The organism is Parabacteroides sp. PM6-13 (assembly GCF_029892605.1).
In the GTDB taxonomy this organism is placed as follows: Bacteria; Bacteroidota; Bacteroidia; order Bacteroidales; family Tannerellaceae; genus QVMG01.
Genome location: NZ_JARXWF010000008.1, coordinates 57,672 through 173,014, shown reverse-complemented (window position 1 = coordinate 173,014; position 115,343 = coordinate 57,672). Strand labels below are relative to the sequence as shown.

At 47.7% G+C, this 115,343-nt stretch carries 96 protein-coding genes (2 of these 96 cut by a window edge); 36 read left to right on the top strand and 60 right to left on the bottom strand.

Annotated features, from left to right (window positions below; all coding sequences use genetic code 11):
- Both M2134_RS09450 and M2134_RS09445 read right to left on the bottom strand, forming a co-directional pair.
- A protein-coding gene (locus tag M2134_RS09450) for a RagB/SusD family nutrient uptake outer membrane protein (RefSeq protein ID WP_280758161.1) crosses the window boundary here: on the bottom strand, nucleotides 1–889 show its 5' portion. Its footprint begins 677 nt before the window's first position; only the first 889 of its 1,566 coding nucleotides appear in the window; its start codon is at nucleotides 887–889; the stop codon falls past the left edge of the window.
- A gap of 24 nt (nucleotides 890–913) precedes the next feature.
- Nucleotides 914–3,967 (bottom strand): TonB-dependent receptor, encoded by a 3,054-nt coding sequence (locus M2134_RS09445; protein WP_280750782.1) that lies wholly within the window; start codon nucleotides 3,965–3,967, stop codon nucleotides 914–916.
- 276 nt (nucleotides 3,968–4,243) lie between these two features.
- Between M2134_RS09445 and M2134_RS09440 the strand changes: the two genes are divergently transcribed.
- Together M2134_RS09440 and M2134_RS09435 are read left to right on the top strand one after the other, a co-directional pair.
- Entirely contained in the window at nucleotides 4,244–8,287 is a 4,044-nt protein-coding gene (locus tag M2134_RS09440) for a hybrid sensor histidine kinase/response regulator transcription factor (protein ID WP_280758160.1), read from the top strand.
- 44 nt (nucleotides 8,288–8,331) lie between these two features.
- A complete protein-coding gene (locus tag M2134_RS09435; RefSeq protein WP_280750784.1) occupies nucleotides 8,332–8,766 on the top strand; it encodes a GNAT family N-acetyltransferase in 435 nt (144 codons plus the stop codon).
- 83 nt (nucleotides 8,767–8,849) lie between these two features.
- Here M2134_RS09435 and cysK read toward each other — a convergent pair whose 3' ends face one another.
- Entirely contained in the window at nucleotides 8,850–9,797 is a 948-nt protein-coding gene (gene cysK, locus M2134_RS09430) for a cysteine synthase A (RefSeq protein WP_280750785.1), read from the bottom strand.
- Nucleotides 9,798–10,150: 353 nt separating this feature from the next.
- On the opposite strand from cysK, the gene M2134_RS09425 reads away from it, so the two are divergent.
- Nucleotides 10,151–12,022 (top strand): HAMP domain-containing sensor histidine kinase, encoded by a 1,872-nt coding sequence (locus M2134_RS09425; RefSeq protein WP_280750786.1) that lies wholly within the window; start codon nucleotides 10,151–10,153, stop codon nucleotides 12,020–12,022.
- A 48-nt stretch (nucleotides 12,023–12,070) separates the two neighbouring features.
- On the opposite strand, the gene M2134_RS09420 is transcribed toward M2134_RS09425, so the two are convergent.
- The 5 genes from M2134_RS09420 to nadB all read right to left on the bottom strand — a co-directional run bounded on the left by M2134_RS09420 (nucleotide 12,071) and on the right by nadB (nucleotide 16,356).
- Nucleotides 12,071–12,973, bottom strand: a complete 903-nt coding sequence (locus M2134_RS09420; RefSeq protein WP_280750787.1) for an outer membrane beta-barrel protein — start codon at nucleotides 12,971–12,973, stop codon at nucleotides 12,071–12,073.
- A gap of 22 nt (nucleotides 12,974–12,995) precedes the next feature.
- Nucleotides 12,996–13,460, bottom strand: coding sequence for a hypothetical protein (locus M2134_RS09415; protein WP_280750788.1), 465 nt, complete (start codon nucleotides 13,458–13,460; stop codon nucleotides 12,996–12,998).
- Between the two features lie 18 nt (nucleotides 13,461–13,478).
- Nucleotides 13,479–13,982, bottom strand: a complete 504-nt coding sequence (locus M2134_RS09410) for a hypothetical protein (protein WP_280750789.1) — start codon at nucleotides 13,980–13,982, stop codon at nucleotides 13,479–13,481.
- A complete protein-coding gene (locus M2134_RS09405) occupies nucleotides 13,969–14,487 on the bottom strand; it encodes a sigma-70 family RNA polymerase sigma factor (protein ID WP_280750821.1) in 519 nt (172 codons plus the stop codon). The genes M2134_RS09410 and M2134_RS09405 overlap by 14 nt, the downstream gene beginning before the upstream one ends.
- A gap of 297 nt (nucleotides 14,488–14,784) precedes the next feature.
- On the bottom strand, nucleotides 14,785–16,356 hold the full coding sequence (gene nadB / locus M2134_RS09400) for an L-aspartate oxidase (protein WP_280750790.1): 1,572 nt from the start codon (nucleotides 16,354–16,356) through the stop codon (nucleotides 14,785–14,787).
- Nucleotides 16,357–17,064: 708 nt separating this feature from the next.
- Here nadB and M2134_RS09395 point away from each other — a divergent pair.
- The 3 genes from M2134_RS09395 (at nucleotide 17,065) to M2134_RS09385 (ending at nucleotide 21,871) form a co-directional block, all read left to right on the top strand.
- A complete protein-coding gene (locus M2134_RS09395; protein ID WP_280750791.1) occupies nucleotides 17,065–19,041 on the top strand; it encodes a DUF349 domain-containing protein in 1,977 nt (658 codons plus the stop codon).
- Nucleotides 19,013–20,245, top strand: a complete 1,233-nt coding sequence (locus M2134_RS09390; RefSeq protein WP_280750792.1) for a hypothetical protein — start codon at nucleotides 19,013–19,015, stop codon at nucleotides 20,243–20,245. The genes M2134_RS09395 and M2134_RS09390 overlap by 29 nt, the downstream gene beginning before the upstream one ends.
- A 339-nt stretch (nucleotides 20,246–20,584) precedes the next feature.
- Nucleotides 20,585–21,871 (top strand): ATP-binding protein, encoded by a 1,287-nt coding sequence (locus tag M2134_RS09385; RefSeq protein ID WP_280750793.1) that lies wholly within the window; start codon nucleotides 20,585–20,587, stop codon nucleotides 21,869–21,871.
- A 102-nt stretch (nucleotides 21,872–21,973) separates the two neighbouring features.
- On the opposite strand, the gene M2134_RS09380 is transcribed toward M2134_RS09385, so the two are convergent.
- From M2134_RS09380 to M2134_RS09360, 5 genes are all read right to left on the bottom strand, one after another.
- Nucleotides 21,974–22,642, bottom strand: coding sequence for a bifunctional 4-hydroxy-2-oxoglutarate aldolase/2-dehydro-3-deoxy-phosphogluconate aldolase (locus M2134_RS09380; protein ID WP_280750794.1), 669 nt, complete (start codon nucleotides 22,640–22,642; stop codon nucleotides 21,974–21,976).
- A gap of 96 nt (nucleotides 22,643–22,738) precedes the next feature.
- A complete protein-coding gene (locus M2134_RS09375; RefSeq protein WP_280750795.1) occupies nucleotides 22,739–23,782 on the bottom strand; it encodes a sugar kinase in 1,044 nt (347 codons plus the stop codon).
- Between the two features lie 121 nt (nucleotides 23,783–23,903).
- Entirely contained in the window at nucleotides 23,904–25,082 is a 1,179-nt protein-coding gene (gene uxuA, locus M2134_RS09370) for a mannonate dehydratase (RefSeq protein WP_280750796.1), read from the bottom strand.
- Nucleotides 25,083–25,158: 76 nt separating this feature from the next.
- Nucleotides 25,159–25,971, bottom strand: coding sequence for an SDR family oxidoreductase (locus M2134_RS09365; protein WP_280750797.1), 813 nt, complete (start codon nucleotides 25,969–25,971; stop codon nucleotides 25,159–25,161).
- Nucleotides 25,972–26,175: 204 nt separating this feature from the next.
- Nucleotides 26,176–26,817: a VWA domain-containing protein gene (locus M2134_RS09360; RefSeq protein WP_280750798.1), complete on the bottom strand. Its 642-nt coding sequence runs from the start codon at nucleotides 26,815–26,817 to the stop codon at nucleotides 26,176–26,178.
- 122 nt (nucleotides 26,818–26,939) lie between these two features.
- Here M2134_RS09360 and M2134_RS09355 point away from each other — a divergent pair, with 122 nt between their 5' ends.
- The 8 genes from M2134_RS09355 to M2134_RS09320 all read left to right on the top strand — a co-directional run bounded on the left by M2134_RS09355 (nucleotide 26,940) and on the right by M2134_RS09320 (nucleotide 37,540).
- Nucleotides 26,940–28,223 carry a hypothetical protein gene (locus M2134_RS09355; protein ID WP_280750799.1) on the top strand — a complete coding sequence of 428 codons (1,284 nt, stop codon included), beginning with the start codon at nucleotides 26,940–26,942 and terminating at the stop codon, nucleotides 28,221–28,223.
- A 59-nt stretch (nucleotides 28,224–28,282) separates the two neighbouring features.
- Nucleotides 28,283–28,804, top strand: coding sequence for a mechanosensitive ion channel family protein (locus tag M2134_RS09350; RefSeq protein ID WP_280750800.1), 522 nt, complete (start codon nucleotides 28,283–28,285; stop codon nucleotides 28,802–28,804).
- 31 nt (nucleotides 28,805–28,835) lie between these two features.
- Nucleotides 28,836–29,843 carry a polysaccharide deacetylase family protein gene (locus tag M2134_RS09345; protein ID WP_280750801.1) on the top strand — a complete coding sequence of 336 codons (1,008 nt, stop codon included), beginning with the start codon at nucleotides 28,836–28,838 and terminating at the stop codon, nucleotides 29,841–29,843.
- Nucleotides 29,844–29,896: 53 nt separating this feature from the next.
- Nucleotides 29,897–31,129, top strand: coding sequence for a 3-phosphoshikimate 1-carboxyvinyltransferase (locus tag M2134_RS09340; RefSeq protein WP_280750802.1), 1,233 nt, complete (start codon nucleotides 29,897–29,899; stop codon nucleotides 31,127–31,129).
- Between the two features lie 31 nt (nucleotides 31,130–31,160).
- On the top strand, nucleotides 31,161–32,666 hold the full coding sequence (locus M2134_RS09335) for a TlpA family protein disulfide reductase (RefSeq protein ID WP_280750803.1): 1,506 nt from the start codon (nucleotides 31,161–31,163) through the stop codon (nucleotides 32,664–32,666).
- Nucleotides 32,667–32,691: 25 nt separating this feature from the next.
- Nucleotides 32,692–33,108: a phospholipase gene (locus M2134_RS09330; protein WP_280750804.1), complete on the top strand. Its 417-nt coding sequence runs from the start codon at nucleotides 32,692–32,694 to the stop codon at nucleotides 33,106–33,108.
- A gap of 73 nt (nucleotides 33,109–33,181) precedes the next feature.
- On the top strand, nucleotides 33,182–33,985 hold the full coding sequence (locus M2134_RS09325; protein WP_280750805.1) for a metal ABC transporter permease: 804 nt from the start codon (nucleotides 33,182–33,184) through the stop codon (nucleotides 33,983–33,985).
- A gap of 21 nt (nucleotides 33,986–34,006) precedes the next feature.
- Entirely contained in the window at nucleotides 34,007–37,540 is a 3,534-nt protein-coding gene (locus M2134_RS09320; protein WP_280758159.1) for a hypothetical protein, read from the top strand.
- 52 nt (nucleotides 37,541–37,592) lie between these two features.
- On the opposite strand, the gene M2134_RS09315 is transcribed toward M2134_RS09320, so the two are convergent.
- Both M2134_RS09315 and M2134_RS09310 read right to left on the bottom strand, forming a co-directional pair.
- Complete coding sequence (locus M2134_RS09315; RefSeq protein ID WP_280750807.1) at nucleotides 37,593–37,799, bottom strand: hypothetical protein; 207 nt, start codon at nucleotides 37,797–37,799, stop codon at nucleotides 37,593–37,595.
- 47 nt (nucleotides 37,800–37,846) lie between these two features.
- Nucleotides 37,847–39,658 (bottom strand): T9SS type A sorting domain-containing protein, encoded by a 1,812-nt coding sequence (locus M2134_RS09310; RefSeq protein WP_280758158.1) that lies wholly within the window; start codon nucleotides 39,656–39,658, stop codon nucleotides 37,847–37,849.
- 72 nt (nucleotides 39,659–39,730) lie between these two features.
- Here M2134_RS09310 and hflX point away from each other — a divergent pair, with 72 nt between their 5' ends.
- Both hflX and M2134_RS09300 read left to right on the top strand, forming a co-directional pair.
- Complete coding sequence (hflX, locus tag M2134_RS09305; protein WP_280750809.1) at nucleotides 39,731–40,954, top strand: GTPase HflX; 1,224 nt, start codon at nucleotides 39,731–39,733, stop codon at nucleotides 40,952–40,954.
- Nucleotides 40,955–40,968: 14 nt separating this feature from the next.
- Nucleotides 40,969–41,757, top strand: a complete 789-nt coding sequence (locus M2134_RS09300) for an aspartate dehydrogenase domain-containing protein (protein ID WP_280750810.1) — start codon at nucleotides 40,969–40,971, stop codon at nucleotides 41,755–41,757.
- Here the strand turns inward: M2134_RS09300 and M2134_RS09295 are convergent.
- Nucleotides 41,740–42,624 (bottom strand): NAD(P)-dependent oxidoreductase, encoded by an 885-nt coding sequence (locus M2134_RS09295; protein ID WP_280750811.1) that lies wholly within the window; start codon nucleotides 42,622–42,624, stop codon nucleotides 41,740–41,742. The genes M2134_RS09300 and M2134_RS09295 overlap by 18 nt on opposite strands.
- Before the next feature lie 133 nt (nucleotides 42,625–42,757).
- On the opposite strand from M2134_RS09295, the gene M2134_RS09290 reads away from it, so the two are divergent.
- Entirely contained in the window at nucleotides 42,758–43,294 is a 537-nt protein-coding gene (locus tag M2134_RS09290) for a hypothetical protein (protein ID WP_280750812.1), read from the top strand.
- Entirely contained in the window at nucleotides 43,266–43,841 is a 576-nt protein-coding gene (locus tag M2134_RS09285) for a PepSY-associated TM helix domain-containing protein (protein ID WP_280750813.1), read from the top strand. The genes M2134_RS09290 and M2134_RS09285 overlap by 29 nt, the downstream gene beginning before the upstream one ends.
- Nucleotides 43,842–44,194: 353 nt before the next feature.
- On the opposite strand, the gene M2134_RS09280 is transcribed toward M2134_RS09285, so the two are convergent.
- Nucleotides 44,195–45,403, bottom strand: a complete 1,209-nt coding sequence (locus M2134_RS09280) for an MFS transporter (RefSeq protein ID WP_280750814.1) — start codon at nucleotides 45,401–45,403, stop codon at nucleotides 44,195–44,197.
- A 1,117-nt stretch (nucleotides 45,404–46,520) separates the two neighbouring features.
- On the opposite strand from M2134_RS09280, the gene M2134_RS09275 reads away from it, so the two are divergent.
- Nucleotides 46,521–47,018, top strand: coding sequence for a hypothetical protein (locus M2134_RS09275; protein WP_280751304.1), 498 nt, complete (start codon nucleotides 46,521–46,523; stop codon nucleotides 47,016–47,018).
- Nucleotides 47,019–47,070: 52 nt separating this feature from the next.
- Here M2134_RS09275 and M2134_RS09270 read toward each other — a convergent pair whose 3' ends face one another.
- The gene (locus tag M2134_RS09270; RefSeq protein ID WP_280751305.1) at nucleotides 47,071–48,753 is read right to left on the bottom strand and encodes a DUF4080 domain-containing protein; all 1,683 of its coding nucleotides are present in this window, start codon (nucleotides 48,751–48,753) and stop codon (nucleotides 47,071–47,073) included.
- A gap of 125 nt (nucleotides 48,754–48,878) precedes the next feature.
- Between M2134_RS09270 and M2134_RS09265 the strand changes: the two genes are divergently transcribed.
- Nucleotides 48,879–49,166: a GNAT family N-acetyltransferase gene (locus M2134_RS09265; RefSeq protein WP_280751306.1), complete on the top strand. Its 288-nt coding sequence runs from the start codon at nucleotides 48,879–48,881 to the stop codon at nucleotides 49,164–49,166.
- 8 nt (nucleotides 49,167–49,174) lie between these two features.
- On the opposite strand, the gene M2134_RS09260 is transcribed toward M2134_RS09265, so the two are convergent.
- The 4 genes from M2134_RS09260 to M2134_RS09245 form a co-directional block, all read right to left on the bottom strand.
- Nucleotides 49,175–50,059: an aldo/keto reductase gene (locus M2134_RS09260; protein ID WP_280751307.1), complete on the bottom strand. Its 885-nt coding sequence runs from the start codon at nucleotides 50,057–50,059 to the stop codon at nucleotides 49,175–49,177.
- A gap of 143 nt (nucleotides 50,060–50,202) precedes the next feature.
- A complete protein-coding gene (gene carB / locus M2134_RS09255; RefSeq protein ID WP_280751308.1) occupies nucleotides 50,203–53,421 on the bottom strand; it encodes a carbamoyl-phosphate synthase (glutamine-hydrolyzing) large subunit in 3,219 nt (1,072 codons plus the stop codon).
- A gap of 283 nt (nucleotides 53,422–53,704) precedes the next feature.
- On the bottom strand, nucleotides 53,705–54,307 hold the full coding sequence (locus M2134_RS09250) for a hypothetical protein (RefSeq protein ID WP_280751309.1): 603 nt from the start codon (nucleotides 54,305–54,307) through the stop codon (nucleotides 53,705–53,707).
- Between the two features lie 41 nt (nucleotides 54,308–54,348).
- Nucleotides 54,349–55,260: a helix-turn-helix domain-containing protein gene (locus tag M2134_RS09245; RefSeq protein ID WP_280751310.1), complete on the bottom strand. Its 912-nt coding sequence runs from the start codon at nucleotides 55,258–55,260 to the stop codon at nucleotides 54,349–54,351.
- A 164-nt stretch (nucleotides 55,261–55,424) separates the two neighbouring features.
- Between M2134_RS09245 and M2134_RS09240 the strand changes: the two genes are divergently transcribed.
- Nucleotides 55,425–55,679, top strand: a complete 255-nt coding sequence (locus M2134_RS09240) for a prevent-host-death protein (protein WP_280751311.1) — start codon at nucleotides 55,425–55,427, stop codon at nucleotides 55,677–55,679.
- A complete protein-coding gene (locus tag M2134_RS09235; protein WP_280751312.1) occupies nucleotides 55,679–55,951 on the top strand; it encodes a Txe/YoeB family addiction module toxin in 273 nt (90 codons plus the stop codon). The genes M2134_RS09240 and M2134_RS09235 overlap by 1 nt, the downstream gene beginning before the upstream one ends.
- A gap of 7 nt (nucleotides 55,952–55,958) precedes the next feature.
- On the opposite strand, the gene M2134_RS09230 is transcribed toward M2134_RS09235, so the two are convergent.
- The 4 genes from M2134_RS09230 to tnpA form a co-directional block, all read right to left on the bottom strand.
- Nucleotides 55,959–57,128 carry a CapA family protein gene (locus tag M2134_RS09230; RefSeq protein ID WP_280751313.1) on the bottom strand — a complete coding sequence of 390 codons (1,170 nt, stop codon included), beginning with the start codon at nucleotides 57,126–57,128 and terminating at the stop codon, nucleotides 55,959–55,961.
- 17 nt (nucleotides 57,129–57,145) lie between these two features.
- The gene (locus M2134_RS09225; RefSeq protein WP_280751314.1) at nucleotides 57,146–58,015 is read right to left on the bottom strand and encodes a DUF3108 domain-containing protein; all 870 of its coding nucleotides are present in this window, start codon (nucleotides 58,013–58,015) and stop codon (nucleotides 57,146–57,148) included.
- Nucleotides 57,969–59,876, bottom strand: coding sequence for an Ig-like domain-containing domain (locus M2134_RS09220; RefSeq protein WP_280751315.1), 1,908 nt, complete (start codon nucleotides 59,874–59,876; stop codon nucleotides 57,969–57,971). The genes M2134_RS09225 and M2134_RS09220 overlap by 47 nt, the downstream gene beginning before the upstream one ends.
- A 368-nt stretch (nucleotides 59,877–60,244) precedes the next feature.
- Nucleotides 60,245–60,712, bottom strand: coding sequence for an IS200/IS605 family transposase (gene tnpA / locus M2134_RS09215; RefSeq protein WP_280751316.1), 468 nt, complete (start codon nucleotides 60,710–60,712; stop codon nucleotides 60,245–60,247).
- A 743-nt stretch (nucleotides 60,713–61,455) separates the two neighbouring features.
- Between tnpA and mutS the strand changes: the two genes are divergently transcribed.
- From mutS to M2134_RS09195, 4 genes are all read left to right on the top strand, one after another.
- On the top strand, nucleotides 61,456–64,071 hold the full coding sequence (gene mutS, locus M2134_RS09210; RefSeq protein ID WP_280751317.1) for a DNA mismatch repair protein MutS: 2,616 nt from the start codon (nucleotides 61,456–61,458) through the stop codon (nucleotides 64,069–64,071).
- Nucleotides 64,072–64,282: 211 nt separating this feature from the next.
- Nucleotides 64,283–64,771: a hypothetical protein gene (locus M2134_RS09205; protein ID WP_280751318.1), complete on the top strand. Its 489-nt coding sequence runs from the start codon at nucleotides 64,283–64,285 to the stop codon at nucleotides 64,769–64,771.
- 13 nt (nucleotides 64,772–64,784) lie between these two features.
- Nucleotides 64,785–65,576: a hypothetical protein gene (locus M2134_RS09200; protein ID WP_280751319.1), complete on the top strand. Its 792-nt coding sequence runs from the start codon at nucleotides 64,785–64,787 to the stop codon at nucleotides 65,574–65,576.
- Between the two features lie 5 nt (nucleotides 65,577–65,581).
- Complete coding sequence (locus M2134_RS09195) at nucleotides 65,582–66,286, top strand: hypothetical protein (protein WP_280751320.1); 705 nt, start codon at nucleotides 65,582–65,584, stop codon at nucleotides 66,284–66,286.
- On the opposite strand, the gene M2134_RS09190 is transcribed toward M2134_RS09195, so the two are convergent.
- The 21 genes from M2134_RS09190 to M2134_RS09090 form a co-directional block, all read right to left on the bottom strand.
- Nucleotides 66,287–66,727 (bottom strand): DUF4252 domain-containing protein, encoded by a 441-nt coding sequence (locus M2134_RS09190; RefSeq protein ID WP_348525041.1) that lies wholly within the window; start codon nucleotides 66,725–66,727, stop codon nucleotides 66,287–66,289.
- 29 nt (nucleotides 66,728–66,756) lie between these two features.
- Nucleotides 66,757–67,158 (bottom strand): hypothetical protein, encoded by a 402-nt coding sequence (locus tag M2134_RS09185; protein ID WP_280751322.1) that lies wholly within the window; start codon nucleotides 67,156–67,158, stop codon nucleotides 66,757–66,759.
- The gene (locus M2134_RS09180) at nucleotides 67,155–67,664 is read right to left on the bottom strand and encodes an RNA polymerase sigma factor (protein WP_280751323.1); all 510 of its coding nucleotides are present in this window, start codon (nucleotides 67,662–67,664) and stop codon (nucleotides 67,155–67,157) included. The genes M2134_RS09185 and M2134_RS09180 overlap by 4 nt, the downstream gene beginning before the upstream one ends.
- Nucleotides 67,665–67,667: 3 nt before the next feature.
- Complete coding sequence (locus tag M2134_RS09175; RefSeq protein WP_280751324.1) at nucleotides 67,668–68,111, bottom strand: DUF4252 domain-containing protein; 444 nt, start codon at nucleotides 68,109–68,111, stop codon at nucleotides 67,668–67,670.
- Between the two features lie 298 nt (nucleotides 68,112–68,409).
- Nucleotides 68,410–68,817, bottom strand: coding sequence for a PaaI family thioesterase (locus M2134_RS09170; protein WP_280751412.1), 408 nt, complete (start codon nucleotides 68,815–68,817; stop codon nucleotides 68,410–68,412).
- A complete protein-coding gene (cysS, locus tag M2134_RS09165; protein ID WP_280751325.1) occupies nucleotides 68,814–70,286 on the bottom strand; it encodes a cysteine--tRNA ligase in 1,473 nt (490 codons plus the stop codon). The genes M2134_RS09170 and cysS overlap by 4 nt, the downstream gene beginning before the upstream one ends.
- A 66-nt stretch (nucleotides 70,287–70,352) precedes the next feature.
- Nucleotides 70,353–71,579, bottom strand: a complete 1,227-nt coding sequence (locus tag M2134_RS09160; protein WP_280751326.1) for an MFS transporter — start codon at nucleotides 71,577–71,579, stop codon at nucleotides 70,353–70,355.
- A gap of 228 nt (nucleotides 71,580–71,807) precedes the next feature.
- Nucleotides 71,808–72,560: a malonyl-ACP O-methyltransferase BioC gene (gene bioC / locus M2134_RS09155; protein WP_280751327.1), complete on the bottom strand. Its 753-nt coding sequence runs from the start codon at nucleotides 72,558–72,560 to the stop codon at nucleotides 71,808–71,810.
- Nucleotides 72,557–73,207, bottom strand: a complete 651-nt coding sequence (locus M2134_RS09150; protein WP_280751328.1) for a pimeloyl-ACP methyl esterase BioG family protein — start codon at nucleotides 73,205–73,207, stop codon at nucleotides 72,557–72,559. Before M2134_RS09150 ends, bioC begins: the two co-directional genes overlap by 4 nt.
- A complete protein-coding gene (locus M2134_RS09145; RefSeq protein ID WP_280751329.1) occupies nucleotides 73,204–74,430 on the bottom strand; it encodes an 8-amino-7-oxononanoate synthase in 1,227 nt (408 codons plus the stop codon). The genes M2134_RS09150 and M2134_RS09145 overlap by 4 nt, the downstream gene beginning before the upstream one ends.
- The gene (gene bioA, locus M2134_RS09140) at nucleotides 74,427–75,713 is read right to left on the bottom strand and encodes an adenosylmethionine--8-amino-7-oxononanoate transaminase (protein ID WP_280751413.1); all 1,287 of its coding nucleotides are present in this window, start codon (nucleotides 75,711–75,713) and stop codon (nucleotides 74,427–74,429) included. Before bioA ends, M2134_RS09145 begins: the two co-directional genes overlap by 4 nt.
- The gene (bioB, locus tag M2134_RS09135; RefSeq protein WP_280751330.1) at nucleotides 75,713–76,693 is read right to left on the bottom strand and encodes a biotin synthase BioB; all 981 of its coding nucleotides are present in this window, start codon (nucleotides 76,691–76,693) and stop codon (nucleotides 75,713–75,715) included. Before bioB ends, bioA begins: the two co-directional genes overlap by 1 nt.
- A gap of 5 nt (nucleotides 76,694–76,698) precedes the next feature.
- On the bottom strand, nucleotides 76,699–77,091 hold the full coding sequence (locus M2134_RS09130; protein ID WP_280751331.1) for a hypothetical protein: 393 nt from the start codon (nucleotides 77,089–77,091) through the stop codon (nucleotides 76,699–76,701).
- A gap of 22 nt (nucleotides 77,092–77,113) precedes the next feature.
- Nucleotides 77,114–78,676 carry a peptide MFS transporter gene (locus tag M2134_RS09125; RefSeq protein ID WP_280751332.1) on the bottom strand — a complete coding sequence of 521 codons (1,563 nt, stop codon included), beginning with the start codon at nucleotides 78,674–78,676 and terminating at the stop codon, nucleotides 77,114–77,116.
- Nucleotides 78,677–78,704: 28 nt separating this feature from the next.
- Nucleotides 78,705–79,772 carry a DUF4831 family protein gene (locus M2134_RS09120; protein WP_280751333.1) on the bottom strand — a complete coding sequence of 356 codons (1,068 nt, stop codon included), beginning with the start codon at nucleotides 79,770–79,772 and terminating at the stop codon, nucleotides 78,705–78,707.
- A 117-nt stretch (nucleotides 79,773–79,889) separates the two neighbouring features.
- A complete protein-coding gene (locus M2134_RS09115; RefSeq protein ID WP_280751334.1) occupies nucleotides 79,890–80,273 on the bottom strand; it encodes a hypothetical protein in 384 nt (127 codons plus the stop codon).
- A 191-nt stretch (nucleotides 80,274–80,464) separates the two neighbouring features.
- A complete protein-coding gene (locus M2134_RS09110; protein WP_280751335.1) occupies nucleotides 80,465–81,223 on the bottom strand; it encodes a TSUP family transporter in 759 nt (252 codons plus the stop codon).
- A gap of 1 nt (nucleotide 81,224) precedes the next feature.
- Nucleotides 81,225–82,736, bottom strand: coding sequence for an NAD(P)H-hydrate dehydratase (locus M2134_RS09105; RefSeq protein WP_280751336.1), 1,512 nt, complete (start codon nucleotides 82,734–82,736; stop codon nucleotides 81,225–81,227).
- 120 nt (nucleotides 82,737–82,856) lie between these two features.
- The gene (locus M2134_RS09100) at nucleotides 82,857–83,870 is read right to left on the bottom strand and encodes a S41 family peptidase (protein ID WP_280751337.1); all 1,014 of its coding nucleotides are present in this window, start codon (nucleotides 83,868–83,870) and stop codon (nucleotides 82,857–82,859) included.
- A 4-nt stretch (nucleotides 83,871–83,874) separates the two neighbouring features.
- Nucleotides 83,875–84,732 (bottom strand): DUF3316 domain-containing protein, encoded by an 858-nt coding sequence (locus M2134_RS09095; RefSeq protein ID WP_280751338.1) that lies wholly within the window; start codon nucleotides 84,730–84,732, stop codon nucleotides 83,875–83,877.
- Nucleotides 84,733–84,737: 5 nt separating this feature from the next.
- Nucleotides 84,738–87,461 carry a DNA gyrase/topoisomerase IV subunit A gene (locus M2134_RS09090; RefSeq protein WP_280751339.1) on the bottom strand — a complete coding sequence of 908 codons (2,724 nt, stop codon included), beginning with the start codon at nucleotides 87,459–87,461 and terminating at the stop codon, nucleotides 84,738–84,740.
- A 225-nt stretch (nucleotides 87,462–87,686) separates the two neighbouring features.
- Here M2134_RS09090 and M2134_RS09085 point away from each other — a divergent pair, with 225 nt between their 5' ends.
- Nucleotides 87,687–88,391: a head GIN domain-containing protein gene (locus tag M2134_RS09085; RefSeq protein WP_280751340.1), complete on the top strand. Its 705-nt coding sequence runs from the start codon at nucleotides 87,687–87,689 to the stop codon at nucleotides 88,389–88,391.
- Between the two features lie 24 nt (nucleotides 88,392–88,415).
- On the opposite strand, the gene nadA is transcribed toward M2134_RS09085, so the two are convergent.
- Entirely contained in the window at nucleotides 88,416–89,402 is a 987-nt protein-coding gene (nadA, locus tag M2134_RS09080; protein ID WP_280751414.1) for a quinolinate synthase NadA, read from the bottom strand.
- A gap of 548 nt (nucleotides 89,403–89,950) precedes the next feature.
- On the opposite strand from nadA, the gene M2134_RS09075 reads away from it, so the two are divergent.
- Nucleotides 89,951–90,481, top strand: a complete 531-nt coding sequence (locus tag M2134_RS09075) for an RNA methyltransferase (RefSeq protein WP_280751415.1) — start codon at nucleotides 89,951–89,953, stop codon at nucleotides 90,479–90,481.
- Here M2134_RS09075 and M2134_RS09070 read toward each other — a convergent pair.
- Both M2134_RS09070 and M2134_RS09065 read right to left on the bottom strand, forming a co-directional pair.
- Complete coding sequence (locus tag M2134_RS09070) at nucleotides 90,473–91,078, bottom strand: DUF4294 domain-containing protein (protein ID WP_280751341.1); 606 nt, start codon at nucleotides 91,076–91,078, stop codon at nucleotides 90,473–90,475. The genes M2134_RS09075 and M2134_RS09070 overlap by 9 nt on opposite strands.
- A gap of 67 nt (nucleotides 91,079–91,145) precedes the next feature.
- Complete coding sequence (locus M2134_RS09065; protein ID WP_280751342.1) at nucleotides 91,146–91,949, bottom strand: KilA-N domain-containing protein; 804 nt, start codon at nucleotides 91,947–91,949, stop codon at nucleotides 91,146–91,148.
- A 158-nt stretch (nucleotides 91,950–92,107) separates the two neighbouring features.
- Between M2134_RS09065 and M2134_RS09060 the strand changes: the two genes are divergently transcribed.
- From M2134_RS09060 to M2134_RS09045, 4 genes are all read left to right on the top strand, one after another.
- Entirely contained in the window at nucleotides 92,108–92,914 is an 807-nt protein-coding gene (locus M2134_RS09060) for a hypothetical protein (protein ID WP_280751343.1), read from the top strand.
- A 22-nt stretch (nucleotides 92,915–92,936) separates the two neighbouring features.
- Nucleotides 92,937–94,988: a helix-hairpin-helix domain-containing protein gene (locus M2134_RS09055; protein WP_280751344.1), complete on the top strand. Its 2,052-nt coding sequence runs from the start codon at nucleotides 92,937–92,939 to the stop codon at nucleotides 94,986–94,988.
- A 665-nt stretch (nucleotides 94,989–95,653) separates the two neighbouring features.
- Complete coding sequence (locus tag M2134_RS09050) at nucleotides 95,654–96,877, top strand: 6-bladed beta-propeller (RefSeq protein ID WP_280751345.1); 1,224 nt, start codon at nucleotides 95,654–95,656, stop codon at nucleotides 96,875–96,877.
- 17 nt (nucleotides 96,878–96,894) lie between these two features.
- Complete coding sequence (locus M2134_RS09045) at nucleotides 96,895–97,941, top strand: hypothetical protein (RefSeq protein WP_280751346.1); 1,047 nt, start codon at nucleotides 96,895–96,897, stop codon at nucleotides 97,939–97,941.
- Nucleotides 97,942–97,962: 21 nt separating this feature from the next.
- Here the strand turns inward: M2134_RS09045 and M2134_RS09040 are convergent, their stop codons facing one another.
- Nucleotides 97,963–98,967: a BF3164 family lipoprotein gene (locus tag M2134_RS09040; protein WP_280751347.1), complete on the bottom strand. Its 1,005-nt coding sequence runs from the start codon at nucleotides 98,965–98,967 to the stop codon at nucleotides 97,963–97,965.
- A 1-nt stretch (nucleotide 98,968) separates the two neighbouring features.
- Entirely contained in the window at nucleotides 98,969–101,734 is a 2,766-nt protein-coding gene (polA, locus tag M2134_RS09035) for a DNA polymerase I (protein WP_280751348.1), read from the bottom strand.
- A 116-nt stretch (nucleotides 101,735–101,850) separates the two neighbouring features.
- Here polA and M2134_RS09030 point away from each other — a divergent pair, with 116 nt between their 5' ends.
- On the top strand, nucleotides 101,851–102,825 hold the full coding sequence (locus tag M2134_RS09030) for a polyprenyl synthetase family protein (RefSeq protein WP_280751349.1): 975 nt from the start codon (nucleotides 101,851–101,853) through the stop codon (nucleotides 102,823–102,825).
- 4 nt (nucleotides 102,826–102,829) lie between these two features.
- Here M2134_RS09030 and deoC read toward each other — a convergent pair whose 3' ends face one another.
- From deoC to M2134_RS08995, 7 genes are read right to left on the bottom strand one after another with little or no spacing between them, the layout of a single operon-like run.
- Nucleotides 102,830–103,699: a deoxyribose-phosphate aldolase gene (gene deoC, locus M2134_RS09025; protein WP_280751350.1), complete on the bottom strand. Its 870-nt coding sequence runs from the start codon at nucleotides 103,697–103,699 to the stop codon at nucleotides 102,830–102,832.
- A 4-nt stretch (nucleotides 103,700–103,703) separates the two neighbouring features.
- The gene (locus M2134_RS09020) at nucleotides 103,704–104,033 is read right to left on the bottom strand and encodes a nucleotide pyrophosphohydrolase (RefSeq protein WP_280751351.1); all 330 of its coding nucleotides are present in this window, start codon (nucleotides 104,031–104,033) and stop codon (nucleotides 103,704–103,706) included.
- Between the two features lie 34 nt (nucleotides 104,034–104,067).
- Entirely contained in the window at nucleotides 104,068–104,520 is a 453-nt protein-coding gene (gene dtd, locus M2134_RS09015) for a D-aminoacyl-tRNA deacylase (protein WP_280751352.1), read from the bottom strand.
- A 9-nt stretch (nucleotides 104,521–104,529) separates the two neighbouring features.
- A complete protein-coding gene (gene uvrC / locus M2134_RS09010) occupies nucleotides 104,530–106,338 on the bottom strand; it encodes an excinuclease ABC subunit UvrC (protein WP_280751353.1) in 1,809 nt (602 codons plus the stop codon).
- Between the two features lie 31 nt (nucleotides 106,339–106,369).
- Nucleotides 106,370–108,247 (bottom strand): tRNA uridine-5-carboxymethylaminomethyl(34) synthesis enzyme MnmG, encoded by a 1,878-nt coding sequence (gene mnmG, locus M2134_RS09005; protein WP_280751354.1) that lies wholly within the window; start codon nucleotides 108,245–108,247, stop codon nucleotides 106,370–106,372.
- Between the two features lie 23 nt (nucleotides 108,248–108,270).
- A complete protein-coding gene (gene ybeY, locus M2134_RS09000) occupies nucleotides 108,271–108,687 on the bottom strand; it encodes an rRNA maturation RNase YbeY (protein WP_280751355.1) in 417 nt (138 codons plus the stop codon).
- A 27-nt stretch (nucleotides 108,688–108,714) separates the two neighbouring features.
- Nucleotides 108,715–109,950 (bottom strand): nucleoside recognition domain-containing protein, encoded by a 1,236-nt coding sequence (locus M2134_RS08995; protein WP_280751356.1) that lies wholly within the window; start codon nucleotides 109,948–109,950, stop codon nucleotides 108,715–108,717.
- A gap of 151 nt (nucleotides 109,951–110,101) precedes the next feature.
- Here M2134_RS08995 and M2134_RS08990 point away from each other — a divergent pair, with 151 nt between their 5' ends.
- Entirely contained in the window at nucleotides 110,102–111,064 is a 963-nt protein-coding gene (locus M2134_RS08990; RefSeq protein ID WP_280751357.1) for a 2-hydroxyacid dehydrogenase family protein, read from the top strand.
- Between the two features lie 85 nt (nucleotides 111,065–111,149).
- Nucleotides 111,150–112,775, top strand: coding sequence for a TlpA disulfide reductase family protein (locus tag M2134_RS08985; protein ID WP_280751358.1), 1,626 nt, complete (start codon nucleotides 111,150–111,152; stop codon nucleotides 112,773–112,775).
- On the opposite strand, the gene M2134_RS08980 is transcribed toward M2134_RS08985, so the two are convergent.
- The gene (locus M2134_RS08980; RefSeq protein WP_280751359.1) at nucleotides 112,770–113,417 is read right to left on the bottom strand and encodes a LysE family transporter; all 648 of its coding nucleotides are present in this window, start codon (nucleotides 113,415–113,417) and stop codon (nucleotides 112,770–112,772) included. The genes M2134_RS08985 and M2134_RS08980 overlap by 6 nt on opposite strands.
- Before the next feature lie 1,215 nt (nucleotides 113,418–114,632).
- On the opposite strand from M2134_RS08980, the gene M2134_RS08975 reads away from it, so the two are divergent.
- Nucleotides 114,633–115,343, top strand: the start of a protein-coding gene (locus M2134_RS08975) for a hypothetical protein (protein ID WP_280751360.1). It continues 849 nt past the right edge of the window; only the first 711 of its 1,560 coding nucleotides appear in the window; the start codon lies at nucleotides 114,633–114,635; the stop codon falls past the right edge of the window.

Here is a 115,343-nt window from a genome sequence, read left to right as displayed (position 1 = left end):
GTTTGTCGGAACGCCAACCCGTCATGATGAAGGTCATAGTCATTTGAGACCATGCCTGTTCCGAGTCGTTGCGCTTTTGCACTTCGAGCATCGATTCGCTGCTGCCGTTAGCCACTACGTGGAGCAACATATCGTAATCACCTTCATACAGCTTGTATTTGCCCGATTCGATCACCTTGTCGAGTATCGAGGCCGCATCAGCATACTTATTCTGGAACAGGTAAGCCTTTCCAAGCATGGCCTGAGCCACTTCACGGGTGACGCGGATCGTTGTTTCGCTATCGTTCGCATCCGCTTTAGATGGGAGCACACCTGAATTGATGGCATCGCCCAGGTCGCTTTCGATAATGGCCCATAAGGCTTCGGGTGTACTGTTGCCCTGACGGTACTCGCCGGGTTGCAACAGGTGGTCGACTACCGGCGCTGTGCCGAAGAGTGTCACCAGTTCGAAGTTTGCCCAGGCGCGGAAGAACTTAGCCTCAGCTACGGCACGCTTCTTTACGTCACTGTCGGGCGCCAACAGGTCAATAATCAGGTTGGCTTTATAAATGATACTGTACATACCCGAATACATGCCTTGCACCATACCGTGGTCGGTATCGAAAGTGTACTCGTTGAGTTGTTCCATGCTGGCATTATCGCCACGTGAACCTCCACCGCACCATATGTCGTCGGCCAATAGATTCTTTGTTAAGTACCAGTTGTAGTAGTTGCCGCCCCAACTCGAGTATAGTGAGGCCAGTGCCTGCATGGCATCTGCGTCTGTTTTGTAAAAATCTTCCTGCCCACCCAGGTTACCGTGCTTTTCAATGTTGAGACGGTCTTCGCAACCGATATTCAATATCGGCAGCAAACCCAATAATAGGATATAGATATATTTTGTTTTCATTATTCGTATCAATTTTGAAGTGAATTAAAATTCAATGTTAAATCCAAATACCACTTTTTTGGACGAAGGATAAGACCCTTTGTCTATCCCCATCCCTGAGGTTGAGTTGGCTGCCGCTTCCGGATCGAAGCCGGGGTACTTGGTGAAGGTGAAGAAATCGTCGAGCGATCCATAGAGGCGCAGGTTGTTCACGAAAATTTTCTTCGTCCAGCTTTTGGGTAGGGTGTAACCAAACTGTATTTGCTTGACTTTGAAGAATGAACCATCATACACCAGGGCGTCAGACGTTTGGTACTTGTCCATATTGGCGGCTCCGGCGCGCGGTACTGTACCTGACTTATTACCTGCCGTCCAACGGTTTTCGTAGAATATCTCTTTCAGTTTATTTGATGCTGCAAAGTCCGGGCGGTTGATGCAATTGAAAATGTCGTTTCCTTGTGAACCCGTACCGAATATCGTAAGGTCTAACCCTTTCCAGGCAGCCGACAGTGTGATACCGTAAGTGAAATCGGGGATAGCATCGCCGATATAATCCAGGTCGCCATCGTTCAGCGTGCCGCTATCGTCCAGGTCGTGGAAAGTAGGATCGCCGGTTTCAGGATCTACCCCTTTAAATTTATAACCGCGGAAGTAGTACACCGGTTGGCCTTTTTCGAAATAGGTAATGGTGCTTGTGTGGAAGTTCACTCCCGACAAGCGGGTGATAGACGGGTCGATATAGGTAACCTTATTCTTCAGTGTAGCCAGGTTGGCACGGATGCCGTAGCTGAAATCACCGATCTGGTCGCGCCAGCCCAGTTCAATCTCAAAACCTTTATTGCTAACGTTACCGGCATTCATTGGCGAAGTATTACCACCGATAATCAATGAAGGGGTAGTTCCCGATACCAATAAGTCCTTAGTCTTCTTGTCGAAGTAATCCATACTCAGGGTAAAGCGGTCTCTGAACATACGCATGTCGATACCCACATTAATCTGCTCGGAAGTTTCCCATTTTAGTTTGTCGTTACCCATCGTCGACGGAGCCGCTCCGGTTATATATGAATTGCCCAAAACAAAGGGATAAATGCTACCCAACGCCATGTCGGTGCTGTACGGATAGCCGCTCAAGGCAGCCAGAGAACCGTTCTGCCCCCAGCTTGCGCGCAGTTTTAAACTGCTTATCTGGTTTTTCAACGGAGCGAAGAAGTTCTCTTCAGATATGGTCCATCCTGCCGAAACAGCCGGGAAGTATCCCCAACGGTTGGTTGGAGGAAGCTGGGAAAGGTCGGCCGCATCGGCACGCAGTGAAGCCTGCAACAGGTAACGTCCTGCAAATTCGTAACCTATACGTCCGAAGTACGACAATTTAGCCGAGCGTGTCTTTTCACCACCCACACCTTTGGTAGCCGAGGCCGAGCCAAAGTTGAGGTAATAAAATAACGGATCGTTCTTCTTCAACGCATCCTCGCCATTGGCCGACAGGCTACCGTTCGTATAGTCGTAGGTCGATTCCTGGTACGACATACCCGCCATTCCTGTTACGGTATGTTGTCCGAAGGTTTTCATGTAGTTGGCAAAGTTCTCCCACTGATAATAGATAGAGGTGGATGAGGTGGCATTATGACTTACATAATCGCGGCTCTGTACCGAGTTGCCATAGAAAGGCAAATCCGTATTAGACTGGCGGGTACCGGACAGGCGGTAACCCAGGCGCGAAGTAAACGTAAAGTCTTTGATCGGATTGAAATCGGCATAGATAGAACCGCTCACGTTGAAACCGCTGCTCTTGCCGATGTTGTTGTCGCGCATAATCATCGGGTGATACTGCTCGCCCGAGTAATAGTTGGAAACGGCGTAATAATTGTCGTTTTCATCCGTCAATAGATATTTGCCGCTGTTCAGGGCGTTTAGCATATGCGCCGGCAGGTTCTCACGGGTATAAGTGTCGGGCGTCAGCGGGTCGAGCTGAAGAATCGACGTCAATAAACTACCGTATTCGCTATTCATAGATACGCTGCGCGTGTTGTATTTCTCAATCTGATTGGTGGTACCCACTTTGAACCAGGACTTAATCTCGTATTCAGAGTTGATGGTAGCCGTCAGGCGTTTGTACACGTCGGCATCACCCTTCACGATACCGTTGTTATCGAGGTAGCTAAGCGACAGATAGTAATTTCCTCGCTCGGTCCCGTTGCTAAAGGATACGTTGTGCTTCTGCATCCGGCTGTTCTCGAAAGCTACATCTGTCCATTGGGTATTGGTTACACCGTTCCAGTTGCTCCGTAGGAAATCTTCGGTAAAGGTATTTGACTCTACCATATAATTAATGTATTCTTCAGCACTTAACATCTTGGGAATACGCGCCAGCTCTTGTGAAGCCCACTGGAAGTCGTAGCTAATCTTTCCCTGTCCGGATTTTCCCTTTTTGGTGGTGATAAGTACAACACCGTTACCGGCTTCCGCACCATAGATAGCTGCTGAAGCTGCATCTTTTAAAACTTCCATTGAAGCGATATCGTTCGGATCAATACCGCTGATGTTGGATAGACGAACACCATCTACCACATAAAGCGGATTGGATGATGTGTTAGAAGAGTACCCGCGTACCCGTACCGTAGGTGAAGCACCGGGAGCAGCCGATGTCTGTATCACCTGTACCCCTGCGGTTTTACCCTGTAATGCCTGCTGGGCATTACTGATGGTACGGTTTTCCATATCTTCCGGCTTTACCTGAGAGATGGCACCCGTTACGGAACTCTTTTTCTGCACGCCGTAACCTACAACCACTACTTCATCCAATGCCTTGGCATCTTCTTTGAGTATAATGTTGGTCACTCCGGCAACAGCATTTCTCTCTTGTGTTTCATAACCAACGTATGAAAAAACAACAATTGATCCTTGCTTTACTGACAATAGATAGTTACCATCCATATTGGTAACTGTACCGTTGGAGGTGCCTTTTTCGAATACACTTACTCCAATCAGTGGCTCTTTGTTCTCATCGAGAACCGTGCCCGAAATCTTAATAACTTCCTGAGCAAACAGGAGTGGCATCGTTGTAACGAAGAAAAGAGTGAAGATGAAAAACCTTTTCATTGTTACGTGTCTTAAACTTCTTTTCATTTGATAAATATTAGATTGTTAAACTTGTGTTTACCACATCAAAAATTGATACTGCAATAGTAGAACAAAGGGGGAAAAAGCGTTTTCCGGTATGTGTAAAAGGTTTATAGCTTTGTTCAAAACCGTTGTTCTATTTGTTCAAATGTTTATGGATTTATTCAAAAAATGCTCTATAACAGTACTTCTGGATTGTTGAGCAGGAAAAAGCTGATTTTTATGTGTACATTTGTGTATACTTAAACAGTACGAATGAAGCCACACAAACACCTTCTGATTATCCTATTTCTACTTATTTTCGCATCGTGCGAACAGGTAGAAGATCGAGTTTATAACACCGACATCAGCTCTGTAATAACAAACGACATTTCCAATCAACAGATTACCGGAATTACAGAGGATAGTTTTGGCCATATCTGGGTCAGCACGTTCCGGGGACTTAATAAATATAATGCACAGGAGTATCACCAGTATTTTAATAGCAGCGATTCATTGACTATTCCCGATAATCAGGTGCGATCTATGTTGTGCGATTCCCAAAATAGATTATGGATAGGTACGGTCAATGGCATCTGCCGGTATACCGATCAGGATTATTTTAAAAGAGTACCCAATGAAGGTAACGTGCAGTACGTACATCAGATATTGGAAAACCAGGATGGACGTTTATTCTTGAATTTAGCCGTAGAAGTGGCAGTCTATATCCCTGAAGAGGATAAATTCCGCACAGGTATTCCGGAACTGACAGACCGCAATACCTTTATTGTAAAGTGTTTTATAGATGGAGAGAACAATCTTTGGGTGGTTAATCCTTACCTGATACGTTGTTACGATTCAACGACCCTGGAACTGAAGGGTAGTTATGACACAAACGAGCAATATGTTCAATACGCCTTCTTGCGGGATAATGGTGAATTATGGTTGGTTTCTTCGAATAAGTTTTTCCTTTTCGACACCCGTTCGGGGGAGTTTATGGAAAGACCGGAAATTATACGCCGGCATCCTAAATTCTCATCGGATGTAGTTATTGAACACATCCACCCTTACAATTCCTCTTCGCTGCTTATCTATACGCAAGATGGGTTTTTCCTCTATAATTATGCTGAAGATGTAGTTGTCTATCAAGACGAAGTCGGTTTCCCTTTTGATCCCCCCAAATTCAAAGTGACCTCGATGTTTACCGACTCGCAGAAGAACCTGTGGATTGGCTCGTTTGATCAGGGCTTTGTGACGTATTATAATTATAAAGAACGTTTCAATAACAATAACTATCTGCGTACGTTTACGGAGAACTTATCTGTTATTTCATTGAAAATGGATCAGGATAACCATCTCTGGATAAACACCTCTGTCGATGGTGTATTTGTATATGATATGGATCAGGGAGTTATTCGCCCGATAGATACCGGGCATTTCTTTCCGGAAAAGAAATACCTGCTCACACAGGTGAGATCCCTTTTTGTAGATGATGAAAATAAGATCTGGCTGAGTGCAAATGCAAAGGTCATCCGCTGCCGGTACGACGAAAAGAACCACAAGCTGGTGGAAGAAAAAACATATTGGCTACCGATGATTAATTCGGAGATAACACAAGATCGTAATGGAACAATCTGGGTGGCAACTTACAGCAATGGTATTTATGCATTGCGTCGGGGGGGCGAACAGTTTGAAGAGATCAAGCTGTATCCCCCATCGTTTACTTTCATCAATGCATTAATGCCACTTTCTACCGGAGAAATACTGGTCGGTTCTTATCCGTATAATCCGCGGTTGATCAACCCGGACACCTGGGAGGTGGCAGAGATTGAGGTCTATCCGTACCTTAAACCTTCCACCATGTTTATTCCGGTTTGTTTCTATGAAGATTCGAAAAAAGATATATGGATAGGTACGATCAATAACGGCATTTTGCGCTATTGCCCGGAGACAAAAGAAATGGATAATATAGAAGGTGCCGCATGCACTGATATTTCGACCATAATGGAAGATGTGCAGGGTAATATCTGGGTAAGTACCTTATATGGTTTAAGCAAATATGACCGTACGACAAACAAGTTTACCAACTATTTTAAAGCCGATGGCATTGGAGGCAATCAGTTTAACGAACGGGCTACATGCCGGCTGGAGGATGGAACGATTATTTTCGGTGGTACACACGGACTTACCTTCTTCAACCCGATTGATGTTACATTCAAGCGAGATATTCCCTTATTATTCGAAGACCTGAAAATACACAATCAACTCATCCGTCCGTTCCAGAGTAATTGTATCGATAAAAGCCTCACCTATAACCCGCCTGTCCGGCTGCAACACGATCAGAATAGCTTTACCATCTCGTTTACAGCGCTTGATTATTCGGAATTTGAACGGGTACATTACCATTATATGATGGAGGGTTTCGATAAACTCTGGATAGACGCGCGCAACAACCGGGAGGCCTATTACTCAAACATTCCGGCAGGGAAATATACGTTCAAGGTGCGCATTACAAATAACGATAATTCGATAGTGGAAGCAGAGAATGCTATTCCCATCCAGATAAAACCTGCACCGTGGGCTACCTGGTGGGCCTATACCTTGTATTGTTTGGTGGTATTAATGATTGCGTTGGTTATTCTCCGGTTGTACAACCGGAACCGATTGCATAAACTTCGTGTCGTGCAAGCCGAACTGGAAAAAGAGCAGGAGAAGCGCCTTAATGCAATGAATATGAATTTCTTTGCCAATGTCTCGCACGAGTTTCGTACCCCACTTACAATGATCAATGGGCCGGTAACCCAATTGTGTAACAACAAGGCCATTACCGGAGAATCCAAGCAGCTATTATATATTGTTCAGCGAAGTGTTAACCGGATGCTGAAGCTGGTGAATCAGCTGATGGACTTTAACAAACTGGAAAATGACGCATTGAAGCTGAAAGTTAAACGGACAGACATTATATCCGAATTGAAACGGCTAGTCGAAGTGTTTATTATTAATGCCAATGATAAAGGGATAACCTTAAAAACGTATGGGTTGGAAGATTCGTTTCTGACCTGGTTAGACACCGACAAGGTGGAGAAAATAACAAGTAATCTTATCTCTAATGCGCTTAAGTTTACTCCCGCTGACGGGAAAATAGAAATGTCATTTGATGTCATATCACGTGATGAGGCAGCGGCTTTATTTCCTTTGACTGTCGAAGATGTGAGTATGGAGTATGTTAAGGTAAGCGTTTCCGATTCCGGTTCGGGAATCCCGGAAGAGAAACTGGAAAAAATCTTCGAGCGTTATTATCAGCTTAACGATCAATTACAGGGAACCTATAACTGGGGAACCGGTATTGGATTATATTATGCGCGTCAGTTGGTTGGGCTTCATCATGGGTACATCAAAGCGACCAATAATCCACGCGAAAAAGGAGCCCGATTCGTTTATATACTGCCTATTGGCGATAACGCCTATACTCCTGAAGAGAAAGATCACGAATTGAAAAATCAGGAAGCAGTATTCCCTCTTCAAACAGAGGAACACTATCATCTGCCGGATAAAATAAACGACGATCTTCGCCCTTCTATTTTAGTGGTTGATGATGACACGGAAGTGGTACACTACCTGAAATCATTGCTTTCCCCGCATTATAATGTGACTTGCCGCTTTGATGTTGAAAACGCTTATAAAGCATTAAAAGAGGAAGCTCACGATTTGGTGTTAAGTGATGTTGTGATGCCCGGTGCGAGCGGATTCAACCTCTGCCGGATGATAAAAGAGGATATTCAATTGTGCCATATCCCGATTATATTGATTACTGCAAAAGTCACCGTGGAAGACCAGGTAGAAGGACTCGACACCGGTGCCGATGCGTATGTTACCAAACCTTTCGACCCAAATTATCTATTGGCGCTGATCAAGTCGCAGTTATCCAATCGTGAGAAAGCCCGGAAATTGCTTGGTCAGGCAACCAAGACAGAGAAAATAGCGGAGAATGTACTCTCTCCACAGGATAATAGATTCATGACGGAACTGTACGAACTGATGGAAAATGAACTGTCAAATCCCGAACTGAACATTACCCGGATGACAGAGGTATTGAAGATATCGCGTACCAAGTTCTATTATAAAGTAAAAGGGCTGACAGGAGAAAATCCGAATATATTCTTTAAAACCTATAAACTGAACCGCGCCGCAGAGCTGCTGACCGAAGGAAAGTATAATATCTCGGAGGTGGCGGATATGACAGGATTCAGTACGTTGTCACACTTCTCAGTGAGTTTCAAGAAACAGTTTGGGGAAACTCCGAGTGAGTATCATGGATAAAATAACACAACTGGATATCCGATTTTTATCTAAGTTTGTTCGTAATGGAAACATACCAAATACAAAAAGGAGAAAAAACTGACTATATACAATTAATGACTGTATGGGAGAGCGCTGTTATGGCAACCCATCATTTCTTAATGTCAGAAGATTTTGATTTCTTCAAACAAATGATCCCCAGCTACTTCCCACATGTTGATCTCTATGTTATTCGTATCGAAAAACGTGTTGCTGCTTTTATGGGCGTGTCGGAAGACAACCTGGAAATGTTGTTTGTTTCAGCCGACTCCAGGGGAAAGGGATTGGGTAAAACCCTCTTATTATATGCTCTTGAAAACCTCAAAGTAAACAAAGTAGATGTAAACGAACAAAACACCCAGGCTCTCGGATTCTATGAAAAATTTGGGTTTAAAGTAGTCGGTCGCTCAGAAAAGGATTCAACGGGTAAGGAGTATCCGATTTTACATTTGAGTTTGTAGAAAGTGGTTAGAATACCAAAACAACGAATAATCAAAGTGGAGGAAGGGGACTCATAAGAGAGATCACCTTCCCCTCTTCTTTCTCACAGCGGATACTCCTCAAAGGCATAGAGCTGGGTGGAGAGGTAGCGCTCGCCGGTGTCGGGTAGTATGACTACGATATTTTTGTTTTTGTTTTCCGGTAGGCGGGCTAATTGAAGGGCGGCATAGACAGCGGCTCCCGAGGAGATGCCGACCAGGAGGCCTTCTGTTTGAGCCAGTTCGCGACCGGTGAGGAGGGCGTTGTCGCTTTCGACACGGATGATTTCGTCTACGACTGCTCTGTTGAAATTGTCTGGGATAAATCCGGCGCCGATGCCTTGTATCTTATGCGGACTGGGAGATCCACCCGAGAGGACGGGAGACTCTGCCGGTTCAACGGCTACGACCCGTATGGCCGGGTTGAGCTCTTTGAGGCGTTTGCCTGTGCCGCTCACAGTACCGCCTGTTCCGACGCAGGCCACCAGGATATCAACCGTTCCGTTTGTATCCCGCCAGATCTCTTCAGCCGTAGTCTTTTCGTGTATCGCGGGGTTGGCAGGATTGCTGAATTGTTGTAGGATAACGGAGCCGGGCGTCTCTTTCTGCAAAGATTCCGCTTTTGCGATAGATCCTTTCATCCCCTCAGCGCCCGGAGTCAATACCAGGACAGCCCCCAAAGCCTTCAAGAGGTTGCGCCGTTCGAGGCTCATCGTTTCCGGCATGGTCAATACCAGGCGATACCCTTTCGAAGCCGCCACAAAAGCCAGTCCGATACCTGTATTTCCGCTTGTCGGCTCGATAATGGTGGCACCGGGAGCAAGCATTCCTTTCCGTTCAGCCTCTTCCACCATGGCCAGGGCAACGCGGTCTTTCACGCTACCCAACGGATTAAAATATTCCAGCTTTCCAATCACACGAGCCTCTACCGCATGCCGTTTCTCAAAAGCCTCTAATTCCAACAAGGGGGTGTTGCCAACCAGCTCAGTCAGCTTTTTCGCCATCTTTATCATAGTCTATTTGTTTTAATTGTCCACAATTCTTTAACAAATGTAAGAGATAAATGATAGAGACCTTGGGGTTTTCGGTTTTTTTCAAAGACTTTAGTCCTAAAGAGACCTTATTTGAGCTATCTAAAGCCAAATATTGAAAATTAAAGCTTCCCGACCGAACAAATGCGAGAGATGATTGTTTATACGGGAGAAAAGAAAAAGTGTTTTGTACGTTACCTAAATCAAGGGGTATAAACAAGGGGAAAATGTGTATTAAAACGTATTTACTGTGCTGGCTTTTATGCCTGCTCTGTCCGGGACAATTGTATTGTTCCTCACTTAAAACGGAAAACTTAACGCAAAAAATGGGCACCTTGCCCTCACACGAGCGTTTATCCTACCTGGCCGAGATCACTCAAAGTGATAAAACAGCTAAGGAGGCAATCGACCTATATAAAGCGGAAGCGGAAAAACAGGCCGACAAGGATCATATCGAAAATGCCCTCTACCGGGAGGCCTATTATTACTATCCCGACAGCATAGACGGCATTGAAGCGGTTCTTAGCGAACTGGAACCCTTGTTGTTGGAGAGCAAAGACCTCCGCCGCTACTTCCAGGTGGAGATGTGGTATCTACGTATACTGAGCCGCACAGGTCAAAAAGAAGAGGTGCTTTCCCGTGTTCAGCAATTAAAAAAACGAAGTAATGAACTTCATTATCCCGAAGCGATCGAGATGATCGACCAGGAATTAGCCTATTTTTATTTGGTGAACAATATGCTCCAGGAAGCGAAAGATCTCTATATAGATGTGATACAACGCTTTGAAAACCGCTCCGCCCCTATCTCATTGCGATTGCCCGTTTATATCAATCTCTTCTCTTGCGTGGAGGATAAAGAGCAACAGATGGAACTGATTAACCGGGCGGAAAAAATCATTGAACAACTGAAACAAGAGGGTGTGACCTATCTGGAAAATGAGAATCCGGTTTCTCAATACGAAATGTCCCTTGAATGGAATTACGCCGAATGCCTTCTGACAAACGAAGAGTACGACAACGCGTTGAAACATATTGAAAACTATGGTCGCCTACTACATGAGCAGAAAATGACCTCGTACCTGCCCAACCTCTATCAGTTGTATGTCACCTATTATTATTCGGGCAAGAAAGATTATAAACAGACCTTGCATTACCTGGAGAAAATAGAGGACTATTGCCGCGAGAAGAATATTATTTTCAACCTCTATTCATTCCTTAAAATAAAGGCGGATCTATTTGTCGAAATGGGACAACTGAAGGAGGCGCTATCCGTAAAGGATGAGATGATCATGCTCAACGACACCTTGAATAAAACCAGCTACCATGAGAGTCTTGCCACCATGCGGACGCGCTATGAAGTAGAACAGCTGGAGTTGGAAAACCGGCAGATGGAGATGGAGTCCCGGCAGCACAGGCTCCAGAACACCTTCCTGCTCTGTGGATGTATGGTATTGATTCTGCTGATATTGATTCTTTTCTATGTGGTATGGATCATCAACAAAAACAAAAAGGCCTTGACGGAGGCAAAAGAAAAAGCGGAAGAGGCCGATAATATGAAATCAGCCTTCCTCGCCAATATGAACCATGAGATCCGCACGCCGCTCAATGCCATCGTTGGTTTCTCGCAGGTGCTTGTCGACGAAGAAGACCGGGAGAACCGGGCGGAGTTCGCCCATATTATCGAACAGAACAATGAGCTCTTGCAACGGTTGATCGGGGATGTACTGGATCTGTCTAAGATCGAATCCAACTCCATGTCGCTTATCACCTCCAAGCAGGATATTGCCCCGATCATGCATGAGATATACAATACTTTTCTGTTTCGCATGCAGCCCGGCGTGGAATTGATCCTCGACGAAACTCCTGACTTAACACTTGTCACAGACCGCAACCGCCTGGTACAGATAATCACCAATCTATTAACCAACGCGATGAAGCATACTCCCGAGGGACATATCCGCCTCGGCTATCGCCTGGAGGAGAACCGCGTTGTTTTCTATGTCGAAGACACGGGTGTCGGCATCCCTCAAGAACAACAGAAGACCATCTTCGACCGCTTCGTGCAACTGGAGAACGGGAAAAAGGGCGTCGGACTGGGGCTGGCCATCTGCCATGGGCTGATCACCCGAATGAAAGGCGATATTTGGGTAGAATCTGAAGAGGGCAAAGGCTCTGTGTTTTATGTTTCTATTCCGATAGGACTTTAAGGACCTTAAGGACTTTAAGGACTTTAAGGACCTTAAAGACTTTGCCCCTTAAATATGAAACTGAATCCCCGCCGATACCGGATGAAGCGCAGGTCCCTTCTTATTTTCAAATAGCTCCATGGGGGAATACTTCAGGTAGATACCGATCCAATCGAACCCCATCTGAAAGAGAAAGTCCACAGTAATCGGCTTGATATACAACCCATCATCGACCTTTTGTTTCACCTTCTTATCGTTTTCGTTCCGGTATTCAACGCGCGAAGTGGCTGCCGTATTGATTACGCCCACCGCGCCTGCTGAGATAAAGAAATCACTATGTCTTCTCACCGGCTGCCATTCCAACAAAAGAGGGATGGTCAGGCTCGTCGTGTTCAACCGGCTTTTGGTATAACGAACTCCTTCAGGTGCTATTTCGAGGATTGTTTTTCCGTCCAACCGCTTGAAATGTTTATTTTCGTCTAAGCGATAACGGTTCCAACGGATCCCGACCCCAGTCACCAACGCCCAGCGATATCTTCTCGACAAACGTAAGTCATATTCAAAGAAGTTGATATTCAACTCCCAAGACTTATTGCTACGCAACGACACACCACTGATATCATTCACATGCAGATCGCCGTCGGCAAAATTGGCAAAACCCAGGTTGATACCTGCCCAGTGAGGATCCATACCATAATATCTCCAGCCGGGAAGCGGTATCGTGATGGCTTTCGCCTGCTTACGCCGCTCATAGCTCTGTCCGTCTTTGTAGTGGCCTTCAAACACCAGTTCGTCTTCCACATAATTACCCTGTCCGGTTCGGTCGTACACCCGCACCTTCATGCGTTCTTCATTTTCACGGATCTCGATTTTCTTTCCTTCGATAAAGAGTGTCGTGTCGGGAGAAACAACGCCTGTCGCCGACAAGCCAAAAGGAATGGCTACGGCCATGATTAAAAATAACTTTTTCATTTTCCGCTCTATTTTTTGTTTGTTATAAATCATTTCCACTAAACAGAAGGGTGATCAGGTCATCACTATCAAGATCCCCTTCAATATAGACCAGATTGATCTCCCCCTTTTTACTTACCTTGAAAAGGATATACCGGTTCATATCCTCCCGTACGACCGGCAACTGGTAATAGGCCGAGACGATTCCCCCGTCGTCGGTCACCTCTTTTATCTTGCGGGCTCCCTTCTGGTCGGCCTCCAGGCAGCGACGGATGAAACGCAGCGCATCAGGGTCGTTCTTGATCTTGATACTCTTATAGTGAGCCATGCCGTAGGTCTCCAGCATCTCCGTAGAAAGCTCTACCATCGTCACATTTTTCTTCTTGCCATAACGCTGGAACACCTCTTGTATCCGCAGGTCTTTCTGCATCTCCTTGCCATGCATCTCCGCAGGGAACGCCAGGCAAACAAATAGTAGGCAGGTGATTGTACTGATAATCCGTTTCATTGTATTTTCGTTTTTAATTTATTCCTCTTCGTCAAAAAGACTGCGCAAATCGTTTAGTTGTTCCTCGATGATTTGTCGATCCATCTCATCCCGATCGAATGTGGGGATCAATTCCTCCGATGTGGTCGCTACCTCTTCCAATGCCCTGAAGGCATGTTCGCGGATGGTCTTTACATCGGTATAACAGCGTCCGTTGATGATCACATAGTTGTCCGCGCAGTAGCGCCGCCCTTCGAAAAAGAAGATCTGCCCAATGCCAAGCAACAACAACAGGGAGGCGGCAATGCCTGAAACCATATAGAATACCCTGCGCCGGGCTGACCGCTCCGCGACTGCCGGGACAACCGCCTCTTCCTTTTCCTCCTTTCGGGCTATCTCTTCATCGAAATAGGCAAAGAGTGGCTGGTAAGGCGCGAGATGTTCCGCTACCGGTCCCGAAGAGAAGAAGGTGCGCAGCTCCTTTTCTTCGGCAGCTGTGGTCTCCCCTTCGAAATATTTTTCTAATAAATCATCTATTCTCATAATGGTTGTATGTATGTATTGCCAAATAATGTTCCCTGACTTTCTTCCTGGCCCGGGAGAGGTTGGAGCGAACCGCTTCGATCTGTGTTCCGGTGATGGCGGCTATCTCTGCCAACTCATATCCTTCGACATCTTTCATGCGGATAATCGTTTGTTGCAGCGTGGGTAGCTGCTCGATCAATCGGCGTATGCAGGCGACCGCGTCCTGCTGTTCCAATAAGAGTGCCGGGTTGCGCGTTTCCGTTTCTATGCGCAATAGATCCTGTTCATCCCCCTGGGGTTTGCGGAGTTTGATCTTGTCGAGCGTCAGGTTCTTTGTCATCGTGACCGCCAGCGCTTCGACACTCCGGTATTGATCCAACGCGTCGCGCATCTGCCAGAGTTTCAGGAACACCTCCTGAACCACATCTTCGGCATCGGCTTCATTCTCTATCAGCCGGAGCGAGATATGCAACAATCTTTCCCGAAGGGATACTACTGTTTCTTTAAACGCGTCGAGTTCCATCCTATCCATAAGACGACAGAGTGGGGAAAGTATAACATGGGGATTGCTTTTTTCTGGAATGGGGAGGAAGGGAGAAGCCCGAAAGGGCTTTAATGTTGATAACCCCGGGTGTCAACCCGGGGTGGGTGTCCATCCAACTCAAAGTAACCCCGAAGCGGGTTGAACCCACTTCGGGGTTCAGAGAGAAGAGTGATCCGCTACCCCGGGTTGCACCCGGGGTTATCCATATTTTACCCCTGACGGGGTAATGACTTGCAATTTGTATTTTAGAATTCGTAGGCTTTTGATACACCCTCTTTATTTTTCCTGTGGCGGATAGTCGAGTGTGTAGTGAAGCCCGCGACTCTCTTTGCGATCCATCGCCTGGCGCATGATTAGGTAACCGGTATTCACCATATTACGCAATTCGCAGATCTCTTTCGAGGCAACAGAGCGCTTGAAGAGGCTTTCGGTTTCTTCATAAATAATGTCTAAGCGATCCCAGGCACGCTTCAGGCGCAGGTCGGAACGCACAATGCCGACATACGAGCTCATGATCTGCCCCACCTCTTTGGCGCTTTGGGTGATCAGGATCATCTCCTCGGGCGATTGTACCCCCTCGTCGTTCCAAGCGGGTATATCCTCCTGATAAGCGTATTGATCTAAGAAATGAGTGCTGTGTTTGGCAGCCGCGTCGGCATAGACCACCGCTTCGATCAACGAGTTCGATGCCAACCGATTGCCCCCATGAAGCCCGGTGCAGGAACATTCGCCTACGGCATAGAGGCGCTTGATGGAAGAGCATCCGTCGAGATCGACCTGTATGCCTCCGCAAAGGTAATGAGCCGCCGGAGCCACCGGAATATATTCTTTGGTGATATCGATGCCATAGGAAAGGCATTTTTCATAAATGGTAGGGAAATGCTTTTTCGTCTCTTCCGCCTCTTTGTGGGTGACGTCCAGGTAAACGAAATCATCGCCCCGGTTCTTCATCTCGTTGTCGATAGCGCGCGCCACAATATCACGCGGAGCCAACGAAAGGCGTTCGTCGTATTTCTGCATAAACTCCTGCCCGTCCTGTGTGCGAAGTACGGCTCCGTAGCCACGCATCGCCTCGGTGATCAGGAACGAGGGGCGATCGCCCGGATGATAAAACGCCGTGGGGTGGAACTGCACAAATTCCATATCTTTCACCGTTCCCTTGGCACGGTAGACCATCGCAATCCCGTCGCCGGTAGCCACCAGCGGGTTGGTGGTCGTCTGATAAACAGCGCCGATCCCTCCGGTCGCCATCAGGGTCACTTTGGAAAGGAAGGTGTCGATACGTCCGGAAGCCAGGTCCATAATGTAGGCGCCGTAGCATTCGATATCGGGTGTTTGGCGGGTCACGGTGGCACCCAGATGATGTTGTGTCAGTATCTCGATAGCAAAATAATTCTCGAATACATCAATATTAGGATGGCGTTGGATGGCCTCGATCAGGCTGTCCTGTATCTCCGCCCCGGTATTGTCTTTGTGGTGAAGGATGCGAAACTCCGAGTGTCCTCCTTCGCGATGGAGGTCGAAGTTGCCCTTTTCGTCTTTGTCGAAATCGACTCCCCAGCTGATCAATTCCTTGATCTGGGCAGGCGCTTCGCGTACCACCTTCTCGACAGCCGCCCGATCGCTCAGCCAGTCGCCTGCGATCATCGTGTCTTCTATATGTTTTTCGAAATTATCGACAATCAGGTTTGTCACCGAAGCAACGCCCCCCTGGGCAAAATAGGTATTGGCCTCTTCCAGGCCCGATTTACAAATAAGCGCTACTTTCCCTTTATGAGCCACTTTCAGGGCAAAACTCATACCGGCAATGCCGGAACCTATCACGAGGAAGTCATATTTGTGTACCATCTCTGTTTTGATTTTGGCCTCAAAGGTAGGAATTAATCTTTAGCGAAAGTGTATTCGACCGGTGATTGTGAAGAAGGAGCAGGGGAAGGCAATGAGAAATAAAGATTGCCCGACCAAGCACAAAACGATTCAAAAGAAATAAAAAACACCAAAATACAAAGTGTAAGCAAAATCGCCATTTTGCTTTACAATATGATACGTTAAAAAGTGTTACTCGCGGGACTAATTTTAAATACCCCTACGTTTTCGGAAAAATAGTCGGGCGAAAATATCAAAATGATAGTTGGGGTGAGGATCTTCAAGTAGGAGAAAATGGGAAGGTTTTTAGAAAGCCCGGAAGGGCTTCAACCTGGATAACCCCGTGCAAACCGTAGGTGCAGCTCGGGGTTGACGTAATATATATATCATGAGCTCCGTAGGAGGTCAACTGTTGAGCCCCTACGGAGCTCGTTTTTTATTATACTCGTCCCCCGAGCTGCGCCTTAACGGCTTGCACGGGGTTATCCACATCTAAGTCCTTCCGGACTTTAGCTCCTTCAAATCTTACAATATCTGAATCCCCCCTACACCGCTTTGCCGGGCTTTTTGGGCTACTTTTCAGTAGATTAACGAAATAATTTCCTTCAAATGGTGCAATCACAAAAATTTTTAGTTTAATTTGTGCATTAAACTATGGGGAATGCTCCCTTTTTCTAAACGTGATTGAATATGAAGGACACTCTAGACACTAATTTGCCTCAGGAAGATGGCAAAATAGAAGAGGCGAAGAATCCGGCAGAAATGGCGGAAATGAGTCAAGAAGTAACAACAGAAGCAAAAGAAATCGAAGAAACGACCCCTGAAACTCCTCAGGAAGCGGCTGTAGTAGAAACAACGGAAGCGGAAGCGGCTGAGCCCACTCCTGCCGAAGCGGCGATCCCCGATCCCGTGGAAGAGGCAGCGCCTGCGGCAGAAATAGCGCCGGGCAAACCGGTCGATCAGCTGAACAAGGAGGAGATTCTTGAGCGATTGGCTACACTGGTCGAAGATTCTGTTGAAAAATCACGTGCGGAGATCGAATCACTGAAACAGGCTTATTATAAATTGCGCCGTGCCGAAATCGATGAATTGAAGAAAGTATTCCTCGAAGAGGGAGGCGAAGAGGCTGAGTTTAAAGCGCCGGAAGAAGAAACGGAAGCGAAGCTGAAAGAGCTGTTGGCTGCCTATCGCGAAAAACGCGCCGGTCAGCTGGCGGAAGAAGAACGCCAGAAAGAGGCGAATTACGCCTTGAAACTGCAGATGATCGACCAACTCAAGGCATTGACCGAAAGCCAGGACGACTTCAATAAGCTCTATAATGAGTTTAAAGATATCCAGCAACGTTGGAAAGATGTGAAAAATGTACCCCAGGAACATGCCAATGAACTTTGGAAAAGCTACCAGCTCTATAGCGAGAAATTCTATGATATCATCAAGATAAACAATCAGTTCCGCGATTATGACTTCAAGAAGAATATGGAACTGAAAACGGCTCTTTGCGAAACGGTTGAGAAGTTGCAGGAAGAGACCGATGTGATCTCTGCCTTCCACCAGTTGCAGAAATTGCACCAGCAATGGCGCGAGATCGGGCCGGTGGCGAAGGAGTTGCGCGAAGAGGTATGGGGACGCTTTAAGGCGGCTTCTACCGTGATCAACAAACGCCACCAGGATCATTTTGAAAAGCTGAAAGCCAAAGAACAGGAAAACCTGGATGCGAAGACGGCTATCTGCGAAGAGATCGAAAGCATTGATTACGATCAGCTGAAGACCTTCAAGGACTGGGAAGCGAAAAACAAAGAGGTGATCGCCTTGCAGGACAAATGGAAAGCGATTGGCTTTGCCCCGAAGAAATTCAACGTGAAGATATTCGAGCGTTTCCGCTCGGCCTGTGATGTGTATTTCCAGAAGAAAGGGGAATTCTACAAAGGCGTCAAAGACGACATGGAGAAGAACCTGGAAGAGAAAAAGGCGCTTTGCGAACAGGCTGAGGCGTTGAAAGACAATACAGACTGGAAGGAAACGACCGATAAGATGATCGCTTTGCAGAAGGAATGGAAGAAGATCGGGCCGGTGGCTCGCAAACATTCCGACGCGGTTTGGAAACGTTTCATCACGGCTTGTGATTATTTCTTCGAACAGAAGAATAAGAATGTCGTATCGCAAAAGAGCGTGGAACAGACCAACCTGGCTGCCAAGAAAGAATTGATCGAGAAGATCAACGCGTTGGATGCTACGGTAGCCGAGGAAGAGGCGTTGACGAAACTACGCGAATACATGGCGGAATGGAACAACATCGGTTTCGTGCCGTTCAAAGAGAAAGACAAGATCTACAAGGAATATCACGAAGCTGTCGATAAGCATTTCGACCGGTTGAAGGTGGATAAGAACGACCGTAAGATGCAGTCGTTCCGCAATACACTGAATGACCTCTCCACCGGCGAACGAGGAAAGAACAAATTGTACGGCGAACGTGAGAAACTGATGCGCATCTACGACCGGATGAAGAGCGAATTGCAGACCTACGAAAACAATATCGGTTTTTTGAGCGTATCCTCAAAAGGCGGAGGCGGTCTGTTGAAAGAGATGGAGCGCAAGATCGAGAAGCTGAAAGAAGAAATGGAATTCACCATTAAAAAGATTGAAGCCATCGACGAAAACCTGGATTGACATCGCCGATCGTCCGTCTCTCCACCTGTTTAACCCGGGCTACGAACCGGGGCTTCTTCCCGGGAATCAGCATTATATGGCACCCAAAAATGTGTGTCGCATGCGGGAAGAGTTGGCGTTGTTGCCCTTGTGGTATGCGGAAGAGGATGATTACGTTTGGATAGAACATAGTGGCTCGTTGGATTTTCTGGCCGGAGTACCGGCAGAGTGTTTCCGGCGAGCCACTCCTGTTTCCCGCCGCGACTGGGAGGGAGAGACTTCGCTGCCACCTCTTCAGGCGGCTCCCTGGGGACTTTCCCCACAAAGCATCTGTTTTTTGGAAGAGCTTTCTGAGGTGCCCGGCAGGGATCTCATCGTGCCGCCCTGGCAGGAGGCCTATGCCACCCTTGCCAAACGGCAGACGGCTGCCCATTGTTTGGATAAAATGCGGCAACGAGCCAGGCAGCCTTTGCCCGAAGCACCCTGTTTCCTGTCCTCCGTGGAGGAATTGAAAGCCTATATCACCACCCATACGCCGCCTTTTGTGCTAAAGATGCCTCTCTCCTCTTCGGGGCGCGGGTTATTGCGATTAGACGACACCATCCCGGAAAAAGAGGGGGAATGGATCAATGGAGCCCTCCGCAAGCAGGGTAGTCTCAGCATCGAAAAGCGGTATCAGAAGGTCAGAGATTTTGCCTTGGAGTATCAGTTGGACGCGCGGGGAGACATTGTTTACCACGGCATTTCCCTCTTTGAAACAGCCGGTTGGAAGACCTACTGCGGCAACCTGTTGGCCGGGCAAGCAGAGATGGAGGGAGAGATAGCCGACCTTGTAGGCAAAGAGGCGTTGGAGGAGATCAAAACCATTACGCCGGAGGTATTGCAAGAGCTGTTTGGTGGCCTGTACACCGGCTACCTGGGTGTCGATATGATGGTCTATACAGACGAAGAAGGCCATCAGCGCATCCATCCTTGTGTGGAAATCAATATGCGTTATACGATGGGCATGGTCGCTATCCGTCTGGCAGAACGCCTGGTCGATCCTTCAGCCAAAGGCGTTTTTCAAGTGGTCTACGAACCGGATGCCTGGCGAAAGCATCAGGAAATGGAAAAAACCCATTCACCTATCTTCCGAAATGGAAAGCTTTGTAAAGGATATCTTTCGTTATGTCCGGTTGGCTCCAATACACACTACCGCGCATTTGTTCTTCTTGCCAACTCATAATTTAACCCTATTTTTTTGGATTTTATTCTCTAAATGGTAGATTTAGCAAATATAAGCTATATAAACACCACATAAATCGAATTATTATGAATAAATAAGCATATTGCAATGTGTTTATTTTGTTTTACTGTGTATTATTAGTATATTTGCTTAAAATTACCATCGATGAAAATAACCGGATTTCTAAAGGAACAGATCTTATCGAGGCTAAAATTTGATAACCCATGGTGGGTTACAGGGAAAATAGCCGATGATTATCATCAAATGAAGCATAGGCTGTATATGGATCTATTTTGCCCTATGGTTACAGATACCTCCGTTAAAAGAGGGGTCATCCTTATGGGACCGAGGCGTGTTGGTAAAACAGTTATGCTTTATCATACGATAGAACACCTCATAGAAACAGGGGTTAACCCACAGAAAATAATCTATTTATCGATAGACACCCCTATATACAACAACATCTCTTTGGAGGAACTGTTTGAGTTGGCACGGGAAGCGTTAGGGCAAAAAGAGCAATATAGCGGGTTCTATGTTTTCTATGATGAAATACAGTATTTAAAAGACTGGGAAGTTCATCTGAAAAGTCTTATCGACAGCTTTAGAGAAACAAAATTTGTCGCTTCCGGATCGGCGGCGGCCGCTTTACGCATGAAAAGCAGAGAAAGTGGAGCTGGGCGTTTTTCGGACTTTATGCTGCCTCCTTTAACATTTCACGAATACATCCATCTTTTGGGATTGAATCAATTAATCATTCCCAAAAAACTGGCATGGAACCACTCGGAAATCGACGTATATGACACAATTGATATAGGAACCTTGAATGAGCATTTCGTCAATTATATCAATTATGGAGGATATCCTGAAATTGTTTTCTCGGAAACGATGCAAGCCAATCCCGGGCAGTTCATACGTCATGATATCGTAGATAAAGTTTTGCTACGCGATTTGCCAAGCTTATATGGAATCAATGATACACAAGAGTTAAACCGCCTGTTTGTACATATCGCCTATCGTTCCGGAGGAGAATTTACGTATGAAAATCTTTCGCAGGAGTCAGGCGTGAAAAAGGAAACCCTCAAAAAGTATATCCAATACCTGGAAGCGGCTTTCCTGATAAAAGTAGTCAATAAAATAGATATGAACGCGCGTCGTTTTCAACGGACGACTGCCTTTAAAATATATCTTACCAATCCGTCGTTGCGATGTGCCCTGTTTTCTCCGTTGCGGGAAATGGATGAAGCCATGGGGAATATGGTTGAAACAGCTATTTATGCTCAATGGATACAGCGAGACAATACAGAGATCTACTATGCGAACTGGAAATCAGGTGGCAGAACAGAAGGAGAGGTGGATATGGTTGGATTAAATGTGATCAAACAAAAACCCTATTGGGCGGTGGAGATAAAATGGTCGGATCGCTATGTGGAACAGTCGGGTGAATTGAAAGCGTTGCTGCAATTCCTGGAAATCAATCATCTTTCTGAAGCGATTGTCACTTCCATCACCAAATATCAAAAAAGAGAAATGGATAAAGTATCGTTGCAGTTCATCCCCTCAGCGGTATACGCCTATATCGTTGGGAAGAATACAATTGAGAGAAAACAGATGGCATTAGGTATGTAAGAATAAGATTTTTCTTTCTGTTATTATTCTTTATTAAATAGAAAATCGAACAAATAAGGCCATACGAATAGGCTTATTTGTCCGATTTTCTATTTTTTATAATCAGCGTACCTTCTCAATAATATCCAGTGCGTAGCGGCACAAGGCGGAGATTTTATCCCATTCGCCGGCGGCAATCACCTCTTTGGGGAAGAGGTTCGAGCCCATGCCTACGCAGGCAACGCCCGCTTTCATCCAGGCTGTCAGGTTTTCTTCGGTCGGTTCAACACCGCCTGTTACCATCAGCATTGACCAGGGCATCGGTGCCTTTACGTTTTTCACGAAAGAGGGACCACCCACGTTGCCGGCAGGGAATACCTTGCATACATCGCAACCTACTTCCTGCGCGAAACCAATCTCGCTAACAGAGCCACATCCCGGAATATAAGGGATCAAGCGGCGGTTACACACCTTAGCGATCTCCGGATTAAACAGCGGGCCAACGATGAAATTGGCACCCAACTGCAGATACAACGCAGCCGTAGCCGGATCGACAATAGAGCCGATACCCAGGATCATCTCCGGACATTCTTTCTGTGCATACTTGATCAAAGCAGCAAACACATCCTGTGCGAAATCACCGCGGTTGGTAAACTCAAACACGCGTACCCCGCCTGCATAACAAGCTTTCAACACCTGTTGCGCAATCTCGATATCCGCATGATAGAACACAGGCACCATACCTGTGGAACGCATCGCTTCAAGCGTCTGCAATTTATTAAATTTAGCCATACTATCTTAATTATGAATTGTGAATTATGAATTATGAATTGAGAAGGAAACCCTCATAATTCATAATTAATAATTCATAATTCGCATTTATGCGTTTTATCGTGAAACACGGCCGGAACCGTCGCCTGCCATTAGTTTTTCTACTTCGTCGACAGTTACCTGGTTGTAATCGCCATAGACGGTATGCTTCAGACAAGAGGCTGCCACGGCAAATTCCAACGCTTTCTGGTTGTCGTTCGGCCAGGTGATCAAGCCATAGATCAAGCCACCCATGAATGAGTCGCCACCACCCACGCGGTCAACGATATGGGTAATGTCGTAACGTTTCGACTGATAGAGCGTTTTGTCGGCATACAGTACGCCTCCCCAGGTATTGTGGTTGGCATTGATCGCGCCACGCAGGGTGATAATCACCTTCTTAGCCCGCGGGAAACGCTTCTGCATCTGTTCGCAAACCGATTCAAACTCAGCGGCATTCACCTCTCCGTGAGTAGCTGTTACGTCGAATCCTTCCGGTTTGATGCCGAATACCTTTTCGCAATCCTCTTCATTTCCCAAAACCACATCACAACATTCCACCAACGCCGGCATCACTTCCGTAGCTGTTTTGCCATATTTCCAAAGGTTTTTGCGGTAGTTGATGTCGCAGCTTACCGGCACACCCAGGCGATTAGCCGCCTGAGCCGCTTCCAGACATACGTCGGCAGCGCCCTGCGAGATAGCCGGTGTGATACCGGTCCAGTGGAACCAAGAGGCGTCTTTCAACACTTCGTCCCAGTTGATCATGCCCGGTTCGATCTGTGAGATAGATGAATAAGCACGATCGTATACCACTTTACTGGCACGAGCCACCGCTCCTGTTTCCAGGAAATAGATACCCAAACGATCGCCTCCGTAAACAATGCGGTCGGTCCCTACGCCATATTTGCGCAGGTCCTGCACGCAAGCACGAGCGATATCATTCTTCGGAAGACGGGTAACAAACTCCACCGGCAGGCCATAGTTAGCCAATGACACAGCAACGTTCGCTTCTCCTCCTCCAAAGGTAGCATTCAGTTTATCCGTTTGATTGAAACGGAGATAGTCGGGAGTTGCCAGGCGCAACATGATCTCCCCAAAGGTGACAACTTTTTTTTCCATTCTATTTATTCTATTAGTTATAAGTAACCAAGCCATAGAAACAGCCGCTCCATACTGAGGCAAGCTATTTCAAGGTGCAAATGTAATTATTTTATTTTTTTGTATCTCACTTACCTACTTACTACTTGTTTAACTCCATCGACTTAGCAATGCCCATTTCCAGCCCGCGCAACTCGGCCAAGCCGCGCAGACGTCCTATGCAGGAATAGCCCGGATTGGTCTTTTTATGTAGGTCGTCGATCATCAGGTGTCCATGGTCCGGACGCATCACAATGCGACGACCTTCCTTCTGTTCTACTTCCAACAGGGCTTTCATCACAGCATACATATCAACATCGCCTTCCAGGTGGTTGGCTTCAAAGAAGTCGCCCTCTTCGTTGCTTTTGGTGCTGCGGAAATGCACGAAATAGATGCGTTCGCCCCAACGGGTGATCATGCCGGCCAGGTCGTTATCGGCGCGTACGCCATAGGAGCCTGTACAGAGACAAAGACCATTGCTCTTGTTGGGCACCGCTTCCACGATCCGGCGGAAATCATCCTCCGTACTCAATATACGCGGCAATCCGAGAATCGGGTAAGGGGGGTCGTCGGGATGAATCACCAACATAACACCTGCCTCATCGGCTATCGGCGTGATCTCACGCAGGAAATAGATCAGGTTGGCACGCAGCTGTTCTGCGTCGATGTCCTGATAGCGGTCGAGTGCTTCCTGGAATTGTTCCACCGTGAAGCTCTCTTCCGATCCCGGCAGTCCGGCAATGATGTTGCGGGTGAGCAGTTGTTTGTCGGCATCCGTCATTTGGTCGAAACGAGCTTTAGCCTTCGCCTTTTCAGCATCGGTATATTCTGCTTCCGCGCCCGGACGTTTCAGGATAAACAGGTCGAACGCCATGAAAGCCGCCCGTTCGAAGCGGAGCGCTTTCGATCCGTCGGGCATCTCATAGAGGAGGTCCGTACGTGTCCAGTCGAGGACAGGCATAAAGTTATAGGTCACCACATCGATTCCGCACTGTCCTAAGTTCCGCAGGCTCTCTTTGTAGTTGTCGATATACTGTTGGAAGTCGCCCGTCTGGGTTTTGATATGTTCATGAACAGGTACGCTTTCAACGGCGACCCATTTCAAACCATAGGCTTCGACCTCCTGTTTGCGTTTCATGATTTCTTCTACCGTCCAAACTTCTCCGTTCGGAATATGATGAAGGGCGGTTACGATACCGGTTGCCCCGGCCTGGCAAATATCGGCTAAGCTAACGGGATCATTCGGCCCGTACCACCGCCAGGATTGTTCACATAGAAACATGGTAATTATAAATTATGAGTTATGAATTATGAATTATGAATTTTTCAACCATCAATTATCAATTATCAATTATCAATTAAATGGTATAGGCATCAAACCCTCCATCTACGATGGCCAATGTGCCGGTCACAAATTTCGAGGCGTCGCTGATCAGGTAGTGGATCGTTCCGAAGAGTTCTTCCGGTTCACCAAAGCGGTTGAACGGTGTGTGTCCCAAGATCGATTTCGAACGATCGGTGTATGATCCATCCGGATTCAATAAGAGCGATTCGTTCTGCTGGGTGATAAAGAAGCCCGGCACAATCGCGTTGACGCGCAGGTGATTACCAAATTTCTGTGCCAGCTCGGCCGCCAGGTATTTGGTGAAGTTGGCGATTGCTGCTTTGGCACAGCCATACCCCACGACGCGTGTAAGCGGGCGCAACGAAGAGATGGACGCAAAGTTCACAATGCTCCCTTTGGGCTGTTTGGCTATTTCGGGGAGGAAAACCATCGAAGGAATCACCGTTCCGAACAGGTTCAGGTCGACCACCTTGCGGAAGGCGTCGATCTCCAGATCCAAGATGGTCTTATCCGGCGGAATGGTCGCTCCCGCCATATTGCCACCGGCGGCATTCAACAAGACATCGATCCGTCCGTATTGCGCCACAATATCTTCCCGGTTCTTCTCCAGTACCTCTTTACTCATCACATCTGTCGTCAGGAAAAGCGCTTCGCCTCCCTTCTGACGTATCTCGTTTACCAGTTGGTTACCGGCCGCTTCGTCCCGGTCAAGGATCACTACATGGGCACCCTGTTCGGCCAGATAGCCGCCGATGCCACGTCCTAAAATACCGGCGCCGCCCGTGATGACCACGACCAGCCCTTTAACATCAAATAAATTGTTCATAGCTTCTTATTCTTTTAGTAAAATTCGTCACGTTCTGTTTTCTCTTTTATTCTCTCACTTTCAGAGGGATAATTCCTCATCGCGACAAATATACTACATTTCTTTCTGAAACTATGTGTGCGAGCACATATTTTAACAACAGAGAATCTTTTCAGCTGTTACCCCGAAAAGATTCTCCAACCTGCCTCGAAAAAAGGGTGTGCATTAATCTTCAAAAAAATTGTCCTGCAGGTTTATATCCTTATCAAAGAGCTGCTCCGAGATTCTATTATAGAAACCGGATCGGCTACGGCTTAATCGTTGAGCCATTCTTCGGCTGCCTTCCGGGCTTGCTTCAAAACACATACGGTTCTCTATATTCATGGACTCAGCCACCTTATCCACATCTTGATTGGCTCCGATGTAAGCAAACACCCAGCCCAGCTCTTTCAGTTCGCCCACCATATTTTTGATCATCTTCCCGGAATACTCCCTGGAAGAGTTCTCCTCGCCATCCGTAATAATGGTGACCAACACCTGATGTTTCTCCTCTTTGTTTAATTGATAGCGCAACTTCGACAAGGTGCTGCCCATCGCGTCAAAAAGCGGTGTGCAAGCGTTCGGGCTAAAATCCTCCATCTTCAATAGTTTGACCTCCTCAATCGGTCTATTCTCCAGAATCGTCCGTATCCCATTGGAGTTGAAAAAAACCAGGGTCACCAGATGCTCCTGCAACTCCCCGTGCGCTTTCTGTGCCGATTGAATCGTTTGCAGGGTCTCGTTTAATCCGTTTACCGACTCTCTGTGAATAGACTGCATAGATCCGCTCTCATCTAAAATAATTAAATTGTACACTCTTACTTTCATGACTTCTATTGTTTAATGTTTCTATGCGCAAATATCCCTGTTTCTGAAAAGGGGATCCGACTTTTGCAACCTTGCAGATAATATTTTATATATTTGAGAAAAAGTAAAACAACTCGGACAATATGCTATTCGACCAATTTTTTACGACAAAGGAGATCCGTTGGGAGGATCATCGATTCCTCCTCAAGTCTGAAAACGATTTGAAACTTCTTCCCCATCAGATCATCTATGTGGAGGGTGCCTATCATAAAAAGATAAACAAGCTACTCAGCCAACAATACGATACGATCCTCTCCGAACTAAAAAAGGTTAATCCGTTGGCCGATTTCATCTATATGCCGGTGGTCGATCGCCAACTGGGACCTTCTCTCTTGCAGGAATTATTGTCTTATTATTTCCCTGTCATCCACACGCTGAGACGCGCATCGCTACACCCGACCGTCCCGCAGACCGACTCTATGTCCCAAATTCTCTTCGCCTCCCTCCCGTATGAAGGAGTGATTCATCCCGGTTTCTTCCGCTATTTGGAGGAAGATAATGAAGGGGGATTCGTCTATGAATATGTGACTTTACAGGAGGGAAGCAAAAAAGAGATCAATCAGCAGATCGATCATTATATAGAGTCTGTTTCTCCTCTCTTGAAAGTGCTAAACCTGGGATCTGTTTCGCAAGAAAGCCTGAGCACTTATAGCTCCCCAAAATCCTCCTGTACTTTTCCCGACAAGCTGCAAGAGATCGAACAAACCGAACGCAAAGAGAAGAAACCTTCCTTTCATCCATTGTTTGACAAGGTCTCCGGTCTATTCGACGAAATGGATTGCGAACAGGCAATACCCCCCTCGGAAGGGATCCTATTGATCGATCAGATCAAGTCCGCCATTCAGAATGCAAAAGAACTGGGCTTTTATGATTTATTATTGAAAGAGATCGGCGAGCTTTTGTTCAAGAACGAAGAAGAGAAACGCTTCCGCCCAAGCCGACTCTTTATGAGCAACGATTACAGGATTTTTCTCCCGGACTTCAATCAGCTGGAGATCGAGATGACTCCACTGCCTAAATCGCTGTTTATCCTTTTCCTGCGCCACCCGGAGGGGATCAGCCTCAAATCGCTCATCGATTACAAGACGGAATTGTTAGAGATTTACAAATTGTTGTCCTATCGCGAGAACCAGCAGGACATGATTGAAAGCATCAACCGAATGTGCAACCCGCTGGAGGGATCGATCAACGAGAAACTCTCACGCGTCAAAGAGGCTTTCCTGAAAAAGATGTCGATGGACACGGCCAAATACTACATCATCAAAGGCGAGCGAGGCATGGATAAGAAGATAGAAATCGACCGAAAGCTGATCACACTACCCAAGGCCTTTGAGGAAATCGAATTGACCCCTGTGGCATCGCCTTAAGAAGCGAATTGGTTCGAACTTTCTACTTGCACGATTGTTCTATGATTAAATTGATTCCGATGGAAATAAAAATGTATCTCCCACAAATAGTGGCGACCCTGATAGCGATCGTATTATTGCCGTTATCAAAGTATATTATTCAAAAATTGATCTTTCAATATGGCCTGCTTTTGCAGAAATCGGAGAAAAGGAGGGCGCATGTCAAACGGATCTTGAACATTATCCTGAATGTTACCTTCCTTTTTGTATTAGCCGTTATTTGGGGTGTGCGCCCGCAGAACCTGTTAATCGGTCTCTCTTCGATCTTTGCCGTGATTGGGGTCGCTTTCTTTGCCCAATGGTCGGTGCTTAGCAATATCACAGCAGGTATTGTCATGTATTTCAACGCTCCTTTCCGTATTGGCGATCGCATCCATATTATTGATAAAGACATTCCCATCATTGCCACGATCGAAGATATACATACGTTTTATACCCATATCCGGACAGACGAGCAGGAACTGATCGTTATTCCCAACAATCTTTTTCTTCAGAAAATCGTGTCGGTGAAAGACGATGATACAAAAGCCATAGATATGTAATATATTTGTAAAACCATAAAAATGAATCGATATGAAAAGTAAAACTTTGTTCACCTTCCTGGTAGGGGCAGTGGTGGTGTGTAGTAGTTGTTCCACAAAGCCGGAACCGGGTGTTTATGAAATCGCGGATTGGAAAGACTTCACGCGAGCTGCTGTTTCCTACACTTTTGACGATCATTGTCCGAATCAGTTTGCCATTGCCGTTCCGCTTTTCGACCAATATGACTTTAAACTGACCCTTTATCCCGTTCCTGCCTGGGGGCCAAACTGGGATGATATTCGCCGGGCGGTGGCCAATGGGCACGAAGTAGGAAGCCATACGGTGTCGCATCCGGTCTTGGGGCGGCTTACGGTGGAAGAACAGATAAAACAATACACCGAATCGATATCGATTCTTCATTCGGAACTGGGTGTTACGAATGAAAACGGCATGACAATCGCTTACCCCAATTGCGCGGTCGGCGATGTGAAAACAATCAGTCAATACTTCATCGCCGGGCGAATCTGCTCGGGACGTATCGTAGCGAAGACACCAGCCGATTTCTATAACATCAGCGCCATCAACTGCGGCAGCCTGGGGGTGAACGACCTGCCGGCATTCCAAGAGAAGCTCGCCATGGCCACAGCCGAAAACGGCTGGCTGGTATTGATGATGCACGGGATCGACGACAACAGCTATTCGCCCGTTACGGCCGAATTTCTGCGCGAGAGCGTGGAATATATGGATAAGGTCAGAGAAGATTTCTGGGTGGCCTCGTTCAAAGAGGTGGTACTCTACATAAAAGAGAGAGATGCCGCAACAATCAAAGAAGTAAGCCTTTCTTCCACGCAGATCACGCTCGAGGTGACCGATGGATTGGATGATGCGATCTATCAGTATCCCCTCACCATTCGGAGACAACTGCCTGCGAAATGGGAGAAGGCGGATGTGACCCAAAACGGAAAAGCTGTTTCTTCGAAACGGGTCGAAATAGACGGACAAACCTATATTCAGTTCGAAGCTGTTCCCGATGGGGGGATTGTTAGTATTACGAAGTAGTTTTTAGATTAAATTCGTACCTTTGTCTCTCTATCTTAAAGAGTAAGGCAAAAATGAAATATAGGATCAAAGCGCCGGAGCGGTCGCTTCGGGCTACGGTGACACTTCCTGCTTCCAAAAGCATCAGCAACAGGGTATTGATTCTGAATGCGCTAAGTTATAGCGATCAGGAAGTTCAGAACCTGGCGGATTGCGATGATACAAAAGTGATGGTGCGTGCGCTTCAGTCGAACGATACGCACTTCGACATCGGCGCGGCCGGTACCTCCATGCGTTTCTTGACGGCTTTTCTTTCCAAGATCGTGGGCGAATGGACAATTACTGGCACGGAGCGAATGAAAAACCGCCCGATCAGGATATTGGTCGACGCGCTCAACAGCCTCGGAGCCAAGATCGAATATATGGAGAAAGAGGGCTATCCTCCGCTCCGTATCTTGGGCAGCGCCCTGCAGGGAGGGGAGATCTCGCTGGCGGGTGATGTGAGTTCCCAATACATCTCGGCCCTGTTGATGATTGCTCCGTATATGGAGAAAGGGCTTACACTGCATCTGGAGGGAACCGTTATTTCGCAACCCTACATCCGATTGACACTCAGCCTGATGGAACAATACGGCGTAATGTCGGAATGGACAGACAATCGGATTCGTATCCGCCCGGGCGAATACCGTCCGATCCCCTTTACGGTAGAGAGCGACTGGAGCGCAGCCTCGTATTGGTATGCGATTGCGCTGTTGGCGCCGGGGGCGGAGATCACGCTGAAAGGGCTTTTCAAACACAGCCTGCAAGGCGATGCCGCCGGAGCAAAACTGTTTGCGCAGCTGGGCATTGGCACGACTTTCACACCGGAAGGCGTTGTGTTGAAACCGAATGGGAACAGTTGTCGTAAGTTGAATTATGATTTTGTGGAGGAACCCGATCTGGCGCAAACCTTTGTGGTGGCCTGCGCGATGCGGAATATCCCTTTCCGGTTCACGGGATTGCAAAGCCTGAAGATCAAAGAGACCGACCGTATTGAAGCCCTGAAGGCAGAGATGCGGAAACTGGGGTATGTGTTAAAAGACAAGGCAAACAGCATCCTGGAGTGGGATGGCGAACGATGCGAAGCGGAGAAAGATCCGGTGATTGCCACCTATGAAGATCATCGGATGGCGATGGCTTTTGCCCCGATAGCTTTGGCGCGCCCGGAAGGAATCACCATTGCCGAGCCCGGGGTGGTAAGCAAAAGCTATCCGGGATACTGGGAAGACTTGAAAGCGGCGGGATTTCAGATAAGTAGAGAAGAATAGAAAAAACTCTTGAATCCATAGAATAATAGAAATGAGAGAATTAGGAATTAAATCGGTGGTTGTTTTATTCAGTTTATTATTACTTCAATGCAAAAGCGAGAGTAATGATACTACTCATTTGTCTGTGGAGGGTTTGTCTAATAAATCCACCATCATCACGGGAAACATACAGAACAGGCATGTGTATCCTGATACGAAGGATATAACTATTGACGTTTCCCAAGTTTCGGGTGAAGCCAGGATTTTTCAAATCAAAGCGCCAATCAACGATGATGGTACTTTTTCCTTTGAGATTGATTTAGCCCGTCCTCAAGACCTGAGTATGCCGCCTTATCTTGATTTTTTGTGGCTGATCCCAGGGGATAGTTTACATGTAGAGATCGATTTCAATAATTTGCTGGATGTTCGCTTATCAGGAGGTAAATCGGCTGAAGTAAATCGTGATTTTTTCAAGTATTTCGATGCTACTGCCTACCGCAATGCCCATTATAATTATCGCGGAGTGGGAACCGATTGTGAAATAAACTGTTCCTGGTCTGAAATCAGGGAAAAACTGGATGAAGAACGACGTCTTTATCGCGACAGGCGGCAAGCATTTTTACAGGAAAACAGTGTGTGTGATGAGGTTGTTTCGCTAACGGAAGCCATGATTGAACTGGACTATTACCGAAGTCTTTTTGGCTCATGGTCGCGGCGGCAGATTGTTTATGGCAAGGAAACAATGAGTGAAGAGGCCTTAATGAATGAGCTGAACGATGTCGCCGTTACATACTTTCATTCCGATCTTTATGCCAATACACATTTCCATTTTATTGTGGCGCTTTTATCGGCTACAGGATACATTGCAGCGCCAGAGACGGATGCTGATTTCGTGGATTTAGTTAAAAAGACTGCAAAAACAGATGTTATTAAAGATTTCATGTTTACGGTACTGGCAGCATATTCTCTTGTACAAAAAGATTTGGATGGTTTTGAGAAATATAGCGTACATGTTGACAATGACTATCTGCTCGATCGATTGATGCAGGAATACCGGATGACTCGCATAAAAATGGAAAATCCCGAAGATATTTCCTCCTATTTGCTTGGGCGTCCGAAAGATTTCACAAATACCATGTCATTAGATTACAAAAATCTGCTTGATCAAACCATTGCTCCCAATCATGGGAAAGTGCAAATCATTAACATTAGCGCATCATGGTGTGCTCCGTGTAAAGTTGTTTTGGGAGAACTTGTAAAACTCATGGAAGACTACGGTGACGAGGATTTGAATGTTTCTTTCATTTGCATAACGCCTGATAATAGCGCCACTCGTGCGATATATTGGGAAAAAGGTATTCATGACTCACGTATTCATTTTGCTACTGACGATGAATACCAATTTTTGGCAACGACCTTTTCCCCTATGAGTTTTCCTTACGGTATTTTGGTAAACAGAAAAGGTGTTATTGTAGACTATGGTACGCATGTGCGTCCGAGTAAGATGTTACGTGAAAAGATAGATTTGCTTTTAGAGCAAGACAAATTGGTGAAATAAGAATAATCATTTATATAGAGAACCGGTGTTTTATTTACTACTTGGATTAATCGTATTGGGTGTTGTGGCAGCTGTATTAGGCTTTTTCCGCAACCGGAAGTTTCAGCAGATGCTGGAGCGGGGAGAGATTGATACTATTCCGGAGGCACAGGAGATTCCGGAGGAGTGTTGCGGGCAACATGAATTGTGTGAACGGGATAGTTTATTGGCTGCCGTGAGCAAAGAGATTGAATATTTTGAAGACGAGGACCTGGATCGTTTCCGGGGTGTAGCAGCAGAGGCCTACGAAGAGGAGGCGGTCGAAGAGTTTCGTGAGGTCTTGATGACCCTCCAGGAAACAGAGGTGGCCGGATGGATCCGAAGCCTGCAACTCCGTGGCCTGGAACTGCCCGATGCCCTGAAAGCGGAGGCGTTCCTCATTTTGGGGGAAAGAAGAAATTAATGAAGAATAAAGAATGAAGAATTGGGGGCGAAGCGATCTTCGATTCTTCATTCCTCATTCATAATTTAAAGAGATGAATATCTTAGAATACGCCTTTTTCCAACATGCCTTGATTGGCAGCATACTGACGGCCATTGCCTGCGGTATGGTCGGCACGTACGTGGTGGCTCGTCGATTGGTGTTTATCAGCGGAGGCATCACACATGCTTCATTCGGCGGACTGGGGCTGGGGTTCTATCTGGGCACCAACCCGATATGGATGGCGTTGTTGTTTTCGGTCTTATCGGCCTTCGGGGTGGAGTGGGCCAGCAAAACACAGAACATACGCGAAGACTCGGCCATTGCCGGCGTGTGGTCGCTGGGCATGGCGCTGGGGGTTATCTTTATCTTCCTCACACCGGGCTATACGCCTAACTTGTCGGCATTCCTCTTTGGGAATATATTGACTATCACCACCTCCGACCTCATCTGGATGGGGCTGTTGGCATTGCTGTTGATCGGACTGTTCAGCCTCTTCCTGCGGGAGATCGTGTACGTGGCGTTCGATCGCGACTTTGCCGTGACTCAGGGGCTTCCCGTGCGGCTCGTCGAATATGTGATGATGTTCTTCATTGCGGTAACGATTGTCTTTTCGATCCGGTTGGTAGGCATTATGCTGTTGATGAGCATGCTGACACTCCCGCAGATCTGCATGAATATCTTTACCTCCGATTTCAAAAAGATCATCTGGGGAAGCATTGCGATTGGCTTTCTGGCTTGTGTCACCGGGCTATTCCTCTCCTATTTCTTCAATGTGCCTTCCGGAGCGTTTATTATCCTGGTTTTGGTGCTTTTCTTTTTGGCGGCAAAAGCAATAAAAGCGCTGATTCGGCGTTAAGCAATTAGTCATTATAATGAATTGAAAAAGAGCTTTTATCATATCATTTCTTTTCTGGCGGTCCTCCTACTCCTCTCTTGCAGCACAAAGAAGAACACCAGGGCGACCCGCTTTTACCATTCCTTTACGACCCGTTATAATATCTACTATAACGGCAAGGTCTCGTTTGACGAGAGCTTGAACAATATGCAGCGCAACTACAAGGAGAACTATACGGACAGGATCCATATGTATCCCATCAGCGCGCAACCCAAAGACAAAGCCAATACCGGCGGTCCTTTCGACCGGGCAATCGAAAAAAGCAACAAAGCCATCAAACTCCACTCTATCCGTACCAAGCCGGCACGTAAGCCCGGCTGGCGCAATGATCCCAAGCAGGTGGCGTTGCAGGATAAAGAAGAATACAATCCTTTCCTGAAACACAGCTGGCTGATGCTCGGGCAGGGACAATTCTATAATGCTGACTTTCTGCAGGCAGCAGCTACCTTCTCGTATATCTCGCGCCATTATGCCGACGATCCGGAGGTGGTGGCCGAAGCCAAGATATGGCAGGCGCGTGCCTATTCGGAGATGGCCTGGTATTTTGAAGCGGAAGATATCCTTTCCAAACTGAATACCAACGGTATCCCCAAGAAGAACCGGAAACAATACGAGGCAGTCATGGCTGATTACCTGATCAAAGAGGGGCGTTTCGAAGAGGCAGTGCCCTATCTGCGGACAGCGATCAAAGCGGAGAAAAACAAACTGCAACGCACCCGCATGAAATATCTGTTGGGGCAGATCTATACCGACCTGGAGATGCCCTCGATGGCGTACGATATGTTTCGGCAGGTGCCTAAAGCCAATCCCCCATACGAATTGGAGTTTGCCGCCCGCATTCGCCAGACGGAGGTGTTTACCGGAGGCAATTACCTGAAGATGATACGCATGCTCGAACGGATGGGTAAGCAGGACAAAAACCAGGATTTTCTGGATCAGGTCTATTACGCGATCGGAAATATCTACATCAGCCGGGAAGATACGGTGAACGCCATCGCCAACTACGAGAAGGCGGTCGAGAAGAGTACGCTGAACGGCATGGACAAAGCCATTGCCCAGATACGCGTCGGGGATCTCTATTTCCAGATGGGCGATTATATCAAGGCGCAACCGCACCTCAGCGGCGCCCTGGCAGGCATCCAGAAAGAGTATAAAGACTATAAGCGGGTGGCGCATCTGTCGTCTGTATTGGATGAATTGGTGATCCATGCCGAAGCGGTGCATTTGCAGGATAGCCTGCAAACGCTTGCCCGCATGCCGGAAGAGGAGCGCCTGGCGGTGATCGATAAGATCATCGAACAGGTGATCAAAGAGGAAGAAGAGGCGAAAAAAGAGGCCGACCGCGAAGCCTATCTGGCAGAGCAACAGGCACAGGGAACGGGTATTGACCGCCCGGAGATGGAAGGATCGGGCATCGCAGTGCCGACAGCCGGTGGCGCCGGTGGTTTCTATTTCTATAATCCGCAAACCGTCGCCCAAGGGAAAACACAGTTCCAACGACGTTGGGGACGCCGTACGCTGGAAGACAACTGGCGGCGATCCAACAAAAAGATGACCACCTTCGACGATCCGCAAGAGAGCCTGGCGGATGGAGCGGCTCAAACCGAAACGCCGCTCACCGATGAGGAAGGAAACGTGATGGAGGGAGACGAAACGGCCGCAGCCGTAGAGCTTTCCGACGACCCCAAAACGCGGGAATATTACATACAACAACTCCCGCTGACGGAAGAGGATATCGCCGCCTCCGACCTGATCATCGAAGACGGACTCTTCCATATGGCGATGATCTACAAAGACAAATTGGAAGACTTCCCGCTCTCGATCCATGCTTTTGAAGACCTGGAACGCCGTTTCCCGGAACATCAGAACCGACTGGAAGGCTATTACCAGATATTCCTGATGGCTATCCGCATCGGAGATAAAGAGCTCGAAGAGAGATATAAGCAATTGATCATCCGGGAGTTCCCGGAAAGCGATTATGCCATTGCGGTGGCCGATCCGGATTATGAATACAATATCCGCATGATGGATGTGGTGCAGGACTCGATCTATCAAGCTACCTACGATGCCTACCTGGCTGGAAACGTGCCTGCGGTACGTGGTAACTATCAACTGGTAAGCGAAAAGTATCCGTTGGCAAAGCTTATGCCTAAGTTTATGTTTCTGGACGCGTTGAGCTACGTAGAAACGGCGGATGTGGAAGGCTTCAAAGAGGCATTACGTGCCTTATTGGAAAAATACCCGAACGCAGACGTAAGCGAACTGGCGGGTGAGATGCTGAAAGGTGTATTACGTGGCCGTACGCTGGTACAGGGCAGCATTCGCAGCATGACCTGGAACCTACGCTTCGGCGACGAGGATCTGTCGGCAGCCGACTCTGCCCGTGTCTTCAAGGATGAACGGCAGGCGCCCCACCGTATGATGCTTATCTTCCCGACAGGCAGCATCGATCGCAATCAGTTGTTGTTTGCTGTGGCGGCCTATAACTTTGCTCATTTCCTGGTGAAAGAGGTCGATCTCTCGTTTGAAGAGGCCGGGCCGGTGACGATGTTGATGATAACCGGTTTCTATCATTTCGACGAGATTGTGCAATACTATAAGATGATTCATGGCGAAGGCGGGTATGCTCAGGCGCTCAACCGGGATGTTTCTATCTTCCCGATCTCCGAAGATAATTATGAGACCCTGATGCGTGGCAAGACCTTGGACGAATATGTCGACTTCTTTGAAGAGACATACGGGGAGGAGTTGGCGGACATGATAGCCCGCTGGCGCTTGCGTCAGGATGCGGATGAGCAAGAGGCCGAAGAAGAGGCGGCAGCCGCGGCAGAGAGAGAGCTGTTGCGCGATGAACCGGAAGCGGTCGTAGAAGAGCCCGTTGCCACGGAAGAGATATCGAAAGAAGAGGAAGAACCCATCGTGCCGGAAGAGGTGATTCCGGAAGAGGAAGAGGCTATCCCGGCGGAAGAAGAGAATATCCCGACAGAAGAGCCAATAGAAGAGGTCGACATACAGCCTGCCGACAGCACGGCGATAGAGGTAACACCCGATTCAGTGCCTGCCCTGCAAGCTGCTCCCGAAGAAAAACAACTCACCCTGGAAGAGATTGAAGAGATCCGGCGCCGCGAAGCGGAAGAGAAAGCTGCCCAAGAGGCTGAAGAGCTTGCCCGGAAAGAGCAGGAACGGCTCGATCGCGAAGCGCTCCTGGTCAAGCAAAAAGCGGAAGAGGAGGCTCTCCTGAAGGCAAAGGCTGAGCAGGAGAAACAGCAGGAGGCCGATCGGAAAGCCAAACTGAAACAGGCCGAAAAAGATCGCAAAGCCCGTCTGAAAGCACAGGAGCAGCTCCGCAAGCAAAAGGAGAAAGACAACAAAGCCCGCCTGAAACAACGCGAGAAAGATCAACGCGAAAAAGAAAAACTGGCCAACCAACGCCTGAAAGAGCGTGAAGCCGCCGCACGCAAAGCCCAGAAAGAAAAAGAAGCCGCCGCACGAGCACGCGCCAAACAACGGAAATAGACCTACATCATAAAAATAAACCCCGACAAATAATTTGCCGGGGTTTATTTTTTTAGTTTTCTTCTTTCCACTTATCCCTCATCTTCTTTCGTTTGATCTGCAGGAAGCGCAATAGAGCGATGATGACCAATGTGAGACCGATCATACAAAAGTATTCCGTATAATCCATCGGGGCATTGGGGCGACCCGGCCATCCGATAACAGCCATGACGATCAGATAAGCCACTAAGGCCAAACTGGTGATATTTACTTTCTTCATTTTCTTTCCATTGATAAACGACAAAGATAGCGGTTTATCGGTATAGGTCAATCGTTTAGAATGAATTTATGTTGTGCTTGATACTGACTCGTTTTCACACAGACAATGTAAAATCCCTTCGGTAAGGAAGAAGGTAGGCTAAGCACGGTTGTACCGGGCTTAACCTCCTTCTGCCAACAAATCCGTCCTCGTAAATCCACCATGTATGCAACACCTGGCATGAGTAAATGCTCTAAAAAGAGTCTGTTCGCATTCACATAGCTAAACTGCGTTTGAGTCAAGGGGGAAGAAGTCGTGGATACCGGCGACGAGAACGTAGGTTCAGCTTTTGCCTTCGACAAAGCTTCCGAAGTGGATAACATCCTATATATAGTAGTAGTGTTGGGTGCTGTAACCAGAATTTCCTTATCGCTCTCCGCTTTCACAAAAAAGGCGGAGAAGGCAGGAAGTGCATAATCGCTATTCATAGGGTAAGCGACATAGTCGCCCTCTTCGTAAAGAAAGACCGAAGCCCCTGATCCGAAGGAGGATGCCAGACTGCGCAAAGGAAGAGGAGAAGGGAATGGATTGCCGCAGAGATACCAGCCATGGTCTTCCTCCGCTACCAGCTCTCCTTTCTGGGCTGTCGTGATGGTGATGTGTCCCTTCTGCCCAAAGTCCAAGGGGATCACGCCCGGGAGAGAAGAGAAACAGAGCGTTTGCCTGTCTGCCTTCTCATCCAGAGCGATCAGATAACCCTTATTCTTTTGCAGAATAGGTTGCCCGCTTGTCAACGACGAAGCGGGGACTACGCGCCAATAGCCCTCCTCCGTCACCTCGCCGCGCGAACGGGCTTCCCCGTCATAGCTGTAGAGGTAGAAGAAATTACCTCCGTCATTGGGTAAATCATCCTTTAAGGTAAAGGCTGCATCAATCCCTTCCGCATACACATCAAATGGGAGAGAGATGAAATACCATTTATTCTTTTCCGGGCATGTCCAATACACCGATACCTTGTCTTTTATCGCAGTCTCGCCGGCAGATGAGAAACTCGACTCCGATCCACAAAAAATCATGCGCTCTACGGAGAGCATCTGCTCTTCCTCCACATACACGCTTCCGTCACCAAGGTATAAGTTACGGCAGGTGGCGTAGTTATCCACCGTAACCGCTCCGTTGATCATCGCATGGCGTCGGCGAAGCGCCGGGTCATCCGTCCATTTCTCTGCCTCATGCCAACTCCCTTCGCCGGTGAAGAGGGAATATCTTTTCACCTCTCCCACCGCATATAGGCTGTCTATGGCATAGAAACCGCCGATCGAAGTATTTGGATCTTCACCAACCTCCAGCAACATATTCCAGGGATCAGACTTGACCCGTAAGCGATGGCTTTCCGGCGATCCGTTCATTTGTTTAATGCCTTTAAACGACACCGAAGAATTATCAGTGAGCGTTAGGGAGGCAATCCGATTGATCGAGGTCCCTTTCCTGTTAGAGGTAAGATATAAATTCTCCGCTCGCATCACATTCCGGAACGCAAAGATGGCAATGATCTCCACATTCTGGTAAGTGCCAAAGGATATATCGGACATCCGTAACGTGCTTCCCGGTAGCAATTTCAGGGACAACCCGTCGGATCCATCCATAATATCCACCGTCTTGGGATCAAAAATCGAGGTCTCGCCAGTCGTTTCATACGACCAGTTGTTATCGACATGCTCTGTAAACAATTGCAACCGAAAGGTGTCTGAGACAGTTCTATTCTGTGCGGATCCAACGAAAGATGCCCATGTGGTGGGGTTGATTTCCTGCGCTTGCAGGGAAAAATGGCCAAGAATGATTATAAAAAGGCCACTCAGTAAAAGGTGGTGTCGTGTCATAGTAAAGGTCTTAAAATGGTTATTCAGAGTAGCAAATATAGTAAAATAATTCAAAAAACCTATCTTTGTGGCATGAAAGATTTTATTATTTCCGACAACACGACGGAGAAAGCCGTATTAGTAGGGCTTGTGACTCATGTGCAAAACGAACAAAAGGTAAAAGAATACCTGGATGAACTGGCTTTTCTGGCCGAAACGGCCGGGATGGAGACAGCCAAACGCTTCACCCAGAAGCTGGATTATGCGCATCCGGTCACTTTTGTCGGTTCCGGGAAGCTGCAGGAGATCAAAGAATATGTCGTGGAAAACGAGATTGGCGTCGTGATCTTCGACGACGAGCTCTCGCCTAAGCAATTACGCAATATAGAAAAGGAGTTGCAGGTACGCATTATGGACCGCACCAGCCTTATCCTGGATATCTTTGCTTTCCGGGCGCAGACGGCTCATGCCAAGACGCAGGTCGAACTGGCGCAATACCAGTATATGCTTCCCCGTCTGACACGTCTTTGGACTCACCTGGAGCGTCAGCGAGGTGGTAGCGCTATGATGCGTGGACCCGGTGAGACGCAGTTGGAAACCGATAAACGAATCATCAAAGAGAAGATCGCCCTATTGAAGAAACAATTGGTCGATATCGATAAACAAAAAAGTGTGCAGCGTAAGAACCGCGGTAAGATGGTGCGTGTGGCCCTGGTGGGATATACCAATGTAGGGAAATCGACCCTGATGAACCTCTTGAGCAAAAGCGAGGTGTTTGCCGAAAACAAACTATTCGCCACGCTCGACACCACCGTGCGCAAGGTGATTGTCGACAACCTGCCTTTCCTATTATCCGACACGGTCGGTTTTATCCGTAAGCTCCCGACCGAGCTGGTCGAATCGTTTAAGTCGACCCTCGATGAGGTGCGTGAAGCCGATCTCTTGGTGCATCTGGTCGACATCTCGCATCCCTCGTTTGAGGAGCAGATCGAGGTAGTCAACAAAACCCTGGCGGAGATCGATAATACCGAAAAGCCGATGATTATGGTGTTCAATAAGATCGATGCTTTCACCTTCGTGCCGAAAGAAGAGGACGACCTCTCGCCGCGCAGTCGTGAGAATATCTCGTTGAAAGAACTGGAACAGACCTGGATGAACCGCCTGCCGGACAATACCATTTTTATCTCGGCCAAGCAGTCTACCAATACGGATCAGCTCAAGAAACTATTATACGAGCGGGTGAAACAGATTCATATTACCCGATTTCCTTATAACGATTTCCTCTTTCAAAATTATGAAGATATAGAGGAGCAATAAACATTTTTCCCCATATGAAGAAATTAGTGATTGTCGGATGCGGATACCTGGCAGACATTGTCGCGGACGCTATCCTGAAAGGCTTGTTGCCTGAGTATGATCTAGTTGGTGTCTATTCGCGTACGGCGGCCAAAGCCGAACGATTGGCTTCCATCATGAGCCGTCATGGCAAGCCCTGTGTGGCCTGCAGCTCATTGGATGCCCTGTTGGCTCTGCAGCCCGATTACCTTGTCGAAGCCGCTTCGCCCGCGGCCATGAAAGAGATTGCTTTGCCGACATTGGAAAACGGCACCTCCATCATTACCCTGTCGATAGGCGCCTTTGCCGATACCCCTTTTTATGAGGAGGTAAGGGATGTGGCGAAGGCAAACGGCACACGCGTGTATATCGCTTCGGGAGCAACGGGAGGCTTCGATGTGTTGCGCACCGCTACCCTGATGGGTAACGCTTCTGCCCGTTTTTTCAATGAGAAAGGGGTGCATGCCCTGCGGCGATCGAAGGTGTATGATCCGGCGTTGGAGACAGAGAAACGCATCGTTTTCTCCGGAACAGCACGCGAAGCCATCGGCGTATTCCCTACCGGATTGAATGTTTCGGTTGCAGCTTCGTTGGCCTCAGTAGGTCCCGAAAAGATGCAGGTAGCTATGCAGTCTACACCCGGCTTTGTCGGCGATACCCAACGGGTGGAGATCCGCAACGAGCAGGTGCATGCCGTCGTGGATGTCTATAGCGCCACCTCCGAAATCGCCGGATGGTCGGTAGTCAGCACCCTGATCAATATTGTCTCACCCATTGTATTCTGATAGGTTCCGAAGCACCTTCTCGCTCAGGCGGTCGAAAGCCTGACGGGTGCGTCCTGTCGATACCTGCATGCAACGTACGTGTGGGTGGCCGAGTAGATGTTCGCCACCCAAGGCGCCTACTGTATCGCAGAAACAGCGATTATCGCCCTCGAGCCATTGGGTAAATGGCGCTTCGTCCCAGGCGGGCGACAGGCCGGTATTGAACAGTATCTTATGATTTCCCAAGTGGGCAAATTCCGCTTCATGCAATAAGACGGTGTTCTTGTTCAAGCAGCAGCAAACCACCTCGCTCTCAGCCAATAATTCCTGCAAAGGCAGAAAGCGATAGCCCTTGGCACGCGCCTCCTCTTTCTCGCTGCGCGCGAAGTAGGAGATGTCTGCCCCAAAGAATTTCAGCGCGTCGGCTATCATACCACCCGATTTGCCCAATCCAATAATACCCGCCTTCAGGCCGGTTATCTCGCACGCCATCCCATCCCACGGCTCCTGGTCGAACCCATGCAGGCAACGCACCAGTTCACTGATCACATACTCCACAACCCCCTCGTCGCCATAATCGCGGATGCCGGTCACCGTGATGCCCCGTTCGTTGGCATAACGGATATCCACATTCGCGCTTTCGGGCGAATAGAGTGAACAACACATACCGATATATTTCACCTTCGGGCATTGGGCCAGCGCGGCCCGGTTGATGCGGGAGGTATAACTGAGCAGCACAGCATCGGCATCACCGATACGGGCGGCTACTTCGTTGTCGTCGGCCGGTATATCCGGATACATCACGACTTCTTCTGCAAAAGAGTGCAGGGCTTTTTCAGCCGATGGAATCAGGCTGACAGGCTCTATGGCTACAAGTTTACGAAACATAAATAGTTACAATTAAAAACGGTAAAGTTACAAAATATTAATGTTATATTTGTCGCAATAAGTAGATTGGCAAGATCATGGCGCTCACGCCTTTGCCCGATGATGCAAAAAACTTTAATTTAAAATAACTCGTATGAAAAAGATTTTAATGCTCGTGATGGTTTCCTGCCTATTGATCTCATGCGGAAACAAAAAAACAGAACAGACAAATGGTGCCGAAGCCACCAAATCGGAAATGACTACCGAAGTGTATAAACTGGACGATCTCCTGGCGAACGCAGATCAGCTGATCGGACAAACCGTGAAAGTACGCGGAAGCGTGACGCACACCTGCGCCCATTCCGGCAAGAGATGTTTCATCGTTGGCGACAATGAGAATGTCACCATGCGCATAGAGGCCAAAGGAGAAATCGAAAGCTTCAACAAAGAATTGATCGGCTCGGAATTGGAGGTGACCGGCATCCTGCAGGAGAACCAATTAAGCAAAGAGTACATCGATCAGATGGAGAAAGATACCGAAGCTAAGATGACGGAAGAAGATGGTTCGGCAGAAACGTGTGAAGCGGAGCTGAGCAATATCAACGACATGCGGGAGTGGATGAAAGCCAACAACAAAGATCATTATTCTATCTACTACCTGGATGGACAAAAATATGACATCGTCGAATAAAAAGACATTCAGCAGGCAACTCACCAAGTGGGCGCGTATCCTCCACCGCGATCTGGGCTATCTGATGGTCGGGCTTAGCTTGGTGTATGCTATTTCCGGCATCCTATTGAACCATATGGACGGGAAAGATCCGGCGTTCCGCACAGAGACAGGCTCGATCACCCTTTCGCCTTCGCTCGATAACGAAGGGGTAACGGCTGCCTGGAACGGGCAGAAAGGATTGCCCGCGCTGCGGAAAGTGCAAAAGGTCGACGACGAACACTACCGCCTCTTACTGGAAAGCGGCATTGGTGTCTACAATAAAAAGAGCGGCGCCGCGGAGTATGAGAAATACACCAAGCGTGAGTTTGTCTATTGGATCAACCGCCTGCACTACAACAAAGTGAAAGGATGGAGCCCGATGGCAGATATCTTTGCCGGCACGCTGATCTTCTTCGCCCTCTCCGGACTGATAATGGTCAAAGGAAAGAATGGCCTCGCCGGACGCGGCAAGTGGTACCTGATGATAGGCATACTGATTCCGGTATTGTATATTTTGTTTGCGTGAGCCTGCAAGGTATATAAATAAAGTATGAAGGAGAAAGGGGAAAGGGGAAAGGGGCGTCTTCAGATATTGTAAGAATTGAAGGTTCTAAAGTCCGCAAGGACTTAGATGTGGATAACCCCGTGCAAGCCGCTAAGGCGCAGCTCGGGGTTGATTGTGTCATAGAAACGAGCTCCGTAGGTGCTCAACAGTTGACCTCCTACGGAGCTCATGATATATATATATTACGTCTACCCCGAGCTGCACCTACGGTTTGCACGGGGTTATCCGGGTTGAAGCCCTTTCGGGCTTTCTAAAACCTTCCCATCTCCTCCTACTTGAAGGTTTTCCCCTACTTTAACTACTCTGATACCCTTTCACCCCCTCTTATCCAACCGCATAGCGGAAGGAGTAGTAAAAGAGACCATTCCGATCAATATGATCACAACCCCACAAACAATAAAGCTGGTCGTCACGCCCAGGCTATCGGCAAAGAAGCCTATACCAACAAGCCCTATGAGCGAGGGGATAATACTGAATGTGTAGAACATAGAGAAGACACGCCCCAGGGCTTCCGGACGGATATGGGTCTGCACCAGCGCCGTAAAGGAGGAGTTATAGACCGCGCCCGACACCCCGGCAATCGCCGTCAGGATGACAAACAACACAAAGCCATTCGGCGATAAGACCCCCGACAGGGCAAACGTAGCTCCGATTATCAGATACATCAGATTGACCAGTACCACCCGGTTCACCTTATAGACCTTCGCCCCCATCACAGCGCCTCCCAACAAGGCACCCACGCCCCAGATCACCTCGATCAGGCTCACCTGGAAGGCGTTCCCCTGGAAATGCTCCAGCGTCATCAAGGGGAACAACACGCTGACCGGCATCAGGAAGAGGGTGACCAAAATGGAAAACAGGAAAATCCAACTCAGGCCCCGGCTTCGCAAAACAGTCATAAGCCCCTCTTTCATCTCCTTGAATACATGAGGTGTATGCCCTTCCGCCTTCTCCGGATTGGGGATATATACGAAGAGCAAAGAGATACAGGCCACAACGGCGCCAACTACATCCAACAATAGGACATACTCCATATCCCATATCGTAATAAACAAAGCCCCCAAAGCCGGCCCGGCAATATTTCCGACCGAACCGATAATCTGGCTGACCCCTGCGATACGCGTCAACTGCTCCTGAGGAGCCAATAGGGGAATGGAGGCCTGCATCGCCGGCATGTGGAAGGCCGAACCTACCGAACGAAAAGCAAGCAATACGAAGATATGCCACATCTCGGCCACCTCGAGCCAGAAGAGAACCGACATAATAATCGTACAGACAGCAATAAAACTATCCGCCAGAATCATAATCGCCTTCCGGTTCCAGCGATCGATAAACACCCCGGTCACAGGACCCAATAACGCCTGCGGCAACATCGCCGCAATAGCCGCCCACGCCAGCATCTCAGCCGAACCGGTTTCCATACTGATCCAGAGGATCACCGCGAAATTGACAAGAATACTCGTCAGAATGGACAGGAACTGCCCTGTCCATATAATGGCAAAAACTTTTTTCCAATTTTCCATACATACACGAATTTGACCATACGCCCGATGCGTATTTCATCATGAAACAATAATAATAAATAACAACAGAAAGGGATACGTGTAGTAACGGTACACGCACCAGGCCGGAGAGGAAGGTTGTCCGGACACGGTCTTATCTTGTGCGATAAATGCCTGCCATTGGTTTATGGATATAATTCATAAAATGGTTTGATGCCACAAATCTATAAAATAAATACAAAATTCCTACACCTTCATTTGATATTTTGCAAAATAGCCCAAGAATAGCCCTACGGATTGACTCAAAACCTACCAACTCCTTCCTTTTTTGCGCCATTCTCAAAATACAAAGTGTAAGCAAAAACGCCATTTTGCTTTACAATATGATACGTTAAAAAGTGTTACTCCTGCGGGTAATTTAAAATACCCCTACGTTTTCGGAAAAATACTCGGGCGTTTTTGCAATTTGTCAAATTGGAAATCTTCCAATTTTGGAAGATTTGAAGGAGAAAGGGGGCGTTTTCAGATTTGGTAAGATGGGAAGGTGGCAAGGTACACTGAAATGAGTTAAATCCCGCAGGGATTTCCTATTCGAAACCCTCGGTAAGAGAGCGAAGCGAACGACCGGGGGTATTCCGCTAATAATAACTAACGAACCCGGAATGGGTTCAACCCTCTTCGGGGTTGCTTGGAGAGTAGGTCTTGTCTATCTGCCTACCACGGGTTTGCTTCGCTACACCCGCGGTTACGAATAGGAAATCCCTTTGGGATTTATATGAAAACCTTCCACTCTTGGAATATCTGACCCTACACACCTTCATCATGCCACTACCTGAGCTCAAATACGCATTTACCGGATTCAAGTAGCCTTTTTATTTATCATCAAAAAAACGCGGTTTCATCGATACTTTTAAGCGATTTTGCCAAAATGTGAACTAAATGTGAAGTCGCTATCGCATGCGGTGATGAGGATAAGAATGAGGGGAGTTTTGAAGAAACAGTGAATGGGGTCTATTATTCTTCTGAAGGTTATATATCATATTTCTATCCTCCCTCCACTTTGACCCCATTGGAAAATATTGAATCTGAAATAGAAAAGTCGGCATTTCCCCCTTCTATGAAGGAGATTTTCCTAATTATGTATAGGGTAGATAGCATCCCCCCGGCGGCCGCCTTATGGTTTCATGATTCGGAATTATTGTGTACGCCGGTATTGGGTGATCTTTATGAAAATTGGGTGAAATATCAATATGAGAAGGATAACAAATATGTGTTTGTCAGATCCGGATACCGTTACGATCCCGCCACCGGGCGGCTGACAACGGACAAACGCGTTTTTGCGGAAGAACAGGCAGGCGAAACGCTTTATGTAACAGAATATTCCACAGAGGGGATTGTGATGCGGGTAGCATTCAACAAACCGATGAATGAAGAAGATTACTATCCAAGCTACGCTCCGGTTTTCCCGAGCACATTCAAAGAATATGCCGCTGCCGAGATGAGTTGGAAAAGAGAGACAAAGAAAATTCCCGCTTATGTGATATTCGACACCAACGAAGAGGCTATCACCTACATAAAAGAGCTTATCAAAGACTTCACCCCATCACCGGAAATATGGGAACATGACTACGAATAAGAAGCCCTACAAAAGCGTATAAAAAAATTCTCACCCGCGTGAGAAAAAATTCTCATGCGGGTGAGAAAAAATAAACCACCTCCCTTTTGGCGGTTTTCTCTCCTTCGGCGGGGAAGATGGTGAGGAGGTATTCCTGGGGGGTGAGGGGGTCGAGGGCGGTTTGCTTCTCGATGATCCGACGGGTGAGGTGGTGTTTGCGTAGGAACTCTTTGTCCTGCCCAATGGTGTAGAGGAGTTTTTTGCGTTCCCGCTTATCGATTGTCTGGAGCCAATAGCCACGGGGTCGCTGCGTGAAATGGCTGTAGTAGTCGGTACGTAAGGCATCGTAGAGGTCGATCTCTTTCGACAAGAGGAAGTGGTGCAGGTTACGAAACAGATCTTCCAATAGGTATCCCCGGTGTGGCAGATGGTGTTGCGCGGCGTATTGCCCCAGCTCATCAAAAAACTGGAAATAGCGCCCTGCCCAATGGGTGGCGAAGAGGCGGTGCATTGTCGTAGCAAAACGGCCGCTGTTCCAGTACCTCTCCAGCGCGTGCTCCGCCTCATGGATGCGATGAAGCTCTTCGGCGGAGATGGCATCGTTGCCCGTTATCTCATAGGGTGCCTGCTCGGCATAGTGATAACCGTAGCGGTCGGCATCGCGTCGCAGGTGAGTGCCTCGAAGCATTTTCAGGAAGCCCAGTTGTACCTCCTTGGCTCCTAAGGCGAACACCTCATTGAACGACTGCGTGAAACGCTCGAAGGTCTCATGGGGCAGGCCGGCGATCAGGTCGAGATGGAGTACAATCTTACCCCCCGCCATCAGCCGCCGGATGTTATGCGCCAGAAGCGGGAAGTCCTGTTTGCGCTTGACCGCCTGGTTCGTAGGTTCGTAGGTCGATTGGATACCTATCTCAAAGCGGAAATAGTTCGCGGGCAAGCGATCGTTCAGGTAGTCGATCATCTCGTCGGTCAATAGGTCGGCATAAATTTCAAACTGACAGCTCAGCCCTTCCCGCCAATGAGCGATCAGGAAATCGAAAATGGCCCGCGTATGCTCCTTGTTCAGATTGAAGGTGCGGTCCAGGAACTTGATCTGCCGCGCACCGGCCTCAATCAGGTATTTCAGATTGTCCAGTACATAATCCAAAGGAAAATAGCGCACCCCCTGCTCACGGGAGGAGAGGCAATACTGGCATTGGTAAGGACATCCCCGCGAGGTCTCCACATAGACCAAACGGTTTTTCAATTCTTCCCGATCTTCTTCCAACTGATAGGGAGAGGGTAGCTGCGCTAAGCGGGTGATATCAGCCCGACAAACGGTCGTACTTATCCGGTCGTGCGAGGAGACACCGGGAGGCAGTTCGGTCTCGCCCCGTTCGAGAGACGCTATCAGATCGCCCAACACAAACTCGCCTTCGCCACTGATCACATAGTCGACCGCCCACTCCCGCAGGAAATGTTCAGGCTCGTAGGTCACTTCCGGCCCACCAAGAATGAAGAGAAGACGAGGATTCTGTTGCTTCAGTCGGCGGATAATCTCCCCCACCCGACCGACATTCCATATATAAACACTCAGACAGATCACATCGCATCCCGCAGCCAGGAGATCGCTGGTGATCTTCTCCGGATCCTCTTTAATGGTGTACTCCCGAAAGCGGATATCCAGGCGGTCTTTATTGGCAATATACAACCAGCGAAGCGCCAGGGAGGTGTGGATATATTTTGCGTTTAATGTGGCTACAATTACTTTCATCCTGCAAATGTAGGAAACTGTTTGTTGGTAAAAGAATGATTCGCTCCTGAAAACAAAACCGCTTTTTGATTGTTATAAAAACAGAAGCAAAAAGAAAAAGAACATAAAATAAAAAAGAAACAGCTATGGAACAACAGTATGAATTGATTAAAAACGATGCATTACAACAGTTTGAATTCAATATAAAAGGGTACACACCCCTGATCGAGTTTGTTATGATCCCCGATGGAGATGTCTTCCTAACACATACCGAAGTGCCTATGTCACTGGCAGGACAGGGCGTGGGTACACAGTTGGTGAAAGAGACACTGGAGTATCTCGACGAGAACAACCTGCGTGTTGTGCCGTTATGCCCGTTTGTGGCATCTTACATTCAGAAACATCCTGAATGGGAAAAGATCGTTGTACATTAAATAAGATCCTATACGAACTTCATCACCCGGTCGATGGCATCGTCCATTTGCTCAATGGATTCGAGCCCGAGTGTCATGCAATGAATATGACTTTCGGTCAGGGCGAAGTGGATAGACTGTTCACGTTCTTCCTCTTTGACGTGCTTGCCCTCTCCGAATATTTTCATGCCGATCAATCCTTTGCCGTTTTGGCGAGCCAATGCCAATACCTCCTTCACCTCCTCCGGTTTGCCGTCCATATTGGTCCCGAAAGGATTGATACGGGCCATAATAACATCTATCCAAGGGTTTACGGCTGCCTGGCGGATCGCGTCAAGATTATGGCAAGAGATACCTACCGCTTTGACAATTCCGTCCTGCTTAGCACGCGAGAGGCCGTCCATATAATGATGGCGGGTCTCCGGCCAGTCACCACTATTCATGCAATGCATCAATAGAATATCGATATAATCCGTATCGAACTCCTTCCGGAAACGGTCGATTTCCGGGGCTACCGGCACCCGTTTGTCGGAGTCGTCGGGATGTGTCCAGATCTTTGTATTCAAGATGATCTTTTCGCGGGGAAGGCCTTTGATCGCATTGCCTACATAGGGTATGGATCCGTAGGTGTCGGCCGTATCATAAAAACGAATGCCCCGGTCATAGCCATGGCGCGCCAGGCGGACAAAATTGTCCATACCGAGGCGTGTCTGGTTGGACTGTTTGTTCCACCCTACCGTACCGGTGCCCATGGCAATGCGGGAGACGGTCAGGCCTGATTCGCCCAACTTCACCTTATCAACTATGATATCACGGGTAAACGTACAGCCCGATAGGGAAGCCATACTGCTATTGGCAATCGAAAATCCGGCGAGGCCGGTAACGCCTGTCTTGAGAAACTTCCTTCGATTCATCTCTTTACTACTTGTGGTTTTTAACTAAACGAGCGGGAAATTACTCTTTTAACACGAATATAAAAAACAGGGACACAGAGTTTTATATATATTAACATAAAACCCTGTGTCCCTTCTATTTTTGTCTGTAAGAAGGAGTCTTCTTACTTATATTCCTGCCAGCTCTTGATCTGGATATCCGATTCTTCCAGATTGCAGAAGGCCTGGATAAAGGCGCTTGCCAGGCGGGCGTTGGTGATCAATGGGATATTGTGGTCGATCGCGGCACGGCGGATCTTATACCCATTGGTCAATTCGCGTTTGCTATGGTCTTTCGGGATATTCACCACCAGTTCGAAGATATGTTCTGAGAACATCTCCATGATGTTGTTTTCGCCCTGTTCGTCCGGCCAGCTTACCTCCTGCGACGGAATGCCGTTCTCGTTGAGGAAACGCGCCGTGCCATGCGTGCCGTAGATCGTGTATCCCTTATCGGCCAGGATGCGGCAGGGTTCCAACAGGTCTACCTTGCTTTTTGCCTCTCCGGAAGAGACCAGGATATTCTTCTTAGGGATGGCATTGCCAACCGAAAGCATAGCGGAGAGCAATGCTTCATCGAAGTCGTCGCCCAGGCAGCCTACCTCACCGGTTGAGCTCATGTCTACTCCCAATACCGGGTCTGCCTTGTGTAGGCGGGCAAACGAGAACTGAGAGGCTTTCACACCGATCCAGTCGATATCGAAGGCGCTCTTGTCGGGGCGGCTATAGGGGGCATCGAGCATGATGCGGGTAGCCGTTTCAATAAAGTTACGTTTCAATACTTTCGATACGAACGGGAAGCTACGTGAAGCACGGAGGTTACATTCGATCACCTTCACATCGTTGTTCTTTGCCAGGAACTGGATATTGAACGGACCACTGATATTTAATTCTTTCGCAATCGTTTTAGCGATCTTCTTCACGCGGCGCGCTGTTTCGAAGTAGATCTTTTGTGCCGGGAAAACAAGCGTAGCGTCACCGGAATGTACACCGGCAAACTCGATATGTTCGGAGATGGCATATTCTACCACTTCGCCATTCATCGCGACGGCATCGAACTCAATCTCTTTCGCTCCCTGCAGGAATTCCGACACAACGACCGGATATTCTTTCGATACTTTGGCAGCCAAGCCAAGGAATTCAATCATTTGCTCCTTGCTGTAGCAGACATTCATCGCCGCTCCCGAAAGCACATACGACGGACGGATCAGGATGGGGAAGCCCACCTCGTTGATAAACGAATCGATCTCATCCATGCTCACCACCTCAGCCCAACGCGGTTGGTCGATACCCAGCGTGTCGAGCATGCCGGAGAACTTGTGACGGTTTTCTGCCCGGTCGATAGAGAGCGGAGAGGTTCCCAGGATAGGCACCTGCTGACGGTGTAGTTTCATCGCCAGGTTGTTCGGGATCTGCCCCCCCACCGAAACGATAACCCCTTTGGGGGTTTCCAGGTCGATCACGTCGAGTACACGCTCGTAAGAAAGTTCATCGAAATAGAGGCGGTCGCACATGTCGTAGTCGGTAGAAACCGTCTCCGGGTTGTAGTTGACCATGATAGACTTATACCCCAGCTTGCGAGCCGTTTGTGCCGCGTTCACCGAACACCAGTCGAATTCAACCGACGATCCGATGCGGTAAGCGCCCGAGCCCAGGATAATCACGCTCTTTTCATTCTTATAATAGGGAATATCATGTTCGCTGCCATCGTACGTCAGGTAGAGGTAGTTGGTCAATTCGGGGTTGTCGGAGGCGATGGTATTGATCCGTTTTACGCTCGGCAGAACGCCCAGGCGTTTGCGTTGGTTGCGCACGCGGATGTTTTCTTTTTCCATATTCCCTTCCGGATCTTCCACGTAACGGGCAATCTGGAAGTCAGAGAATCCCAGGCGTTTCGCTTCGCGCAGGATATCTTCCGGCAGCTCTTCAATCTTATTGTATCCACCCAGTACAGCGGTATAATCCACAATGTTCTTCAGTTTCCGCAGGAACCAGTGGTTGATTTTTGTCAGTTCATAAATGCGATCGATCGTATATCCCGCTTCCAAGGCTTTGGCAACGGCGAAGATACGCAGGTCGGTCGGGTTGGCCAGCTCTTCGTCCAGGTTGTCGAATTCCAGGTCGTTGTTGCCGACAAAGCCGTGCATCCCCTGCCCGATCATACGCAATCCCTTCTGGATGATCTCTTCAAAGCTCTTACCGATCGACATAATCTCGCCAACCGACTTCATGCTGGAACCGATCTGGCGGCTAACGCCTACGAATTTGGTCAGGTCCCAACGCGGGATCTTCACGATGATATAATCTACTTCCGGCGCTTTATAAGCCGAGTTGGGCGTTCCCATCTCGCCTATCTCATCCAGTCCGTAGCCCAAAGCCAATTTAGCTGCCACAAAAGCCAACGGATAACCGCTTGCCTTGGAGGCTAAGGCCGACGATCGGCTCAGGCGGGCATTCACCTCGATCACGCGGTAATCGCCCGTTTCCGAACTATAAGCATATTGGATATTACATTCTCCGACAATCTCCAGGTGACGGATGGCTTTGATAGACAATTCCTGTAGGTTCTTTATCTCCTCGTCGGTCAACGAACAGGTAGGCGCTACCACGATGCTCTCTCCGGTATGTACACCCAGCGGGTCTACATTCTCCATATTTACTACCGTGAAACAATGGTCGTTCTTGTCGCGGATCACCTCAAACTCGATCTCTTTCCAGCCTTTCAACGACTCTTCCACCAGGATTTGCGGCGCGTAAGCAAAGGCGCTCTCCGCCAAAGCTACCATCTCCTCTTCGTTCTGGCAGATACCGCTTCCCATACCTCCCAGGGCATAGGCCGAACGGATCATCACCGGATAACCGATTTTGAGGGCGGCTGCTTTCGCATCGGCAATGGTTTCCACCGCCTGGCTGATCGGTGTTTTTATATCTTTCTGATCTAATTTCTTAACAAACAGGTCGCGGTCTTCTGTGTTCATGATCGCCTCCACCGAGGTACCCAACACCTTCACGCCATACTTCTCCAAGGTGCCGCTGGTGTACATTTCTGTTCCGCAGTTCAACGCCGTCTGCCCACCAAAGGCCAATAGGATACCGTCGGGACGCTCTTTCTTGATCACCTCCTCCACAAAATAGGGAGTAATCGGCAGAAAATAGACCTGGTCGGCTACCCCCTCCGATGTTTGGATCGTTGCGATGTTTGGATTGATAAGCACGGTATAGATGCCTTCTTCGCGCAAGGCCTTCAACGCCTGCGAACCCGAATAGTCAAACTCTCCTGCTTGCCCGATCTTCAAGGCGCCGGAGCCCAGAACGATCACTTTTTTAATACCACTTTTCGACATAATATATTCTGTTTTTGTAAGATTGTTAACCTCTATCCCTGTCGTCGTTGGCGGACAAAAAAAATGCGTTAGATAGAAAAACTAACGCAGCCCTGAAAGAATCAGATATCTCTCCTTCCGACAAAAAGAAAAAAGAGCAGTATGTTCCGATGTATGATCGGAGAAATGATATGGGTCATCCGTTTGCCACGTATATTTCATTTACTCTTTTTCAAATTTCGGCAAAGGTACACATTATTATTGTGATTCCACACAAATTGGGAAGGCTTTTTCTTCTTCTCTTTTAAGCCTCTATCTTTTGCGGTCTTTTCGTGTCTTGTGCCAATTGCCTGATCCATTCGTCAAGATTCTCGATCAGGGGATCATCGATCTTCTGCCGCAGGCGGTAGCGTATCTTGATCACACTCGGCCGGCTGATGCCCAACGTACGGGCAATCTCTTCATTGGTCTGATTCAGCGAAACAAGCATGCAAAACAACTCTTCCCCTTTGGTGATCGTGGGAAGTATCTCACGCAAGCGATGCAAAAAGGTCGGATACAACGAGTTGAATCCAAGGCGAAACTGCTCCTCTTCCTGCGTGGTCAACAACGAGGGATGCAGCATCTCCATCACCTTTTTCAGGTCGGTCACCTTTTCCGGCTGGTATTGAATCTCTTTCAACTGGCGACGCAATTCTTCGTTTCGGTTATGCAACTCCTGCCGGGAAGCAATCAATTTATTCATCAACTCTTCCTGATCACGAATACGCTGATGGGCAAGCTCCTTTTCCTTCATATCCAGTTCGTGACGCAATTTGTAATAACGGCGGCGTGAAACAGCATTGCAAAGGAAAAACAACAAAATAAAAAATAGGCAGGCCAAGGCTAAGAAAGTACATACATTCATTGGTAGTTGTCGATTGGTTAGTTTGTTATTTGCAAATATAGCTAAAAAACTTCCTTTTTATACTGTGAAGGCGACATACCTACATGTTTCTTAAAAAATTTACCAAAAGTCGACTGATCAGCGAAATTCAATTGAATCGACACCTCCTGTACTGTCATTTTAGGCGAACGCAAGAGCACACGCGCTTCGGAAAGAATGGCCTCATCGATCCATTCCGAGGCGGTCTTATCGGTCAGCGTTTTCAAGACAGAGGAAAGATACTGCGGAGTGATGCAGAGTTTATCGGCATAGAAGGTGATGGCATGCTCCTCCTGATAATGCCTCAATAGGAGTTGCAGGAATTTATTCACGATCTCCTCTTTTCGCGTAATCCTTTTTTCCACGATATAGTCCTTCCTATTTAAGACGATATTCACCATCTCCAACAACAACGCCATAAAAGAGATATGAATAATCTCCTCCTGAAAATAGTGTTTCTTTTCCGAGAGCTTCCTCTTCAATAGCTCTATGTGATTATCCAGGAAATCGACCTCCTCCTTTTCGAGCCGGAGGTGAGGATTCTTACGCAACCGCATATAATTGACCAGAGAGGGATTGATCGTCTCCGGCTTACACTCTTCCAGGAAGGCCAGGTCAGCCAACAGGAGCTTCCCTCGCAGGTCAGGACTGGTATAGGTTATTTGCGTGATATGCGACGGCATAATAAAAAGAAAACTATTGGCCGACAGCTCATGCGGAACATTATCCAAAGAGACGCGGGCATCACCCTGGGTAATGACAATAAGCAATAGGGCTTTCAACCGCATGGGTGATGTCAGGTCGACATGCTGCATATCATCTAAAGATATACCTCCACTTCCCAGGTCACCTATACCCAACTTATTCTTATAATTCTGGAAAGAGATCGTATTCCGAGCCAGATCAGATATTTCAACAACAGATAGTTTTCTCATGGCAGATTTGTTTTACAAAACAAAAATATAGTTTAATCCTCAAAATGCTAATAAATCATATTCAATTCTTTTATATGTGTCAAGAGAAAAGCACACAACTGTTTGCCGGAGTTAGGAATATATCTTATATTTGTACCAATAAGGTACATCCAAAACAGACGATTATGATCATTATCAGCAGTAAAGAGTTCAGAGACAACCAAAAAGCCTATTTCGACCGTGTCGATGGAGGCGAACAGGTCATTGTGCAACGCGGCAAAGACAAATCCTATATGCTTCAACCCATACATGAAGATGATTACTTCTTCACTCCCGAAATGCTCGGACGTATCGACGAATCAATGCAGCAAATACGGGAAGGAAAAGGCATTGAACTTTCGAACGTACAAGAACTAAAGGAGTTTCTGAAAAATCTGTGATGTATAAAATCATCATTTCACCTAACGCAAAAAAGGATTTAGCCGAACTGCAAAAAGCTGATCCACCAGCCTTCAAAAAAGCATCGAAGCTCTTGGAAGAGCTTATGTTACATCCCTATACAGGGACAGGAAAGCCTAAGCGCTTAAAACACAATTATGCCGGCTATTACTCCCGGCGAATAACACAAAAACACCGGCTTGTATATACCGTAAACGAAGAAATAATTACCGTCTTGGTTATTTCTGTATCAAGTCATTACAATGATAAATAAACCCTCATCAGGGATATCCGTAATACTCGCTATAAGGAAGATCGGGCAGTAGGCGACGGGTATCCAGGTAGAACTCCTCCATTCGGTAGCGTCTATCGGCGTCCAGATCGTATTTCCCGGGATCATGGTAAAAACGGTTGACCGGAATCAGGCGATACACCGCTTTTCCGTTCGTTGGATACTTATTCACCCAAACAGGCTCGTAGGCAAAAGAGGCTGTCACCGGTGCATCTTTCTTTTTAATCAGCGTCACATCGAACACAATGCCTCCATCGGCATAGCGCCACTGTTGGTTGGAGATGAAATTGCCCAGGGAATAGATCACCGGCACAACCTCTCCCGTTTTTCGGGTGATCTCCTTATAGGGTTGCACCACATGCGGGTGGCCGCCTACGATCAGATCTATCCCCTCATCGGCCAGAAAACGGGCAACTTCCCTCTGCTCGGCATGTTCCTTTTGTTGATATTCATACCCCCAATGCAGGCAAGCAATGATATAATCCACCTTTTGCTCTCGCGCCTTACGGATATCTTCGCGCATCTGAAGCGTGTCGATCCTGTTGACAACGACAGGCGGCGTCACAGGCATCCCATTGGTTCCGTAGGTGTAATTGAGTAGGGCGACGCGGATATGGTTCCGATCGATCAATAAAGGATATTTTTCACTTCGCTCCAAGGAGTCACGAAAGGCACCGGTATATGTCAGTCCCAGGCGATCCAGGTAGTCCAACGTACGCTCCACCCCTCTCCTGCCCCGGTCGACGGCGTGGTTATTGGCCAACAACAGGATATCGAAACCGGTCTCTTTCACCGCGTCCGCTATCTCCGAAGGGGATGAAAACATCGGATAGCCGCTGTAAGGTTTCCCACCTAAAGGCACCTCGAGGTTGGCAACGCTGACATCCGCCGAAGAGATATAGTCTTTGACATCCTGGAAAGGAAGCGAAAAGCGGTAGCTGCTATCGCCCCCTTCCGACCAGGCAGAGGGATAGAGTGCCGTATGAATAAGTAGGTCGCCGGCAAACAATAGACGAAGTGTGTCAGAAGGGATGATCTCCTCCGTAACCGCCTCCGGAAAAACGGCAGGCTCCTCCTTTTTGGAGGATAGAGAACAAGCGGTTATACCCCATAACATCAAGCCTGAGATAACCGGAATGATCTGTTTTCGCCACCTCATAGAGCGGGACCTCTCTTTTATTTTTTAGGAATTTCTACCCGACAGTCCAGCGGATAGCGCAAGTTCGCAGATGAGCTATAATAGGCCTCCATGGCGCCCAGCTTCAGTTTGGCCCTCACTTTAACAGGGAGGTGGTTCGCATCGTCGCCAATCCATATCTCCATCGCCTCTTTGCTTTGGGTAAAAGCATCGTCGAAAATGTCGATGATAAAATAACGGGCGCGGTATTTCACATTATTCTTTTCCACGATCTGTTGCCCTTCATACCGGTAACTGATCGGGATCACTGTCTTCCCCATCGCCACTTGGAGCTGATAGCGATGGCTCAGCTCCATCTTGTTCCAGTCAAAGGAACGGGCATACATAAGCGCGCCCAAGATATCCAACACACAGCTACCCCCGACCAAGACCGTATCGGCCTTCACCCGCTCGCGGTTGCGCCGGAAAGCATGCACATGGGTCGCTTCGCCCTGGTAGGAATAGGTCAGGTTGTCGATCTGGTAATAGCCCCCTTCGTCGGAGCGTTTGGTGGCAAACAATAGGCGTTGATCCGCCTTGCCAATGTAGTTTTCTATCGTATCGCGGATGGAGAATACCTTATCGATCATGCCGGTCGACCACAACAGCAATTCGCTGTTCCAGCAGGGCATGCCTTCGTAGGTCTTCTCTTTGATCGTGATCGAGGCACTACCCCCTTTGGTCATGAGGAGACCCCATTTGAAATAGACATCGAACTCTACCTTCTCTTCGGCACTAAAAACAGTCGTTCCCTGCAGACATTGTGCCCGGGCCACATGCGTGATGCTCAAAAAGAGAAGAAAAATCAGGCAGAACGTCCCTTTAGAACGATAGCGTACTGCGCGACGACGATTGTCTTTTTCCTTCATTTCTATGGTCTCGTTGTTGTCGTTCTTGCTTTTCTTTCGGTTTGTTCTTGGTGATATCCAACGGCTTCTGCTGCTCGATCGGCGTATCGAGAACAAACCAATCTTCCTCCGTCTCCCAGTTGACAATGATTTCCATCGCCTTCGGGCAATAGTAGACCTTCTCCGGCTGTAGTTTGTCGGCATATTTACCGGTATCCCAAAGACCGTTTCCATTCGCGTCGATCACCAAACGGGCATAGTAGGTATTAGGCGCCAAATCCATAAAGAGCACACCGCCGTTGGTCACCTTCGCCTTGCGCACCGGTTGGTCGCTCTTATCCAATAATTCGACGAAAGCGGTCGTGTCGACACCATGTATGTTGATATATAAATGGCCATATTCCTCTCTGGTCTTGAATTTGAATGCGCCGCTAAAGGTATCGTTCCAACGGTCGTAGACGCTGAAGATCGTCGCCGAATCGACCAGCAAACGATATTCCTCCCCGTAATTCCATTTGCGCTTGATCAGGAAACGGAGCGAGTTGGTGGAGTCGGGTCGCATCTCAAACGTGGCGGGCTCCCATAACGTATCGACCTTCTGCTCCAAGACAAACAGCTCGGGCAATAATTCCTTGATCGGCTCATTGAAAGAGACAAACAAGGTGTCGTGCAGGTTCATGGAAGAGGATGTCGAAGCATTTATACCCAGAAATTGAATGGGTTCCGGCTCGTCATCCTTCTTGCGCGAGCGGCGATTGTCGTTCGCACGGCGACGCATGGTGGCCATGATCGTATCGGTCTTGGGCACCAGCATATTCAACGAATCGCTTATCGAATAGGTCAATTCCATCTGCAGGGTATCCAAGGCCCATACAGTCGAATCGGTGATCCAGAAATTGGCTGTCCGCCTTTCGTCGGCTGTCTGAATCACAAACCAGCTACTGTCGGCCGGCTCAAAATTGAGGGGAACAGGCAGAGGCACGGTATCGAGCGGTGCGTTAAATTTCAATGCAAACAAATGATTCTCCGCTCTTTCGGGGCGCATCATATACTGCCGTTCAAATTTCTCCTTAAAAAGGAAAAGCGTCACATCGTCGGGCAGAAAGCGGGTATAACCAACCAGATTGATCGAATCGATCGTCACACTATCCACCCAAACGGTATCCATCCGCTCGGCAAACTCAAAAGTCGGGGTAATGGGCATCTCTTCAAAAGCAATATCTTCAGTCGGGTTATCGAACTTATAATCCCGGCTCATGTCATTCAACGCATACAGGCGGTAGGTACCCGGCGCGATATTGCGGATCGTAAACCGTCCCCGCTCGTTGGTACGCGACGTACGGGTAAACACCTCTTTCACAAAAGCCGAATCCTCCAGGTTGCTGTGCAAACCAATCGTGATACCCGGCATCGGTTCGAGGTTCTCCGCGTTGAGCAATATCCCGGCTATCTCCAGCGTATCGATCACATCGCCGGTAGAGAAGGCAAAGGTGTAGTTTTCCAACACATTTTTTTCGTTGTTGTCGACAATCGAGTTGGTGAAGTCAAGCGTATAGGTTGTATTCTCAAGCATCGTATCTTTCAGCTCCACCGATACCTTTTTCCCGGTTGCCCGTATCACAGGCATCTGCCGCTGCGGAGGTGTGATAATCACATTCTCGGCCGGTTTCTCCAATTGCACCAATTCATCGAACAGGATCTCTATCTTCTTCCCTTTGAAGTTGGTCTGATTGGGGGCGGGAGTACTCGACACATATTTGGGCGGTTCTTCATCGTAAGGCCCCCCATTAGGGCTTCCGATACTGGCACACGAATAGATCAAAATCAACAGCAGTACGCTATTGATCAAAATAAGGCTGCCACGCGTATATTGATTATTCATATTATTTATTTCTTGTCGCAGGGACAAAAATAGAGAAAATTCCTGTCACTTAGCAGCAATGCATTCGTAATAAAAAGGGATTTTGAGCGTAAAAGAGAGAAATGCACTGTGAGAGTGCAAAAATTAGAGAAAAATGCACTATGGGAGTGCAAAAATTCATTTTACATAGTACCGCTACGCGGCACATTATTATTACACAATTTATTACCCCGCGCTTACACACGGGGCTGTAAAACAGATCGCCGCTACGCGGCTATCGACGCAAAATAGGCGGATCAGCACAAAACCGCGTAGCGGCGGTATGTATCCAGCCCCGTGCGTAAGCGCGGGGTTAGCTGATGCACAAACCATTGCGCCACGTAGTGGTGCTATGTTGACAAAATCCAATCAAAAAGATATTGTTCATCATATTCGACTCCGAATTTTTGAAGAAGGTCCATATATTCCGCCTTGAAATCTCGTTTTTTATGATGCTCGGGTTGGTTTAATATATAGTTGACAACAGCCCCTACATGGGAAGCGGAATAAGAGAAAACACCATACCCTTCCTGCCATTGGAAATGGAAAGAAGTAAGTCTCTTTTCATTAATAAACTTAGAAACATTGGACTTAATATCTCTGACAAGAGTCGATACAGAAATGGCCGGGTGCAAGCAAACCAGCATATGGACATGATCCGGATTTATATAGATAGCATATAATTTGCATCCTTTGTTTGTTATAACACCAGTCATGTATTTCTGAATTTCTTCCCGAATAGATTCTTTGATTAATGATTCCCGTTTTTTGACAGCAAAGACCAGCTGGAGATATATTTTACCATACGTGTTTGCCATATTCACATTAGGTTTGGTTGGTTTCGGTGATTTTTCAAAGGTATAAAATATCTTATTACATAGTACCGCTACGCGGCACATTTTTATTGCAAACGCTTGACCCCGCGCTCACGCACGGGGCTGTGTGCATCCCGCCGCTATGCGGCTATCGGCACAACATAGACGGATCGACGCAAAATAAACGGATCGGCACAAAATAGACAGGCATAACAAAATACAAAATATTATTAGGGGAATTGATCTCCCCCCACATTGAAGTCATTGTCCATAACAGCGTAAGAATCGCATCCATAACAGCGTAAGGAGCGCATCATAACTGCATGGGGATTGGACAAAACCGCGTAGCGGCGGTATGTATCCAGCCCCGTGCGTAAGCGCGGGGTTGTCTGATACACCAACAATTGCGCCACGTAGTGGTGCTATGTTGCATGGATAAACATTACCGCTACAAGGCAATTCGGACTGACTTATTGATGCATTTTTAGGGAAATGTTAAAATACAAATTGTTACTAAAACGGCTCTTTTGCTTACAAATCGATACGTTAAAAAGTGTTACTCGCGGGACTAATTTAAAATAGTCCTTGCTTTTCGCGCAAAAATCCCTGCCGAAGTTTCAAATTGTAAGTTGGAGTTTTTTCAAATTCCGGGCGCGTTAATATCTATTAACATTCTACATTCTCCGATTTCATTCCGAATCTGCCCGCTTGATGTTATCTTTGCCCTTCTATAAAAAAGGATCTACGTGGCAAAGCAACAGATAAACGATACCCCTCTTATTCGGCAATATTTTGAAATCAAGGCGAAACATCCTGATGCCATCCTGTTGTTCCGGGTGGGCGACTTCTATGAGATGTATGGGGAGGATGCCGTGGTCGGAGCGGAGATTGTGGGCATCGTGCAGACCCGGAAAAGCAATGGGGGCGGACAGTTCATCGAGATGGCGGGCTTCCCACATCATGCTTTGGATACCTATCTGCCCAAACTGGTGCGTGCCGGCAAACGCGTGGCTATCTGCGACCAATTGGAAGATCCCAAAATGACCAAAAAGCTGGTGAAACGGGGCATCACGGAGCTGGTGACGCCCGGCGTTTCTATCAACGATACGATCCTCAATCACAAAGAGAATAACTTCCTGGCGGCAGTTCATTTCGAGAAAAACAGTTGCGGCATCGCTTTCCTGGATATCTCGACCGGCGAATTTCTCACGGCTGAAGGCACACCCGATTATGTCGATAAACTGCTCCATAATTTCTCGCCCAAAGAGGTGTTGATCGAACGGAATAACCGCAAGCGGTTCGAAGAGTCGTTTGGTCCCCGCTTCTTTTTGTTCGAACTGGAGGATTGGGTGTTCAGCGCCGATGCTGCCAACGATCGTCTATTGAAACATTTTGAGACCAAGAACCTGAAAGGGTTCGGGGTGCATCACCTGAAACTGGGTGTGATCGCTGCCGGCGCTATCCTGCATTACTTAGACACCACACAACATACACAGATAGGGCATATCACCTCTCTGGCACGTATCGAAGAAGACCGCTATGTGCGCCTCGATAAGTTCACGGTGCGAAGCCTCGAACTGGTCAGCACAATGAACGACGAAGGCAAGAGCCTACTCAACATCATCGACAAAACGGTCTCTCCCATGGGATCGCGTATGTTGCGCCGTTGGCTGTTGTTCCCGCTGAAAGATGTGCGTCCTATCCGCGAACGCCAGGATGTGGTCGACCATTTTTTCCGTCATCCGGAGATGAAAACACTGATCGAAGGGCAGTTGGAACTGATTGGCGACCTGGAACGCATCATCTCCAAGGTGGCCGTAGGGCGTGTGTCGCCGCGTGAAGTGGTGCAACTGAAGGTGGCTTTGCGTGCATTGGAGCCGATCAAACAGGTCTGTATGGAGAGCGGCGAACCGAGCCTCGCCCGGATTGGCGAACAACTGAACCTATGCGACACCATCCGCCGGCGTATCGAAGAGGAGGTCAATAATGATCCGCCTGCCTTGCTGAACAAAGGAGGCGTGATTGCCCACGGGGTCAACGCCGAACTGGACGATTTACGCAGCATTGCCTATTCGGGCAAGGATTACCTGTTGAAGGTGCAACAACGCGAAGTGGAACGCACAGGCATCTCTACCCTGAAAATTGCTTTCAATAACGTCTTCGGTTATTATATCGAAGTACGCAACACCCATAAAGACAAAGTGCCGCCGGAGTGGATCCGCAAACAGACCTTGGTCAATGCCGAGCGCTACATCACGGAAGAGCTCAAGGAGTATGAAGAGAAAATACTCGGGGCAGAAGAAAAGATATTGGCGCTGGAATCCCGCATTTTCAATGAGTTGGTGCTCTCGCTGGCCGAATATATCCCGCCCATTCAATTGAATGCCAATCTGATCGGGCAGCTCGACTGTCTGCTCTCCTTTGCCAAAGCGGCTCAGCAGAACCACTATATCCGTCCGGAGATCAACGAATCGGATGCGATCGATATCAAGGCGGGCCGTCACCCGGTGATCGAAAAACAATTGCCACCCGACGAACCTTATATCACCAACGATGTCTATATGGACAGCAAGAAGCAGCAGATATTGATCATTACGGGACCGAATATGGCCGGTAAGTCGGCATTGTTGCGGCAAACGGCGTTGATCGTATTGATGGCACAGGTGGGTTGTTTCGTGCCGGCCGATAGCGCGAAGATTGGTATTGTGGATAAGATCTTTACCCGCGTCGGGGCGTCCGATAATATCTCGTTGGGCGAATCGACCTTTATGGTGGAGATGAACGAAGCCTCGGACATCTTGAATAACCTCTCCCCGCGCAGCCTGGTTCTCTTCGATGAATTGGGACGCGGCACCAGCACCTACGATGGTATCTCCATTGCCTGGGCCATCGTAGAATACATTCATGAACATCCGCAAGCACGGGCCAAAACGCTTTTTGCCACCCACTACCATGAGTTGAACGAGATGGAACGTTCCTTTAAACGGATCAAGAACTTCAATGTATCCGTCAAAGAGGTGGGTAATAAGGTAATCTTCCTGCGCAAACTGACCAAAGGAGGAAGCGAACACAGCTTTGGTATCCACGTCGCCCGGATGGCCGGGATGCCGAAGAGCATCGTGAAACGCTCCAACGAAATACTGAAACAGCTCGAATCGGAAAACCGCCAGAACGGAATAGCCAAACCGATGAAAGAGATAGCCGCCGGCGGAGAGGGATTCCAATTGAACTTCTTCCAGCTCGACGACCCGATACTCAGCCAGGTGCGCGATGAAATCAAAAACATGGACGTCAACAACCTCACCCCTTTAGAAGCACTTAACAAACTAAGTGAGATCCGGAAGATCATCACGGGGAAGTAGTTTGTTGCGGCGCATTTTATAAATTAATTGAGAGATATCTACGTCGAAGGTAAAAGCCGCGTAGCGGCGACCTGTATACAGGTCACCGCTACGCGGCTTCCACCATCCATTCCTTCTTTGACTTCTCCAATTCTTTAACTTTTTTAATATTATGCAGCACTTTTTCAAAAAGCAGCATCTATAAGATTATCAAACATTAATATGGAGCATTATGAGAAAAGTACTGAATGTGTTGTTGTTATTTAGTGTTGTCTTCCTGACAACGGCGTCCTCCTGGTGGGGATGGGAAAGAAGAGGAGAGTACAATCCGATCTTTATGGAACGCGCCGAACTGGAACGTTCTGTTGTCTATCAATCCGATCCGCAGGAGCTAATCAATCCCGGCAAGATCTACCACAAACATCCCTACATTTACATCAACGAGCGCTACAAAGGTGTACATGTGATCAACAACAGCAACCCCACAAGCCCGGTCAATGAAGGCTTTATACGCGTACCCGGCTGCCTGGATATGGCTATCAAAGGGGATATCCTGTATCTGGATAACGCTGTCGACCTGGTAGCCTTCGACCTGACCGCCAAACAAGTAACCCACCGTGAGAAAAACATATTTCCTGAACCTCTCTCCCCGACAAATGATTATTATTATGGGAATCGCCCAAAAGATTTGATTCTGATTGAATGGAAGAAAAACAATTAAAAAAGTAGTGAAGATGAAAAAGAATAGATGGCATTATATATATAGCTTGGTAGCGTTTGTTTTTGTGTTGTTGACAGGTTGCAGTGATTCGGAGGGCTATTATGCGGGCAACGATACCGGGCAGGGAGGCTCTATGGCGCGGTTCACCATCCACGGTGATAATCTCTACACGGTCGATAGTCATAGCCTAAAGACATTTGATATCTCAGACGCTAAAAAACCCACCTACCTGAAAGGAAAAGACCAAAGTCTGCGGTCCGACGCGGAGACGTTGTTTGCGATGGATACCTTGTTGTTTATCGGCTCCCGTTCGGGCATGTATATTTATAATATCACCCGCCCGGAATTCCCGAGTTTTATGTCGCATGTGTCCCATATCACCAGTTGTGACCCGGTGGTTGCCGCGGGCAATTATGCTTATGTAACACTGAGCTCAGATAATAATCTCTGCTTCCGTGGTGCCAATGAGATGCATATCTACAATATCTCCAATCCGTCTGATCCGGATCTGGTGAACGTGAATACCAGCTTGACACGTCCCCGCGGGCTGGGCATCGACGGTAACAAATTATTTGTTTGCGACAATGGATTGAAGGTGTTCGACATTACTGATCCCGAAAATCCGGTATGGATGGATGATCTTTCCAAAATACCCGAAGCCAATGGTATCGATGCCTACGATGTCATCCCGATGAACGGCCTGTTGTTTTTGATCGGTGCCGACGGGTTTTACCAGTTTGATTATACCACAGAGAAGCTGGCATTCGTCAGCAAAATAGCCGTTAAACCACAAGATAAATACTAAATAGGATGATGAACAAAAGAATGATGAGAAGCCTGGTGGTACTATGTTGCCTCCTGGCATGGATTCCTGTCGGCAGTGTAGCACAGGAAAAGGAGACGAATGGGTATGATATCCCCTATAATTGGGTATTTAGCGTGCACCCTCTCCATATTTTCAGTAACGGATTGCGCATCGATGTGGAAAAGAAGTTGCATCATCCCAACCATTGGCTGGTGGTGGGTCTTTCGGGTATGCATCTTCCGCACGACGGAGAGGATTTTAATACCTACTCGACCTGGTCGAACCTCTACCTGGATAGTGATCAGGATGTCACCAAACTAACCGGGGCGGGCATCGATCTGGCTTATAAATACTACTTCCCTATGCCGGTAAAACTGTTGTATGTCAGCGCGAGCCTTAATTATAACTACTTCAAAGCGCATTATTACGGTGGCGCCTTCTATAAGTTTGAAGAGAATGGGCTTACCTATTATGAGCGCGACTACCGCGAAGTATCCCAGGAAATTCATCGTATCGGTAGCAATCTGCTCTTCGGTGTGCAGTTGACACCCCGCAAACGGTTCCACCTCGACGGCTTCGCGGGTCTGGGTCTCCGATACGGCATCCCCGGAAACAAAGACCGTTATGACTTCGATAGTCATATGTTCAGCCTGGGTTACCGGGGAGTCACGCTTACGACGGGCCTGCGAATCGGCTTCCGTGCTTTTTGATTACTTCGCAAATTCCTGTGTAATTTCCTGTATATCCTGCAGGGTAAAGTGACCTACCAACTGAATAACGGTGAAAGTACTGTCGGTGTCGGCAAGCATCAACAGGTCTTTCACCGTTTCTCCTTGCATATTGGCATAGAAAGTAGCCTTGGTTTTCCCATCACGCACCCGCATCAACTCCGAATGGCTGCTTTTGATCAGTTTACCAAACTCATTCCGCATCTGGGGAACCAGATCCATTCGCTCGGTATTCAACACCTGTAAGGACTCTACTTTCCCTTTCATATTCATCAGGCTCAGCCCTGCCGTTTCGATATTCGGCATCATCTGAAACATCGCTTTGGAGATATACACCGAGGTTACATTATCCATATCGGCATATTTGTCGAACAATTTATTGTTCGTTTGTGCCATGCCCGCTTGTGAAAAGAGGAGGCACATGATAGCTATTACTACATATTTCGCTTTCATTACTTACTGATTTCTTTGAATTGTTTGTTTACTATTTCATTCACTCTTTCGACCTCCTGTTTGGCCTCTTCCAGTTGATTCACCCCTTTGTTGAATTGCAGAGAGAGGAATGCCAGGGCCTCTCCGGCCACCACAGCCGCCTCTTCCGGATCACTAAAGGTATCGGCTGTTGTCGGTTTCGTCTCGATCGTTTCAGTCGGGAAAAAGAGCGCTACGCCGATCAATAGGGAAGCAGCCACTCCTACCATCCAATAGACAGATCGTTTGCGCAACGAAACTTGCTTCTCCGCTTCATCCAGCCGATCGATATAGCTCTCCAGCCTGTCCGATAGACCTTCAGGCAAGGCCTGCTCTTCCCGAAGCGCCTGGTCAATCAGTTCATCCATCTGTTTATCGTTCATAATGTGTTTATGTTTAATTGTATGTATTGTTCCCGTATTATCTTGCGTGCCCGCGAAAGCAATGTGCGTACGTTCACAGCGCTAAAGCCGGTAATCTCCGCAATCTCTTCCATCGAACAATCACTCAATCCCCGCAATTTCAATACCTGCTTCTGATTTTCCGGTAATTGTTCGATCAATATCTTCACCTTTTCCAATGCCTCTCGCCTTTCCATCTCTCGCTCCGGTGTGACAGAGGTGGTCACCATGTTCTCTTCGATACTCGTCAGATGCCTGTTTGCTGCGGCAGAACGAAGAAAGTCCAGACAAAGATTCTTTATCAACATCACGGCAAAAGCTTCCGGATTTTGTATCTGGTCCAGTTCATCCCGCTTTTTCCACAGTTTGCCATAGCCCTCTTGCAGAAGGTCTTCCGCGTCGTCTTTGTTTCCGACCAGGGCCAGGGCCACCCGGTAAAGCTTCGGATGAAGGGGCAGATACTGTTGTTTGAAGCGCTCCGTCGTCACCTTTTAGCTATGTTGTTTGGTTACACGTTCAATATCGGAAGGTTTGATCATGCCTTTGATCCTCACCAGGGCATTGCTCTCGCCCGTGGAGATAATCACCAGTTCACGAATCATCTCCTTCTCTATCCTAACCAATACCTTTACGCGGCTCCCCTCTTCGTTCGAGGTAAGCATCGTTTCGTATGCCTTGTCTTTTATATCCTTGGTGGCTTTCTGCAGCTTTTCCTTGAGCTCTTCGGCACAATTATCAAAGCTATAGGCCTCGACACTATCCACGCCCATGGTGTCGGTAAACAGGCCCGCAAGCGACATGGTCAGTTTCCCGATCTTGACTCCATCCGATTCTTTTACTTTGGAAAATTCTTTGAAAAGGTCGTTCACACTACGTTGTGCGAATCCGACTTGTGTGATAGCCAATAAAACCAAAAAGATGATATACTTCTTCATATTTACTTTGTTTTTAACACGTTCATATTCCCTCCGTCCCTACCGTTTGCGCGCCCGAAAAAAGGAGTTCAATAGGTAGACGGAGTAAAGATAATTATTGTGACAAAGGAAGTGAGAAAAGTTTAAGAAGTTAAGAAGTTAAAGAAGTCAGAGAAGTTAAAGAAGTTAAGAAGTCAGAGAAGTTAAGAAGTATAATATAGACAATATCAAATTAACTTCTTTAACTTCTTAACTTCTTACTTCTTAACTTCTTTAACTTCTCTGACTTCTTACTTCTCTGACTTCTTAACTTCTTAAATTACTCAATAGCCTCAAAAGGAAGCACGGCGTCTTTGCGGTAACCGGTGCCGTTGAAGGTAGCAATCAGGTCGCCGGCCTCATTGGTAACACGCACCTCGCAATGCGCTAATCGCTTATGGTCGAACACCTCCCGGGCTTCGGCATAGAGAAAGCCCTGGCGTTCGGAACGAAAGAAGTTGATATTGGAGGAGATAGAAAAGGTAAGCCGCGCATGACTATTGGTGGCTGCCGCAAAAGCCAAATCAGCCAAAGTAAAGACAGCACCGCCCTGGCACACACCACCCCCGTTCAGGTGCATCGGTTTGATCTCCATGCGTGCCCGGGCGTATCCATTGCCCACTTCCAACAGTTCAACGCCGGCCAAAAGAGCGAACTGATCGCCCTGAAGAAATTCTTGTATGGTCATTTCAGTTTCCATTCGGCTCCTTCCTTCGTGTCCTTGATCTCAAAGCCCATGGCTGTAAGTTCGTTGCGGATCCGGTCGGAAGTGGCCCAATCTTTGTTTTCTTTTGCTTGTTGGCGGATAGACAATAAGAGGTCGACTGCCTGGCTGAAGGTGTCATAGCTGTCGCCACCTGCCGAGGCATTGTCCTCGATACCCAGGATATCAAACAGGAACAGTTGGAAAACCTCTTTCAGTTCCTGCAGGTCTGCTTCTGTCAGAGTCGCTTTGCCATCTTTCACCGTATTGATCATGCGAGCCGCATCGAAAAGATGCGAAATAGCAATCGGCGAGTTCAGGTCATCATTCAATGCGTCAAAGCATTTCTGCCGCAAACCGCTTACCTCCACCGTGGTCTCAGTGCCCGGTTGTATCTTTTCCAACGCATGATACGCATCCAGCAACCGCGCCAATCCCTTCTCGGAAGCCTGCAACGCCTCGTTACTGAAATCGACCGTGCTGCGGTAGTGCGCCTGCAGGATAAAGAAACGAATAGTCATCGGCGAATAGGCCTGCGCCAGCATCTTCGAGTTGCCGGTGAAGAACTCTTCCAATGTAATGAAGTTGCCCAATGACTTACCCATCTTCTGTCCATTGACGGTGATCATATTATTATGCATCCAATACTTCACCATATCATCGCCCTGGGAGGCCACCGACTGGGCGATCTCACATTCGTGATGCGGGAAGATCAGGTCCATGCCCCCACCGTGAATATCAAAATGTTTGCCCAGGTATTTGCGTCCCATGGCCGTACATTCGCAATGCCATCCCGGAAACCCATCGCTCCAAGGCGACGGCCAACGCATGATATGTTCCGGCTGTGCCTTTTTCCAAAGGGCAAAATCGACCGGATTGCGCTTCTCCTCCTGTCCGTCCAACGCGCGGGTGGTATTCAGCATATCTTCAATGTTACGTCCCGAAAGGATGCCGTAATGATGTTTCTGATCGTATTTCTCCACATCGAAATAGACCGATCCCTGGCTCTCGTAAGCCAGGCCGTTGTCGAGAATCTCTCTGACCAATTCGATCTGTTCGATGATATGTCCCGACGCATGCGGTTCGATGCTGGGAGGCAATACACGCAGAGCATCCATCGCCTTGTGATAACGGTTCAGGTAATACTGCACCACCTCCATCGGTTCCAGCTCTTCCAGGCGCGCCTTCTTGGCTACCTTGTCTTCGCCCTCATCGGCATCCTGTTCCAGGTGGCCCACATCGGTGATATTACGCACATAGCGCACCTTATAGCCCAGATGCTGCAGATAACGGAACAACAAGTCGAAGGTAATAGCCGGACGCGTATGCCCCAAATGCGGATCGCCATAGACCGTAGGCCCACAGACATACATACCCACATGCGGCTCATGCAAAGGAATAAACTGCTCTTTCTTTCTCGTCAGCGTATTATAAATAAATAACGGATGTTCCATAACCACTTTGTATTGCTTTAATAGAGGTGCAAAGATAGTGAAATACCTATTAAACAATCCTTAATACTACCCCTTTTTGATGCGTTGCGGTTTGATATTAGGCAGGAAGATAGCCACAAAACCCAGTAGGGGCATATAGGCACAGAAGCGATAGACCGCTTCGATGCCCTGGTGGTCGGCTACATATCCCAGTACAGCGGCAGCAATACCGGCAATGCCGAACGCCAGTCCAAAGAACAAGCCGGAAATCAATCCTACCTTGGTGGGCAACAGTTCCTGAGCATAGACCAGAATGGCCGAGAAGGCCGACGATAGGACAAAACCGATGATAATGCTCAACACACAGGTCCAGAACAGGTTGGCATAAGGCATCATCAGAGAGAAGGGCGCCGTTCCCAGGATAGAGAACCAGATCACATATTTCCGTCCGAAGCGGTCGCCCACCGGCCCACCTATAAAGGTACCTACCGCAGAGGCAAAGAGGTAGGCAAAGAGGAAGAGCTGGGAGTGCTGCGTGGTCACATCGAACTTCTCAATCAGGTAGAAGGTGTAATAATTGCTAAGACTGGCCGTATAGACATATTTAGAGAAGATCAATACGAGGAGAATACCCAGGGAATAATAGATCTGTTTCTTCCGAAGGCGTACTCGGTGGATCACCGTTTTCGATGCTTTTTTCGACTGCATATCGGCAATGCGGCGACGGTTCCATTGCGAGATGGGGCGCTTTGTCAGGATGGAAAATACGGCGATGGCAGCGAATACCAACATATATTCCTGTCCGTAGGGGGCAATAATCAATGCCGCCAACAGCGGACCGATGGCGCTTCCGAAGTTACCTCCTACCTGAAAGATCGACTGTGCCAATCCATGCCGCCCACCGGAGGCATAATGGGTCAGGCGCGAGGCTTCCGGATGGGTGATGGAAGAGCCTAATCCGACAAAGGCCACGGCCATAATCACGGCGTAGACCGAGTGGGAGAACGCCAATATCGTTAACCCTGTCGCAGTCGAGAGCGTGGCTAAGGTCAGGTACCATGTCCTAGGTTTCTTATCGAATAGGACGCCGAAAACCGGTTGAAAGACAGAGGCACAGACCTGATAGACGAAGGCGATAAGCCCGATCTGCCCGAAGCTAAGTGCCAGGTTATCACGAATAACCGGGTAGCTTGCCGAGACAACCGACTGTAGCATATCGTTTGTTAAATGGGTCAGGCTCAGTGCCAAAAGAATTTTCAAATAGGTTTGAGGATAAGAGGGCGCCGTACGCTCTACCACTGCTTTACTTTTCATGCCGCAAAAGTAGGCTTTATTTGGGAAATACACCAGTAGTCAGACTTTAGTAATAAAATGAAAACACAACACAGAGGCACGGAATAGGTAGAATACAGAGGACACAGAGAAACGCTATTGGCGCTTTCTCCCTCTGTGAACTCCCTCTTTCAAATACCTCTTCGTGCCTTTGTGTTTAAAATATAAGATGAAAACTTTTGGATCACTCCCCTAAGCAGAAAACACTGACTACTTTCGTCGCTCCGCGACAATATAAAGCGGGCGGTAGGTCAGGGGTACCCCTTCGGGGCAAGAGAAACGTTCGAGGTATTGATCTGTAAAGCGTTCGAGTTGCTTTCGCGTCCAGGGCGCGGAGTTGGTGGCGGTGACTCCTGTGTATTTCAAATGTTTCAATACCTCGGTTGGATGCTGGAAAGTCAGTCTGTTTTGCTCTTCCTGCAGGTGGTGTATATGGAAATAGGGCGAAAGCCACGCCTCCCACTCGGCGAGGGTCGGGTAGGAGAGCCCCTGACCTGTCAACTCTTTTATCTCCTGTAGGTTGTCCGGCGCAAAGACATTGCCCAGAAACAGGCCTCCGGATGGCAAAAGGGAGGCGATCTGTTCAATAAACGCAGGCAGATTCTCGATCCATTGGATGGCCGATGCCGAAGCAATCAGGTCGAATTTGCCCGGAAACAACAAATGGGAAGCGTCGCCGGCCATGAACTGCACCTCTTCCCCTTGAAGAAGAGAACGGATACCCGGTTCGCAGTCGGGGCATAGGTCGTTGATCACCCATTCCTCAACCTGGCTATATTGGTGGAGAAGGCGGGTGAAATAGGCACTACCACAGCCAATTTCCAACAGGCGGGGAAATTCTTTCCGGCCCTGCTTATCCAATAAATGGATCAGATGGTGGCAGATATGTTGCTGCACGATGGCATGTCGGTCGTAGGTCGACAGGGCACGGCTGAAGCGATGTGCGATTTGTTGTTGCGTCATAAGTCAAGTATCTCTTTCCAGCAATTAAAGATATGAAACGGATAATGGCTCCCTTCGATATGGACGACGGGCACACGGGATTGCCACCAGGCCTCTTGGTTGCTCGTAGGGAAGATCAGGTCGTGGGAGGAGATTACGGCTTTCTGCCAAGGGAATGAAGAAGATTCCATCTCCTGTTGATTGAACCGGGTATAAAGGGCAGCCAGTTCTTCCCTTACCTCCTCCAATGGGCGGGGTGGCACTGCCTCATACGCAGCCAACACTTCGCGGCTTCCACACATACGGCGGTTGAAGCGGCGAAGACCCTCTTCGTTTAGATGATCGAGTGTGCCGCGGAAGATCGCTTCCGGGATGCCATAATTGTCGTGTACCGGGTAAGGCGTTCCGTTGATCGCGGTAGCCGAATTGAACTTTATCCCGGAAAATATCCCCTGGGCAAAGAGTTGTTCGACCACCCCTACTCCCATCGACCAGGCAAGGAGGTCGATCCTTTCATAACCCGACAGCTCTCCTTCCCACTGCATATCACGGTAGTCATACACAATCCATACATCCTGATCCGCTGCTGCCTGTATCGGGTCAAACAACCGGGGCGATGCCGACCAGCCCGAAAAGAAGAGTAGGAGGGAAGGATTTCCTTGATTCATAGCACCTCTCCCCCCTGCCCCCTCTCCACAAGAGAGGGGGTGTAATCACCATCAAATAGCAAACCCTCTAACTTCATCCCCCCTCTCTTGTGGAGAGGGGGCCAGGGGGAGAGGTCCTCTAAGGATATGTTGGCCGTCAGCGAGAAGCGGATGCGCGAGGTGCCTTGTGGCACCGTGGGCGGGCGGATAGCTAAGGCGTAATAGCCACCCTCTTGCAGTTGGGAAGCTGCCTCAATTGCCACCTGGCTATCGCCCAATATATAAGGGACGATATGACTTTCGCTGATTTCTCCGCCTACGCCGGATAAGGATTCACGCAGGTGGCGGCTGATCGTTTCCAATTGTTCGCGCTCGTTCCAAAACTCCGGGAGCTTTTCAAAGATGAATTCAGTCCAGGCAATCTGCAGCGGTGGCAAGGCCGTGCTGAAGATCAATGGACGCATGGTGTTTACCAAATAGTCGCGGATCACCCGGTCGCACACCAGGTAGGCACCCATCGAGGCCAATGCCTTGCCGAAGGTACCGACCAATAGGTCGATCTCCGCGATGCAACCGGACTCTTCCGCCACACCCAAGCCTGTTTCGCCGAAGACACCGACAGCGTGTGCCTCGTCGACATACAATAATAGATTCGGATAACGCCTCTTTATCTCTGTCAGGCGGCGCAGGTCGGCTTTGTCGCCATCCATGCTGAAAACGCTTTCGGTCACCACGATCACCTGTTCATACGCCGTTGCCTCCTTCGCCAGAAGACGTTCTAATTGCTCATAGTCGTTATGCCGAAAGCGATGAAACGGTGCCCCGCTCAGGCGTATCCCGTCGATCAGACTGGCATGCACCAGTTTGTCGGCGACGATCAGCGTCTTTTTGTCGGCCAGGGCGGGCAGGATACCGATATTGGCATGGTAGCCGCTGTTGAAGATAAGCGCCGCTTCGCGTTCGAAGCGTTCGGCTAATAATTTCTCCAAAGAGGAATAAACGGCATAATTGCCCGTCAACAGGCGCGAAGAGGTAGAAGAAAAAGGAAGCCCTCCACCCCGCTCTTCCATAAACTCCCGGCGCAATTCCTCCCGGGCAGCCAATCCCAGGTAATCATTGGAGGAGAGGTTCAACATACGCTTGCCGTTGCGCTCGATGTATTTCCCGTCGTGGTGGATATCGGGCAGGCTTCGCAGGTTACCGCTGGCTTTCAATTGATCCAGTTCACGTTGCCAATCTTTCATTTTTCGATTGTTTTTAGGACGCGGAGTAATCCTCCGGTTAGGATAGATAATTCATCCGCTGTGATAATAAACGGAGGCATGAGGTAGACCATTCGCCCGAAAGGGCGCACCCAGATGCCCTCCCGTACGAAGAGGCGCTGCATAACGGCCATATCGACCGGTTCTTTCATCTCCACCACACCAATGGCGCCCAGGACGCGCACCTCGGCTACCGATAAGAGTTTGCGGGCAGGCATTAATTCTTCCGCCAGTTGTTTCTCTATTCGTTGTACATTTTCCTGCCAGCTGCTATCTAACAGGAGCGACAGAGAGGCCGAGCCGACGGCACAGGCCAATGGATTGCCCATAAAGGTCGGACCGTGCATAAAGCAACCTGCCTCGCCGGAGCAGATGGTTTCGGCAATAGCAGTCGTTGTCAGGGTAGCCGAAAGCGTCATATATCCTCCCGTCAATGCCTTGCCAATGCACATGATGTCGGGCACCACGCCGGCATGTTCCCAGGCAAAGAGTTTGCCTGTGCGTCCGAATCCGGTGGCGATCTCGTCGAAGATCAGGAGAATATCATGTTTATCGCATAATTTGCGTGCTTCGATCAGGTATTGAGGCGCATAGAAATACATACCACCCGCGCCCTGTACGATGGGTTCCAGGATCAGGGCGGTGATCTCATCGCCTTTCTCCTCAAACAGCTGCCGCAAGGGGCGAATCGCCTCCTCGTTCCACTCCTCCCGGAAACGAACCGAAGGCTGAGGAACAAAGTAATGAACCGGCAGGCTTCCGCCGAAAAGACCATGCATACCGGTGACCGGATCGCATACCGACATGGCATGCCAGGTGTCACCGTGGTAGCCATTTCGGATGGTGGCCAGCTTCTTTTTCCTGTTTTGTCCGCGCGATTGGCGGTATTGCAATGCCATCTTTAGGGCTACCTCCACAGCAACCGAACCGCTATCGGCATAAAAGAGTTTGTTTAGTGAAGGAGGAAGCAATGGAAGCAATTTCGATGCCAATTCAACAGCCGGCTCATGCGTGAAGCCACCGAACATGATATGGCTCATTTTCTTCAACTGACGCTCTACGGCAGCGTTCAATACCGGATGGTTATAGCCGTGAACGGCTGCCCACCACGACGACATACCGTCCACTAAACGAGTGCCGTCTTTCAGCGTGATAACTACGCCATCGGCACGTTCCACCGGGTAGACCGGCAGGGGATCGATGGTCGAGGTATAGGGATGCCAGAGGTGCTCCCGGTCGAAATGTAAGAGTTCTTCGGTCGTCATCATCCTTTCCAATCGGTGTTTTCGGTTAATGAATAGTCCATGGCAGCGAATAAGCACTTATCTTCTTCCGCCCGGCTGCCGAGCGTCGTCAGCAGGTCGCCGGTAATGGCGGCATTCACGCCAATATAGAGGGCTTTTTGTTGCACTTCCGGCGACAACAAGGCCCGTCCGCCCGAGAAGCGCAGGTAGGCTTCGGGGTTGATAAAGCGGAAAAGAGCAATGGTGGTCAGGATCTCCTCCTCGCTGAGCGGTGGCGTATCGGCCAATGGTGTGCCGGGAATGGGTTGCAGGAGGTTGAGCGGAATGGAGCGTACCGAGGCATTCCGCAGGAAGAGTGCCATCTCGATCCGTTGCTCCATCGTCTCCCCCATGCCGATAATCCCGCCCGAACAGATGCGGAAACCTACTTCGCGTGCTGCCTGGATGGTGCGCATCTTGTCTTCGATCGTGTGCGTGGTGCATAAAGTCCCGAAGTGAGAAGGTGCCGTTTCGATATTGCAATGGTAGTTTTCTACGCCGCTATCAAACAGGATCTGCAATTCATCCTTCTCCAGAAGACCCATCGAAGCGCAGCATTTGATATCAGAGGCGCTACGGATGGCTTGTACGGTCGTTGCCAAGGCGTTTACTTCCCGGCGCGATAATCGTTTGCCGCTAGTGACCAATCCGAAACGTCCGATGCCCTGTCGCCGGTTATAGACTGCCTGCTGTACACATTCTTCCACGGGAAGAAGGGGGTAACAGGTCACTTTCGTCGCATGATGTCCCGACTGGGCGCACCATTTACAATCCTCACTGCAATTGCCACTTTTGGCGTTTACGATCGAGCAGCTATCGAACCGGTTGCCCATCATGGAGCGGGTAATGGCATGCGCTGCTTCGTAGAGCGCCTCTTTGTCAGGAGATGTTGCCAATGCCATGGCCTGTCCGGGTGAGAGCGTCTCGCCATGCAGGACGAGTTGTTTACAAGTTTCTATCATATTTATTACATGAAAAAAGCGGAGAAGTTCCCTATAAGGAGCTTCTCCGCTTTCTTATTATTAATTGAAAACGAATCAAATGAAATGATCGATGAAACAGCTATCGGCTGAACCGCCGGCTTTCCAATCAACCAAAGAAGTAATTCCTGCCAGAGAAACTCCGGGCTATCGGTTCCTTCCTGGTTATTCTCTTCTGCCACTCCTATCGAAGCGGATATTTCTGTAAGGAGTGTATGCAGACTGACTTGCTTCACATAAAAGCGATCCGCCAGCCGGGAAGCCAGCCTACCGATATTCACCGTATGGTGCAGGCTGACAAAAGCAGCATACCCCTTCCGGCTCCATCGTTTGAAACGGAGTGCATTATGCGCGGAAGGTGTATATTGCTTTTGCTGCATATTGTTTATAAGATCGTTTGTCTTACGAATTCGTGATTCTTTCCAGCCATTTTACCATGGAGAGCATAACGAGCATGGAGAGTCCCGTCGCAATAACGAACACCAGCCAGCAAGCCCAAATAGGCACGGAGGTATAAAGCAAACCGCCAATGAACAGGATGGAGTTACCAATAGCAGTGGCAGCCAGCCAGCAACCTTGCATCAATCCTTGCAAATGCGGAGGAGCTACCTTGGATACGAACGACAATCCAAGCGGAGAGATAAACAATTCCGCTACGGTCAGGATAAAGTACATACCAATCATAACCCATGGAGTCACTTTCATTGCATCTAACTCAACAGCGCTCATTGTTGACAATGTTTCTTTTGCCGGCAGAGCGAAAGAGAATACCATCAGGAAGATATAGGCGATAGCAGCGATACCCATCCCTATCGCAATCTTCATCGGGGTGGAAGGCTCTTTGCCGCGTTTCTTCAATGCACCGAACAGCCACATCACAAGCGGGGTAAGCGTAACCACAAAGAACGGGTTTACACTTTGGAATATCTCGGCTCCCTTGATCACAACAAAGCCTAAGTCGATGTTGATAACGCTCAGATCCACGTAGTCACGAGCGAAGTAGGTCAGCGAATAACCATTCTGATGGAAAGAGAGCCAGAAGAAGATAACAACACCAAATACAGCAAACAAAGCATAGATACGTTGTTTGATTTCCTGGATGCTCATGGTTACCTCTTCTTTTGTGATTGTGCTGCCTTCTGTGGCAGGTGCCTTCTTTTGTGCCGGATCCGGGAATGTTTTCTTATTCACCAGGAAGATAACCAGTGAAATCAACATAGCTACAATGGCTGCGCCAAAAGCATATTGGAAACCGGTATTAAACACATCCAGGTACTGGTTTACAAACGCACCTAAGTCGGTCACTGCAGAACCGTCGAGGGTAGCTGCGTTCGCGTATTCCGTTAAACGGGTCAGCGATTCGGCCGGCATGGCAGAACCCTCACCAACGTATTGATGGCAAAGCTCGGGCAATGAGGCGTTATAATCGAAGTTATGCGCTTTCAACCACCAGTTTCTTACCATGATAGCGATAAATGGCGCAAAGAATCCTCCGATATTGATAAACATGTAGAAGATCTGGAATCCGGAGTCTCTTCTGTCAGAATACTTGGGGTTATCATACATCTGTCCGACCAAAGCCTGCAGATTCCCTTTGAATAATCCGTTACCAAAAGCAATCACCAATAGTCCGCCGCATGTCAGAGCCAGGTATAAGCCCATGTTAGGAACAGGAGTCGGAGTAGGGATGGCAATGATTAGGTAACCTACCGCCATGAGGATCAATCCGGTAAGGATCGTTCCTTTGTAATTTTTCGTTTTATCAGCGATGATCCCACCCACTAACGCAAGCAGGTAAATGGATGCATAAAATGCTGAATAAATATAACCTGTAGTAGTCTCTGATAATCCAAACTTAGACGAAATGAATAATGTCAGGATTGCCATCATAATGTAGAACCCGAAGCGTTCGCCCATATTAGAAAGAGCTGCTCCGATTAAACCTTTGGGATGATTTTTGAACATGTGTTTTAAGTATTAAATTAGTATTTAGTTATTGAATGATTTGCTTAATGGCGCCTGTTTCCGGATAGAACAACACCTTCACCGGTGCTTTTTTATCCTCAAACATGACAGAAGCCAGGCTCTCTATGCTGCCGAACTGGGTGACCTGTACTTCGGCTTTTAATAGGGTTTTCTGGTTGGTTAAAATCTCTACGCTGGCTTTACCCGGCAGGTTGTAGATCACCCCTTTGCCGTTCTTGAGTTTCTTTTCCGCCTCTTTCGGATCCATATGCGGGATACGCTCAGTGGCCTTCAGATTCATATAGACCGGAGCGCCGCCCAGGTCGTCGGCATCGACAATACCCAGCTTCTCAGAGAAACGGAAAAGCACCTCTTTATTCAGGTTGTCGTAGGGCACGACAGTCACTTCATGCAGTTCGGTAGAGCGGGTAACAACACCGGTAAACAGGTTCGACAGGGCTTTCTCGCGCTCTTCTAACTGATCGATCACAATCTGCATCGCCGTGCCGTCGGGAGGCAGGTTGTCGGCTTCGCCCGTCAGGATATTCAAACGGCTTTCGCGGATGCGGTAGATGTCTTTGGCGGCAATCTCTGCCTGGCGGGCAGTCGATCCGGCCATAAGCAGCTCTTCGGAGAAGACCGATACATTCACCACCTCCACCGGCTCCGCTTTTTTCTTGCGCAGTATCTCCAGTGCCGATTCTTCCGCCACATAGTCCGCGTTGATGGCACAGAGTAATCCCTCTTCCGTCAGGTAGGCATACGGAGCTACCGTGCCGGCTTTGAACTCCAACAGGAAACTCTTTTCGGGGTCGGGCACACCTACATTCGAGAGGTTGATCTTCCCTAATTGATAATACACCCTATCTTCCGTGATGACATCTTTCACCCCCAGGTATTTTTCCGCATATTGATAGTAAGGACCTGCTTTACAGGTTATTTTTATCACCTCGGCGGTAATGACCAGGTTCGTTTGAGGCAGGGAATAGGTAATGCCGTAATTATTGGCTTTTACAGCATTTTTCTTAACAAGCTTGGTTTGCGACATAACAGAAAGGGGTAACAACAAGCTTATTATGATCAATATATTTTTCATATGTATTCCTCTTTTAGGCTATGACTATCGCACAAAACTAAATATTATTTTGTTAGTAACCAACCACAAAAGCACAAATTACAGTCTAAAAGCTTTTAAGCTATGTAAAACAAATCGCTAATCTATCTCTTCGACACGATCCAGTACTTTGGTATTTAGCATATATGTATTCAAGGCATAAACAGGGGTGGCCACCGAGGAGGTGAACACATATTCCTCTCCCACTTCAGGGATAACCAGCGGAAAAGCTTCCAATTCGGCATAGACAATCTCTCCGGGATCGATATAGATCGTTGCCGAATGAGTCACTTCCATTTTCACAACCAGCATGTGGAAACGATTCTCTTTTTTTCCATGGGCAGGTGTCATTTTTCCTACATCCAACACCTTTCCTCCCCATTGGTGCTCATGCGCAGCAGATAATTCATCCTGTCTATTACATGAACATCCTCCTACCACCAATAGAAACAGCGCTGCGTATAACAAAATAAATTTTTCCATTTTCTTCCTGTTTTATAGACGTGATAACCTATTCTATCTTTCTTATTTATAGAACAGTAAAGGAAGAGTTATTGTTTTTTGGCGGGAGCTATTCCCTATACAATAAAAAATTCTCACGCGGGTGAGAATTTTTTCTCATGCGGGTGAGAATAAAAATTTCGGGTAGGTTTACGTTTTTTAGTTGACTCGATTTAGATCACATCCCAGACCAATTTGATCATCAAAAGCGTTAAAACCAATATCAATATCGGACGAACGATTTTAGGACCGTTTTTAATGGCCAGACCGCTTCCGATATAATGTCCGGCAATGGCACAGAGGGCGGCGGGGATGCCTACTGCAAAGAGGATTTTACCCTCTATCAGGAATACTGCCAGGGAGGCGAGGTTGGAAGTCAGGTTCACCAGTTTGGCATTTCCCATGCTGGTCAATAGGTCGAAGCCAAGGACAGAGGTATAAGCCAGGATCAGGAAGGTGCCTGTGCCCGGTCCGAAAAAGCCGTCATAACCTCCGATAACAAAGCCAATAATGGAAGAGAGGATAATGATCCGCCTTTTCGATAGCTGCTTCGGCGTGATCGCCGCCAGGTTCTTTTTCTTGAACACGATCATGGCGATCACCGGTACCCCTGCAATCAATACATACTGCAGGACTTTTGCTTCCATATGCACCGCAATCTTGGTGCCGATGGCCGAACCGATAAGGGCAAAAATGACAGAAGGAATGGCGCTGGTAAGGTTATAGCTTTTGTTTTTCACAAAGCGCATGGTACTGAAAAAAGTACCGATGCAGCTACTAAACTTATTTGTCCCCAGCGCAAAATGCGGCGTTAAGCCCGCCACATGATAGGAAGGAAGTGAGATAAGCCCACCGCCTCCCGCAATGCTATCAATAAACCCGCTGATAAATATCAACGGACAAAGAATAATCAACTGTTCAAGGTAAGTCATTTCACTTCAATTGCTTGAAGGCTTTTCCAAGCATGTCGGTGATGTCGCCGGCGATCATGCTTTCTTCGGAAAGAAGAGAGGCGGCGAGATCGCCTGCTACGCCATGTAAATAAACACCTAAGAGGGAGGCTTCTTTCGGACTGTAGCCTTGCGACAATAATCCCAAGAGGATGCCTGTCAATACATCTCCGCTTCCGGCTGTTGCCATGCCCGGGTTGCCGCTGATATTGAAAAAGATCTCCCCCTCCGGCGTGCAAATAGCAGTGTAGGCTCCTTTGAGCACGATATAGACCTGTCGGTTGCGGGCAAAAGCAGAGGCTTTGTGCAGACGTTCGAATCCTCCTACATTCTCTCCGGTCAAACGATCGAACTCTTTCGGATGGGGAGTCAGGATGCTATTGGCAGGAATCTTATGGAAGAGATCATAATTGGCTGACAGGAGATTGAGCGCATCGGCATCGATCACCATCGGTTTGTCGGCTCTGTCCATCGTGCGTTCGAAGGCGGCAGCCGTCTCAATGCTGTGTCCGATACCCGGTCCAATGCCGATGGCTGCATAATTGCTCAAGTCAGGGACGTTGGTGAAACGCTCCTGATGAATGTCAAAGCTAAGCATGGCTTCAGGCAGTGCCGTTTGGAATATTTGTTCGCCTCGTTGGGGAATATGCACAGTCAATAAACCGGCCCCTGCCCGCAGGCAGCCACGAGCGGCCAACAGAGCGGCTCCCATCTTACCCCGGCTCCCGGCAATCAACAATGCATGTCCGAAGGTGCCTTTATGGGCAAAGCGATCGCGTGGCTTAAGCAGTTTCGATATTTCCGCTTCCGTCACCATCCGATAAGGTGTTTGCATCTGCTCAATGGCCGAAGGATGCAGATTGATATCCAATACCTTCCAATCGCCTGTATAGGCATTATTCTCCGGCAAAAGGAATGCCAGTTTAGGGAAACCAAACGTAAAGGTATGATCGGCCCGGATAATCGTCTCCGGATTATTCGTCCGGTTGTCTTCGCCAAACAGTCCGGAAGGGATATCGATCGAAACAACCGTTGCTTCGGATTGATTGATATACTTTACTACCGCAGCAAAACCACCGGTTAACGGACGGTTGAGTCCCGAACCAAACAATCCGTCGATCACGATATCGCGCCGTGTCAACAGCGGGGGCACAAATTCTCCGTTGATCTCATTAAATTCAGCGTCGCTGTTATGAACCAATTCATGACGGTTGTGATCACATTCCGCCGACAGATGCTTGTTTGGGTTGAACAGATAGACCTCTACCTGATAGGACTCATCGGATAACAGACGGGCAACAGCCAAGGCATCCGCTCCGTTATTTCCCTGACCGGCAAAGACAATCACCCGCGACTGACGGGAGAAGGAGCGACGAAATTCATTGACAAAGACGGTAGAGGCGCGTTCTACTAAATCTATCGATTTGATTGGTTCATGTTCGATTGTATATTGATCGATTTCTTTTACCTGCTGTGTGGTAAATATCTTTATCATGACTGCTGTTTTTTGATGCGATTGGTTTCTGCTTACAAACGTACAAAAAAATGAATAACGAAAAAACCAACGCCTCTTGTTTTCACCAAGAAAGAGAGATAAGGAGGATATTCCACCCCATTATTCGGATAAACGAAGAAAATGAATGGCTCTTTCTATCAGTGTATCCCTTCCTTTCATACTATCTTCTGTCGTCAGACTCACATGAATATCAGGATCTATCCCAAACTCGGTATGTTCTTTCTTCTCGTTGAGCATCGGACTGGCTGAGAAACGTATACTCCAACCATTGGGCAATTCCGAGTGGAAAGGAAAACCACTGCCACCACCGGTGCGATCGCCCAGGATGGTCGCCTGTGACATCCGGCTCATTTTCTGTACAAAATTGTTGGCAGCACTGTAACAACGACGGTTTGTCAACACCACCACCGGGCGTGTCCAATGAATACGTTCCGAAGGAAGGAGGTAGATCGGATAGGGATCAGAAAAACGGGCATGTCCCCTACCCGTCTTGTGTTGTATATAGCCAACCAGGGTTTTCTCATCGGGAAAGCGGGAAGCGATGCGGTCGGAATTGGAAAGGGTACCGCCTCCGTTATCACGTATGTCGATAATCAACCCATGACACGCTTTGAAATAATCGAATATATCGTCTAACTGGCTATCACCGATCCCGGTAGCAAAGCTACCATAATAGATATAACCAATCCTTCCCTCATCTAAGGTGCGGTATTTAATGCCTCCGACCTGCTTGTATTCGTTAGATTTTCCGAGGTAATTGTTCAGAATATCACTCGAAAAGTTCGCCGGATAGTCTTCATACCACGCCCAATAACGGGAGGTATTGAAAGAGGAGATCAGGTTGGTATGTCCGTCCTTCAATTCTTCGAGCATTTTTCCTAATAGATCAAACAACTCATACTGATCCATCGACTCATGAACCTGCGGGCTGTAACGGTCGTACACCTCCTGCCAATCGATCTGTTTGTAATCAAAGAAGCAATAATATTCATCCATGATTTTCCACAACGCCTCGAAATTCTCCCGGGGAGAATGCATATCGGTTCTTTCCGCTTCGCAGGCTGTCAGCAGAATCCCAATATAGAGCACTATATAGAATATTCTTCTGTACATTAGGTTAATAATAAGCGCTCCGGTAGCGTTCTTTTTCTTTCAGGCGTTTGCCCCCGAAAGAGATAAATTCTTTCACTACGCCAATCATAAACGAGTGGGATTGAATATGCGTTTGTATATCATTCACATCGGTGTAATAATAGTTATAGAGGTAACCCGCGCGAACGGTGAATGCCTTAGTGGAGAAGTCGACCGTCAGGTAATTCTTGATGGCAAATTTATTATGAAACGAATTGAAACGGACGATGCCGTCGTAGTTCTTCAGGTTGAATATCTCGTAATAGGACTGTCCGAAATGGGGGGAAAACATCAGTCCTCCCACCGGCAGCTCCAGTTGATAGCGAAGAGTAAATGGATAGTTGCGCAGTCGCGTATGATAGATCGCCAACAGGGAGAGATTCAGGTCGATATCCACCTTGGCAGAAGCCGGGTTGTTGCCATTGCGCGTATTGTAAATAAAACCGGCCATACCCCGGGCAGAGGCACCTGTCAGGATCTTCAGGTTGTGTAAAGGATATAAATGATAATGATAACCCAGGCTATAATCGATAAAACCGGCAAAATCGGTCGCAGACTCAGCCGGATTATCCGTCTTGGCTACGTCGATATTGAGGATTTGTTGGCGGGAAAAGCGGTAATCAGCCCAACGAACCATCTTCATGCGTTCGTTCAGAATGCGCAATCCCCATCCCGCATAATCGACCTCCTTGCCAGGAGTCAGGTAGGTGTCTTTGAGTCTGTAGCCTCCTGCCCCTATCAGGGTTGCCTCGTTGACCGACCACGGCTCACCTCCTTTATCCGATTGTGCTTGCAAAGGCAAAACCAAACAACAAAGGAACAGTATAAGGAGGTGGCGGTTCATGGCATTTAGTCGTCGAATAACTTCATCTGCCCTGTGATCTCGTCGATAATATCGGTATTACTTTTGCGTTCTTCTTCCGGTTCATCTTCCTCATCGGTTTCTACCGTTTGTGACTCTTCCGCTTGTGTTTCCGGATCAGGGAATCGGGTAGGTTCCAATTCGTTGATCGTCTTCACTTCGAAGGTAGTGATACGCTTTCCTTTCGCCTTGAATCCTTTCACGCCGATAAACTCTTCGGCATCGATCACCAACGGTTCGCGGAAATCGTCATTACCCCCGAAGATCACCTCGATGCGCGGATAGACCTCGTCGGTCAATAGGAACAGACGGCTTTCCGGGTTCTCTCCGATGAAATTCTGTTTACGCGGTGTTGCCTCCAGTTGGAAACGTTTGAGGTAACGGAAGCCCTGATCGGCATCGTAGAGGGCACATGTCCACACCTTATGGGCGTCATATTTCTCAATGATCAGAATATTATCTTCGTAATGGTTGCTTACGTCGAAATTAGTTGTGTAGAAATCACCATTGCGCAAGATTACCAGGATGCGGTCGTCGCTCTGGAACTCGCCCAAATGGTCGCCACGTCCATCGTAATTGAGGCGCAATACATCCCAATCGAACCATACCTCGCGGCCACCCAAGGTAGAGCCTCCTTTCTGCTTCAGAGATATCTTATGTATCTCGAACTTCGTCAGGATATTTCCCATCGAAGCACGTCCTTTGATCAATATTTCACTGAAGTCTTTTTCATACTGCAGTGTTTTCAAGCGGGGTTTGGGTTTGAGGATATATTTTATCGTCTCTGCTTCGCCATTCGGGTTGGCACTGAAATAGAGGATACGAGAACCTTTTGTTCCCTGTGTTACGTCGTATTCTTTGTCGCGGCTGACACCTGTTACGGAGAAACGTTTGATGTAATTGAATCCCTCTTTCCCGTCTCGGTAGATCACGTTGTAGATCGTACGCTTGTCGTTTTTCTTGAATACATCGACATAAAGGATATCTTTCCCAACAAACATCTTGTCGCTCACCTTGACAATCTTGTACACACCACTGCGATAGAATATGATAATATCGTCAATCGTCGAGCAATTACAGATCAGTTCATCCTTTTTCAATGACATACCGATAAATCCTTCCGCCCGGTTGATATAGAGCTTTTCGGTGGCTTCCACCACCTTGGTAGCTTCGATCGTGTCGAAGTTACGAATCTCCGTATGCCGCGGATAGTTCTTGCCATACTTTTCTTTCAGCATGGTGAACCAGTCGATGGTATATTGAACGATATGCTCCAGGTTGAAATCGATCTTTTTGATCTCTTCCAGGATCTGGGCAATCTGCTCTTCGTTCTTTTTCGCATTGAATTTGAGGATACGAGCCATCTTGATCTCCATCAGATGAAGGATATCATCGCGGGTTACCTCCCGGATCAATTTCGGCTTGAACGGTTCCAGGCGCGAATCGATATGGAGGATTGCTTCGTCCATATTCTTGGCATTTTCGAAGCTCGCGTCTTTATATATTCTCTCTTCAATGAAGATCTGCTCCAGCGAGGCGAGAAACAGCGATTCTTGCAATTCGGCTTTTTGTATCTCCAGTTCGGAACGCAGTAGCCCCAACGTATGATCGGCTGAGTTACGCAACACATCGCTGACAGTTAGGAAGTAGGGCTTATTGTCGCGAATCACGCAACAGTTAGGCGATATGCTGGTTTCACAGTCGGTGAAAGCATACAACGCGTCGATCGTCTTATCCGAAGATACACCAGGTGCCAGATGCACCAAGATCTCTACGTTCTGCGCTGTATTATCGTCTACTTTACGGATCTTGATCTTATTCTTTTCATTGGCCTTCAGGATCGATTCAATCAAGGTCGAAGTGGTCTTCCCGAAAGGAATCTCTGTAATGACCAATGTTTTATTATCGAGCTTGCTTATCTTGGCACGTACCTTGACCGAGCCACCCCGTTCGCCGTCGTTGTATTTGGTTACGTCGATCTGTCCTCCGGTCAGGAAGTCGGGATAGAGGGTGAATTCTTCCTCTTTGAGGTAAGAGACGCAGGCGTCGAGTAGTTCGTTGAAGTTATGCGGTAATATTTTCGAAGAGAGCCCAACGGCAATCCCTTCTACGCCCTGTGCCAATAACAAAGGAAATTTCACCGGAAGCGTGATCGGCTCTTTGTTACGTCCATCGTATGAGCTTTGCCAGGCAGTTGTTTTGGGGTTGAAAACCGTTTCCAACGCGAACTTGGTCAGGCGCGCTTCGATATAACGCGGAGCAGCTGCCCCGTCACCCGTCAGGATATTCCCCCAGTTTCCCTGGCAATCGACCAATAGGTCTTTTTGTCCCAGCTGCACCAGGGCATCACCGATCGATGCGTCGCCATGTGGGTGAAACTGCATAGTATGCCCCACAATGTTCGCCACTTTATTGTAGCGCCCGTCATCTAAGCGTTTCATCGAATGCAGGATACGGCGCTGCACGGGCTTCAACCCATCGTTGATATGCGGCACGGCACGCTCCAGGATTACATAAGAGGCGTAATCCAGGAACCAATTCTGATACATTCCCGACAGGAGATGCACCGTCCGGTTTGGCTTATCAGGCAATTTATAATCGGAATGTCCCTGCTCGTCTGTCGTTTCGGATCCTTGCAGATCCTGATTATCCTCTACAGGGTTTTCATTTTCATTTAGTTCTTGCTTTTCATCCATATCCTCTTCTCTCATATGATCGTCTGCTTTCTGCTCTTTTTTTTTACTATGGTATCACAAAATTGGCTGTAAATATACTGAATTGTCATGAAAAAACCTACAGACACGGGGCAGACATAAGTCATTTGGGGTAGGACATCCGCTTACACTCTTTTTTAGAAAATAACTCCATTCCTATGCAACTTTTATAGAAATGAATCGTCTAATAAGAAAATATCAATCAAAAAAATGATAAAGTATATGAATACGAAAATGATTACTACCTTACTATTTTTACTTCTTATAAACACATTGAGTTACGGACAAAATAAAAGCGAAAACCGCAGTATCGGAAGTTTTGATGGGATCACTGTTTGCTGTGGGATCGACCTCTATATCACCGAAGGAAATTCGTCTGAGATAACGGTAGAAACCAATTTTCCTGAATATCTTTCCCGTATCCTGACAGAGGTGAAAAATAATACATTGAAAATATCTTTTGATGGTAATATCATTAATAAACGCCCCAATACGATGTGGATGAAAGTATATGTTTCAGCCAATAACCTGACAGCTATCAAGGCATCATCGGGCGCGGATGTATATAGTACAACCCCTTTATCGGCCCATGATATAAAGCTCTCTGCCAGTAGCGGCGCGGATATAAAGATCGAACTGAACGCACAAAGCCTGGATTGCTCGGCTTCATCGGGTAGTGATATCAAACTAACAGGAACAGCTGTTTACGCCCTGGCAAAAGCATCCAGTGGGAGTGATATCAATATGAGAAATATGGTCGTAAAGAAAGCGGAAGCATCAGCTTCCTCCGGCAGCGATGTAATCCTGCATGTGACAGAAGAACTGAAAGCCAAAGCAAGCAGCGGAGGGGATGTAACCTACAAAGGAAACCCGAAAACCGTCGACAAGAAAAAGAGTTCAGGCGGCGGTGTTCGGGCTATCAACTAATCAAAATACTCTCTTTTTATATCATTACAAGCCTAACTGTTCGGATATCTCCAACATCCGTCGGATAGGCTTGATTGCTTTTTCCTGTACCTTCCGATCGACATAGATCTCAGGCAGTTCGTAACGGAGACAGTTATAAAGCTTTTCCATCGTATTCAGGCGCATAAACTCACATTCGTTACAGGCACAGGTACTATCGTTGGGCGGAGCGGGAATAAACTCCTTATCGGGATTCTTCTTGCGCATATCATGAATTACGCCACTTTCCGTCGCTACAATGAATTGTTTTTTATCCGACTGAGAGGTATGTTTAATCAAGGCGGCTGTCGATCCTACGAAGTCGGAGACCTCAATAATCGGTTGTTTACATTCAGGATGGGTAATGATCTCCGCGTCGGGGTATTGTTTCTTCAGTTCCAATATCTTCTCCAAAGAAAACTTCTCATGCACATGACAGGCACCATCCCACAGAAGCATCTCTCGTCCGGTGATGCTATTGATATAATTGCCTAAATTCCTGTCGGGACCAAATATAATCTTTGTCTCTTTCGGGAAACTATCGACAATCTGTTTCGCATTGGTCGAAGTCACTACTACATCAGTCACCGCCTTCACCGCGGCTGTTGTATTGACATAAGAGATCACCGTATGGTCCGGATGATTCTTAACAAACTCCGCAAACGCGGGCGCCGGACAACTATCTGCCAACGAACAACCGGCATTCAGATCGGGCACCAAAACCTTCTTATCGGGACACAGGATCTTCGCCGTTTCACCCATAAAATGAACGCCACACAACACAATGATATCCGCATCTGTCTTGGAAGCCCACTGCGCCAACGCCAGGCTGTCACCCACAAAATCTGCTATATCCTGTATATCTCCCGTCTGGTAGTAATGGGCAAGAATGACCGCTTTCTTCTCTTTCCGCAATTGGTCGATTGCTTCTCTCAAATGGATATCCTTCGGTACCGGTCTGTTTACAAACCCTGCTGGTTGATCGTTCATAATTCAATTCATTTTATCGGTTTCAAATCTGCTGCAAAGATAACCTCTACCCGCCAATTTGTATCTATCTCACGGAAACAAATTCGGAAGAGTTTTTCCACATGATATCATCTTTATTCTTTTTCTTTTTTTCAAAAAAAATATGAATATGATGTTAGCCTGTTGAAACGGTTCATACTTTTTAGCTCCGTTTCTTGGTGGATAACTTATTAAACGTAGACCATAGAATAACTTACAGTTTATGAACAGGTGTAAACATCCTATTGTCCTGATTATCTTGACTATTTATATTGTTATCAACAGGCTGTTCATAAAAACGGCTGTAGATATTTTTTTTATCTTTTTCCGGTTGTAGCTGTTTATGATCGGTGTTGAAAGAACGCCATAAAATAGTGAATAAATAACTTGGACGTATGAATACTATAGCTGCATAACTAAGTTTCCGAATAACACAAGGAATAGTTTTTCTTTTTTGTCCACTACTTATCCTATAGTTATCAACAGGCTATTCACCGGATTTGTTTAATTTTGCTACTTAAAAGTGATTCATGATGCGCAAACGAAAAATTACGGAACTAAATAGGCTCACTCCTAGTGAATTTAAAGAGAGTCAGAAGATACCCCTTGTTGTTGTCTTAGATCAGGTGAGAAGCCTGCATAATGTGGGTTCCGTATTTCGTACGTCGGACGCGTTTCGGGTAGAGGCTATTTATCTCTGTGGCATCACTGCTACGCCCCCCCATCCCGAGATACATAAAACAGCTTTAGGTGCCGAAGATACAGTTAATTGGGTCTATTTCCAAGATACTTTAAAAGTTGTTGATAACTTAAAATCAGCCGGATACGTTGTCTGTGCCATCGAACAGGCGGAAGGAAGTGTGATGCTTGATAAGCTCCTGTTGGATAAGAACAAGAAGTATGCGGTGATCTTAGGCAATGAAGTGAAAGGAGTGCAACAGGAAGTGGTTGATAACTGTGATCAATGTATTGAAATACCACAGTATGGCACCAAACATTCCCTCAATGTGTCGGTCACGGCAGGCATTGTTATATGGGATTTCTTCAAACAGTTGTCAGATTAATCCGTTCTCGACCAAGACCACTACCCTTTCGGTCATGGCATCTTTTCCTTTCGGATCATAATCAGTTTTCAGGCTGGCGCCAAACATACCGGCGAAGAAGTTCCAGAACCCGGCTCGGAAACTACCCAAAAAAGCTTTGACCATATTGTAGCTCGATTGGTTACATTCGCGGTCGATCAGGCGGATCAGTAGTTTTCCCTGTGTAAGGGTCATCTTTTTCAGTTCCGGTTTGTATTGTTTGAAAAGCTCTTTTTCCATCTTTTCGAGATGTGCCTGTTTGGACTTCTCATCCGGCAGAGTTTCCATGTATTCGTATGTTTCGATCAGTATATCATACACCAGTTTGGCAAAAGGTAATGTCTTCTTTACATCCCTGACCAGTTTGGTATATTCGTGTTTTTCCTTTTCATTTTTGAATTTGATTTCAGGATATACGATGATGGTCCGAAGAGGCACGACGGCTATGGTATCAGTACCTTCGAGCGTAGCGCGCTGGTAACCTTCGGGTATAATATTCGTAATAGGCTGTTGTGCTTTCACTGAGAAACAACAAATTACGAATAAAAAGAGGATTAGTATTCTTCCTGACTTCATCATATACAAAGTTATATGATTTTCTGTTTCGAGCGATGAATTTCACTTTTATTAGTAGTATGCTCGGAAGTCATTTCAAGTATTTCCGAGTTTTCACCCCTTCAAGAATACTCATTTGATCAATGGCAATTTTATTCAGTTTATACAATCTATCCGATTGAGAAAGCCCTTCGTTGATAAAAACGGCGTTTATATTTTCTAAGTTAGAAAGACAAATCAACTCATTAATACGTGCATAATCCCGGATATTTCCTTTTAAGTCAGGATGTTCTTCTCGCCATTGTTTAGCAGTCATACCAAATAAGGCCATATTCAATACATCTGCTTCATTTGCATACACATAAGATACCTGCTGCGGAGTCAATTCAGGAGGGAGTAAATGCTGTCGGATAGCATCCGTATGAATATGATAATTTATTTTAGATAATTCCCGTTTAGCTGACCATCCGATTTGAACTTGTTCCTGTTCCTTTAAGCGTTGGAATTCTTTCATTAGATACAACTTAAATTGAGGGGAAACCCACATTGCAAACTCAAAAGCAATATCTTTATGGGCATAAGTTCCTCCATATCGTCCAGCTTTTGCGATAATACCTTTCGAACCTGTTCTTTCGGTCCATTGTCGTACTGAAAGAACAAACCTGTTTAATCCTGCCTCATTTTTAATTCCCTCGAATTCGGGGGAATTAAAATCTGGATTGTACATTTCCTCCCAAATTCCCAAAAACTCAATGGTATTCTTATTTCTTAACCATTTTTCAATTAATGATAGTCCATTTGTTATGTTTCTTACCATATCCGTCAACGAAATATAGTCCTTTTCTTCGAAAGTAAGAATCGTAATCTCCGTATCTTTTACTGTAATCTTTGCCATGTTACATAGTTTTAAGGGGTTATTGATAGATAAAAATAATTTTATTCAGTGAAAATAGCAAATATATACTACCCTGATTACTAAATTTTCCCCTACCCTCTTCTCCTTTCTATGGTTATTTTTCCTATATTTGTCTACAACCCCAAAACCTATGGATTATGAAAAAGTATCTCCTCTTTTTCTTGATGCCCTGTTGTGTTTGTTTGTATGCTTCGGATTATTTGCGCATGCCGGATATGCGGAGTATGGCGATGGGTGGGAATATGGTGACACAATCCTCTTTGTTCAATCCTTCCCTGGTGGCATTACAGCCGAATAAAACAATTCATTTTCAATATTTTAACCGATACCAATTGAAAGAACTGGGTACGATAACCGGCTATTTTCTGTATCCTAATCCTGTCTTACCGGTCGGTTTCTATTTTTCTTCTTTTGGCTATGAGGCATATCGACAGACCCTGTTTCGCTTTTCCACTGGCAAACAGCTTGCTGAACGTTGGTATGTAGGCATTGCTTTTCAGTATATCCTATTACAAACTGAACTGTTTGAAGAGACACCGGCCATGCTTTCCGCCGATATAGGTTGTTTATATCAGCCGTTTGATAACTTGTTGATAGGTTTGTTCATAATGAATTGGCCTCATGTGCGTATGAAAGATAAAGAGGTTGATACTAAGTTTTTTACAAATCATTTTATGCAGATCGGACTGGAATGGGAAGTTATTAACAACCTGTTGATAATGGTCTCCGGGGGGATGCGCAAAGAGGCATCGTTTGCGTTGAACGTCGGATTGGAGTATACGGTGTTCGATTCTTTTCACCTTCGCTGTGGAGTAGCAGGTGAACCTTTCTATCCAACCTTCGGTATAGGCTATGATTTCTCCTCTTTTTCGTTGGATCTGGCGGCTATCAGCCATCCTGTGTTGGGCATGAGCACCGGCGTTGGCCTCTCTTTTTATTTCTAATCACCTTGAAAACCAACCGACTATGAAAACCAATTATGTACTTATCCTACTTCTTCTTTTCATATCTTCCTCTGTTTATGCGCAGGACTCCTTTTTTCGTTCCGATAAATGGATGGAATATATCGACCAATTAGCCGAAGAGGCGGAGGATACCCGGCAGGTAGAAACACTCTTTTCCGAACTTTCTATTTTGGTAGATAATCCTTTTGATATCAACCGGGTAAGTGCAGAAGAGTTGTGGAAAATTCCTTTTTTCTCGGAGGAACAGATTGAAAATATACTGGCTTATCGGGAACGCTATGGCCCTCTCCTCTCCCTTTATGAACTGAAGAATATACCAACTCTTGATTTCCATACTATTTCGTTGATACTTCCCTTTATATATGTTTCTGGTCAGGCTGTTGAAAACTTGCCAATAACGGTTAAAAACCTGTTGAAAAGAGGACGTAATGAATTACAAATCAGGTATGATAGAGGTTTTCAACAGAAGAGAGGTTATCTGGATCAACCGGACTCTGTTTTGCAACAATATCCGAACCGGCGTTATGTAGGCGAGCCCTTCTATCATTCTATCCGCTATGATTATTCATTCGACCGGCGCATACAGGCGGGTTTGGTTGCCGAAAAGGACGCGGGCGAGGCTTTCTGGAACGGATATAATAAAGGGTATGATTATTATTCCTTCCATTATTTGCAGAAGAATATAGGCGTGTTGAAAACCCTTGCCTTAGGTGATTATAAGGTCTCTTTCGGACAAGGATTGGTGATCAGCAACGATTTTATGCCCGGAAGGAGTGCGATGGTTTCCCAGGCTGCCCGGCGTACCTATGGCTTCCGACGGCATTATTCAACCAATGAAACGGATTTCTTTCGGGGAATAGGGGCAACACTTCGTCATAAGAATTTAGAACTAAGCCTTTTCTATTCCTATCGTAAGGTGGATGCGGGATTGGATTCGTTGACATTCACCACCCTGAAAACCGACGGACTGCATCGCACCGTAGGCGATTGGGAGAAGCGACGCACCGTTCCCCTGCAGACATTTGGTGGCAATATCCGTTATGCAACGCCCAATCTCTGCCTCGGTTTGACAGCTCTCTCCTACTCTTTCGGACGTTATGAAATACAACCTAACCCCCTACCCTACAATCTTTTCTATTTTCGGGGAAACAGGAATGGGAACCTGAGCGTGGATTATTTGTGGAAAAACCGGTTTCTGACATTCTATGGCGAGACGGCTATTTCGAAAAACAAAGCTTTGGCTACCCTGAATGCTTTACAAATCAAGCCTGTTTCCTATATTTCCTTTTTGGTATTATACCGCTATTACGACCGGCGCTACCAGGCCTTGTTTGCCAATGCGTTTGCCCAGTCATCATCGGTACAGAACGAAGAGGGTATCTATATGGGAATTGAACTGACCCCCCTACCCTTTTGGAAACTGGCTGCCTATGCCGACTTCTTTCGTTTCCCTTGGTTGAAATATGGGATCGATGCACCTTCTACCGGAAAAGAATATATGCTACAAGCAACCTATACCTCGCCAAAAGGCGTAGATCTTTATATCCGCTATAAATACAAACAAAAAGAGAAAAACCATTCAGGCGATGAAAACCATACGGTTATTATTCCTTACAACCAACAACGCCTGCGCCTGCAAGGCACCTACCCCATCGGTACGGTTTTCCGTGGAAAGAGTTCGGTGGATGGTGTTTGGTATAAAGAACAAACTGCTAACAAAGGCTGTATGATAGCCCAGAGTATGGCCTATAAGCCTTTGCGGTTTCCGCTGCAAGCCGATATCTACCTGGCTTGGTTTCATACCGATGATCATTCTACCCGCATCAGCTCGTATGAGCGTAACCTCTTGTATGCCTTCTATATGCCTACCTTCTACGGGCGTGGTCTACGCCTGGCCCTTACCTTTCGCTGGGATATCCTCGAACCACTTTCCCTCTCCACCAAAATTGGGCATACCTACTATAACGACCGCACGCTCATAGGAACCGGCCTGGAAGAGATCGAAGGTGCCCATAAAACAGATATGAATGTGCAGGTGAGGTGGAAGTTTTAGCCCCATTTCCAAATTATCAAATTGATAGCAAAAACCGCATTTTGCTTTACAATATGATACGTTAAAAAGTGTTACTCGCCTGACTAATTTTAAATACCCCTACGTTTTTGGAAAAATAGTCGGGCGATTTTGACAAAATGATAATTCGTCTGAACCTTGATTACGCTGATTTTTTGATTTCTCGGATGTGATTGGTTTGATTGATTTTTGATGGATGCGGATCTTCAAATGGGAGAAGATTTGAAGGAGAAAGGAGAAAGGAAAAGGGAGAAAGGAGGGAGAAGATGTGAAGATTGCGGGGATGCACGCCGCAGGCGTGATATTATGCATAACCGTATGCAAGCGTAGCGCAGCTTACGGTAGTGAATCCTCTATATAAAAAGCCCCGCATGGGGCGGGATTATGGCAGATCTCGCACCTGCGGCGCTTGATTGACAGGTAGTCGCTATACCGTAAGCTGCGCTACGCTTGCATACGGTTATGCATAATCTCGCGCTTGCGGCGCGATCCCCACCTTCAAATCTTCCCAAACTTGAATACGCTTCCCATCTGCTATCAGCGAAATCCCGGTTCAGATATTTATTTACGCAACAATCGTATTTTGTTAATTATTTGTATATTGCAACACTTTTACTGGTATGAATATTCACTAAACAACGAATACGATGGATGCAAAGAAGATCTTTTTATGTTTCGCATTACTGATGGGGATATTATCCTCTTGTAATCAGGCTAAGCGAGGTACTTATCTGAATGAATCGCCCGTGGTGGCCGAAAAGGTATTGGTAGGAGGGGAGGAGCTCATAGTATTGGACCCAGCCTTATTGAAGGATACGGTGATTTTCCCTATTAGTCATTTCATGGAAGATATCGAAATTCTGAAGTTGGATAGTAGAGATGAGGCGTTGATTTATCCCTCTCCGGTGGAGATATCTGATAAGTATATCCTGGTGAAAAGCGGGATGAGCCAGCAGGGCGATTACAATGCCCGGGTGCGGATTCCCTGCAAATTGTTTGACAAAAAAGGGAATTTTATTTCCGATATAGGTGCGATCGGGCAGGGGGCAGGCGAATATCAGATGATCTACGCCATGCAACTGGATGAAAAGAACCAGCGCGTTTACCTGATGCCGTGGCAGACAAACGCCATCTTAGTGTATGATTTACAAGGGAATGTATTAGATCCAATCCCATTGCCTTACCGCTCGAATAAAGGGGTATTTAGGGTAGAAGGCGATCGGGTAACCGTGGCTGTATTGCCATTCCCTGGGGTTCCATCGGTAGCCTGGGTGCAGAACCTACAAGGTGAGCTATTACATGAAATCCCCTGTGGGCATTTGGAAATGGCTTTTGACTTCAGCAATGAGATCGAATCGAAGCAAAACACGGACGTTATGGACCTGAGTTTCTGGTTCTGGCCAACTCGTCAGGATAGTTTGTATCATATTGACGCAGAGAAAGGTAAGCTGATTCCACGCTTTACCTGCACCTTTGAGAAAGACAAATTGGAACCACATTCCTATGGCGAATGGGCGAACCATTTTGTGGGCAACACCAGTACGATCGTACATGTCACAGGGCCTGACGGTTATAAGACAGAAGGGAAAACACCGGCCTACTATATTGTGGATAAAGAGACCCTGCGCGGCTCCTATTTCCGTATAGAGAATGATATTTTGGGCGGTGAACCTATCGCCTGGCCTTTGGGTGTGTTCAACAAAGGCTATTATGCGCTGAATATGGATCCGGGCAACCTGGAAGAATGGATCGAAACCCTGTTGAAAGGCGACAAACTCTCTGAGAAAATGCGGGCTCGACTCACGCAGATCCAAGAGACAATCGATCCGGAAGACAACAACTATATCCTCTATGCTAAGATAAAGAAATAGAGGATTTTAAACCATATATGATGAAAACCTATTGGCTACATATCATCTTTATCGCTTTCTTTTTGTTGCAAACCGCCTGTGATGGGAGTGAGAAAGCGTCGAAAAGAAGGGTTGTTTCGCTGGAGGAGGTGCCGACAATAACGCTTCCTATGGAGACAATCACCCGGATCGAAGGAGAAAAATACGAATTAACGGCTCCGGATTTCCAACTGGTGGGCGATACGCTGATCGCCCTTCTCTACAGCCAGAACGCCTCGCTGTTGCGTTTCTATTCGCTTGCGGGTGAACCGGTTACCCGGACAGATATCCGCAAAAAGACCGATACATACAGTATTCCCCGTTATTCTTTCCTGAATACCTCCTTTTCCTTTTTGCATCCTACCACCAATATCTTTTACGAATATGAGGTGAAGGATGGAAATCTGAGCCTGCCGAACTATGTGCGTATGCGCATGGGAGAGCATTCCCCCAAGGGAGCGGTGCGGCTTGATGAGGAGAATTTCGCCTTTATCGGTTTCTTTCAGAATGGGTTGTGGGGAGTATGGCATGAGCCGACCCGGATGTTGAAGTTTGCGGGCAATTATCCTGTGGCACAAGAATATACACCGATTTCTTATCTGCCTTATTATGAGGGACGAATCGATATTTCAGGCAATCAGATAGCGTACGCATCTTACCAGTTTGGATATATATCTTCCTACCGGTATATCAACAAAAAGCTCACCAAACTGTGGGAAACGCAGGTGAGCGACTTTCTCTATAAGGAGAAGGGTGGGGAACTTGTATTCGATCCTAACCATAAGACCGGCTTCATTGAAGCCTATTTTGCCGGTGATTATATCTATACGTTATACAATGGATATGATGATTTTTCGGATGAAACGTCGACCAATTCCATTGTTGTTTTCAGTCGTGACAAAGGCGAACCCATTGCCCGATACATCCTTCCGGAGGCGATCAGTTACATGAAGTTCGATAGCAAAGGGGCCAATGCCTATGCTACTTATACGGCAGAAATGGGGGAGGTGTATATCGTTCGCTTCCGCCTGCCGGCCTTGCCTTGAAAGAGTAGGAGAGGAGCCGTTTTAGGGCAATTTGAAGCGCACCAGATAACACTCGTTCATCAGGGGCGAATAGGTGGCATAGAGGTACTCTTCCCGGCTGTCGACGGCGATGAATGTCATCTGATCGGGCAGGCTAAAACGGCTGACTGGCTCTCCGTCGCGGTTGAATACAACAATAGAATTGGGCACTTCCAGCCCCATCGACCGGGTCTGCCCCCAGTAAAGGGTGTAGATATGCCGGTCGGTGATGTGGATATCACTGAATCCGGAGCGATGCTCGTCGGGATCGAAGGTGATATGTCCCTCCTTTGTTTGATACACATAGTCGGTCAGTTGCTTGTCCCATTGCTTTCTGAGTCGCCCAAAAGAGTAGGTAAAGGCGGCTATATAACCTACTGAACGGTTGGCATAAACGATTTGATCCCCTTGTTTATCCATGCGTCCGGAAGAGTTACTATGAAGCAGGCGGCGCAGTGCCATGTCCTCTGTCGGGAACGCGCCGGTATATCTCATCTCTTTCTTTTTGCGTTTGCAGAGGCCAAACAGTCCCCCCAGATAGCTTCCAAGGCAGGCGTAGAGGTCGTCGTTGAGCGTCACTACCTGTTCGGGTGACTTATCTCGGGCAAAGGTGAAACGAACAAAATCGGTTAAGGTAAGTGTTCCGTTTTGCACCTGGTAGGTCGCCAGGGTGTGTTGGTTGAACAATTGGAAAGTGGTGTCGATTTGGCTGTTGGGAACCGGAATATGATCACCTTTTTTCTTTAGTTTATGCCGGCTCACTGCCGAGTCTCCCAGTTGATAAACACCCATAAATGAGGAACTTATAGGGTGGGTGAGGAGGATGATATCGTCGGTCAACATCGAGGGGCGGGGAGGGAATTGCCCGGGTACGCGCACCAGTCGCTCCATAGTCAATGCCTGCAGGGGAATAGCCTCCAAAGAGATGCGTTCCAGCTCCTTGGGTTTGCATCCGATCAGGAGGAGAAACAAGCATACGAACGGGATAATTGTATTTCGATTTCGCATATCAATGAGCCTCCAACCAGTTATTACCAACACCGCAATCAGCAATCAACGGAACACGCAGACTGATAGCGTTTTCCATCTCTTCGAGCACAATCTGTTTGACTCTGTCGAACTCTTCTTTGCAGGCATTGAAGTTGAGTTCGTCATGCACCTGCAAGATCATCTTACTCTGTAGTTTTTCCTCTTCGAAACGCTTGAATATCCGGATCATAGCTACCTTGATAATGTCGGCGGCGCTGCCCTGGATAGGGGCGTTGATGGCATTTCGTTCGGCATAACCGCGCACGATGGCGTTGCCCGAGTTGATATCTGGCAGGAAACGTTTGCGTTTGAACAGGGTCTCTACATAGCCCTTTTCTTTGGCCACCTGGATGCTTTCGTCCATATAGGCCTGCACCCTTGGATAGGTGCGGAAATAGCCCTCAATCAGCTCTTTGGCTTCACCGCGTGGAATGTTAAGGCGATCGGCCAGGCCGAACACCGAAATGCCGTAGATGATGCCGAAATTGGCTGTTTTCGCCTTGCGACGCATATCGCTGGTTACCTCATTAGCCGGCACATTGTAGATCTTAGCTGCCGTAGCCGCATGAATATCTTCGCCCGATCGGAAGGCGTCGATCATATTGACATCTTCGCTCAGATGCGCCATGATGCGTAGTTCGATCTGCGAATAGTCGGCCGAAAAGAAGAGGGAATCGGCATTGTCGGCGGTGAAAGCGCGGCGAATCTCCCGTCCTAATGCTTCCCGAACGGGGATATTCTGCAAATTCGGATTGGTCGAACTCAGACGTCCCGTAGCCGTAACAGCCTGATTATACGAGGTATGTATCTTGCCTGTCACTGGATGAATCAGCTCCGGCAGCGCATCGATATAGGTGCTCAGGAGCTTTTTCAATCCCCGGTATTCCAATAGTTTACCGATGATCGGATGTTTGTTGCGCAGCTTTTCCAACACATCTTCGCTGGTACTATAGTTGCCCGTCTTGGTTTTCTTGGCTTTCTCGTCGATTTTCAGTCTCTCGAACAAGACTTCTCCCACCTGTTTTGTCGAATTTATATTGAAAGAGATGCCTGCCATTTCGTGGATCTCACGCTCTAATTTTTCTAACGAAGCGGTCAGTTCGATCGACGATTGGCGCAATGCGTTCGTGTCTAAGGTCACGCCGGTGGCCTCCATATCGGCCAATACGGCGACGAGTGGCATTTCCATCTCGTAGAAAAGCGCTTCCAAACCCTCTTTTTTCAACAGCGGTTCGAAATAATTCTTCAGCTGCAGGGTGATATCGGCATCTTCGGCGGCGTATTCCGCGATTTGCTCCGTTGGCACGTCGCGCATACTTTTCTGATTTTTCCCTTTCGGCCCGATGAGCTCCTCGATGGGTATGGTTTTATATCCGAGATAGGTCTCGGCGAGGTAATCCATATTATGACGCAATTCGGGGTTGAGCAGGTAATGGGCGATCATCGTATCGAATAATGGGCCGGAAACTTTCACGTCGTATTTCCGGAGCACCAACATGTCGAATTTTATATTTTGCCCGATCTTTCCGATTTTAACATTTTCGAGGGCAGGGGAGAAGCGCTTCACGATTTGGGTCGCCTCTTCCCGATTTTTGGGAACAGGAACATACCAGGCCTCTTTTTCTTTGACGGCAAACGACAAACCGACCAATTCGGCACGAAGCGGATCAATTCCGTCTGTTTCCGTGTCAAAAGCAAATTTTTCCTGACTCTCCAAAAGAGCGATTAATTTACTAATTTCCGCTTCATTATCAGCAATATAGTAGTTGTGCGGGATCGATTTTGACCCCGCGAGATTTTCATTTTTTGGCGCTTCCGTCCCTTCGGGCGCAAATAAGCCAAACAAATCGCCCTGAATCGGGCCCTCTTTTTTCGGTTTTGGCGCCTCTTCGGTCAATTTGTTAATAAATGCTCTAAATTCTAAATCGGTGTAAATTGTTGTCAATTTCTCTTTGTCGGGTTTTTCGCGCTCGCATTGGTTGCCATCGAAGCGAATCGGCACATCCGTTTTGATGGTAGCCAAAAATTTCGAGAAGCGAATTTGCTCGACGTTCTCTTGAACTTTTTTCTGAAGTGCCCCTTTTAGTTTGTCGGTATTGTCCAACAGGTTTTCGATCGTGCCGAATTCGCTCAATAATTTTTGCGCCGTTTTCTCACCGACGCCCGGGCATCCCGGAATATTATCGGAGCTGTCGCCCATCAAGGCCAAGAGGTCGATCACCTGCTCGGTGGAGGTGAGGCTGTATTTCGCCAATACTTCATCGACACCCATCACCTCGTAATCGCCGCCGAATTTCGGGCGATACATATAGATATGGTCGGCAACCAATTGTCCGTAGTCTTTATCCGGGGTCATCATATAGACTTCAAAATCTTCGCCGGCGGCCTGTTTGGCAATGGTTCCGATTACATCATCAGCCTCATAGCCAAGGACTTCCAGAATGGGAATATTATACGCCCGGATGATCTCTTTGATGATCGGAACCGATGCGCGTATATCTTCCGGTGTCTCCTCGCGCTGAGCTTTATAGGCTTCGTAGGCTTCGTGGCGGAAGGTGGGTCCCGGAGGATCGAACGCAACGGCAATATGGGTTGGATTCTCCCGTTTCAACACGTCTTCGAGGCTGTTGACAAAGCCGAAAATGGCGGAGGTATTCATGCCTTTGGAGTTGATCCGGGGATTCTTTATGAATGCATAGTAGGAGCGATAGATGAGCGCGTAGGCATCAATCAGGAATAGTTTCATCGTATAATACGTTTTTTGTGGTAGAAATCAGGGTAAATGTACGAAAAAACTCGCTCACTCAATAGTTTTTGTTACTTTTGCGGAATCTTTTAATGGGCATCATTTGTTCCCTTTATATGAGCGATCTGAAAAACATAGAACAACCGGTTGTAAAAGAATTAATGCAATTCCAAGCCGAATTTGCTGCTTCTTTGCGAAGTGCGGTACCTTATCTGCAACAAGCGACCGATGTTATTCTTCAGAAAAATGGGAAACATATCCGTCCTTTGCTTGTATTCCTCACCGCTAAAACGTGTGGAAATATCAATGATGAAACGGTTAATTCGGCCGTTTTTCTTGAGTTGCTCCATACGGCCACGCTTATTCACGACGATGTCATTGACGAAACGAAACAACGCCGCGGAGCGCCTTCACTGAATGCTATTTTCGATAATCGGGTAGCTGTTTTGGTGGGCGATTACGTGTTGTCGACCGCGCTCTTGCGTTCGATTATGGCGGGCAATCTGCGCATTGTAAACATCATCTCTACCATAGGCAGGGAGCTGTCGGAAGGTGAGTTGAAACAATTGGAAGTGGCCGAAGAAATCATATTAGACGAAGCCGTTTATATGGAGGTGATCCGCAAGAAAACCGCCTCTTTACTGGCGGCCTGCACGGAGATCGGGGCGATATCAGCCAATGCCTCCGACGAATTCAGCCGGATCAGCCGGGAGATCGGGGAGAACTTAGGCTATTGTTTCCAGATCAAAGACGATATTTTCGACTATTTCACTGAATCAAATATAGGCAAACCGACCGGCAACGATATCCGCGAAGGAAAGGTAACGCTGCCATTGTTATATGCGTTGCGGACGGGTAGGAGAGAGGAGGCTGAGAAAGCCTGCCAGATGCTTATCCAAAGAGATTTCAGTCCGGAAAACATCCAATTCCTGCTCGACTGGGCCAAAGCGAGTGGGGGTATTGAGTACGCCAGGGAGCGTATGCAGGCGTACCACGCGAAAGCGATCGAACTGATCCTGCAACTCCCTGATAACGAAGGACGTGCCTCCTTACTCCAATTAGCCGATTACATTATTTCCCGTACAAAATAAAGGCTCAACCAAGCCTTTTCTGTATATCCCCAACTAAGCTACTGGCGCCAATGCGGAACAGGGTAGGGGTGAGCCATTCTTCGCCCAGTACCTCTTGGGCAATGGTGTAGTATTTCACGGCCTCTTCCGAGGTGCGGATGCCTCCGGCAGCCTTGATTCCTATGCGCTTTTGGGTGATGGCGTAGTATTGGCGGATCACCTGGCACATGGTGTAAAAGGCCACGTGGGAAGCGCCCGGATACTCTTTCCCGGTGGAGGTTTTGATGAAATCGGCACCGGAATAGATGGCCAGGATCGCGGCTTTCTGGATATTGGTGGCACTGCCCAAAGCACCTGTTTCTAAAATAACCTTCAATTGCGCCTCTCTGCAGCTATCTTTGATCTCTTGCAGCTCTTCGGTCATTTCATCGAAGTTTTCCTCCATAAAATAGCCCAAATTGAGTACTACGTCGATCTCTTCGGCTCCCTGCATCACCGCCATGGCCGTTTCGGCTATTTTTACCTCTATAAAGGTCTGCGATGAAGGAAATCCGGCCGCTACGGAGGCTATTTTCACCTCTTGGGCGGTGAGTGCCTGCTTCACGGTATCGACGAATAGGGGATAGGTACAAATCGCTGCTACGTTCGGTATCTCAGGGTTTGTCCCTTCGAAATCGTTTACCTGGTCGACCATTGCCCAGATACTTTCCCGGGTGTCTACCGCGGTAAGCGAGGTGAGGTCGATGCATCCGTGGATGCGTTTCAATACCTCCGGCGTGAAGTTCTTTTCGAAGTTCTTTTCGAGGATATTGGCTACTATTTCTGTGATTTTTGCATCCGGTTGGGTCGGTTCGAAGCGGTCGAACGCCTCCTGGAATTTATTCGTTTCTGCCATGATCTTATAGTTTATCGTTGTTTTTATGTCGTTCATTATCGCGGGATGTCTTCTTGGCAAGGTTCTTTTCGAAAGCCTCGGTCAAGTCTACGCCGGTCTGGTTGGCCAGACACAACAAAACCCAGAGTACATCAGCCATCTCATCGCCTAAATCCCTGTTTTTATCACTCTCTTTGAAGGATTGCTCCCCGTATGTCCGGGCTATAATCCGAGCCAGTTCGCCCACCTCCTCGGTCAATAGAGCCATATTGGTCAACTCATTGAAATACCGCACCCCGTACTCCTTTATCCATTGATCCACACGCTCTTGTGCCTCCTGTATCGTTACTCCCATTATCAACTATCAATTATCAATTATCAATTATCAATTAATCATTCGTTTTCGTATCAATAACAATAGTTACCGGCCCGTCGTTGAGCAATTCTATCTGCATATCCGCGCCAAACTCGCCCGTGGCGACCTCTTTCCCGGTGAGGGAGGAGATCGTGCGGCAAAACGCCTCATACAGCGGTATGGCGACCTCCGGTCGGGAGGCACGGATATAGGAGGGACGATTGCCCTTTTTGGTGGATGCTTGCAGGGTAAACTGGCTGACAACCATGATTTCCCCATCGATATCCATAACGGAACGGTTCATAACGCCCGCTTCATCATCGAAGATCCGCAAGTTGGCTATTTTTTTGGTCAGCCATTCTATATCTTCCTGGCTATCACGGTCTTCTATCCCTATCAACACCAATAACCCATGTCCGATACGGGACTTTTCCACGTCTCCGATCGTGACGGAGGCATACTTTACGCGTTGGATAACTGTTTTCATCTTTTCTCTCTATGATAATGCCTCTTTTATCAAGGCTGCTTTGGCGGGGCCGACTACCTTTGTCAGTTCTTCCAGCTCGGCTTCCCGGATTCGTTTCACACTCTTGAAGTGGCGCAATAAGGCCTCTTTTGTCTTTTCTCCAACCCCTTTCACCTGGTCTAATTCCGATCGTGTCTGCCCTTTGCTGCGCTTGTCTTTATGGAAGGTGATGGCAAAGCGGTGTACTTCGTTTTGCATCATCTCCAACAGGCGGAAAAGTGGGCTCTGACGTGCCAGTCCCATGCTTTCGGGGGGTGTGCCGAAGAGCAGGTCGGAGGTGCGGTGTTTGCGGTCTTTCGCCAGTCCCGCAATCGGTATTGTAAGCTCCAATTCGTCCTCAATAACGGAGCGAACCACCTCCATTTGCCCTTTGCCGCCATCGGTAATAATCAGGTCGGGTAGGGGTGTCTCTTCGTTCAGGGCGCGACTGTAACGCCTTCTCACCACCTCTTTCATCGAAGCGTAATCGTCGGGTCCTTCTACTGTTTTAATGATGTATTTGCGGTATTCCTTCTTGGCCGGTTTGCCCATGATAAACACCACACAGGCGGCTACGGCATCGCTTCCCTGGATATTGGAGTTGTCGAAACATTCGATGCGTGCCGGTAGTTTTTCCAGATGCAACGACTCCTGAATCTCCTTCAAAAGACGGGTGTTTCGCTGCTCCGGATTTAGTTTTTCCGCCTGTTTCAGACGGTCAACCTTATACTGTTTGACGTTCATCTCCGACAGTCCGAGCAGTTTCTTCTTATCGCCCCGCTGCGGAATAGTGAAACTAACCTTCTCCAGTTCGATTCCCGGCTCGAAAGGAACGATGATTTCCCGTGCCGTGCTCTTGAAACGTTCGCGCATTTCTACGATGCCAAGGGCTAACAGATCGGCTGGAGTCTCGTCTAATTTCTTTTTATACTCAAACGTATAGGCCTGTACAATGGCGCCGTCGCCGATATGCAGGTAGTTGATGTAGGCCGAATTGTCTTGTTCGGCGAAAGAGAATACGTCGATATTGGTGAGGGTAGGGGTTACGACCGTCGATTTGGTGCGGTAGTTTTCCAATATTTCATACTTTTCTTTCATGGCTTGTGCCTCTTCAAACCGTAGTTCAGAGGCATACAGCTGCATTTGTTCGTAGAAAAGCTTGCTGATGGTGGTTACATTTCCTTTTAGGATTTCCCGAATCTCCGTGATGTTTTGTTGGTAGTCTTCCAGGCTTTGTAATCCTTCACAGGGTCCTTTGCAGCGTTTGATGTGATATTGCAGGCAGACTTTGTATTTCTTTTGAGCGATAGTTTCCGGCGTGAGCGGGAGGTGGCAAATGCGCAAAGGGTAGATATCCTTCAGCATCGATACCAGCATTTTTGCCGTATAGGCGGAGGTGTATGGTCCGAAATACTGCGAACCGTCTTTGATGATATTCCTTGTCGTGAAGACTCGTGAGAAGTATTCGTTGCGGATCACGATGGAAGGGTAGGTCTTGTCATCCTTCAGCATGACGTTGTAGCGCGGACGGTATTGCTTGATCAGGTTGTTTTCCAACAGAAGCGCCTCCTCTTCGGAACTGACCACGATGTATTTGATGTCGCGAATCTGCTTCACTAAGACGCGGGTCTTGGGGTATTCCGATTCTTTATTGAAATAGGAATGTACCCTTTTCTTCAGGTTCTTCGCTTTCCCGATATAGATAATAGTTCCCCGCTCGTCGAAATATTGGTAGCAACCCGGCGTCTCCGGAATGACGGAAAGTATATTGGCAATATGTTCACTTTTGTATACGCTCATGATCGAATTGTTTCACGTGGAACAATTGTAATTATCTTCCCAAAAGAACCAATAATATATTGATATCGCTTGGCGATATGCCGGGGATGCGACTTGCCTGGGCGATGGTGTCCGGGTCGATCTTTGTCAGCTTTTGTCGCGCCTCGGTGGAAAGGGATTGCAAGCTATTGTAATCGAACTTCCCTTTGATGCGGATATTCTCCAGCCGGTTGATCTTATCGGCAATGATGCGTTCACGTTTGATATAGCCACTGTATTTCATCAGAATCTCTGCTGCTTCGATAATTTCCTCTTTTCGGGAGAGCGGCACCTTGTCGAGCTCTTCTTGCAAAGCCGGAACGATGGCCGTCAGTTTTTCGATGTTTAATTGCGGACGTGCCTCGAGTTCGATCAACTTGCAACCGCGGGCGAGGGGAGTAGTCCCTATTCTTTCCAGATCGGGGTTGATGATATTTGCCTTGATGGAGTAGTTCTCCATAAACCGGATAATGGCATCGCGGCTCTCGCGCTTCTCGTTCAAGAGATCCATACGTTCCTGTTTTGCCAATCCGATGTGGAACGATTTTTCAGTCAAACGCATATCGGCATCATCCTGACGCAACAGGATACGGTATTCGGCCCGGGAGGTAAACATACGGTAAGGCTCGTCGACCCCTTTGGTTACCAGGTCGTCAATCAACACACCAATGTAGGCTTCGTCTCTTCCCAGTACAAATGGTTCGCCGCCATGGCATGAAATATGCGCGTTGATGCCAGCAATCAGCCCTTGTCCGCCTGCTTCTTCGTAGCCTGTGGTTCCGTTGATCTGCCCGGCAAAGAAGAGTCCTTTCATCCGTTTAGTCTCCAACGTGTGGTGTAACTGGGTCGGATCAAAGAAATCATATTCGATGGCATAGCCGGGACGGTAGATGCGTATATCGCGGAAGGCGGGAACCGACCGCAAGGCGCGCAACTGAATATCCAGGGGTAGGGAAGAGGAGAAGCCGTTCAGGTAGTATTCCTGTGTGCGTTCTCCTTCCGGTTCCAGGAAGAGCTGGTGTTGGGGTTTATCGGCAAAGGTGACGATCTTGGTCTCTATGCTGGGGCAATAACGCGGCCCTATGCTTTGTATTTGTCCGTTATAGAGCGGTGAATCCGGCAATCCTTCGCGGAGGATTTCGTGTGTTGTTTCGTTGGTGAAGGTGGTCCAGCAGCTTAATTGCTGTAAGGTTCGCTGCGGAGAGGTCAGAAAGGAGAATTTATGGAAGTCATTCTCTCCCGGTTGTTCCTCCATTTCATCGAACCGCACGCTTCTTCCGTCGATGCGCACCGGCGTTCCCGTTTTCATCCGTTCTGCGGTGAAACCGAGGGAAACCAATTGTTCGGTGATACCGGTCGATGCCGGTTCCGATATGCGTCCGCCCCGGATCTGTGTCCGCCCGATATGCATCAGTCCGTTCAGGAATGTGCCGTTGGTAAGGATGACAGCTCCGGCATGGAATTCCACCTCCATCTCCGTCTTTACGCCGCAAACGCGATCGCCATCGAATAGAAGGCTATCTACCCTGTCCTGCCAGATCGATAGATTGGGTTGATTTTCGAGAATTTCCCGCCAACAGTCGATGAAACGGGCACGATCGCTCTGCGCACGGGGGCTCCACATAGCCGGCCCTTTGCTGCGGTTGAGCATCCGGAACTGGATCGCTGTCTTGTCGGTTACAATACCCATCATACCGCCCAGTGCATCGATCTCGCGGACAATCTGCCCCTTGGCAATCCCACCAACGGCCGGATTACAACTCATCTGGGCAATCTTATTCATGTCCATGGTGATCAACAGCGTATTCGACCCCAGGTTGGCAGCCGCACAAGCCGCTTCACAGCCTGCATGTCCTGCACCTACAACAATTACATCATATTTAAAATTCATGCTTTATGCATCCTTTCTTTCACTTAAAACTCAAATAATGCTAACGCTTTGTTCTCATTCTCTTCCATGATTTCCCGTTCTCCCGGCCCTTTATCGTCGATGCCGCAGAGGTGCAGGATGCCATGAATGATGGTGCGGTGAAGCTCTTCCTCGTATGTTGTGCCGAATTTCTCCGCATTGGTCTTCACGGTTTCCAGGCTGATGAACAGATCGCCGGAAATGCGTTTCCCTTCTGTATAGTCGAAGGTGATAATGTCTGTAAAGTAATCATGCTCAAGATATTGGCGATTAACCTCCAATATCTTCTCGTCGCTGCAAAAGATATAACTGATGTCGCCCACCGCTTGTTCATAGGTGGCCGCGACAGCTTTGATCCATTGGCTAACTTTCCTCCTTTTGATTGGTGGAAAGGCGATATCTTCTGCGTAATAACAAATCATATTTAATTATGAATTATCAATTATGAATTATGAATTGAAAAACAAATAGGTTAAGGCGATCGCGGCAATAGCTCCCGCCAGATCGGCTAATAATGAATAGGGAACCGTGTAACGCGTATTCTTTATCGCTACACTCCCGTAATACAAGGCCACCACATAGAGTGTCGTATCCGTTGATCCCTGCACCACCGATGCCAGGCGACCCACAAACGAGTCGGCTCCGTAGGTACTCATCGCGTCGATCATCATGCCCCGCGCTCCGCTTCCGCTCAGCGGTTTCATCAATATAGTGGGCAATGCCTCCACAAAATCGGTGTTTATTCCTACGGAAGCTACACCGTAGCGCACACCTTCGATCAGGAAATCCATAGCTCCCGACGCCCGGAATACCGCTATGCCTACCAGGATCGCCACCAGATAAGGAATAATCGTTATCGCCGTTTTGAATCCCTCTTTGGCTCCATCGATAAAGGCATCATATACGTTGATCTTCTTCCGCATCCCCGCTACGATAAATCCACATATAATCGTGAATAACAGTGCGTTGGCGAACAAGGTAGAATATAAAGAGACCTTCTCCTGCGGGAGCGAATTAAACAATATAATCAATCCTCCGATCAAGGCGCCCAGCCCTCCGAAGAAGAGCAACAGGTTCTTTTGAAACACATTGATTTTCTGTTTGAAGCAAACCGTCAGAATAGCTACCAAGGTAGAGGTAAAGGTCGCCAGCATGATCGGCAGGAACACATCCGACGGATTGGCTGCCCCCAACTGTGCCCGGTACATCATAATGGTGATTGGGATCAAAGTAAGCCCTGACGCGTTGATACAGAGAAACATAATCATTGCGTTGCTGGCTGTGTCCTTTTTCGGGTTCAGTTCCTGCAACTGCTGCATCGCCTTCAGTCCCATCGGTGTAGCGGCATTGTCGAGCCCCAACAGATTGGCTGAAATATTCATGAAAATAGAGCCGGTCACCGGATGATCTTTCGGGACATCGGGGAAGAGTTTGCTGAATACAGGCGCTCCCAACCGGGCAAAAGCCTGGATAACGCCACCTCGCTCACCGATTTTCATGATACCCAGCCAAAGGGTCAATATACCGGTCAGCCCCAAGGAGATCTCGAACCCGTTTTTGGCAGAGCTAAAGGTCGCATTGATGATCTCCGTGAATACCTGCATATCCCCCATGAAAATCAGTTTGCATGCCGCCACCACAAAAGCGATCAGGAAGAAGGCAATCCAAATGTAATTTAGAACCATTTATTAAATTGACAATTGATAATTGATAATGGATTCCGGTAATATCAACTGCCAACAGTTGGTATTACCAGGCAAAAATACGAATTCTTCTTGGCATTAAAGGGGTGTTTATGTAATTTTGACGCCCATTAGAGTTTTAATTATTAGTCAGATGAAGAAGGTTTTGGTTACGTACGACATCTTCCGTGAGGGATTTGTTGAGTTGGAAAGCAGGTACGAAGTGACTTTTCCGGAGGGGAGAGATTTTACCTATGAAGAGGTGTCGGAGATGATTGGCGAGTACGATGTGTTGTGTTCCATGTTTGATTTCCCGGTCGATAAAGCGTTGATTGATAAAGGAAAGCGATTGCGGCTTATTGCCAACTACGCGGTGGGTTACAACAATATCGATGTGGCGTATGCCCTGGAGAAAGGGCTGACGGTTGCCAATACGCCCGATCAGGTGACGGCGCCTACCGCTAACCTGGCTTTGGGCCTATTGATCGACACTGCCCGCCGTATCACAGAATGTGACCGCAAATTGCGCCTACTTCGTAAGGACATGAAAATCGGAATCCTGGAAAATCTGGCCTATCCGATTGCCGGACAGACACTGGGCATCATCGGCATGGGGCGCATTGGAAAGGCGCTTGCCATTCGTGCCATTGCCTGCGGCATGACGGTGATCTACCATAACCGGAGCCGCCTATCAATGGAAGAAGAGGCAGCCCTGCCCGTTACCTATGTCTCTAAAGAAGAGCTGTTGAAACAGGCTGATTTTGTTTCCCTGAATGCTCCCTATACACCTGAAACCTACCATATCATCGGCGAAGCCGAACTCCGGCAAATGAAACGCTCGGCAATCCTGATCAATACCGCCCGCGGCCCGCTGGTGGATGAAAAAGCGCTTGTCAAAGCCCTGAAAGAGGGAACGATCTGTGCCGCCGGATTGGATGTATTCGAACATGGCGACTACCCTTCCGAAGAGCTCTTTGAATTGGATAACGTCGTGATGACTCCCCATATCGGCACGCAAACCACCGAAACGCGCATTCAGATGGCCAGGGCCGTGAGCAACAACGTGATCGGTTTCCTCGAAGGCGATCGCCCGGTAGCTCGCGTTACGTGTCCCTAAACGGCTGTTTTTTGCAAAAAAACGATTCTATCGTAACAACATAACAAATCGCTTCGTATCTTTATCCGTAAAAATAAATCGCGCCATGAAAACGAAACTTCCTTTTTTGTTATGCTGCTTCTTGTTCCTTCTCTCCTGCGGGCAATCTCCGCAGGTGATCGAGTATCCGGTATATGAATCAAGCAATACGGATGTCCTGGATATCTCTCGGGTAGAAAAGAGAGACTCTGCCCTGGTGCTTTGTTTCGAGGCCTATTTCCGCCCGAATAATTGGATACGTATTCCTTCGCAAACCTACCTGGAGGGAGCGACGACGGGTAAGAAATACCGCCTGTTGAGCTCTCCTGATTTTGCCATCGACCAAGAGGTCTATATGCCGGAATCGGGCAATAGGGCGATGACCCTGTTGTTTGAGCCATTAGACAAGGAGGAAAAGGCGTTTCACTTCATCGAAGGCACCAACGAAGGCGACTGGCAAATCCGGGGAATCTCCTTGACGGCACCTGTCCGGAAAGGCAAGGTGGTCTGCCGGATAGAGGGCGAGGTGATCGACCGTCCGCAGAGTAGCCGATTGATATTGATACGCCAGAATAAAGATGTTCGTGTCAACCCATTTATCTCTATTCCGATACGGGAGGGACGATTCAGCTATACGCTTTACGCGGATGAAAACGATATATATGATCTCGCTTTCTGGGATGAGCTTCAGTCGGGTGCCTGGCGTAATATCTCTTTGATCGCGGAACATGGCACGCTCCACTACACCATTTATCCGATGGATCATGAGCCTTTTTTCGTTCTTCAGACAGATGAGCCGCTGAATAATGAGCGGATGCGCATGGATCAGTTGTTGAGTGAAAAGTTTTCAACCAAAGAATTATGGGCAGAGGCCAATAAAATACGTGAAGAGGGCCGCTATTACACACCCGCTTTCAATCAGTTGATCGAGAAATTAAGAACCGCTTCCGACGATGAACTAAATATTTTATACCGCCAACTGGAAGATCTTCAGAAAACGGGAGAGGCCTTTACTGAAGAGGCAAAGGAAAATATGGAACAGGGAAAACAACTCGCCAAAAAGCAAAAAGAATATACGCTCGATTATATCAAAGAAAACCCGGGCTGGGTGGGCTATTATTATCTGAGTAATCTTATTCTTAGAGCAAACCACCCACTGGAACCGCAGCCGTTGGATCCGTATGAAGAGGTGTTTAATGCTGTTTACAGGGATATGTATCCGGATCATCCGTTGACATACGACCTCGATCGCATACTGATCGGTTCTAAAATCGCTGTCGGTGGAAAATTCATCGATTTCACCGCGCCCGACCTGAAAGGCAATCCGGTGATACTCTCCCGGGAGATCGAAGGAAAAGTGGCGCTTATTGACTTGTGGGCCTCCTGGTGTGGTCCCTGCCGACGCACCTCTAAAAGCATGATTCCGGTGTATGAGGCATACAAAGACAAAGGCTTCACCATCGTAGGGGTTGCCCGCGAGCGTGGAGATACCAAGGCGATGGAAAAGGCGATCGCGCAGGATAAATACCCTTGGTTAAACCTGGTGGAACTGGACGACAGAGCCAGTATCTGGAGCCTGTATGGCGCAGGCAATGGAGGCGGAGCTACCTTCCTGGTCGATCAAAAGGGCACTTTATTGGCTATTCACCCGACAGCCGAAGAGGTGGAGAAGATATTGAAAGAGATCTTATAAGGTTGGCAGATCCACATAGGCCGATAGGAACACCGACAACAGCCCGAAGATAGAGAGCACGATGATGATGGAGCCGACAATCCGGTTCATCAGCCAGATGCCGCGTATATTGAACCAGCGTCTTAATTTAGCAACGATATAGGTCACCACGAACCACCAGAGTATCGCGCCCAAGCCAATAGCCGCCACGCCTACCAGCGCTTGGGCTGCGGAATAGTCTGCCCGTACGAAGCCGAAGCGGGCAAAAAGACCGATATACAAAAGTACGATCAGGACATTGCTGAAGGTCAACAGGAAGGCGGAGATGAAGTCCTGCGTAAAAGATAGCTTACTCTCTTGCTGCTTGCGGAGACCCTTTACGGGGTTGCTTTGGTAGATGTAATACCCAAAGCCGGCCAAGACCAAGCTCCCGATCACCTGCAGGTAGTCGTGGTTGCTCTCTACGAAGCTCACCACCATCCCCATCGCCATGCTTGTCACGGCAGCATAAAGGATATCCGACAGAGCCGCGCCCAGTCCGGTGACGAATCCATGCCATCGCCCTTTATTCAGCGTGCGCCGAATAACCAGCATACCTATGGGTCCCATAGGCGCGGAGACAAGAATCCCTATCAATAACCCTTTACCAATTAGTTCAATCATGCAGAATGCGTTTGCTGTCTTCTGTGTGCAAAGATAGCCATTCCGATGAAGAATGATGAATGAAGAGTGAATAATTAGGCATAAGGGGTAGGGGATGAAACCCCCTCCGAAGGAAAATGTCAAAATACAAAGTGTAAGCAAAATCGCCATTTTGCTTTACAATATGATACGTTAAAAAGTGTTACTCGCAGGACTAATTTTAAAAACCCCTACGTTTTCGGAAAAAAAGTCGGGCGATTTTGACAAAATGATAAAATGTCTGAACCTTGAAACACCGTTCGCTTCCGAAGGGAGCAATACGCTGATTTTGGGATTTTCCGGATGTGATTGGTTTGATTTAATTTAATATGATTATTCTGATGGATGCGGATCTTCAAGTGGGAGAAAAATTGAAGGTTTCCACAGAGCGCTGTAAGCGCGGTTCAACCCAGCCCATGGGTGACCGAAGGGAACCCTGGGTATCAGAGTATAATAATAATGGAGTTCTGAATCGAAGATCGGCCTTAGCCAAAGAACGACTATATACACAAATACCTAATAGTCACTCTTTCAGAGTTCCATTTACTTTAACCTAAACCACCCAGGGTTCCCTTCGGTCACCCATGGGCTGGGTTGAATCGCGCTTGCAGCGCTCCTTGGGAATCTTCCAAAATTGGAAGATTTTCATATAAATCCCGCAGGGATTTCCTATTCGTAACCGCGGGTGTAGCGAAGCAAACCCGTGGTAGGCAGATAGACAAGACCTACTCTCCAAGCAACCCCGAAGCGGGTTGAACCCATTCCGGGTTCATTAGTTATTATTAGCGGAATACCCCCGGTCGTTCGCTTCGCTCTCTTACCGAGGGTTACGAATAGGAAATCCCTGCGGGATTTAACTCATTTCAGTGCACCTTGCCCATCTTCACATCTTCCAAAACTCGAACACCACCCCCAATAGCATGGCTTGATAGCTGCCCACTTTACCTGTAATTGTTAAATATGTTTAATTCTCTTTTGGGGTGTTTTTTACGCAGAATATGAATTTCAAAGTGCGATAAATTTAGGCAAAATTCAGCCTCCAAAACTCGTTTTTTTACTCCATATTATTTCCATAATTTTGGCTCGCTTAAATTAAAAAACTAAATTATAGAAATCCGTTTATGGCCATAACTCCCTATTGTTCTATACAATAGGGAAGGACTATCTATAGAAAGAAAAAGGAAGAGAATGTAATTTATGAAAGGAAAAGTATGTTTCGGCGTCATCATTTTGACGTTATTAAGTGTTGTGTCATGCTATCACGAAGAGGGGCCTATCAACCAATCCGGTAATGCCAAAATTGACTTATTATTGAAGTCAGCGGAAATACAAAGTCGCGCGATAAATGGAGAGGGGAATTATGAGTATGCCAATTCGAATGAATTAGAAATCAACAAATGCTTTGTGGCGATATTTGATAAGCAGTCGAAGAAACGATTGCTTTATAAAGAGGTGTCTAAAGGGGCTGTCGATCCGGCTGATCGGCTGATAGCAGAGCAACGAACAGACGATTCCGGCAACCCGGCGACACCCACCTATAAGATACCGGGGATTGAATTGAAACCGGGTGACGTCTATATTGTGGTGATTGCCAACTCGGCGCGCACAGATCTTGCCTCCTTCGATACCTATGGAGGGCTAACAAATCCGGATGTGACGGAAACGACCCTCTTCACCGCTACGTTTGATCCTAAAAACCTGGTGAAGACAGGAGATGTAGAGTACCGCATCGAATCCGGTGATAATGTGGTGATGATTCCGCTTACCCAGTTAGCTGCCCGGGTGGATTTCAACCTGAAGATCACGATCGAGCCGGAGCAAATTGACCACTCCGTTGATTATCTATTAACCCGTGATATGGTGACCTCTTTACTTTATGTCTCTTCCGGCATGTCCACTTCGATGGAT

What these genes read in the sequence shown, in the direction of transcription:
- M2134_RS09440 (WP_280758160.1), top strand. Translation starts at nt 4,244, where the DNA reads ATGAAGCCACACAAACACCTTCTGATTATCCTATTTCTACTTATTTTC.
- M2134_RS09220 (WP_280751315.1), bottom strand. Translation starts at nt 59,876, where the DNA reads ATGAATAATCAATATACGCGTGGCAGCCTTATTTTGATCAATAGCGTA.
- M2134_RS08980 (WP_280751359.1), bottom strand. Translation starts at nt 113,417, where the DNA reads ATGATTGAACTAATTGGTAAAGGGTTATTGATAGGGATTCTTGTCTCC.
- bioA (WP_280751413.1), bottom strand. Translation starts at nt 75,713, where the DNA reads ATGACGACCGAAGAACTCTTACATTTCGACCGGGAGCACCTCTGGCAT.
- M2134_RS09295 (WP_280750811.1), bottom strand. Translation starts at nt 42,624, where the DNA reads ATGTTTCGTAAACTTGTAGCCATAGAGCCTGTCAGCCTGATTCCATCG.
- M2134_RS09075 (WP_280751415.1), top strand. Translation starts at nt 89,951, where the DNA reads ATGCGCAAACGAAAAATTACGGAACTAAATAGGCTCACTCCTAGTGAA.
- M2134_RS09090 (WP_280751339.1), bottom strand. Translation starts at nt 87,461, where the DNA reads ATGAGAGAAGAGGATATGGATGAAAAGCAAGAACTAAATGAAAATGAA.
- M2134_RS09020 (WP_280751351.1), bottom strand. Translation starts at nt 104,033, where the DNA reads ATGGGAGTAACGATACAGGAGGCACAAGAGCGTGTGGATCAATGGATA.
- M2134_RS09335 (WP_280750803.1), top strand. Translation starts at nt 31,161, where the DNA reads ATGAGAGAATTAGGAATTAAATCGGTGGTTGTTTTATTCAGTTTATTA.
- M2134_RS09120 (WP_280751333.1), bottom strand. Translation starts at nt 79,772, where the DNA reads ATGAAAAATATATTGATCATAATAAGCTTGTTGTTACCCCTTTCTGTT.
- M2134_RS09065 (WP_280751342.1), bottom strand. Translation starts at nt 91,949, where the DNA reads ATGGCAAAGATTACAGTAAAAGATACGGAGATTACGATTCTTACTTTC.
- M2134_RS09260 (WP_280751307.1), bottom strand. Translation starts at nt 50,059, where the DNA reads ATGAATCGAAGGAAGTTTCTCAAGACAGGCGTTACCGGCCTCGCCGGA.
- hflX (WP_280750809.1), top strand. Translation starts at nt 39,731, where the DNA reads ATGAAAGATTTTATTATTTCCGACAACACGACGGAGAAAGCCGTATTA.
- M2134_RS09105 (WP_280751336.1), bottom strand. Translation starts at nt 82,736, where the DNA reads ATGATAAAGATATTTACCACACAGCAGGTAAAAGAAATCGATCAATAT.
- M2134_RS09235 (WP_280751312.1), top strand. Translation starts at nt 55,679, where the DNA reads ATGTATAAAATCATCATTTCACCTAACGCAAAAAAGGATTTAGCCGAA.
- bioC (WP_280751327.1), bottom strand. Translation starts at nt 72,560, where the DNA reads ATGACGCAACAACAAATCGCACATCGCTTCAGCCGTGCCCTGTCGACC.
- M2134_RS09175 (WP_280751324.1), bottom strand. Translation starts at nt 68,111, where the DNA reads ATGAAGAAGTATATCATCTTTTTGGTTTTATTGGCTATCACACAAGTC.
- M2134_RS09345 (WP_280750801.1), top strand. Translation starts at nt 28,836, where the DNA reads ATGAAAAGTAAAACTTTGTTCACCTTCCTGGTAGGGGCAGTGGTGGTG.
- mnmG (WP_280751354.1), bottom strand. Translation starts at nt 108,247, where the DNA reads ATGAATTTTAAATATGATGTAATTGTTGTAGGTGCAGGACATGCAGGC.
- M2134_RS09170 (WP_280751412.1), bottom strand. Translation starts at nt 68,817, where the DNA reads ATGACCATACAAGAATTTCTTCAGGGCGATCAGTTCGCTCTTTTGGCC.
- M2134_RS09240 (WP_280751311.1), top strand. Translation starts at nt 55,425, where the DNA reads ATGATCATTATCAGCAGTAAAGAGTTCAGAGACAACCAAAAAGCCTAT.
- M2134_RS09290 (WP_280750812.1), top strand. Translation starts at nt 42,758, where the DNA reads ATGAAAAAGATTTTAATGCTCGTGATGGTTTCCTGCCTATTGATCTCA.
- carB (WP_280751308.1), bottom strand. Translation starts at nt 53,421, where the DNA reads ATGTCGAAAAGTGGTATTAAAAAAGTGATCGTTCTGGGCTCCGGCGCC.
- M2134_RS09045 (WP_280751346.1), top strand. Translation starts at nt 96,895, where the DNA reads ATGATGAAAACCTATTGGCTACATATCATCTTTATCGCTTTCTTTTTG.
- M2134_RS09130 (WP_280751331.1), bottom strand. Translation starts at nt 77,091, where the DNA reads ATGCAGCAAAAGCAATATACACCTTCCGCGCATAATGCACTCCGTTTC.
- M2134_RS09245 (WP_280751310.1), bottom strand. Translation starts at nt 55,260, where the DNA reads ATGAGAAAACTATCTGTTGTTGAAATATCTGATCTGGCTCGGAATACG.
- M2134_RS09285 (WP_280750813.1), top strand. Translation starts at nt 43,266, where the DNA reads ATGGACAAAAATATGACATCGTCGAATAAAAAGACATTCAGCAGGCAA.
- M2134_RS09110 (WP_280751335.1), bottom strand. Translation starts at nt 81,223, where the DNA reads ATGACTTACCTTGAACAGTTGATTATTCTTTGTCCGTTGATATTTATC.
- M2134_RS08985 (WP_280751358.1), top strand. Translation starts at nt 111,150, where the DNA reads ATGAAAACGAAACTTCCTTTTTTGTTATGCTGCTTCTTGTTCCTTCTC.
- M2134_RS08995 (WP_280751356.1), bottom strand. Translation starts at nt 109,950, where the DNA reads ATGGTTCTAAATTACATTTGGATTGCCTTCTTCCTGATCGCTTTTGTG.
- M2134_RS09085 (WP_280751340.1), top strand. Translation starts at nt 87,687, where the DNA reads ATGAATACGAAAATGATTACTACCTTACTATTTTTACTTCTTATAAAC.
- M2134_RS09040 (WP_280751347.1), bottom strand. Translation starts at nt 98,967, where the DNA reads ATGCGAAATCGAAATACAATTATCCCGTTCGTATGCTTGTTTCTCCTC.
- tnpA (WP_280751316.1), bottom strand. Translation starts at nt 60,712, where the DNA reads ATGGCAAACACGTATGGTAAAATATATCTCCAGCTGGTCTTTGCTGTC.
- M2134_RS09100 (WP_280751337.1), bottom strand. Translation starts at nt 83,870, where the DNA reads ATGTACAGAAGAATATTCTATATAGTGCTCTATATTGGGATTCTGCTG.
- M2134_RS09265 (WP_280751306.1), top strand. Translation starts at nt 48,879, where the DNA reads ATGGAACAACAGTATGAATTGATTAAAAACGATGCATTACAACAGTTT.
- bioB (WP_280751330.1), bottom strand. Translation starts at nt 76,693, where the DNA reads ATGATAGAAACTTGTAAACAACTCGTCCTGCATGGCGAGACGCTCTCA.
- deoC (WP_280751350.1), bottom strand. Translation starts at nt 103,699, where the DNA reads ATGGCAGAAACGAATAAATTCCAGGAGGCGTTCGACCGCTTCGAACCG.
- uvrC (WP_280751353.1), bottom strand. Translation starts at nt 106,338, where the DNA reads ATGAGCGTATACAAAAGTGAACATATTGCCAATATACTTTCCGTCATT.
- M2134_RS09030 (WP_280751349.1), top strand. Translation starts at nt 101,851, where the DNA reads ATGAGCGATCTGAAAAACATAGAACAACCGGTTGTAAAAGAATTAATG.
- M2134_RS09070 (WP_280751341.1), bottom strand. Translation starts at nt 91,078, where the DNA reads ATGATGAAGTCAGGAAGAATACTAATCCTCTTTTTATTCGTAATTTGT.
- M2134_RS09250 (WP_280751309.1), bottom strand. Translation starts at nt 54,307, where the DNA reads ATGAATGTATGTACTTTCTTAGCCTTGGCCTGCCTATTTTTTATTTTG.
- M2134_RS09280 (WP_280750814.1), bottom strand. Translation starts at nt 45,403, where the DNA reads ATGGAAAATTGGAAAAAAGTTTTTGCCATTATATGGACAGGGCAGTTC.
- M2134_RS09385 (WP_280750793.1), top strand. Translation starts at nt 20,585, where the DNA reads ATGGGACCGAGGCGTGTTGGTAAAACAGTTATGCTTTATCATACGATA.
- M2134_RS09150 (WP_280751328.1), bottom strand. Translation starts at nt 73,207, where the DNA reads ATGAATCAAGGAAATCCTTCCCTCCTACTCTTCTTTTCGGGCTGGTCG.
- M2134_RS09205 (WP_280751318.1), top strand. Translation starts at nt 64,283, where the DNA reads ATGAGAAAAGTACTGAATGTGTTGTTGTTATTTAGTGTTGTCTTCCTG.
- M2134_RS08990 (WP_280751357.1), top strand. Translation starts at nt 110,102, where the DNA reads ATGAAGAAGGTTTTGGTTACGTACGACATCTTCCGTGAGGGATTTGTT.
- dtd (WP_280751352.1), bottom strand. Translation starts at nt 104,520, where the DNA reads ATGAAAACAGTTATCCAACGCGTAAAGTATGCCTCCGTCACGATCGGA.
- ybeY (WP_280751355.1), bottom strand. Translation starts at nt 108,687, where the DNA reads ATGATTTGTTATTACGCAGAAGATATCGCCTTTCCACCAATCAAAAGG.
- M2134_RS09435 (WP_280750784.1), top strand. Translation starts at nt 8,332, where the DNA reads ATGGAAACATACCAAATACAAAAAGGAGAAAAAACTGACTATATACAA.
- M2134_RS09185 (WP_280751322.1), bottom strand. Translation starts at nt 67,158, where the DNA reads ATGAACGATAAACAGATGGATGAACTGATTGACCAGGCGCTTCGGGAA.
- M2134_RS09395 (WP_280750791.1), top strand. Translation starts at nt 17,065, where the DNA reads ATGAAGGACACTCTAGACACTAATTTGCCTCAGGAAGATGGCAAAATA.
- polA (WP_280751348.1), bottom strand. Translation starts at nt 101,734, where the DNA reads ATGAAACTATTCCTGATTGATGCCTACGCGCTCATCTATCGCTCCTAC.
- M2134_RS09145 (WP_280751329.1), bottom strand. Translation starts at nt 74,430, where the DNA reads ATGAAAGATTGGCAACGTGAACTGGATCAATTGAAAGCCAGCGGTAAC.
- M2134_RS09380 (WP_280750794.1), bottom strand. Translation starts at nt 22,642, where the DNA reads ATGGCTAAATTTAATAAATTGCAGACGCTTGAAGCGATGCGTTCCACA.
- uxuA (WP_280750796.1), bottom strand. Translation starts at nt 25,082, where the DNA reads ATGTTTCTATGTGAACAATCCTGGCGGTGGTACGGGCCGAATGATCCC.
- M2134_RS09225 (WP_280751314.1), bottom strand. Translation starts at nt 58,015, where the DNA reads ATGAAGGAAAAAGACAATCGTCGTCGCGCAGTACGCTATCGTTCTAAA.
- M2134_RS09160 (WP_280751326.1), bottom strand. Translation starts at nt 71,579, where the DNA reads ATGAAAAGTAAAGCAGTGGTAGAGCGTACGGCGCCCTCTTATCCTCAA.
- cysS (WP_280751325.1), bottom strand. Translation starts at nt 70,286, where the DNA reads ATGGAACATCCGTTATTTATTTATAATACGCTGACGAGAAAGAAAGAG.
- M2134_RS09050 (WP_280751345.1), top strand. Translation starts at nt 95,654, where the DNA reads ATGGATGCAAAGAAGATCTTTTTATGTTTCGCATTACTGATGGGGATA.
- M2134_RS09275 (WP_280751304.1), top strand. Translation starts at nt 46,521, where the DNA reads ATGTATAGGGTAGATAGCATCCCCCCGGCGGCCGCCTTATGGTTTCAT.
- M2134_RS09340 (WP_280750802.1), top strand. Translation starts at nt 29,897, where the DNA reads ATGAAATATAGGATCAAAGCGCCGGAGCGGTCGCTTCGGGCTACGGTG.
- M2134_RS09375 (WP_280750795.1), bottom strand. Translation starts at nt 23,782, where the DNA reads ATGGAAAAAAAAGTTGTCACCTTTGGGGAGATCATGTTGCGCCTGGCA.
- M2134_RS09315 (WP_280750807.1), bottom strand. Translation starts at nt 37,799, where the DNA reads ATGAAGAAAGTAAATATCACCAGTTTGGCCTTAGTGGCTTATCTGATC.
- M2134_RS09365 (WP_280750797.1), bottom strand. Translation starts at nt 25,971, where the DNA reads ATGAACAATTTATTTGATGTTAAAGGGCTGGTCGTGGTCATCACGGGC.
- M2134_RS09405 (WP_280750821.1), bottom strand. Translation starts at nt 14,487, where the DNA reads ATGGAACTCGACGCGTTTAAAGAAACAGTAGTATCCCTTCGGGAAAGA.
- M2134_RS09310 (WP_280758158.1), bottom strand. Translation starts at nt 39,658, where the DNA reads ATGACACGACACCACCTTTTACTGAGTGGCCTTTTTATAATCATTCTT.
- M2134_RS09415 (WP_280750788.1), bottom strand. Translation starts at nt 13,460, where the DNA reads ATGAAACGGATTATCAGTACAATCACCTGCCTACTATTTGTTTGCCTG.
- M2134_RS09270 (WP_280751305.1), bottom strand. Translation starts at nt 48,753, where the DNA reads ATGAAAGTAATTGTAGCCACATTAAACGCAAAATATATCCACACCTCC.
- M2134_RS09095 (WP_280751338.1), bottom strand. Translation starts at nt 84,732, where the DNA reads ATGAACCGCCACCTCCTTATACTGTTCCTTTGTTGTTTGGTTTTGCCT.
- cysK (WP_280750785.1), bottom strand. Translation starts at nt 9,797, where the DNA reads ATGATAAAGATGGCGAAAAAGCTGACTGAGCTGGTTGGCAACACCCCC.
- M2134_RS09360 (WP_280750798.1), bottom strand. Translation starts at nt 26,817, where the DNA reads ATGAAAGTAAGAGTGTACAATTTAATTATTTTAGATGAGAGCGGATCT.
- M2134_RS09350 (WP_280750800.1), top strand. Translation starts at nt 28,283, where the DNA reads ATGGAAATAAAAATGTATCTCCCACAAATAGTGGCGACCCTGATAGCG.
- M2134_RS09060 (WP_280751343.1), top strand. Translation starts at nt 92,108, where the DNA reads ATGAAAAAGTATCTCCTCTTTTTCTTGATGCCCTGTTGTGTTTGTTTG.
- M2134_RS09230 (WP_280751313.1), bottom strand. Translation starts at nt 57,128, where the DNA reads ATGAGGTGGCGAAAACAGATCATTCCGGTTATCTCAGGCTTGATGTTA.
- M2134_RS09055 (WP_280751344.1), top strand. Translation starts at nt 92,937, where the DNA reads ATGAAAACCAATTATGTACTTATCCTACTTCTTCTTTTCATATCTTCC.
- M2134_RS09125 (WP_280751332.1), bottom strand. Translation starts at nt 78,676, where the DNA reads ATGTTCAAAAATCATCCCAAAGGTTTAATCGGAGCAGCTCTTTCTAAT.
- nadB (WP_280750790.1), bottom strand. Translation starts at nt 16,356, where the DNA reads ATGGTACACAAATATGACTTCCTCGTGATAGGTTCCGGCATTGCCGGT.
- M2134_RS09355 (WP_280750799.1), top strand. Translation starts at nt 26,940, where the DNA reads ATGCTATTCGACCAATTTTTTACGACAAAGGAGATCCGTTGGGAGGAT.
- M2134_RS09200 (WP_280751319.1), top strand. Translation starts at nt 64,785, where the DNA reads ATGAAAAAGAATAGATGGCATTATATATATAGCTTGGTAGCGTTTGTT.
- M2134_RS09420 (WP_280750787.1), bottom strand. Translation starts at nt 12,973, where the DNA reads ATGAAAAAGTTATTTTTAATCATGGCCGTAGCCATTCCTTTTGGCTTG.
- M2134_RS09445 (WP_280750782.1), bottom strand. Translation starts at nt 3,967, where the DNA reads ATGAAAAGGTTTTTCATCTTCACTCTTTTCTTCGTTACAACGATGCCA.
- M2134_RS09325 (WP_280750805.1), top strand. Translation starts at nt 33,182, where the DNA reads ATGAATATCTTAGAATACGCCTTTTTCCAACATGCCTTGATTGGCAGC.
- M2134_RS09195 (WP_280751320.1), top strand. Translation starts at nt 65,582, where the DNA reads ATGATGAACAAAAGAATGATGAGAAGCCTGGTGGTACTATGTTGCCTC.
- M2134_RS09190 (WP_348525041.1), bottom strand. Translation starts at nt 66,727, where the DNA reads ATGTGCCTCCTCTTTTCACAAGCGGGCATGGCACAAACGAACAATAAA.
- M2134_RS09410 (WP_280750789.1), bottom strand. Translation starts at nt 13,982, where the DNA reads ATGAGAATAGATGATTTATTAGAAAAATATTTCGAAGGGGAGACCACA.
- M2134_RS09300 (WP_280750810.1), top strand. Translation starts at nt 40,969, where the DNA reads ATGAAGAAATTAGTGATTGTCGGATGCGGATACCTGGCAGACATTGTC.
- M2134_RS09115 (WP_280751334.1), bottom strand. Translation starts at nt 80,273, where the DNA reads ATGGAAAAATTTATTTTGTTATACGCAGCGCTGTTTCTATTGGTGGTA.